Source organism: Alteromonas mediterranea DE, from assembly GCF_000020585.3.
Lineage (GTDB): Bacteria > Pseudomonadota > Gammaproteobacteria > Enterobacterales > Alteromonadaceae > Alteromonas > Alteromonas mediterranea.
Genome location: NC_011138.3, coordinates 4,322,543 through 4,437,885 on the forward strand (window position 1 = coordinate 4,322,543; position 115,343 = coordinate 4,437,885).

A 115,343-nucleotide genomic window follows, 5' to 3' on the forward strand; every position below is an offset into this window, starting at 1 on the left:
TTGATGCTTAATAGTGCTGCCAATAAAGGCATGTATTCAAAGCGACTGGCGTACTTCCCTCCAATCACTGCGCCTAACATCATGCCTACTGAAAAAAGAGAGAAAAGCGCGCCACTGATGAGTTCCGACATCTGAAGATCGGCGGCTATATCAGGTAGTAGTATTCCCCATAAAAGAAATAACTTACCTATTAGGAAAAAACCGGCAAAAATGACGATAGTGGCGGGAAGTCGGCTCATTAAAGCTCCATGGTTGATATCGTTGAAGAGACATCTTTTTAATGTTCAAGGGTACACGCACACGCCGTACCCTTTACCATAAAGTGAACCAGCTATTATTACATGATCACTATCTCTACAGATTGCTGATAATCGCACGTAAATGCAAGTGAAAGCGTTTTCCCTTTCTCACTCCAGGTAGCAGGCGCAGGCGCCCCGTCTACCAATACTTTCTGCGGCCTTTCAGTGAGTCCGTGAACCACGTAGGTTATATTTCGCTGCTGCGGCATACCGATATAACTACCTTGACTATCAAGTGTCAGGGTGAGATCAGCGCTCTCATCTACCGATGCGTTAAGCTGCAACGTCGTGTACAAGCCCTTTTCAACAGAGTTAGGGCTTTTGCCGTCATCCTCATAATAGGTGTAAGACGATGAGATCACTGAATGGTCGTGCCAGTAATGCATTTCTAGCTCCCGAGCATCAAAATGTTCTGTGCGCGAAAGCCCCTCAGACATAGGCATAAAGCTTCCCGCTTTTACCCAAACCGGAAAATTATCCTGAGTGAGTGGGTAATCAACCGTTTTACCTCCTTGATACTTGGCACTTGAAAAAAAGTCGAACCAAATGCCAGGTGGCAACTCAACGGCCCATGTCTGTTGGTTCGGCTGAGTCACAGGTGAAACAAACAGGGCATCGCCCCACATATAGCTTTTTGCGCTTTCGAACCACTTATTTTCATTAAATACCATGGCAAGCGGGCGCATTAACGGCGTGCCGAATAGCGCGTTTTCAAAAGCCAATGAATAGTTATAGGGCAGCATGTCATAGCGAAGCTGAATAAATTCACGCGCAATAGACTTTACTGGGTCGTCGTGAAAAACCGGTTCTGGCGCAATGTTATCTTGAGCATGAGGCCTAAATACCGGCGAAAAGGTGCCAAACTGAAGCCAACGCGTGTAAAGCTCTGCGTCAAAGGTGTCGCCTCCTGCAAAACCGCCTAAGTCGGAGTGAGTATAGGCTAAACCAAACACACTCATTTGAAGTGCGAGTTCTACCTGCGGTTTAAGCCCGCCCCAGCTTCGGCTTACATCGCCCGTCCACGGCACCATACCGTAACGCTGGCTGCCCAAAAAGCCTGAACGCATGAGCACGAACGGGCGCGTATCACTTTGAAGTTCAGTTAAGTTGTTATACACGGTTTTCGCCCACTGATGGCCATAGCCGTTATGCACTTCGGTACCGCTCACCGTCTGATTACCAAGGCCGGCTTCGCTCCAAGCGTGCTGAATATCATCAGGATGAACCTCCGGCTCTCCTAAGTCGCCCCACCAGCCAGCAACGCCTTGTGCGGCTAGCTTTTCATAATATTGCCAAAACCAGTCTTGGCCCGCTTCGCTGAACACATCAACAAGACCAGTATTGCCAAAGTAGAAGTCAAAGGTGTACGGCGTACCTTGATCATTTTGAGCAAGGGCGTTATTTTCTACCGCGCTGTCCCACTGCTTTGATGTAGTAAGAATAAATGGCTCGGTAATAAGCACGGTTTTCACGTCTTGCTCTCGAAGCTCGCTAATCATCTTCTCAGGCTCAGGGAACGTGGCAGTGTCCCAACTTAAGTTCCCCATGTGTCCTTTTATGTCTTTACCAAACCAATATAAATCCAGAACCACTGCATCCACTGGAATATCTTGCTTGTTAAATGCATCCACAACATTCATTACTTCATCTTGGGATTTATAGCCAAATCGTGACGCGAAGTTACCCAGTAGCCAGCGTGGCGGCAGTGGCTGTTTGCCCGTTATGGCAACCGTAGATTTCACAGTGTCAGATAAGCTTTCACCCAACACCATAATGTAGCTGGCGCGCCCGCCTTTGGCAGAAAACAACAGTTCGTCGGGCGTACTGCTGCCCATATCAAGCTCACCTGATGCCGTGTTATCAAACAGTACACTGTAGTGCTTCGATGACATGACCGCAGACAGACCAAAATACATCTGGTTCGATGACGTGGTGTACCCATAATGCGCTTTGTTATAAAGCGGCATGGCGTTTCCGCGACGATCCATGCCCAATACACGTTGACCACCGCCATAGAGCTTTTCATCATCACTAAGAGCAAACGATAAACTCACGCCGTGGCTATTTATCGAAAGACCGTCCCGCTCTTTGGTAACCACTTCACCGTTAAGCGAATAGCTTATTGCATGACTTTGTTTATCGATACTCGCTGAAGCATTGTCGTAGGTAAGCGTAATGGTATTAGGTGTATCAGATACGTCTACGGTTAGTTCATTAGCCGCCACATGTTCTGGTAACGCCATAGACGACAGATTCTCATAGGGTTTACCGCTGTTATCCGTTACGTAAGTGACTTGAAAGCTCTTATTGCCTAATGCTGTTAGCGTAAAATCGTTAGTGTCTGTATCAATGTAAAGCGTGTTGCCCTGTAAAGAAAATTGTTCAACGACGGCCAACGCATTCCCTGATATCAACGCGAGAGCCGGTAACGTAGCCAATAAGCGGCGAGATAGGGTTGCGCTAACTACGGCTGATAAAACTGAACGCTTGTGCTTTTTCGACATACTAAAACCTTTCTTTTCGTTTCAGCATCAAGCAATTTCGTCGCACGCTGAAAACCTTATTATGTTAACCAAATGATAACGGCAGGCAGTGTCGACATAAATAAACATACGTATTCATTGTGTGAAAAATGTTAATGCAAAGGTAAGTAGCAATGTTCAGCCATAAAAAAGCCCGCAACACGGTGCGGGCAAAACATCAATCACGTTGAGTGTGATGAACGTTGGGAAGGGGCGAACCGAGTATTAGTTACCCGGTCCGGCTTTAACGATAGCGTCGCTAACGTCGTATTTTTCAAAGTTCTGTTTGAAGTCGTTAACTAAGTTAGCGGCGTATTCGTTGTATTTTTCTTTGTCTGCCCACGTGTTTTGCGGCACAAGCAAATTGCTGTCTACGCCGTCAATGGCGACAGGCACATCAAGGTTTAACGCATCAATGTGCTGAGTTTCAACATCGGCCAAATTACCCGACACAATCGCATCGATAATGGCGCGGGTAGTAGGGATATCAAAACGGCTACCTGTGCCGTAAGGGCCGCCCGTCCAACCGGTATTGACTAAGTAAACCTTAGCGCCAAACGCTTTAACCCGCTTAATAAGAAGCTCTGCATACACGCCTGCTGGACGCGGGAAAAAAGGCGCACCAAAACAGGTTGAGAAGGTTGATTCAATATCGCTTGTAGAACCAATTTCAGTAGAGCCTACCTTCGCTGTGTAGCCGCTTAGGAAGTGATACGCCGCCGCTTCTTCACTTAATACCGAAACGGGAGGCAATACACCACTTACGTCACAGGTTAAAAATACGACTGAGCGCGGCTCGCCGCCTCTGTTTTCAGCTACGCGCTTTTCAATGTGTTCTAGCGGGTAGGCTGCACGCGAGTTTTGCGTTAACGATGTGTCGGTATAGTCTGGCGTGCGTGTCTCGTCTAACACAACGTTTTCTAAAATTGTGCCAAATTTAATCGCGTTCCAAATTACCGGCTCGTTCTTTTGAGAAAGGTCAATACATTTAGCGTAGCAACCGCCTTCAATATTAAATACGCTACCTGGTGCCCAGCCATGCTCATCGTCACCAATTAGAAAACGCTTGGGGTCGGCTGAAAGCGTGGTTTTACCTGTCCCTGAAAGACCAAAGAACAAGGCCACATCGCCTTCTTCACCCACGTTGGCTGAACAGTGCATAGGTAGCACGTCTTTAGCTGGAAGCAGGAAGTTCTGTACTGAGAACATCGCTTTTTTCATTTCACCCGCGTAACGCATGCCAGCTAGCAAAACACGCTTTTTAGCGAAGTTGATGATAACTGTGCCGTCGCTGTTTGTACCGTCACGTTCTGGTTCGCAAGTGAAACCTGGCACGTTTAAGATTTGCCACGGCGTATCGCCTTTAACATTCCATTTTTCAGGAATAATAAATAGATTACGGGCAAAAACGTGCTGCCAAGCGGTTTGCGTTCTTACCTCAAGTGATAACGCATGTTCAGGATCTGAACCTACTTGAAGGTGTGATAAAAAGTGTTCTTGAGTAGAAAGATAAGCCTCCACTCTATCCCACAGCGCGTCGAATTTGTCAGCGTCGAATGGTTTATTTACCTTGCCCCAATCAATATCCTTCTCTGTCGAAGGTTCTTTGACGATAAATCGGTCATTGGGAGAGCGACCGGTACGCTTACCGGTTTCAACAACAAGTGCACCGTTTTTATCGAGAACGCCTTCGCCGCGCAATACAGCGCGTTCGATAAGTTCTGCGTTCGGCAGGTCAGTAAGTGGCGTTACTTTCAGTTCCGTTTGAATTGAGGCTGCTGCGGTCATGGCTGTTACCCTATATGTAATTTTTCAAAAGCACTTTCAAAAAAGTATCACCTCTTCGAGTGTAATGTAAACAAGGCTTGAAGGGCATTTTTAAAACACATACTCACTATTTACTCGTCTACAATTTCATAAATATTGTAAATTAATTACAAGGAAAGCCTTTTCCTTCGTTAAAAATGTAAAATATTGGATTTGTAAGACCGTATTGATCGATGAATTTCAAAATAAAAAGCGGGCAAAAAAATTTAAAATAAAGAGTGAAAACTTTCAAAAGGAGAAAAAATTAAATAAGGGAGCCCGTGGTGAAAAGCTAAACACTTACTGCTGAGTGCTTTTTAACCAGATGTTAAGTGTTAAGGCCATGCTTGAAGCTTTCAATCATAGCAAGGAGAATCAAAAAAGCACCACGTTCAGCGCTATCGCATCCGTTGGTGCTTTTATCTATGACGTAAAGCCGCTACCTTCTTGGCAGGCTTTAACCTATAGAGGTTATTGGTTTGATGACGATACGTCGAAGTTACCGTTATGAATAGCTTCAACGTCGATACTGTCGAAACGGTACTCTGCATGGCAGTACTGACAGTTCATTTTTATCGCCCCTTCTTCGGCAATAATGGCGTGCAGTTCAGATTTTTCCACATGACGCAGCGCTTCTGCGCTTCGCTCTTTAGAACATGAGCACGCAAAGGTTACGTCTTTTGCTGGGTACATTTCCACGTCTTCTTGGTGGTAAAGGCGATACAAAATGTCTTCAACCGACAAAGAAAACATCTCTTCTTTGGTCAGCGTTTCGGTAAGCTTTGAGATGTGAGCAAACTCATTGGCTTGCGATACATCCGTGGCGCTTGCATCGGTAGGTAGAACTTGTAGCAACACGCCCGACGCTTTAGCATTTTTAGGGTCGCTCATATCTGTCATTAGGTGAACACTGGTTGCTAGCTGTTCTGACTGTGCAAAGTAGCCTTCGATACACTCAGCTAAAGATGGCTTATCTAATGCCACAACGCCCTGATAGCGCTCGCCTTCATCTGGGGTAATGGTGATAACCAAAACGGCTTGGGTCAATAGCTCAGAAAACGTGTCAGGTAGGGTTTCAAGTGTTTCGTCCCAACGTGCTACACCGCGCAGTGTTTGCTCGTGAGTGGCATTTAACACTGCATAACTTACCGGGCCTTTGCTTTGAATTTGAAGTGAAATCTCACCTTTAAATTTAAGCGTTGCCGTTAACAGTGACGTCGCTGCCGCCATTTCACTCAGTAACGTTTGAATTTGCACAGGGTATTCATAGCTGTGCACAATGTTCTTTAAGCTCTCATCTAGGCGAACTAATTCGCCGCGAACGTTAGCTTGTGTAAATAAGAAGCGGTGTAATTTATCGAAATCACTCATAAATAATCCTGTTGCGCAGCTCACTATTGCTGCTTAAATTTAATAATCTGTCGTCGCTGCTTTTTATCAGGTCTATGATCTGGTTTAGGGCTGTGAAATGCGCTCAATTTACGGGCAGCTTGGTTTTCTTCACGTTTTGTTACACTTTCAGCCGTTTCTTCGAAAAGTGCTTGTGCCAAAGGCGCACTCAAGCGCTTGTCACTTAAGCCTAGCACCTTTATTTCACGATTATCCCACCCTGCGGGAACTTTAATCATGGCACCAAGCTCTACATGTTTACCAGGCTTGGTTCGCTGCCCGTTGTACTGGACCTTTCCCGACTGCACCATGTCTCTAGCAATGGCTCNGGGTTTTAAAAAACCTTGCAGCCCATAGCCACTTGTCCAGCCTGACGTTTTGTGTTGTATTGTTGCTTTCCGATTGGCTCATGTAATAATTTCGTAATGGTGTAGCTTTAGTGTTGTGACCCTCACCTTTACTAGGCTATTATGGGTTTGCTAAAGCACGGTTAACCAAAAATTCACTATATTATAATAAAGCAGTACCATCAGTGGCAGCATGACATTTAATAGACCCAACCCACAACCTCTGGTTGTTTATCTAAGCCAGCATCAAAAACAGCTACATACCATCGTAGTGGTTCTGCTTAGCCTGTATTTAATTGCATTCGCTGCCAAATTTGTGTGGCGAATTATACCCGAACCTCAGCTATCTGCGACACCCACAATAAGCCGTGCTCCAGTTATTTCTTCGTCATCAGGCAAAAGTGGGGTCAACATTGCCAAAATACAACAGCTGAATTTATTTGGTAATGCGGCAGCAAAGCCAGCCGAGCCCGTAGCGGAGGTGACTGACGCACCAGAAACACGCTTAAACTTAACGCTAACAGGGGTGGTGGCAAGTTCAGACCAAGAAGCAGGCACCGCTATTATAGAAAACCGCGGCAGCCAAGCGGTATACGGTTTAGGCGAAAAAANTTGAGGGCACCAACGCCACGTTGCAAAAGGTGTATAACGACCGTGTAATCATTAAAAATGGGGTGAGAAACGAAACCCTAATGTTAGACGGCATTGATTATGACGAAGCCAACAGGCGCCGTGAAATGCAGGCAAGACAGCGCCCTGCACCTCAAGAAGATGAATATGAAGACGATACCGTTGAACTAAGCGAAGAAGCGATAGAGGCCACTGCGGCACTAAGAGAACGCCCAGCAAGCTTTACTGACTTTATTTCAATATCGCCAAAAACAGAAGAAGGCCAACTTATTGGTTACCAGGTGAGCCCAGGAAAAGAGCCTGAACTATTTAAATCGGCAGGTCTTGAAGCTGGCGATGTCATTACACAAATTAACGGGCTAGACCTTACCGACTTGCAGCAATCGCAAGAGGCACTGTCTGAGCTACGCAATGCACAAAATATAGAATTAACGATTATTCGAGATGGCAGTTTAACCACGCTATACCTAGATTTACCCGAGGCGTAACAACAACTAAAACGGTAACGGCTCATTCGTCATCAGGTAGGCATTAAAAATTGCAACGCAAACCAGCCATCGACAAGTTAGGAAATGAAGGAAGTTAGAATGAAAAGGCGCACTAGCCAAAAACTATTATCTCGCTTAGGCACAGCAATGTGTACAGCGCTTCTGTGTTTCTCGGTGACCGCTGCTGAGTACATGCCTAATTTCAAAGATACTGACATCAATGAATTCATCAATATCGTTGGTAAAAATCTTGAGCGCACTATTATTGTGGACCCCAACGTACGCGGCAAAATTAGCGTACGCAGCTACGATATGCTCAATGAAGATCAGTACTATCAATTTTTCCTAAACGTACTTCAGGTTTACGACTTTGCCGTTGTAGAAATGCCCAGCGGTATTTTAAAAGTGGTACGTTCTAAGGATGCAAAAACATCAAACATTCCGGTTGTCGAAGGCGCCAAGCAAGACGGTGATGAGTTCATTACTCGCGTGGTTCCAGTTTATAACGTGCCGGTACGTGAACTTGCCCCTATTTTGCGTCAATTAAACGACCAGGCGGGCGGCGGAAATGTGGTAAGTCACGACCCTTCTAACGTTATGATGCTAACTGGCCGCGCTGCGGTGGTTAATCGTCTTGTTGAAATCATTGAGCGCGTAGACCGCGCTGGTGACGAAGAAGTAGAGATTGTTAAGCTTCGTTATGCTTCAGCTTCTGAGATGGTACGTATTATTGAAAGTATCAACAAATCACAAGGTAAAGCCAATACAGGCGCTAAATCTGAACCTCGCGTTGTAGCAGACGACAGAACGAACTCTGTGATCGTAAGCGGCGACATTAAAGCGCGTCAGCGTCTTATCAATCTTATTCAACGCATGGACCAAGAGCTGGAGTCCAATGGCAACACTCGCGTACTGTTTCTTAATTACGCTAAGGCAGAAGATTTAGTCAAAGTTCTGCAAGGCGTATCGGCCAGTATCCAAGCAGAAGAGCAAGGCAGCGGCGCCACATCGCGCAGAGCAAGCTCAAACCGCGAAATTAGCATCGACGCACACGAAGATTCTAACGCCATCGTTATAACTGCAGAGCCAGACATGATGCGCTCGCTAGAAGAAGTGGTGCGTCAACTGGATATTCGCCGTGCACAGGTACAAGTTGAAGCCATTATCGTTGAAGTTTTTGAAGGCGACGGCAACACATTAGGTGTGCAATGGGTGTCAGAAGAGGGCGGTGGTACACAGTTCAATAATGGTGTTATAGGCGTCGGTTCATTAGCTGTGGCACTACGACAGGCCGAAGATAGAGAGACCACGCAAACCAACATCACTGCCAACGGTGAAGTGGTAGAAACAACGGACACGATAGAAGGCGACTTCACTGCTCTTGCAAGCTTACTTGGCGGTGCAAACGGCCTGATTGCTGGCGTTATCGAAAATGGCTGGGGCGCAGTGGTACAAGCGGTAAGCACTGATACCAATTCAAATATTCTTGCCACACCTCACCTAACTACCATGGATAACGAAGAAGCGTTTTTCATTGTTGGTCAAGAGGTACCTATTATTACCGGTACGACAACCGGCTCGAACAACTCTAACCCGTTCCAAACGGTGGATCGTCAAGAAGTGGGTATTAAACTTAAAGTTACGCCGCAAATTAACGAAGGCGATGCCGTTCAGCTTCTTATTGAACAAGAAGTGTCTAGCGTTAGCGGTGCGACATCAGTAGACATCTCTATCAACAAGCGCGAAATCAAAACCACAGTGATTGTTGACGATGGTGGTACTATCGTACTAGGCGGCTTGATTGACGAAGACGTACAAGAAAGTGTGTCTAAAGTGCCACTTTTAGGCGATATCCCTGTTCTTGGTCATCTTTTCAAGACGACGTCTACAAGCAAACGTAAGCGCAACTTAATGGTGTTCTTAAAGCCAACTATTGTACGTGACGGTGCAACCATGAACGCCATTAGCCATCGTAAATATAACTACATTCGCGCACTCCAGCTTAAACGTCAGCAAGAGGGTGTATCGTTAATGCCGTCAGCTGAAACGCCAAGCATGCCGCAGTGGGACGATGCATTAGCCCTTCCACCGTCGTTTGAAGAGTACCTGACTGAGAAAGAGAAGCAAAAAGAAGGTAACGAGTAGTATGGCGGATGAACAACTTACTCAAGCACTAGAGGCCCAAGAAGAAGCCCTAGAAGCCATGGGTGATGACGCCGGCTTACCTGAAGCAGAGGCCGGCCCTAAGCAGCTCTCTTTTAGCTTTGCTAAGCGCAACCAGGTGCTGCTTGAAACCAACGAAACGCCAGCGGTGCTGTATTTTACAGAAAACACGCCGTTTGACGTGTTTGCAGAAGTGCGTCGCTTCTACGGCGAGCCTTTTGTACCGAAAACTATACCCGCTGACGAATTTGAAAACTTACTGACTAGCGCGTTTCAGCGCGATAGTTCTGCAGCGAAGCAGTTAATGGAAGACTTAGGCAACGAAAGCGATTTATTCGCCCTTGCAGAAGACTTACCCGACACTGAAGACCTGCTAGATAGCGAAGACGACGCCCCTATTATCAAGCTTATTAACGCCATGCTAGGTGAAGCAATTAAAGAAGGCGCGTCAGATATTCATATCGAAACGTTTGAAAACCAGCTTGTGGTTCGCTTTCGGGTAGACGGTGTGTTGCGGGAAATTTTGCGCCCCAATCGCAAGCTTAGCTCTATGCTGGTATCGCGTATAAAAGTAATGGCCAAGCTAGATATTGCAGAAAAACGCGTCCCCCAGGATGGCCGTATTACACTGCGTATTGCCGGGCGAGCGGTAGACGTTCGTGTTTCGACGATGCCTTCTAGCCACGGCGAACGTGTGGTACTGCGTCTTTTAGACAAAAATAACGCCCGCTTGAATCTAGAAGATTTGGGCATGACGCTGCAAAACCGTAACCATTTCTCGACGTTAATACGAAAACCACACGGTATTATTTTGGTTACTGGCCCTACCGGTTCCGGTAAAAGTACCACCTTGTACGCAGGGCTTACCGAGATAAACTCCCGCGATAGGAATATTTTAACGGTAGAAGATCCTATCGAATTCGACCTGCCAGGCATTGGACAAACGCAGGTTAACCCCCGTGTAGACATGACCTTTGCACGAGGCCTTCGCGCAATTTTGCGTCAAGACCCCGATGTTGTCATGGTCGGTGAGATTCGTGATATCGAGACTGCGCAAATTGCCGTTCAGGCCAGTTTAACCGGTCACTTAGTGCTTTCTACCCTGCATACTAACACCGCCGCTGGCGCCATTACTCGCTTAGAAGACATGGGCATAGAGCCTTTCCTTTTATCTTCCAGTTTATTGGCAGTACTGTCACAGCGACTCGTTCGTACGCTATGCCCAGACTGTAAAAAGCCGCATACGCCGGATGCGTCTGAACTTGAAATATTAGGCCAAGGGGCCACCAGCAGCACTACAATTTACAAACCTCACGGCTGTGCAGCGTGTAACCAAACCGGGTATCGTGGCCGTACGGGTATTCACGAATTGCTTTTAGTTGATGAAAAAGTGCGTGAAATGATGCACGAAGGTGTGGGCGAACAAGCCATTGAGCGCTACATCAGAACCTCTACCCCAAGCATCCGTGAAGATGGCTGTAGTAAAGTGCTTATCGGTGAAACCTCTCTTGAAGAAGTGCTTCGAGTAACGAGGGAAGACTAGATGGCGGCTTTCGCTTATAAAGCGGTTAATGCCCGCGGTAAGAACACAAATGGCGTGCTTGAAGGCGATAATGCCCGTCAGGTGCGCCAACAGCTGCGCGAAAAGGGCTTAATTCCTTTGGAAGTAGAGCAAGTTGCAGAGCGCACACAAAACGAAGGCAAAGGGCTTTCATTTTCACTGTTTAAACCACGCATTTCAGCCTCCGATTTAGCGCTACTTACACGGCAAATGGCTACCCTTGTAGAGTCGGCCCTTCCGGTTGAAGAAGCCTTGCTTGCCGTTGCGGAACAATGCGAAAAGCCCCGCCAGAAAAACATGATGATGGCAGTACGCAGTAAAGTCGTGGAAGGTCACGGGCTTGCCGATGCATTAGGACAGTTTCCCAGTGTGTTTGACGAGTTATACCGCGCCATGGTGGCGGCAGGTGAAAAGTCAGGCCACCTTGATACCGTGCTTAACCGCTTAGCCGACTATACCGAGCGCAGGCAGCAAACCCGCAGCCAAATTACTCAGGCGATGATTTATCCATCGTTAATGCTGTTTTTTGCAATGGGTATCGTACTGCTGCTTTTAACCGTGGTAGTACCAAAAATTGTGGGGCAATTCGACCACATGGGGCAAGACCTTCCGGGTATTACCCAATTCCTTATTTCAGTGAGCACTTGGCTTCAAAACTACGGGTTGTTCATGCTAATCGGCATAGGCGTGCTTATAGTTATTATACAGCGCGTATTGCAGCAAAAGCATATGAAGCTGCGCTATCACAAAGCGCTTTTAACCTTACCTTTGATAGGCCGCGTGTCGCGCGGTCTAAACACGGCCCGCTTTGCACGTACGTTAAGTATATTAAGTGCCAGCGCAGTGCCGCTACTTGAAGCTATGCGTATTTCAGGCGATGTCCTTGAAAATCAGCATATTAAAAATCAAGTAGCCGACGCCGCTATTAACGTTAAAGAAGGTAGCAGTTTGAGGGCTGCGCTGGATAACACGAAAATGTTTCCACCTATGATGATGCATATGATTGCGTCAGGTGAAAAGTCGGGCGAATTACAGCAAATGCTAGCTCGCGCCGCAGATAATCAAGATAGGGAATTTGAAGCGCTTATTGGTGTCTCACTTAAGGTATTTGAACCCTTACTTATTGTATCGATGGCGGGCATTGTTCTGTTTATCGTTATGGCAATATTGCAACCAATTTTAGCATTGAACAACATGGTGAATATTTAATGAAAACACTTAATCGCAGTTCTGGTTTCAGTTTGATTGAAGTCATGGTCGTACTTCTAATCATCGGTATTATGGCCTCTATGGTTGCACCGCAAATCTTGGGTAACCAAGAAGAAGCGCAGCTTAAAAAAGCCGCTGTTGATATACAGCAAATGGAAAGTGCGCTTGAAATGTACAAGCTTCGCAACAACCGCTTCCCAACCACTGAGCAAGGCTTAGACGCCCTGGTAACCGCACCTACCATCGACCCAATTCCACGCAACTACCCTGAAGGCGGCTTTATCAAGCGTTTACCTGAAGATCCGTGGGGCAACCCTTACGCGCTAATTAGCCCGGGAGAGCTTGGCGTAGTCGATATTTTCTCAAACGGTCCAGACGGTGAGCCAGGCACTGATGATGATATTGGTAACTGGAATATCAACGAGTATTTGAACTAACTCTTATGCAAAGCAGCGGCAGTACCTACAAACACAATATAGGCTTCACCCTTTTAGAAGTCATGTTAGTACTGCTACTAATGGGTCTAGCCGCTGGCTACGTCATGTTTAACGCTTTTGGGGCGAGTAAGTCTGACTTACTTAAATCACAAGCCCAGCGCCTGCAGGTCATTGTTGACATGGCCAGCGACTTCGCAGTGTTAAATCAGCAGCAGCTTGGTGTACGCTTTGAAGCGGACAAAAATGAGTATTATTTTGTTTATTTAGACGACGATGACCAGTGGCAACGCATAGAAGGTGAAAAGACCTATGAGCCCTACACCTTGCCCGAGCCCTTCACCTTCACCTTAAACCTTGATGACTTGCCGTGGGACGTTGAAGACCGACTGTTTGACCGTGAGTTGTTTGACGAGAACTTAAGCGTGTCTGACGAAGGCGTTGAGATAGGCAACGAAGAAGAAAAGAAGCTTCCTCCCCCACAAATTCTCATTATGTCGAGCGGCGAAATTACCCCTTTTACGCTGTCGTTTAACTATGAAGGTGATGATGGCGACGACCCCGTCTATTATAGCCTTCAAAACCAAGATCTACCGCCTTTAGTGCTTGAAGGGCCGCTGGAGCGTCCGTTATGAAGGCATCCATCTTTAAGCGCAAAGCAGATGCAAAGACACCGTTGACAAGGTCGTTTTTCAAACCTGCACTGGATAAAAGCAGCAACTTACCCTATGCCCCGCGCTACCAAACTGGATTAACCCTGCTTGAAGTGATGGTGGCGCTACTTATTTTTGCGCTTACCGGCACCGCCGTACTCAAAGCGGCAGGCGAGCATTTATCCAGTGTTGGGCAGATAGAGTCGGTGACCTTCGCCAACTGGGTGGCAAGCAACCGCTTAAACCAACTTCAGCTAGATACTACGTGGCCGCCTAAGAACAATTTGAAAGGTACCATGGAGATGGCCGATCGCACCTGGTACTGGCAACAAACCGTCACTAAAACCAATGACAATGATTTACGGTCTGTCACCGTTTCTGTCGGCGAAGACGAAAGCTACGACAGCTCCGTAACGTCTGTGACGACCTTTGTCGCAAAGCCGACGGCGGGAAATTAGTATGCAGCGCGGTTTTACGCTTATTGAAATACTGATAGCCATGGCCATTTTCACCCTCATCGGCTTGGCATCAACAGGTTTACTTACCACGGTTATCGACAGTAACGATATTTCAGAAGAGCGCTTTGCAAAGCTTCAACTATTACAGCGCGCCATGATCACCATTGAACGAGACCTTCAACAAGCAGTGCCTCGCGCAGTAAGAGTTAACGGTGAAAAACAAGAAGTGGTAATGGCGGGCGGCGAAACAGACGACAGCGATGGTGATGGCATTGGCTTTGTGCGCGGAGGCTGGCACAACCCTCAGCTAATGCTCCCAAGAAGTACCTTACAGTACGTCGCTTACCGCTTAAAAGAGAACAAGCTAGAGCGTTTATACAGTAACTATGTTGACAATGTTATTGGCTACGAGCCCAAAGTACGGGTGCTGCTAGAAGACGTAGAAAGTTTAAAAGTTGAGTTTCTTGCCACCTCGAACAGCAGTTCATTAGATGAGGATGACGATATCTCTTGGAGTGAGAGCTACAAGGGTTCAACACTTCCTCGCGCCGTAGCGGTGGAGTTTGTTAGCAAGGACTTTGGCAAAATTCGCAGGGAATTCACCTTAACAACGGGTGAATCATCATGAGCATAACAAACAATAACACGCCGCTAAAAAAGTACAGACAAGCGAGCTCAGCTATTGCAAAGCCGCAACTTGGTAATGCACCGGGCAAGCAGCAGGGTGTGGCGCTAATGATCGTTTTGATGATTGTGGCGCTAGTTGCCGTGCTGGCTACCGAAATGGGCACGCGGCTGCAGCTTCAAGTTCAGCGCACCATGAACTTAAAAGACAATAATCAAGCCTACTGGTATGCCATGGGAGCAGAAGCGTTTGCAAGAAAGTCCATCCAATCTCTTGTTGAAGAAAGCCCTGAGGTCATTTCTATTGATCAACCTTGGGCGCAGGAATTTAGCTATCCGTTAGAAAACGGCGGCCTAACGGCAAACTTAGAAGACCTACAGGCCTGTTTTAATCTTAACGCTATCACATCGGGTAGCGCTTCGAATAACGCAAATAGCGCCTCGAGCAATACCACTGAGGCTATGGAAGCCTTTCACACTATGCTGCTATCACTTAGTGTTGATGGACTAGATAACTACACCGCTGACACGCTACGCGACAGTCTTGCCGACTGGGTGGATGACGACGACAACATGCGACCGTATGGGGCAGAAGACAGCGAGTATGAATCGAGAGAATTTCCATACCTTGCAGCTAACGGACCACTGGCATCAAAAAGTGAATTGCGTATTATTAACGGAGTGTCACCAGAATGGCTAAACGCATTACTGCCTTTAGTGTGTGTGATCCCAGATTACAGTGAGTTAAAAATTAACGTTAACACGTTAGAAGAAGAAGAAGATGCACCGCTGCTGGCAGGGTTAACAGGGCTTGATATTCAACAAGCTGCAAGTTTGCTAAGCAGTCGCCCACAAAATGGGTGGGACGATACCAACGCGTTTTTAAGCGAACCGTCTATTCAGGCACTGAATTTAACAAGCTCTCGACAAGACTGGTTTTCAGTTAAAACTGAATATTTTATGTTGCATACAAAAACACAATACAACAAAGCAACCTTTAAGCTTTCCACCGTGTTTCACGCTAGCGCCGATAGCGGCGTTAATGTTGTGAATCGCGAGTTTGGGGGAACCTATTAATGGAACAATTATTGGTGCGTTTAGGCGCCAACTACACCGATCCGATAAGCTGGCTGGTTTATTCAAAAACAGAAGATGAAATTATTGCTTCTGGTGAATTGCCAAGTGCAGAAGACTTATCTACGCTAACCGAACGCGCAGGCCAGCGAAGCGTTATTGCTTTAGCCCCTAGCAGTGACATATTGCTCAAATGGGTAGAGCTACCGCCTAAAGCGGGTCGCAAGATAATCAGCGCTATCCCGTTTATGCTTGAAGACGAGTTGGCTACCGACATTAGCCAACAGTTCTTTGCCATTGGCCCTAAGCGTGGCGATGAGCAAGCGGTGGCGATAGTCAGTCACGAAAAGATGCTTCAATGGCAAGCTTGGTTAAGCGAAGCTGGTCTTTTCTGCGACACCATTATTCCTGACGTTCTCGCTGTTCCTGCAACGCCTAATGGCTGGTCGGTGCTCACATTAGGCGAGCAGTTACTGGTTCGCCAAGATGAGTTTAAAGGCGTTCAGGGCGAGCAAGCGTGGTTACTACCAACCCTTGTGCACTTCACTGCGCAGCAGGAAGCCCCGGTGACTATCACAAACTACGCGGGTATCGATTTAAGTAGCTTGCCCAATATCGAAGAAGCACAGGCACCACTTGAATTGCCCATGCAAGTATTGGCTAAAGAAGCCATGCAAAGCAGCTTTAACTTATGCCAAGGCGAGTACAAACTTAAACGCAAACGCAGCGGTGTGCTAAGCCAGTGGCGTGTAGCCGCTGTGCTCGCGGTACTTGCACTGTGTACCAGTCTTATTGATAAGGGCGTTACCCTTTATCAGCTAAAATCGGAAAACCAAGCGCTTAGCAGTGAAATAAATGCTGCGGTAAAAGCAGGCTTCCCCAATATTGGCACTTATCGCAACGTTCGATTAAAGCTACAAAGTGAGCTTGCAAAGCTAGAGCAGGGCGGCGGTGATGCCTCTATGCTTATTATGCTAGATCAGCTTGCGCCAGCATTCACAGCAACAGACGTTAAGCCTCAAACCTTGCGCTTCGACGCCTCGCGCACTGAAATTCGCATTCAGGCACAAGGTAAAAATTTTGAAGCATTAGAGCAGTTTAAACGCAGCGCCGAAAACGCGGGCTTTCTGGTTGAACAAGGTGCTATCAATAACCGTGACAACGGCGTTGTAGGTACAGTGTCAGTAAGGAGTACGTCGTGAACGCACTATTAGAAAAATACAAAGCCCTCACTGAACGTGAGCAAAAACTGGTGCTTATTTCCGCTGTTATGATTGCGATTGCGCTGTTCTATTTTGCTGTTTGGTCGCCACTTAATACTGCTTTAGACAAACAGAAGCAGCTGCTTGATAACCAGCAGTCGCTTTTAGTTTGGGTAAAAGACAGCGGTGCACGCGCACAGCAATTACGCCGCAGTACGGGCAGTAAACGCGCCTTTTCTGGCTCTTTACCCCAAGCGGTAAACCGCACTACCGCTCAGCACGACATTGCTATTTCACGCATGCAGCCTCAGGGTGATGAGCTTCAAGTGTGGGTAGATCAAGCGCCTTTTAACGCGGTTTTAGACTGGCTAAAAGCCATGGAAAACATGGGCGTAGTTATTCTTCAAGCCGATATTGCCGAAGCAGATGCCCCAGGCTATATCAAAATTCGCCGACTACAGTTAGGTAAAGCATGAAGTCGAAAGTTAGTTGGATAATAGGCGGCATTCTCGCCTTTTTATTGTTTGCCATCGCATACATCCCTGCAGTACAAGTGATTGGCCGACTGTCGCTGCCAAATAATGTTTCTATCAGCGGGGTCAGCGGCAGCTTATTTTCGGGTAAAGCGCAGACGGTGGTAGTGAATAGCCTTCCAATTAATAACGTAAAATGGGAGCTTAATCCGCTACACCTGTTACTGGGTAAAGCTAAGCTTGACCTCAAAGCAGGTAACATTCGCGATAAAAACGACATTGCCTTTGAAGGGCCTGTTACCACCGGGCTTTTTAGCCAAAATACGGTTAATACTGAAAACTTTACCCTTTACCTTCCTGTAGACAGAGTGCTTGCGCAGGTTCGCTTACCTCTGCCCGTTAACGCAGGCGGGCGCTTTAAGGTCTCGCTTAATGACCTAACCTTTGGTCCAGCGTGTGAGTCGCTTGATGGTACGGGAGATTGGCTTAATGCAACGGTAGCAGGTACCCAAGGGCCCATTGATTTCGGCACCTACTCTGCGACACTTCGTTGTGAAGGTGAAGATATTGGCATAATGGTGAACGAGCCTAATTTGCTAAGCTTATCTATGGATGCGGTTATACCGACAAACATGAAAAACATTCGAGTGAGCGGTCAATTTAAGCCTGATGCGAGCTTGCCCAATGAAGTTCATCAAGCGGCACGCTTATTTGGTACGCCTAATAACAGTGGCTTTATTGCGTTTCAGATTCCTCGAACGTAACTTATAGAGCAACGATAAATTGTCTAGGCCATAAACCGATTATGGCCCAGGCCCCATGTAAATTGATTATTTCTGAACAAAGGATTGTACAATGAACAAACCTCTTTTAGCCGGCGCAGGTATTACTTTAGTTGCGCTTGGTGTTGCCCCTTACTTTATTGGCTCTAGTGTTGAAGATAATATCAACGCAGCAGTAAACGAATTGAATGAACAAGCCGTCTACTCGGCCGAAGTACTTTCGTACGACAAAGGCTGGTTTTCGACAACGGCAGAAATCAAACTTGCTGTCGACTTTCAAGCGCTAGTCAATGCACAAAATGTCGATGCAGCTGAAATGCCTATTGAAGAAAACCCTAGCGTTACCGCTACCTTGGTTGCTCATCACGGCCCTGTATATTTTGGCGACGGTGTAGGATTAGGCCGCGTTCACTACACGGTGTTTATTGATGGCGATAAATTAAGAGAGTACGTTCAATGGGATGCGCAACAACCCATTTATCGCAATGAAGGCGTGGTTGGACTATTTGGCGGTCTCAGCTACGCAGATGTTATTCCAGCCCTTAGCGCAACCAATGAGGAAGAAGGTTTCACCCTGCTTTTCTCTGGCTATAAGGGTGAAGCTGCACCTGATGGCGACCAGACGTTATATACGTCTTTTGGTGAATCGCTAAGCATCAACGCTGATGAGTTTTCGATGAAATTATCCAATTTATCCATGGATGTAAGCTATAACGGCAGTATGGTAGAGGCCTTCAAGGGCGACCTGTTTGAATCGAAAGTCAAAGCACTTATCGAAAATATGGAAGTTACCGGCCTTGAAGCAGGAGAAACGGTAAAGCTTGAGAATATTGCCCTTGTAACAGACACCGATATTGATGAAGACAGCAACACAGCCAATGTTTACGTGGAATACGCTATTGATAAGGTAACGGGGCCCGACCTTGAAGCCTCTGACATGGTGTTAGGTGTTGCCCTAAATAACTTAGACGTTGATTTCATCAAAGCTTACCAAGATTTTAGCAATACATCACTGCTCGTGCCCTCAGAAGAAGTCCCCGCCAAAATGATGGAATTTATTGAGGCTAACTTGCTTACTCAGCTTAAAGCAGAGCCTGAGCTTAACATTACCAAGCTTAAAGCAACCTTACCTGAAGGCTCGTTTAACGCCTACGCAAATACCAAGTTAGTTGGTATTGATGCGCTGCCAGGTACGATGGAAGATGTGGCTTATTGGGTAACACACTTACTGGCCGATGCACAAGTAACCGCCGACAAAGCCTTTGCGCAAAGCGTAGCGTCTGGCTACATGATGGGGCAGTTAATGGCAACGCCGCAAGCGCAAAATATGTCGGCAGAAGAGCTTGAAGCCGCTGTCGAGCAGCAAACCCCAATGGTTTTAAGCACCTTTGCTCAGCAAGGCTTGATAAAAGAAACCGAGAATGGTTACGAGACAAAATTAGTGCTTAAAGATGGCAAAGCCAGCGTTAACGGTACGCCTATTCCGCTACCTTTTGCGCCTCAATAGCAAGTAACAACACAAAAGGCGCCAGACACGTGCAGTGTCACCCGATACAGCTAGCGCCAAATTCTAGCTTATTTAGCCTAAATAAAAAAACGGGCACGTAATACGTGCCCGTTTTTAATTAACGATATTAAATAGCTAATGACTATTCAGCAGCCTTCTCCGCTACCATAATGGTTTTAATGTTTACGAACTCACGCATACCATATCCACCGTGCTCACGACCATAGCCGCTATCTTTTACGCCACCAAAGGGTAGGTTAGGCTGGGCTAACGAGTAGCCGTTGATATTTACCATGCCCGTATCGAACTCGTCTTTAGCAAGTTCTACCGCTTTGTCAGTATCTGTACTAAAAATACCGCCGCCTAAACCATAGCGAGAATCGTTCGCTACCTCCATGGCTTGCTTATCATCACGGGCGCGTATTAATGAGGCTACGGGACCGAACAGTTCGTCATCGTATGCAGGCATACCAGAGGAGACGTCTTCAAGTACCGTTACCGGGTAGAAGTACCCATCCGAATCTGGGATCACGCCACCTAACGTTAACGATGCACCGGCATCTAGCGACTTTTTCACTTGCTCATGAAGCTCATCACGTAAATCTTCTCTCGCCATTGGGCCTAAATCGGTATTCTCATCGGTGGGGTCGCCCACTTTAAGTTTTTTACACTTCGCGACGAATTTATCTCTAAATTCATCATATACGCTATCGACTACAACAAAGCGCTTCGCAGCAACACAAGTTTCGCCGTTATTGATCACACGACCTTGAATACACATCTCTACCGCATTATCGATATCTGCATCTTCAAGTACCACAAAGGCGTCGTTACTACCCAACTCCATTACGGTTTTCTTCGATAAACTGGCGGCTTCTTTTGCTACCTGTTTACCAACTTCATCACTACCGGTAAAAGTTACGCCACGAACATATTTGTGTTTTATTAAGTCACTGGCCGTACTGCCGTCTATAAGCAACGACTGATAAACATTTTTCGGGAAACCCGCATCTTCATACATTTGTTGAATAGCCTGGGCCATACCAAATACATTCTGCGCGTGTTTAAGTACCGTTGTGTTACCCGCCATAATGTTCGACACGCTGTAGCGAATAACTTGGTATAGCGGGAAATTCCAAGGCTGAATACCTAAGATAACGCCAATGGGTTGATAGGTAATAATAGCGCGACCACCTTCGAAGATACGGTGCTCATCTTCTAGCATTGATGCACCATGCTCGGCGGTATAACGACATATTTGTGCACATAATTGCACTTCTTGCTTACCCTGCGCCGTTACTTTCCCCATTTCTCGGGTCATTAAGCTTGCAAGGTCATCAATGCGTTCTTCCATTAAGTCAGCAAGGTTGTTTAGCAAATCGGCGCGGGTTTCAAATGATGTACGGCGCCAGTTCAAGTAAGCTTCTTGTGAGCGTGTTACGGCTTGCTCTGCGTCCTCAGCTGACATCAAATGATAATGATCGATCTTTTCACCTGTAGCAGGGTTGTAGGTATTGATTGTCTCACTCATTGTCACTCTCCTTAATCCGTTTGGTCTAAAGATGGTGCAACTAAAAAGCCAAGGTGCCGCAAAAGTTTTTAGCCATAATTTTCAATAGGTTAAGATTAAAATCAAGTGTGACGCGTAAAAGATAAAGTAAAACTAATTGGAAAAGATTCCCTAACGCAGTAAAGATTTCAGAGCGAGTGCTCAGTATTTGAGGCTGATCACAATGTATTGCTTAAACCCAAGAAAAACTCACCATTATCGAAGATGTTAGTGAGTTTTCGGTGAATTCCAGCCTTTTTACTGTATCTAAAAGAAGTAACCCAGATTTACAATATTTTTATGAAAGGGAGGTTAGTCGGTATAAAGATCGGGAAAGTGGAACTTCGCCATAGCGAGGGTTAACGCGACTTCATAGACGCTTTGTCGCGTGGCGTGATTTAAGGTGAGAAGACCTATAGCTCCGCCTTTTTGTTTCACGTTGACCGTATCGAAAAGCTTATCCATTACTGCCCCTAGCTCTTCACCGCGCTGCAATGCCTGATACACACTAACGGGGATAGGCAGGCTGGCGCTTCTTGAAACCGACCAATGCCCCTCGTGATATATCGCTACATAAGCAAACGTTGCAGGGCCATCTTCGAAAACGTCGACACCGCCTTCAATCGCCACGTACCAAGCATCGGTTAACCCGCCTTGATGGTGTGCAAGCATGGCTTTAATACGATTGATGGCACCTAGGCGGGTTTCATCTTCATTCATAGGCTGGTCAGGTACGCCACTTGGCACTGCCACACCTTGTGCATCAAAATCATGCTCTAACGTGTCAGATAGAGTGTTGAGTGCCGCATTCACTTTTACCGGGTTTATCGACCCAACGTAAATTGTATCTGAGACCATTGGCTTTCGTCCTTCAAAAACGTGTTTTTGCGACATTAGTCACTGGATTTGCTTTGATATCTTCAAGCATCAAGCGATAGTCTCGCACTGCCGGGAATTCACTAATATTGCGATTAGGCAACGTGCTGTCTGGGTTATCTACTGCCAGTAAATGCTTAATACCGTAAGTCTTAGCTGCATTCAATATGGGAAGAGAGTCATCGACGAATAACGTGCGACTGGCGTCAAATTCAACCCGGGCTTGTAATCGCTCCCATAGCAGCTGAGATTCTTTTGTCACACCAAACTCATGGGTAGAAATTAAGTTATCAATGTGAGAATCAAGCTGAGTATGCTCAATTTTAAGCGCCAAACTATGAGGGTGAGCATTGGTGACCAGCACAACTTCTCTGCCCGATCCATGGAGCGCATCAAGGAATGGAATGGTGTCTTCGCGAAGTGCCAATAAATGGGCGAGTTCCCGTTTTAGCGGCATAAACTCGTTTTCTAAGTCGAGTGCCAGTGACTCGGCCCAATAATCGAGGCAATACCACTGAATTTGACCAAACACTGCCTCGTAGCGCTTAGACATTTCTTGCTGAGTTTGCGCCTCTGAAACCCCTCGTAATTCAGCCAGACGCTTTGGTAAATGATGCAACCAGAACTGATTGTCATAGTGAAGGTCCAACAGGGTACCGTCCATATCGAGTAGTACAGTGTCTATTTCATTCCAGGGCAGAAAGGGCAAGCGATTTTCCTTATAATGAAGTAAGCTAATAAATTGTATACAAGTATGATAACAAAGTTGTAGCGAGAGACATGCCGAAAATTGATCNCGAACAANGCCGTTACCACACATTCATTCTCGTGAAATCGTAGCCCAAAGCAAGCTCTTTAGGGTAGAACGCCTAGACCTTGAGTTTTCTAATGGCGCCACCCGTGAATTCGAACGAATGGCAGGGGGTAACCGGGGCGCAGTAATGATTGTGCCTATGCTAGATGAAAATACCATGGTTTTAATTCGCGAATATGCTGCGGGCACACATTCGTATCAACTTGGTTTCCCAAAGGGCCTTATTGACCCCGGCGAGACCGCTATTGAAGCTGCCAACCGCGAACTTCAAGAGGAAGCAGGATTTGCTGCTAACGATCTCATTGAACTTCACCAAGTGAGTATGGCCCCCACGTTTTTCAACGCCAATATGACCATTGTATTGGCTCGCGACTTGTATCCCAAACAACTAGAAGGCGATGAACCCGAGCCTCTTGAGGTGATTCATTGGCCTTTAGACGAAGCAGATGCTTTACTTGCTCGAGAAGACTTTATAGAAGCACGCTGTATTGCCGCGCTGTTTTTAGCTCAAAAGTGGTTTAAGGAACAATAAACATGCCCGATGACGCCCATGCCGACCTACTAGAACTTGCAAAGAAAATTGCCGTTGAAGCTGGTGAAGCCGTATTAGAAGTCTACGACAAAGGTGAGTTTGACGCTTACCAAAAAGAAGACGAGTCCCCTGTCACCAGCGCAGATTATTTGGCAAATGATATTATTAATAAGCGACTAAAAGCCGCTACACCTGATATCCCTATTCTTTCCGAAGAGAATAAACACGCAAGTTTAGAAGAGCGAAAGCATTGGCCACGTTATTGGCTTATAGATCCTATTGACGGTACACAAGAATTCATCGCCAGAAGCGGTGACTTTGCCGTTAATATTGCGTTAATTGAAAATAATGAGCCCACCATTGGGGTTATATTTTGGCCGCCAGGTCAGTCTTTGTATTACGCCGAAAAAGGGAAGGGTGCATTTAAGTCTTCTCCTGATGGCGACCACCCCATAAAAGTACGCAAGCTAGACGACCCCAAAAGCAGCGTTGTTATGATTGCGATTAGTCGTCGTCAGTCTCGCGAAAAAGTGTTAAGTAGAATGTGCGCTAGGCGCGTATACCAAACACTACCGTTAGGCAGCTGTTCGCTGAAAGCCTGTTTCATTGCTGAAGGCAAAGCCGATGTATTTATGCGAATCGGCATTACCGGTGAATGGGACACAGGCGCATCTCAGTGCATAGTCTCTGAGGCAGGCGGTAGCATTGCCGCAGCTAACTTTGAACCGCTTACCTACAACCAGCGTCATTCGTTAGAGAACCCAGATTTTGTGGTAATGGGCGATCAACGGGTGCCGTGGCAAGACGTTGTCCAGTATGATGACTTCGTAAACCCACATACGCATTAGCACGTAACAAATTACATAGCGCAGCGTGCTAACCTACGTATAATAGCGTAGTAATGTTGCTGGGCCACATTACTCTGGTCGTGGTTAAATCAAGCCAGATGGAACCAATTTGTAAAAGGAGTAACCTATGATGACTACACGTATTCGCACGTTGTCGACAGCATTGCTCGCTTGTGGGCTAGCATTTCCCGCTGCAGCCGACTGGTCAATTGACAGCGAAACAAGTGTGCTGCATTTCTTATCTACGAAAAACGCACAAGTTACAGAAGTTCATAAGTTTGATAGCTTCAACGGCACCCTGTCTGATAGCGGTAAGTTAAGCGTTGCGGTAGATTTATCGTCTGTAAATACAGCGATTGATATTCGCAATCAGCGAATGCAAGACATGTTATTTAATGTATCAAAGTTTGCACAAGCAACATTTGAAGCTAACCTACCTGAGTCGATGATGAATCTGAAAGCAGGTGAAGTGGCAAACGGAAACGTTGATGGCATTTTAGTGCTTCACGGCAAGGCGGTCCCTACATCATTTTCAGTAACCGCAAGTAAGGTAGATGAAGGTACATTAACCGTATCAACTACCGCACCTACGCTTATTAAAGCCGAGTCATTTGGTCTCGCAGAGGGTGTCGCGGCACTTCAAAAGATTGCTGGCCTGAAGAGCATTACAACCACTGTACCTGTTACCTTCGCGGTAACGTTTGAACAATAGTAAGGGTGCAATGTGCGCAAAGAGGAACCTCGCGCCTTAAGGTAGCTTGAACACCTCGTGCTAATGCGCAACTGACCTCTTATTTCGTAAAGGTACAAAAAACCGCACTTTATGTGCGGTTTTTTAATTCTCGAAACAAAATCAACCTATTGGGTGTTATTAGAAAGCCTGTAACGCATAGGCAAGGGCTTTTCACTGAGCGTCTGTACCGGCATGTTCTGCCATGTATTTTCCGGTAAAGCAGGAACTTCAGCGTTATGCTGTGAAATAGCAAAGTAATCCATGGCCACACGTAAACGCTTCAGGGCTTTGCATTCCTTTACCTCTTGGTCGATAACAAACACACCCCACCGACGCATTGCTAAGCCGAGCTTATCGCTACTGGTTAAACGAATAACCGGGGCTGCTAACACCATGCCTACCAATACTGGCAGCAGCCACATAAATAGCGATGGCGTGAAATAAAACGTGGTTACGCCCCACGCCACTGCTAGACAACTCATTATCTGCGTGTGCTTGATAGCTACCGTCCAAGGTACTTTGCGACCTTCCCGTTCTTGTGCTTCCCATTTAACTGAATGACCGACGAATACACTAATAACAAAGTAGCTGTGATAAAACATCATCAGCGGCGCAATGAGCACAGCCATTGTTAGCTCTAATGCTGCGCCTTTTATCAGCGCCCACGCGCCGCCAAACTCGCTGCGACGCTTCATGAGCGCAAGAGCAATACCCAGAAGTTTAGGTAGGAATAATAAGGCCGCCGTGCCCCACATGGTCACCATCATCATATCTTGGCGTGCCACCTGCCAGCTAGGGAATAATTGGTATTCAGACACGAAGAATTCCGGTACCGACGTAGCGCGAATAAGCGCATCTGCCGTGCCTAACGCCAGCATACAAAACAATATAAGCGAAGAAATGTAGGCAAAGGCACCAAACAAAAAATGCAGTCGGTTGGCCATTTTCAAGCCTTTCACGTTTAACAACCCTAGGTGCTGAATATTGCCCTGCACCCAACGGCGGTCGCGGATGGCGTAGTCGACAATATTGCTTGGCACTTCTTCATAACTGCCCGTGGTGTCGGTGAGCAAGTAAGCTTGCCAGCCTGCTCGGCGCAATAGCGCCGCCTCGACAAAGTCGTGGCTTAGAATTTCGCCGCCAAAGGGAGCGCGACCTTCAAGAGTAGGAAGCCCACAATGCTGCATAAATGGCGCTATACGTATAATGGCATTGTGCCCCCAATAGTTAGCACTGTCGGTTTGCCAAAATGACAACCCAGTGGCTAACATAGGGCTATATAAGTGCGCCGCGAACTGCACAAAGCGCCCGAAGAAGGTATTTTGACGTACCGGCATAGGAATAGTTTGAACAAGCGCCGTATCCGGATTTTGCTCAATACGACGAGCAAGGTCCTGCATACGCTCCCCCGTCATTACGCTATCGGCGTCTAATACAATCATCGACTCATAGTTAGCACCCCAGCGCTCGCAAAATTCTTTAAGATTGCCTACTTTTCTATGCAGGTTCTTTTCTCGCCTGCGATAAAACACCTGGCTTGAATACCCACCAAGACGTTTTTTCAAACGTGTGAAGGCACGAAGCTCTGCATCCGCTTTCGCCATATCACGGGTGTCGCTTAGCATATAAAAATCAAACTGCGCGCTATTGTCGCTATCCATCAGTTCGCGAATACATGCTTCAAAACCCACCATAATGCGACGAGTATCTTCGTTGTATACCGGCATTACTACGGCGTGCTTTTGCCCAAGTGGTGTAGCGGAATCTGGCTGGGCTTGAATTCGGCGCAAGCTTAACGGGTCAATGTTGAAAAGCTGTAAGAAGAATCCAATAATCCCCGTCCAAAACGCCATACATAACCAAGCAAACAGGGTTAACCCCAGCCCTAGCTGTGCAATTTCTAAATTGGTGAGGCCGTTAGGTAAAAATATTTCGTATAAACTCCAACCGGCCAGCGCCGTGCTTGGAATCACTAGCATTGCCATGATAAACAAACGCATATGCTCTCCTTTTAATATGAAATGTGACCCGCGTTTTGCGGTGTCGCTTTTAACCTGAGGCACGGCTTTAGCCCCGTTAGATAATGCTGTATCTGTGCGCTTAGTTTGGTTGATAGACATAATTCCACACCTCACTGACACGTTGCCCGTCTTGCTCGATATAAGCGCGCATATCAACCGTTTGCTTCTCGTTCGGTTTAACAAAGAAAGTAGCGCGCCATTCCTGTCCATCGGCTACGGGGTAAAGGCGCTGCTTAGAGATTGCGCCATTAGCGCCTTGAACCACTAGTTTCATAGATTTTTCATCAAAACTAAGAGACTGCGGTGCGCTGAAATCCACACTAAACTGACGGGTATTATTCAAACTGTCGTCTTTAAATTCGTCACCTGGCAGTACCGCTTTACCTTGGCGAGTGCGCACTACTGACGCCAGTTCGCTAACGAATGGGTTTTGCTCAACGGTTTTAAGATCGTAGGAAAAGTACAGCGACTCACCGGAATTAAAGGGCTTTTCAGGCGTCCAGAACGCCACAATGTTGTCGTGAATCTCAGATTTTGTAGGTATCTCGACGACTTCAAGACGACCTTTTTCAAAACCTTCTTGGGGGGTAACCCAAAGACCTGGACGTATGTGATAGTTAGCTTCTGCATCTAAGTAGTTATCCCACTCACCATCGCGCTGCAGCATACCGAAACCTTTGGGGTGCGTATCGCTAAGCGAGGTCACTTGAAGGCGAGCTGGATTTGTAAGGGGGCGCCAAATCTCTTCACCCGCGTGGGTAACCATAAGTACGCCATCGCTGTCGTGAACTTCCGGACGATAATCGTCGTGGCGCTTCTCTGTATTTTCACCGTACAGGAACATACTGGTGAACGGCGCGATGCCTAGCTTGCTCACATCATCTCGTGCGAACAACCAGCTTTCCACTTTAACACTGGTATCGATGTCGGGCTGAATGACAAACTTATAAGCGCCGGCTACCGACGGACTTTCTAAGCGCGCGTAAATAGTAATAGGTTTGCCTTCGCCAGGCTCGATAATCCAAAACTCGGTAAAGTGAGGAAACTCTTCCCCTTTCGCGAGTGCCGTATCGATAGCCAGCCCGCGGGCCGATATGCCATATACCTGATTTTTACCAACAAGGCGAAAATAAGAAGCACCTAAAAATACAGCAAACTCGTCTTTATACTCTTCATTTTTAAGTGGGTAGTGAACGCGAAAACCCGCAAAGCCCGACTTATCATCGGTCAACCCTGCCAACGCTGATGCTGAACCATCGTAGTTAAACATCTCACTGTTAAACGCAAGGCGCTCAGGTTTATTACTTTCGCCTATCGTATGAATGGTAACTGGGTATTCGTACAGAAACCCTGGGTGGAAAAATTGCAGCTCATAGTCGTTTTCACCGTGCCAAAGACTTTGTTCGGGTTTAAAGCGAATAGAACGATACGTTGTGTAGTCAATTTCTTTTAACTTGCTGTTTAGCCCATGATCGTCTTGCTCATAGCTCTGAGTGGCTGATTGACNGAGCCGCATCAATAATAGATTGTAAAATTGGCGATGTTTTCTGTGGCTGATTGTCTTCATTAACCTCAACAGCCCCTGCCTGATGAAATGTCACTAACGCGATAACGCTGGTCATCGCCAAAAGAATGCGTGACAACCCTAGCTGTCGGGGCTTACTCGCACTCTTTTTTGAAACTTTATTAAAAATAAAAACTGGCTTAGCCATCCGTCCTCTCCTTATGAAAACAATGGTTGTCCAGGTGGCTATGTGGCTTTGGCTTGCTATCCGAGTTATCGAAAAAAATTAGCGTAAGTAATCAAATTAAAAGACTTTACCAAAGCGTTCGTGATTCAAACCACACGAGGAAAGGTGCTCTACTCCTTTCTTATTCACCCTATCGTTGTGAAGCAAACGCCCTGTCAAAACGGTAGGAGTGAAAATTGGACAACGCATAAGCACTTCAGCAAAAGCCGTTCCAATACGAAGAAGCGCTGCGTTACTTTATATTTTTCACAATACTTACAATGATTTACTTCTAATTTAATTGAGTTACAGCGGGTAACCTTGTTTTGTAAATATGTCGAGAGGGTTAGACAAAAGGTTAATTGTTGGTTTTTAGCGACACCTAGACGTGCCAACTTTTCCTCGCAGTATAAAAAAGATGCGACATATCATGAATTCAACGTTGTGACATTATTTAAGCGAAGTGAAAATTACGCATATTTATTAATGACATATAGGAAATTTACCGGCTGGTAACAGCACGCATTATCGGTGTTGGCAAAGGCCTTGCTACTCACCATGTTGATAATTAAATCGGACACGATTTCTTTACGGAAATAGAAACGGTGGCGTGAAGCATTGTTATGCCATCAACACAGTGACTTGTTAGCAGCACGTTATTTGCGCTTACTCTATGACACATGGGTATTGCGTAAGTAGAAGCAAGTAGCTGAACACATTAAGGAGTTATCACATGCGTAAAACAATCACACTTATCACGGCAGCACTTGCTGCAGCAACACTTCCTCTTTCAGCAATGGCTGACAAGCCTGACTGGCGTTACGTAGAAGGTGGTTACACCAAAATGGACTTTGACAACAACGAGTCTTTTGAGCCAGACGGCCTAACGGTTAATGGTAAATATCTTTTAAACAGCAACTGGTACCTAAACGGTGAGTACAGTTTTTTCGAAGAAGGTAACTTTGACTTCGACATGCTTACGCTAGGTGCTGGCTATCGTTTACCCGTAAACGCAACAACTGACGCCTACTTTGGTGCTAACCTAGAGCGTATAGACGGTGACGTAAATGACGAAACGGGCTATAGCATTAATGCTGGCCTACGCTCAATGATTACAGAGCAAGTTGAGCTAGCCGGTGAAGTGGGTTACTACGACGTAGATGATGGAGAAGCATCATTTAGAGTAGGTGCAAATTATTACATTACGCCGCAATGGGCTGTGGGAGCTAACTACAGAGTGATTGATGACCTAGACATTATGCAGGTTACTGCACGATACGCGTTTTAAGCCTCCCTCTCCTCAGGTAGGTNTGCCGGGTTGCTCGACCCGGCTTTTTTGGTATCTATTCTGTTTCGTCACTAGGCTGAATATCTTCCTTTCGCTTAATATCCACGCTTTCATGAAGTTCTGAATACACCAAAACCGCGTCACCTTGCTTCAATCTCTCTAACACTTGCTGCACCTTCACCTCTAGGGCAACCTCTTGTTCGCCATAGTCGGTGCCTTCGCGCAGCACAAACGCTTCTGCCAAACTGTAAAGTGTATCGGCTTCTAGCGCATCTATTGGAATTATCATTCAGGCTCCTGAAAGTATGTTGCGTTTATCGTGTTTACACTATGTGGTATTTATCGGTTTAGATAGCCACAGGTGGTATTCACCGGCAGGGCTTCACTAACAAAGCGTTTCACGCGGTCATGCAGCCAAACCTTGGGATTTAATACAGAGCCCTGCATGAACCCTACGTGACCACCTCGCTCGCTAAGCTCTACCGTCACATTACGCGCAAGCTCTTCTTCTTGAGGCACAATTAGGTGGTTCATAAAGGGGTCGTCGATACTGTGCAGGACTAACGTAGGGCAGTGAATTGCGCTTAAAAAATGATAAGCACTGCATTTTTCATAGTAATCTTGAGCGTCTGCGAAACCGTGCAGTGGCGCGGTTATCTTCTCGTCAAACTGCGTAAAACTGGTTATCTCATGCACATCGCTTTTCGTTAACTGAATGAGCTTGCGATAGTCAATGTACTCCATCTTCTTAAGTAATGTGTTTTTCATGCTAGTAAGCAGATACTTTTGATAAACCCTAGAAAAGCCTTGGTTTATCGATTTAGCGCATTCAGACAGTTTTAGCGGAGAGGAGATGGCCACGGCCGCTTTTAGCCATTTTTGAGCTGGGTTTTCACCAAGTAATTTCAGCAGCATATTACCGCCTAGGGAAAATCCAATGGCGACTTTAGGAATACGTGGAAACTTATCGTGCAACCACGCCAAGAAATAACTGGGATCTTCGGTTTCACCGCTGTGATAGGCCCGTGCTTTCAAATTTGGTACACCGCTACAGCCACGGTAATGCATCATTACCACCTGCCAGCCATTCACAGAGAGCTGCGCCATCATATCGTTAGCATAATGAGACTTAATGCTGCCCTCTAGGCCATGAAACATCACGACTATGCCTGAGGTTTCTTGCGGTTTGGGGCCCCAAGCGACGTCTACAAAGTCGTCATCGGGTAACGTTAAGCGCTCCATGTCGTAAGACAAAGGTAAACGCTTTTGAATAAAACGCGGCCAAATAGTCTGGATGTGACGGTTTTTCGCCCATCCCGGCACCTTAAAGCTGCTTTTTATTATTTTTCCATGCGATAGCGCTGATTTACTCATTGTTATTTCTTATTTTGTTTTACGATAGTTGTTTGATCACAAGGCTCACCAAACGTCGAGCCTCGCTATTGTCGCGAAGCGAGTAGGCATTAATTAACGCTGCGATAGATGCGTTAAATATATTTGAAGAAGATAGCTGCGCCTGCCCTAAATATGTTACCGATTGCCCGTTAAACGATGTAACGATGTCGCGCTGCTGCGCTCGTTCAAGTTCAAGCTCTTCTTCTTTTAGCGCATCATAAACGGTTCTATCCCCCCCGTTATCAGGGTGTGCGGCTTTTCGTTTGGCTCTATGGGCTTGCAATGTTGAATCTGTCGGGGCCGCGGCCTCGATAACCGCCTTAAGCTGAGGCAAGTTTATAATGGTATTGTTCTCTAAGCACCAACATATCAGCAAGAGAACGTTAACATTCACCTTGTGATTGTCTTGCAGCAAAATAGCAAGCGGCGCCATGTCCCCTTTGGTATAGCGAGAAACGCTGTACGCCCAGAAAGCACTGGTCTCAAGATTAAGCGGTTGCATTGTCGTACTCTTCTCGTTTTAGCTCAATTTGCTCTTGCGCATCCAGCCACGCCATCTCTTCTTCTTCAAGCTGCTGTTTAAGCTGGGTTTGCTTGTCGAGCAAGGCCATTAGTTCGGCTTTTTTATCGTCGCTATAAAGCGTGGTATCTGCCAGCGCTTCTTCTACGTCTGCAAGTTGTGCACTGCACTTTTCCATGGCCTTTTCGTGTTTGTCGATGGCTTTTTTGAAAGGTGCTACCGTTTGCCTGAACTCAGCTTCACGGCGTTTTTCTTCTTTACGGTCTACTTTACGTTCTGGCTTACTCGGCTCACCAGAGGCTTGCTGTGCTTCGTCCTTGGCGTCGCTATTGGCTTTCGCCTTTTCTGCGGCTTGCTGCTTTAAGATCCAGTCGCGATAATCGTCTAAGTCGCCCTTGAAGGGTTCAACCTCTTTGCTATCAACAAGATAAAAATCTTCGCACACCGATGACAATAGGAAGCGGTCGTGCGACACAAGGACCATGGCGCCTTCAAAGCCCTGCAGCGCGATATTAAGGGCATGACGCATTTCTAAATCTAAATGGTTAGTGGGTTCATCGAGTAGCAACAAGTTAGGCTTTTGATAAACAATTAACGCCAGCACCAACCGGGCTTTTTCTCCACCCGACATGGGGGCTACAGGCGCTAAGGCCTCGTCACCATTGAAACCAAACCCGCCGAGGTAATCGCGAAGCTGTTGTTCTGTAGCTTTCTCGTCGATGCGCTGCAAATGCAAAAGGGGCGTGGCATTGGCATCTAGCGTTTCCAACTGATGCTGGGCAAAGTAGCCAATTTTTAGGCCTTTTGCCGTATTAAAAACACCTTGCTTAGGCGCATGCACGCCAGCAAGCAGTTTGATCAATGTAGACTTACCTTGCCCGTTGCGCCCTAAAAGTCCAATTCGGCTACCCGGCACCAAGTTAAGCTTTACCTGCTGCAACACAATATGCTCATCGTAACCCAGCTGAATTTTTTCCATTTGAACTAACGGGTTCGGAAGCGCGGTGGGCGGCGCGAATGAAAAACTAAACGGGCTTGCCATATGGGCAGGCAATAGCGTTTCCATTTTTTCTAACTGTTTAATTCGGCTTTGCGCTTGCTTCGCTTTACTCGCTTTGGCTTTAAACCGCGTAATAAAAGAGTTGAGGTGCGCAACCTTTTGCTGCTGCTTTTCATATTCAATGTTTTGCAGACGTATACGCTCGGCGCGCTGGGTTTCAAAAGACGAGTAGTTACCGGTATAAGTAACGAGCTTTTGTTGTTCAACACTGATAATTTGCGCCACTGTGTTGTCGATAAATGCCTTATCGTGTGATATCAACAGCAACGTGCCAGCATATCGCTGCAGCCATTTTTNCAAGCCATATTACGGCGTCTAAATCTAAGTGGTTAGTAGGCTCATCCAGCAGCAGTAAGTCAGACGGACAAAGCAGCGCTTGGGCGAGGTTTAATCGCATACGCCAGCCACCGGAAAAGTCACTCACCGGTGCGTTCAGCTGCGCATTAGTGAACCCGAGGCCTGAAAGGATGGTCGCTGCGCGGGCTTCCACATCATAAGCCCCAGCTTGTTCGAGCTGCCCATGAATTTGGCCTATTTTCACACCATCACCACTCTCTTCAGCGGCTTCTAACTGGGCCTGTAAGTCACGTAAATGTTTATCACCGTCCACCACATAGTCGATGGCCGTACGCGTCGTTGCGGGGGTTTCCTGCGCCACGCTTACTATGCGCCAATCACTGGGTACGCTACAGTCGCCCGCATCCACACTCAGCTCGCTACGTAACAGTGCGAAAAGTGTAGATTTCCCGCAGCCATTACTGCCAATTAGCGCCACTTTATGGCCTGGAAACACCTGTGCCGACGCCTCTTCTAGCAGCATTTTACGACCGCGTAGTAGGGATACGTTTGAAAGCTTTATCATAAGCAACCTGTGATGGAACAAACTTGGCCGCGTATAATATCAAAAACTTAAGGCAAAAGCTGATCAACAGGCAGCATTTCAAGGTATAATATTGGCGAAATTCATCAAAGGTGTATGTATGTCAAAACGTGTAAAACGCCGGTTTGTGGCCGGAGCTACCTGCCCTAAATGCCAAGAGCTAGATACCATTTCGCTATACTTCGAAAATAATGTAGAGAAGCTTGAGTGTGTGGCGTGCGGCTATAACGAAGCGCAAACCGATGAAAAAGTAAGTGCAGCCACCCGTTCAAACGAAAACGTTATTGGTATTTTCAAGCCTCACTAACATTCCTACTCACCGCTAGGTAAAATTTACGTTTATTTAGTGCTATACCGCTTAACCCTTGCCGATATGAGCGTATAGCCGTTCCTCTTAAGACCACGCCAACCCTTAGCCTGCCGCTTTTCATCATGTAAAAGTGGCACAGGTATAGTTTTTGTATCCTTAGCCCCTAAGGAGTGAAATATGAAGCATGCTAAAAAACGGTTTTGTTATGTGGTAGCAGGGTTATTGCTCATGCTCATTGCGTTTAGGTTATATCTTCCATATGCCGCAGCCACATACATTAACACCACACTAAGCCAATCGAAGCAATACGACGGCCGAGTGGGCGACGTAGATTTGATGTTGTGGCGAGGCGCCTACAGCTTAGAGTATGTTTTGCTTTATAAGGCAAACGGGCAAATAGACAAGCCCTTGTTTAAAGCAGACTATGTGGAATTTACGCTGTCGTGGTCACAGCTTTTTAAAGGCGCTGCGGTAGGTAGAGTGGTTGTTAACTCCCCCGAAATTAATTTTGTAGACGGAAACTCGGAAGAAAAAAGCCAGTCGGGTAAAAACGAGAATTGGCTGTCTATCGCCGATCAACTGTTTCCGCTGCGGATAGANCAAATTGACCATTAACCAAGGAAAAATTGCCTTTCACAATCCCGATACCTCTCCGGCTATCGACATTGCGCTGCACGACATTCAGCTTGAAGTGAACAACTTGGTCAATAGCGATGACTTATCAGACACCCGTGTAGCAACGGCCAAAGCCAAGGGACAAACGGCAGAGCAAGGTACAATTTCCTTAAACGCCAAGCTTAACCCGGCGACAGAAGCGCCTACGTTTGACCTAGATATACAAGCTGACAATGTTGGGCTGGTGAACTTTAAAAACCTGCTTGATACCTATGCGCCCTTTGATTTAGAAGCAGGGACCCTTACCCTTGCAGCCGAAGTGGCGTCTAACGAGGGGAAAGTAAAAGGCTATATCAAACCCATTTTGCATAATGTGGAAGTGTTTTCTTGGAAAGGCGATATTGAACGTGACGGCGACGGTTTTATTGAAGGCAGTATCGAAGCCATTTCCGCGTTTGTCACAGAGCTTTTTGAAAATCAAAGTGAAGATCAGATTGCTACACGCATTCCTATTGAAGGCGACCTATCAAACCCGGATACGCAAACATGGGACGCATTTACAGCAATATTGAAAAACGCATTTATTAAAGCGTTTAAAGGCGATGTGGAGGAAAGCGTAGAACTCGACAGACTGGAGTTAGACAGATTGGAAAACCCTAAGGGGTCCAATTAAAAACGCTGAGGGGAATTTCATCGGTTAGGCCTCTGCAAGAGCCCTAACCGCTTTAGATGGTACTATATGGTACAGCTATCACCACAATCGTTGGCACCGTCGCGCATGCCTTCAATTTCTTGGCTTTCCTGCTTGTCTTTTTCAGCCTGCTTCTCTGCTACTGACTGCTCCACTGAGTCAAAATCGATGCTGTCGAATGCATCCATATCAAAATCGCTCATAGCTTACTCTCTTAAATTAATAGTGCGGGGGCGGGGTTTCTTCCGACTGTTTAGCAATATTAGAAGGCTCTATACTTTTAACACGGTCTATTACGTGACTTACTTTAAACGCTAAGTCATCAAGCTGCTTTTGTTGTGAAGCCAGCGCTTCATTAAGTGCCTCGATAGTGTGCTCTTGAAAAGCTACTTTCATCTGTAACTCTTCAATATAGCTATTGGCGCTATCTATTTGCTGTTGTAGCTGCTCAGCGCTTTTATCTGTCATGTAAACTCTCTATCTCTCTCGTTGCCATTCTTCGGCAAGACCACTACTGCTAATAGATACTATATTATCATTGGGAAGGAAGGCGACGCCATAAACAACTGCGGTAGGTGGTGAAATAGACTCTCTTGAAGCAACTTGTATAGACTGCACCTGCTCACCGCTTTGCAAATCCCATAAGTACACCTTCCTTGCTGGCGACCCTGTAAGCAAAAATTGACCGTCTTTTGAAAACTCCACATCGGTGAAAATCTTTTGTCGTGAGGCGAATTTTAGCGAGGTAACGGGCTGCCCGGTTTGCACATTCCATACTTGCGACTTACTTTGACTATCCGCGGTAAAGGCAAAGCGCCCTTCGTCGTCTAGCGCAACTTTCGTCACGCGAGTAGGGTGAGTAAAAGTATGTATAATCTGCCCAGTATCGGTACTCCATAAATAAGCGATGTAGTCATTCCCACCAGTAAGGGCAAACTTTCCGTTAGGTGAAATGTCGATTGAATTGACTTTTTCTTGATGGCCAAAGAATTCAAGCCGACGAGAGGTGCGAGGTTCAAAGTACATCACTTTACCATTTGAGCGGGCCACCAAAATGCCGTTGCCGTTATTGGTAACCACTACGTCGCGAATAGACGATTCATCAATACGCCAAAAACCTTCAGGCTCGCCGGTTTCTAAGCTCCACAGAGCAAACGCTTCACGGTCGGCAGTCACTACATAACGCTTGTCTGCACTAATGTGCACCGACATAACTAAGTTATTGCCTTCCCCTTGATGACTCCAGTGGTAAAGCGGTTCGCTTTGCCCTATTCGCCATACATTCACCCCGTTATTTACGCCAGATACCACGGCCAAGGTGCCGTCGGTGGATATATCTGCCGCGTATGCGCCCTCTTCTACATGACGCCACTGCTGTATTGGCGTAGTATCAGGGATAGAGCATCCCATGGAATTGCCAATAAGTACGATGAGTAACACTATTCTATGGAACAATTGAGGCCTAAACATAATCAAATGGGTTTCGCTTTGTAAACGCTAGGTTTAACATAGCATGGATCACGCATCTTTAACTATCGTGCACACTGCCTTAGATGCAGCAGTATAGACATAGACGCATGATGATAATAATTAATGGAGACGTTTTTATGCAGAAGTCGCTCGTTGCCTTATCTACTATCGCTGCGCTAGGCCTTTTCGCTTGCCAGCCAAATACATCTGATGAGGCCGCTTCTACAAGCGCTGATAGTGCAAAAACAACTGCTGTTGCAGCAGAAGAAATGACAGATACGCAAAAACAAGCTTACGCCATGGGCGCAAGCATGGGTCTGTTCGTAAGCAACCGTGCCGAACAACAAGAACAACTTGGCCTAACGCTAGACCAAGACGCGCTACAACAAGGTTTTAAAGACGGCCTAAACGACACGCTAAAATTTACACCTGAGCAAATTCAACAAATTGCTCAACAGGGTGAAGAAGTATTGCGTGCTAAACAGCAAGAAATGGCTGAACAAGCTGCTGAGAAAAACATTGAAGCAGGCATTGCTTACCTAGAAGAAAACGGTAAGAAAGAAGGTGTTGTTACTACTGAATCAGGCCTTCAATATGAAGTGCTCGAAGAAGGCGAAGGCGCAAGCCCGGTAGCAACCGACATGGTAAAAGTTCACTATCGTGGCACTTTGCTAGACGGCACCGAGTTCGACTCTTCATACAAGCGTGGCGAGCCTGCTGAATTCCCGCTTAACCGCGTTATCGCAGGCTGGACCGAAGGTGTTCAATTGATGAAAGAAGGCGCGAAATATCGCTTCCACATTCCATCTGAACTAGCCTATGGACAGCGCTCTACTGGCGCTATCACACCTAATTCAACGCTAATCTTTGACGTTGAGCTTTTAGAGGTGGTTAAGCCTGAAGCCGAAGCACCAGCTGAGTAAGCAACCGCTTTAGAAAAGAGAAAGCCGACGCATAGCGTCGGCTTTGTTGTTTTAGTGAGTCAGCGTGATCCTTGCTTACCTTTTCCCTACGAGCTAGTGGGTTTTCACCACGCGCGTACCCAAATAGTAAAGTGGGTTATTCAATATGCTTGGTGCCTCGAATTACACTTATAAGCTTAGCCTAAATTAGCGAAACTTCACGCTCAGAACCCTATTTTCTTGTAACGATTTAGCCTTAAAACTCAAAGCTTAAAACGAAAGGTTTTAACGCTGAGGCGCACGGCGTCTTTCTGTGTGCACTTTAAAGGTGGCAAAGTGGTTTAATAGCGTCTGCCCCACTTTGTAAATGGCACAGCCTAAAATAAGATAGACCACGGTTATCGTGCTATTTAAGCGAACCACAATATCAAGTAGAGCGTACAGCAATAACAACGCACCGCTTAAAAACAGCATAAAACCGATGATAGTACCACTTATTTGAAGAGGTTCATTGCCCGGCCTTCGGCGGTTCAACACAGGTATTCGGTTACGCATTCGNCTTCCCCTAATAATTTGTCTAGTATTTATACTGTGACATTGCATGAAAGGTTTATGTTCAATAATTATTCAATCTGCCCTTTTTGTCACTTTTTCCGAGTATCAAAGATTGCGTTTTGTGGTATTACCCACATAAAGTAGGGGTAATTAGCTGGAATATGTATAGGACATTGTGAAGACACCGCTTATCACTCGAAAAGGCTACCTTAAGCTGAAACAAGAGCTGGACTTCTTGTGGCGTGAAGAACGACCAGAGATTACTCGCAAAGTAACCTGGGCTGCCAGCCTAGGCGATAGAAGTGAGAATGCCGACTACCAATACAACAAAAAGAAGCTGCGTGAAATTGACCGCCGCGTTCGCTACCTACGCAAGTGCTTAGAAAACCTTAAAGTTGTGGATTACGACCCACAGCAAGAAGGAAAAGTTTTTTTTGGCGCCTGGGTTGAAATTGAGAACGAGGCAGGAAAAGTAATGGAGCTGCGCTTGGTAGGCTATGATGAAATTTTTGGCCGCAGGGACTACATTTCTATCGACTCTCCTATGGCGAGAGCATTGATTGGCAAAGAAGAAGACGATGAGTTTGTTGTGAAGACCGAAACGGGCACCAAAGAATGGTGGATAAACCGAATTTGGTACGATGCCACAGACAAACTATAACCAGAGATAGGCGCCATTAGATTACCCTTTAGAACCCAATGATCAGACGACTTCCCCTACACCGCGGTGATATACTCACCGCTTCTGTTTTCACTACCGACGCTGTGTACGTAAGCCTTTCGCACACCGTTTATTCGCTATTGCCTAACGCGAATTTTTAGTATCTTAGAGCGACTTATGATTATCAATAAAATTGCAGATGAACTTAGCGTTCAACCTTCGCAAGTAACTGCCGCCGTAAAACTTCTCGATGATGGAGCTACCGTTCCTTTTATCGCCCGTTACCGAAAAGAAGTCACCCAAGGACTTGATGATACGCAGCTGCGAACGCTAGATCAGCGCTTAACCTACCTGCGTGAGTTAGAAGAGCGCCGCGACGTTATTCTTAAATCAATAGAAGAACAAGGCAAGCTGACTGACGAGCTAAAAAGCAGTATCAGTAGTGCTGACAGTAAAACCACCCTTGAAGATTTATATTTACCCTATAAACCTCGCAGGCGCACTAAGGGCCAAATTGCTATTGAAGCGGGACTAGAGCCACTTGCTGACGCCTTATTCAATAACCCAGACACAGACGCTGAAAGTGAAGCGCAAAAGTACGTTAATGCAGAAAATAGCATTGCTGATACTAAGCTAGCGTTAGAAGGCGCCCGCTATATTTTAATGGAGCGCTTTGCAGAAGATGCGTCGCTGTTAGCTAAAGTGCGTCACTACCTTATCGAAAACGCACATGTAAAAAGTACCGTTGCGCCGGGTAAGGAACAAGAAGCCGCGAAATATAAAGATTACTTTGAGCACAGCGAAAAATATAAAACGGTACCCTCTCACCGCGCCCTTGCTATGTTTAGAGGCCGCAACGAAGGCATGCTTCACATTCAGCTTGATGCCGACCCGCAGTCAGAAGAAAAAGGGCCTTCACACTGCGAGCACATTATTGCGAGCCACTACGATATTATGCACCGCGGCCGCGGTGCGGATGATTTCTTAGCCCAAGTTGTGCAGTGGACGTGGAAAATCAAAATTGGCCTACACATGGAAACCGAGCTTTTCAGCGCGCTACGAGAGCGNAGCCGAAGAAGAAGCCATTGAAGTGTTTGCTAAAAACCTGAACGACCTGCTGATGGCAGCGCCTGCTGGTGCAAAAACCACGATGGGCCTAGATCCAGGTTTAAGAACCGGCGTTAAAGTAGCGGTAGTAGACAACACGGGTAAAGTGGTTGCGACCAACACCATATTCCCACACGCGCCGCAAAACCAGTGGGATAAATCTATGCGTACGCTTACCACGCTATGTAAGCAATACAAGGTAGATTTGATCAGCATTGGTAACGGCACCGGCTNNCGCGTGAAACCGACAAACTGGTTGGCGAAATGCTTAAAAACAACAGCGAACTTACTGCACAGAAAATTATGGTTAGCGAAGCTGGCGCATCGGTATATTCAGCGTCTGAGCTTGCTTCAAAAGAGCTACCAGAGCTTGACGTGTCAATTCGAGGTGCGGTTTCCATTGCGCGACGCCTACAAGACCCGCTCGCAGAATTAGTTAAAATTGAGCCAAAAGCCATTGGCGTAGGCCAGTATCAGCACGACGTAAGCCAAAGTCAGTTGGGCAAATCGCTTGACCGTGTTATTGAAGACTGTGTGAATGCGGTGGGTGTTGATTTAAATACCGCGTCACCTGCGCTGTTAAGCTATGTGTCGGGCTTAAACAAAACCCTTGCCCACAATATTGTTAATTTCAGAGACACCAACGGCGCCTTCCCTGACCGTAAAGCACTATTGAAAGTAGAGCGCTTAGGGCCAAAAGCCTTCGAGCAAGCGGCGGGCTTCCTGCGCATTGTTAATGGCTCAAACCCACTTGATGCTTCGGCAGTGCACCCCGAAGCGTACCCAGTGGTTGATAAAATTGTAGATACCACCGCTGTTGCAGTAAATGACATTATCGGTAACACCGAACTACTAAAAAGCTTATCGCCTGATACCTTTACCAGCGACGAATTTGGTCTTCCTACGGTAAAAGATATCCTTAAAGAGTTAGACAAGCCAGGCCGTGACCCTCGCCCTGAGTTTAAAACTGCCGCGTTTAAAGAAGGCGTTGAAACCATTAACGACCTTAAGCCAGGTATGATTTTAGAAGGCGTAGTTAGCAACGTGGCTAACTTTGGCGCATTTGTTGATGTGGGCGTACATCAGGATGGATTGGTGCACATTTCTGCGCTTACCAACAAATTTATCTCTGACCCACGTGAAGTGGTGAAAGCAGGCGACATCGTTAAAGTTAAAGTGCTTGAAGTAGACGTTGCTCGCAAGCGTATTTCCTTCACCATGCGCTTAGATGATACGCCAAGTCAAAGCAACAATGCTGGTGGCCATAGCGCTACAGGTAAGGGGGCTTCAAGTAAGGGCGCTAATAACCAGCGTGCAGGTAAAGCACAAAACAAAGGGCCTGGGCGTTCGAATCAGGGGGGCGGCAATCGCAACAGTCAACCGCAAAACAGCGCTATGGGCAACGCGTTTGCCGATGCGTTTGCTAAAGCGAAAAAGTAAATATTTTAACGCTTTTCTAATCAAAAAGAGCCTGCTTTAAAGCAGGCTCTTTTTTATTTCAAGCCTTTATCCCGCTTCCATTAGGCCTGTTATTTTTGCTACATTATTAACCGCGCAAGGTAATTCGTGTGCGCACTGAGCACCGAAATGATGAAAGGTGTTGGTCGCACTACAACCAAAATTCGTATGCTGTGAACGTATAGCGAGGGTAATGTTGCGCCTTTGACCAAAGCCTTTGTTTCTAAGGCTCTACTTTCGGACAACGAAACGCTAGCAATCAAAGGACGATATAATGAACTCGCCTGTTTCACAAAAAACACTCAATGTCAGCGCTGACTATCCCGATCTTAGGGACCGTTACTATCAACCAAACCTCACTCCACTTAAGCCGTTTATCGACCCGCCAGGTAACCTTGTCATATTAGATCAAGGCAAAGACGGGGCATGTACGGGGTTCGCCCTTGCTGCCACTATTAACTTCATTTACCGCCAACAGGGTCGAAAACAGACCGTAAGTCCGTGGATGCTTTATGCCATGGCAAAGCGTCATGATGAATGGCTCGGTGAAGCCTACGAGGGTTCTAGCTGCCGCGGCGCAATTAAGGGCTGGTATAACAGCGGTGTTTGCCATGCTTCACTTACCGAAGACATTACCCATAGCAATGAGTTTGAAATGTCACTTGCTATCGCCAATAACGCAAGCAATCACAGGCTAGGGGCCTACTATCGCATTGAAAGGGAAATTAGTGATTTCCACGCTGCGCTTAATGAAGTGGGTGTTATTTTTGTCTCCGCCAGAATTCATGAAGGCTGGAACAATTGCGAAGGCGATACCATCACCCTTAGACCAGAACCTATGGGCGGCCATGCTTTTGCCATCGTTGGCTATAACGACGAAGGCTTTTGGATTCAAAATTCATGGGGCGCTGACTGGAAGAAATCTGGGCTTGCCCTTTGGCGCTACGACGATTGGGCGCTAAATGTAATGGATGCGTGGGTAGTGCAGCTAGCGCTACCGATTGCCGGCACTGGCACCTTTCACCAAGCCACTCGCTCTATTGCACAAGGGCTATTCTCGCGCTCTACGCCGCGGGTGAGTATTCAAGATCATTTCGTTCACTTCGACGACGGGCACTTCGATACAACCAGCAAGTATTGGAGCAATAAAAATCACGTCGACACCATTATTGAAAAACTATCTCAAAGTGAACATAAGCACGTAATGCTTTACGCCCACGGCGGGCTAAATAGCATAAAGGCCTCGGCTAAGCGTATTGCCGCCATGAAAGATACCTTTCTTAAAAACGAGGTATATCCCATACATTTTATGTATGACACCGGCATGCTGGAAGAATTAAAAGATATTTTAGGCTTTAAGAACCAAGAACTGAGTAACAAAGTTGGCGCGTTTACTGATTACACAGACCGTATTTTAGAGTGGGCTACAAGAAAAGTAGGCGGCGCTCTATGGCGAGAAATGAAGTCGGATGCCTGTACGCCTTTCACCCGCGTCACTTCCGATGGTACCTATTTCTTAACCCGACTGGCCGACTATTTAAAAAATAGCACGCACATTCAACTTCACATAGTGGGTCACTCAGCGGGCTCTATTTTTCAAGCTCATAGCCTTGCTCGTCTATTTAAAATTGATGAAACGCTCAAAGTAGATAGTCTACATTTAATGGCGCCGGCAATAAGCTATCCGTTATTTAATGAAACATTGGCTCCGCTAATTGAAAGTGAGCATATTGCTTCAACAACGGTTTATAACTTATCCGGGCCTTTAGAGAAAGACGACCACGTGGCGCGTATTTACCAAAAATCACTGCTTTATCTCGTATCGAATGCCTTTGAGTCGAAAACGGCAATGCCATTACTAGGTATGGCGGCCTTTAATGCGCCAATTGCTAATGTAACGTTCAAGTATAGTGAAGGGAAAGAAGGTGATTCTACCGCGGCGACCTCACACGGTGGCTTTGATAGCGACGTAGACACCATGAACTCAGTGCTTACCGATATTACCGGTGGCTCCCCTAAATACCCCTTTACCAAAGCAATTTTAGATTATTGATGCGGGCGGTATTTGCAGTAAAAAGCACGTGTACGTGGAAGTTATGTCAGTGAAGCGTGCAGGTGCTTAAGCCTGAAGCGAAAGGCCTTCAGCAGATGGCGTGTACGCCTGTAAATAAGCACTTTGAATACGCCCAATTCTCGCCTGCATAAACTGAGAATCATCATTGGCGCTACCCGCGCTTGAAGTAGAGTCAGCAAACTGGGGTTGGGACGATAGCACAGCGTTCGGTGCTGAGTCGGTCGGTATATCTTCATTGGTGACAGAGCCAGCTTCTTGTGCAATATCAGTTTGTGGTGTGATACTGCTATCAATATTCGTATCTAAAGCACTTTGAGCGGTATCATTGCCTTGGGCTTGCTGCCCTTTAGCAATGTCGCTGCGAGCTTCAGTGGCTTTTTGAGATGCCTCTGCCGCTACTTTTAAATCTTGTGAAGAAGGCTCAGCGGGCGCGAGAGCGGCAGCTCGCACTTGTTCCATCTTTTTCAACGTTTCTTCTGGCGTTTTTTCTTCTGAGACATCAATAGACACCTCGCCGTCGGTCACATAGCGCTTATTATCTGGGCCTGTTGTATACTCATACTGAGGCGCACCAGCATATTGGCCGCCCGTTGAAGCATGGGCCTGTTCGTGGACTCTTACTTCCTGATCGCGGGCTTTTAGTTGCTCAATTTCCGCGGCGTCTTGCTGCTCTTGTTGTTCTTCCTGTGCTTGCTGTGTTGACTGGTCAGATTGCTGCTGGTCTTTGGCGTTCTGTTTACCCGCACTTTCATCCTGAGCATTATCTTTTTCCTGCCCAAATACATTTTGAAATGCTGCTTGCAGTTCAGATTGAATTTGCGGTCGTTCATAGGTAACGGGAGCAGGAGGTTGTCCTGGACTTTTCGCTTTGTCAGCTTCAGACCCCAGCCCTTTCTGAGACGCACCTTGCTCAGCATCTGATGCTTGAGGTATGGTTTCACGCTGCACATTGTCTCTGCGCGCAGACTCGGTATTGATGTTAGCGGTAGGATAGGCAATGGCGTTAAGGATAGGTGTAATTATATTCACCGTGAGCGCTCCCGTTACGCCAGAACGTCGATAATAGTGCCAAGCATATCGTCGGCTACGCCTAGCACTTTGGCAGAGGCTTGCGCGTTTCGCTCATTTACGTTCAACGCGATGAGATCATCTGTCAATCGTGGCGCGCTAGATGAGGTGTTGTTGGTGCCGTTAGCAGCCGTATTGGGCTGGATTGGCTGCGCTGGGGCTACAGCATCTTCAGCTGTACGNTTGGGCAATACTAGATGCCGCCTGCGAAATACCTTCGCTAGCACTTTGTAAGCCATACTGGGCCGCTACAAATGCAGAACTTGCACTGTTACCGTCAATACCTGTCATACACTACCTCTACTCTCTCATGTGCAATTATTGACCACTTTTACACAAATGAAAAGCTAAGACTTAACGCAGCGTATTAAACCTTTGTCAGAAGGTGCTTTTTATTTTACCCAATTTAAAGGAAGCTGTACGAAATAAGCTCCTGATTATAAAAGTCAGGAGCGCAATTCATGCCAGTCAGATTAGGATGCCTTTTGCTGGTAAATACCTGCCATGAAACGAAACAGGATGTCAGCGGTTTGCTGAGGATGGGAAATAAATGGTGCATGAGAAGCATGAGGCAACACCACCGTATCAGCCTGCGGATGCAGCTCACATATTCTGTCAATTCCGCTAGTCGGCACCAAGCTGTCTAATCTTCCGTAGAGGCGCAGTGTTGGCACAATTATGCGCCCCACATCTTGTCGCATGTCTTCGGTGGACAACATGCGAAGCCCTTTTTTAAGCGCTTCTTCCGCAGGAGCAGGGAATTGGGTTACCTGTTCCCTAATGGCTTTAATATCCTGCTTAGCGGTTTCACTTCCCATCGCTTGGATAGCCAAGAAGCGTTCTAGGGTTTTTTGATAGTTTTTCTCAAGCTGCGCTTCAAACATAGAGAGTAAATCGGCTGCAATACCAGGCCAACAAGGCCCTGCAATAAAACGCGGCGTTGAGGCGATGGTGACGAGACCGGTAAGTTTTTCAGGCGCTAATAGGGCAAGCTTCTGCGCAACCAACCCGCCTAAAGACCAGCCAACCACGACGCATCGCTCTGGTAGTTTATTCACTACAGCCTGCGCCAGCGAATCTGCGTTATACGGGGAAGGAACGATACCCGCATTCTCTCCGAACCCGGGAAGATCAATAGTAGTCACGCGAAAGTTATCGCTTAAGTAGGGAAGGAAGGATGTGAACGCACCGCTATTCATCCCCCATCCATGAAGAAATACAAGATCTACGCCTGTACCCTTTGTACGGGTGACAAGCTCGCCGTTTGTATGCAAACTTTCCATTTACACCTCCTCTGGCTGTAACGTGCTTTTTGAGACTACACGTAATGATGAAAATAGGTCGACGTTCGACAATTCAAGGAAGTTGATGGAATCAACACTATGAACCTTTCATGCTTGCTATGTTATCAGGCAAGTCCTGCGCCAGTATGTCACTGGTGTGAAGATGACATCTTTTTTTTCGATGAGCGGTTACACGGAAGTAATCTACTTCACTACGGCCCTGTTGCAGGCCACGTCAAGCATAGCCACTACGATGCACTTAGTGTGCTAGGGCTTCATACATGGCCCATGTCATCGCTGGTTCACCAGTTGAAGTTTACGCATTCCCTTACCGCAGGAAAAGTGTTAAGTCGCTGGTTTGTCCATAAAAAGCGACAGTGCACGCTAACAGTGCCTCATTTACTCCTTCCGGTTCCTATTAGTGCATGGCGGTTAGCCACACGACACTACAACCAAGCCGCCGTATTAAGCCACCAGCTTAGCTATACATTTGGTATCCCGATTGAACACCAGTGGGCAAGAAGACAGGGATTGAGTGTACAGCACCACCTATCTAGAGTAGCAAGGGCAGAAAATGCAAGCCGCGTATTTCACTTATCGGCCTCCTGCATAGACCACTCAATCAAGGCTCTGGGACACAAGAAAAACGGACGTGACCTCACCGTCGCTATTGTTGATGACGTACTCACCACTGGGGTAACAGTGAACACGCTGAGTAAGCAGTTAAAAATGCGCTACCCGAAGATAACGGTTCAAGTGTGGGCAGCGGCGTTCACGCCGCCGCCGAAAAGCAGCTTATTTCAATACGCGTAAGCGGCGCGGCCAAATAGCCCACCTTAGTGAGCGCCCACTTACCGCTTACACAGACTGCTGCCGTCGTGCATTACCGAATGAAGTGAGATTGATAAATCGCATTCGCAAGCATTTTATTTGTGCCATACCAATACCCTCTAAATTGCGTATTGTCCGTAAAGCCTATAACCACACCACGCCCCATTTTTTGCGTTGTAACGGCCGTAGACTCTGCCATTAAAGCGACCATAGCGTTATCACTAAACCCCGCCATTAACGGTTCATCGGTATAGCGCGCTGGGGTGACAAATGGCGAATTGCTGGCTTCAACTATCATATTGTTGGTTTTAAACATTGGCAGTGTATCGTCATCGTAGCCGTAGAATAAAGGATGTGATTTATCGATATTGGCCTCAAAAACAGCCCCCNGCCACTAACTTTCTAGCGTAAAGCGAGGCTCCATCCTTATAGCTAAGCTCACTGTCATCAAACGCATTATCTATGCTCTCTTGGCTAACCATTTCGATATCCAGCCACTTATGCTCGGCGAAATAACGCAGCGCAGACTTTTGTCCGATGACTACACCACCCGCTTTAACCCAGTCTTCTATCTTTTCGTTTTCCGAATCAGAGAAGTGATAGCGGCCACTTGGAAACAAAATATGGGTGTAGGTTACACTGGGGTCGCTTAGCGCCCTCGCCACATTGTGCTGATCTACAATGCTCGCAGGCAGGCCGACCTTCGTATCGAAATAGTGCCACATCTCACCCGCTTCATATTCACTGGTGCCTTCACCACCGACAATAAGTACCTGTGGTAAAGCTACCGGCTTCATGCTTCTGCTGCCTAAGTCGTTTCCGGTAGGCGTTAAGCCGCTGCGAAGGCTAAATACTGGTACCTGCAGCTGTTGCTGTACGCTTTTAAGAATAGACGCCACATTTTCCGGCTGGCCTAAGCCTTTAGGAATAATGATACTGCCTGGCTGCAGCGCGATATTTTTGCCATTGTACTGAACGGCAGAAAAGGGCTTTTCGCTGCTACGCACTTTAACGCCGGCTTCAAGTAAGGTTTGAAGCATGGCCGGGGCATAGTAGTGCTGCCAAGAAAATGCGTAGGCATAAGCATCGCTTTGAATTGAATTTAGCGTTGCTTGCTTTAGTGTGTCTCTAGCACCTAACTCGAGACCGCGCGCATCGCCTTTGTCCAAAGGCGCATAGTCTAAGTTAAAAGCTAACGCTAAATTCCACGTGGACACATCGTAAAAAGTATTGTTTTCAAACGACGTTTGCGTTGAAAAAATAGATTTAACCAAACGATACTGCGGCTGATTTGTGGAAATATATATCGCCTGACCTGCGCTATAGCGAACCTTATTCACCTCATGGTTTTCTGTTAGCACTTCATAGCGGATGTGATGCTGATTTAGCAGCGCGATAAACGCATTAAAGCGGCCAGTATCGTTTGACACACCAACTACAAAGCCGGAATGTTCGTCCTTTTTAGCAAGCGATTGGGTGCTTTTAACAAACCCAGATTGGTAATCAAGAATTGCGGCTTTATTTGCCAATGCGCCTCTAAAGGTGCTTAGAGACGTGGTAATTTGATTGGCAATGGTGTCTTTGAAGGCAAGCTTGCCATTGATAGAGTCCTGAAGGTGACCTCGTGAACTGGCCTGCTCAAAAAGAATACCTATACTGCCGTGCAGATCAGGGTAAGTTGACCCTTTCCCTGCATAAAAGTCATCAAAAGCTTCTTGAGTGAAATACAGTTCCCCTTGCTCGTCAAAGGCAGCAGCATGATATTGCGCAAGGGCCTCGGTTAGCGTTACGTTTTCATCTGGCGTTAAAGGGTTTTTGCGCGAGCGAACACCGGGCTGAAAGAAGTAGGTGCTATCGGTACCCATTTCGTGAAAGTCGGTCAGTATATGCGGGCGCCATTTATGGAACTGCTTAATACGTGCTTGCGACTCCGGGTGGGCCAATAACAACCAGTCGCGGTTTAAGTCGAACCAATAATGATTGGTGCGCCCAGAGGGCCAGCCTTCGTCATGTTCGCGGTGACGACTGTCAGAAACCAACTGCTTTCCCTTGTGCATATTCGCCCACTGAGCAAAGCGTGATAGACCATCGGGGTTGAAAGACGGGTCGAACAGCACAATATTATTGTCTAACAAGGCATCAATTTCTTTACCTTCGCCAGCAGCGAGGTAATAAGCCAGTGCAAGCGAGGCATTTGTGCCCGAGGGTTCATTACCGTGAATACTGTAACCCATATAGAAAACTAGCGGTGCGTCGCTACCGACCTTGTCGCCACTTTCCATAGCGTTAATGTGCTGTTTTCGAAGTGTTTCGATATTCTTGCGGTTTGAAGGCGACGTAATAGTCAACAACAAAAGCGGACGATTTTCATGAGTGCGACCGGTTTCCTCAAGGGTGATACGATCGGACTTTTCGGCTAATACCTTCATGTAATTCACGACTTGGTCGTGGCGAACATGCCACTCGCCAATGTTGGCACCAAGTACCGATTCCGGTGTAGGGATATTCGGGTTATATGTCACGCTATCGGGTAGGTATGCGGTAACCGGCTGTCCACCCACATCTGGCGTTAGGGTAACCGTTGAATTTAAGGCTTGCTGTGCATATGCTTGCTGGCTAATCGTTGCACCAAAGGCAAATGAGCTAAGGGCCAATAATGCGGCAAATTTAAATCGGCTGTTTTTGGTGGAGTAATGCAATTTCGCTAACATAGCGCTTCCCGTCTTGTTGTTATGGTTGAGAAGTGAATGCTATAAGCACGCTTCCCAACAAATTCGATTTACTGGAATAATTTATTTAATTAATACCTGACTGTTTTAGTCAGGTAAATTTGTTACAATAATCCAAATTTCAAAATATGTAGGACTTGCTGATGATAACTATATCAGAAGAAGCCCAGGCTCACTTCGTAAAACTGTTGAGTAAACAAGAGTCTGGCACGAATATTCGTGTATTCGTCGTAAACCCAGGCACTTCGTCGGCAGAGTGTGGCGTGTCCTATTGCCCGCCAGATGCTGTGGAAGAGACTGACACACGCTTAACGTTCAACGGTTTTGACGCGGTCGTAGATGAAGAGAGCGCACCGTATTTAGACGAAGCTGAAATTGATTATGTAACCGACCAAATGGGCTCGCAACTCACGTTAAAAGCGCCTAACGCTAAAGCGCGTAAGGTGTCTGATGATGCGCCGCTTATTGAACGTATTAATTACATGATCGAGTCGGAAATTAATCCGCAGCTAGCTAACCACGGCGGCCAAGTTGTACTTACCGAACTCACTGATGACGGCTATGCTGTACTTCAGTTTGGTGGTGGCTGTAACGGTTGCTCTATGGTTGATGTAACGCTTAAAGATGGCATTGAAAAACAAATGCTTGAACAGTTTGCAGGCGAGCTAAATGGCGTACGCGATGCAACAGAACACCAAGCAGGTGAGCACTCTTACTACTAANGGGCGACGCCNAAGCCGTTATAGGTTCTCAACCTTATGCTAACGCAAGATATACACAAAAGCTGGCAACGATTTAAAATGGGTCTCACCCTTTTCGTTGTCGGCGTCTTGCTTTTATTTACCACAAGTCACCTTCACACTACGCTTTACTATTTAAGCCTTCTCGTTTTATTTGTGGGCTTCGCCCTAGCCATGTTGGGCTATTTCGGTATTTTCATTCAGCGTTTTTCGTTTCTAAAAAATAAAAAGCCGCCACCTAAGTTTTAATCACGCTTTGACGTATCAAAAGCCCTTACCAGCATTAGCTTAGGCTCAGCACAGTTTCAAAAAGCCACAACCTACTTTCTTTTAAAGTGCTATCTCTTTCTTGACACATAACGATGTTATGGCATGTAATGAAAGTTCAGATGGCAAGTAGTCAATGCAGCTCCAAACAGGTAGATTAGTTTAAAACACCCATGACGCAACGGTAGATATGATGAAAAAACTTGGTTTGTTAGGCGGAATGAGTTGGGAGTCTACGGTCAGTTATTATCAAGCAATAAACCGAGGGGTGAATGCCCGCCTTGGCGGCTTACACAGCGCTCAACTCGTTTTGAGCAGCGTTGATTTTGCGCAGATAGAACAGCTTCAACATAGAGGAGACTGGAGTAAAACCGCAGATATTCTCACTCAAGAAGCCAGAAACCTTGAGCTAGCTGGCGCAAAAGCCTTGGTTATCTGTACCAATACCATGCACAAAGTAGCCGACACCATTGAGCAAAATATTTCAGTCCCGCTTATTCATATCGCCGATGCTACAGGTAACGAGCTTCAACAGCATAGCGTTAAAAAAGTCGGGCTACTCGGCACACGCTTTACCATGGAGCAACCCTTTTATAGGTCGCGCATAGAAAATAATTTTAACATTGATGTTATTACGCCCAATGCACGACAGCGAGATATTGTGCATAAGATAATTTATGAACAATTATGCAAGGGCGTGATTTGTGTTGACTCCCGTAACGCGTATATTGAGATTATTAACGCACTTGCAGGCAAAGGTGCTGAAGGCATTATTTTAGGCTGTACGGAAATCGCATTATTGATACAGCAGCAACACACCCAAGTTCGGTTATTCGATACCACTGCTATTCACGCATCTGCAGCCGTCGACATTGCATTAAGTGATTGAGGGTCTATTAACCCTATTTGATCGATGGGGCTTACCCCAGATTTAAAAAGAGGACACAACTATGTTTAGCCACGTTATGTTAGGTGCAAATGACCTTGAAGCGTCGAAGAAGTTTTATGATGCCGTTTTAGGCGTACTGGGCTACGAGCCCGGGGTTTTTGATGAACACGGACGAGTATTCTACTACACGCCAAAGGGTATTTTGGCGCTAACCAAACCGATTAACGGTGAAGCCGCCACACATGGTAACGGCACAACACTCGGCCTTGCTGCCCGCACACCAGAGTTGGTAGATGAGTGGCATAAAGTAGGAAGCGAGAATGGGGGTGTTCCATGTGAAGATCCACCAGGCATTCGAGGCAATGGCGAACGCCAACTTTACCTTGCTTACCTGCGAGACCCTGCAGGCAATAAGCTTTGTGCCACGCACATCGTCAAGATGTAACGGTTAAAAATATTAAGCCTGCCGAGGCTTCATTGCCATCTGCAGGCTTAGTTATACGTTTTACTACCCGTTAGAAGACGCCAGTTCTTCACGCTTGTCTAACCGATAAAAGCTCCAAGCCAATGTCACGCCCCTAGCTAGTAAAAAGGCAAGTAGGGCATACCATAGGCTTACATTACCCTGGTTTTTGGTGAGGTACCACACGGGGAAGTAGACGCCTAGCGCACTTATTATCATAGTATTTCGCATTGCGCTGGCTCGGGTAAGGCCAACAAATACACCATCGTATAAAAAGCACCAGTGCGCCAACAAGGGAAGTAAAACCATCAAGCTAAGGTAGGGCAGTGCTGCCCTTACAATGCCACCATGCTCGGTAAGTAGCTCAATAATGGCTTCACCTGCTGCGTAAAATATCAGGCTATAGATAAGGGCAAAAATACTCGACCAAACTAGCCCTTGATAAGTACGCCGTTTAATTTCGGCCGTATTTGAAGCCCCTTTGGCTTCCCCCACCAGCGCTTCCACACCATAGGCAATGCCATCTAACCCCAGAGCAATCAAAANCGAAGAACTGCATAAGTATAGCGTTGACCGCTGCCGACGTTTCGCCGTAGCGGGCGCCTTGAATAGTGAGGAACGCTAAGCAGCCTTGCAATGCTAAGTTGCGTAATAGCATGTCACCGTTTAGCTTCATCAACACTTTTCGGGCAGCGCGGTTAAACCACGATGCACTTACCGCTACACCGCCAACCTGTTTAAAAGCCACCACTAGCGCCATTATTGCCATGGTATATTCAGCGATTACGCTGGCTAGCGCTACGCCAGCCACAGACAGGTTCAGGCCAAACACAAATATCACATCGAGCGTGGCATTTAATAAATTCCCCACAATTTGAATGGTCATAACGCTGCGCGTTTTCTGTTGCCCCACTAACCACCCCACCAATGCAAGATTCAGCATGGCAGCAGGTGCCCCCCACACTCGGGTCGAAAAGTAATGTTGAAGGTGAAGGGCTACGTCACTGTTTGGCTGGGTTAAGGTTAAGCCTACAGAAAGAATAGGGGACTGAAGAACAAGCACGGCGCCCCCCAACAACAAGGCTACGGCCACCGTTTGCCATAATACTTTCGCCGACTCTAATGTATTGTTCTGCGCGCCTTTAGCTTGGGCACTTAACCCCGTTGAAGACATGCGAAGAAACCCACATACCCAGTATATTTGGGTTAATATGAGCGCACCTACCGACGCCCCCGCAAGCATGGCGGGTAACGACATGTGCCCGAGAACCGCAGTATCCACTAAGCCTAATAGCGGTGTAGTAATATTCGCTAAGATCATGGGAAGCGCTAGGGCTAACAGACGGGTATGATCGTCAAAAAAGGAGCGCTGAGTTACTTGGACACGGGACATAAATGATCTCAGTAGGGGTTGGTTTCGCTATATACTATCAACTTATGGCGCAGCATAACTAAAACGCGCACTGGCTCATCTAAGTAGCAAACAGGTAAAGACGCGTTCATACAAGAGTTTATCATGCTATTAAATTTGATCAGGCACTCAATGGATGATGATATGAAAACAAGCAATGTGGTACACAACAGAACGATGAAACGCACGAATGTGAAATATCTAGCAATAATGTTCATGGGGGTTTTTAGTGTATTGTTTTTCGCGCCAGCCCTCTCTGCAACCCCTGCGGCTGATATCAATAATCAAGTTGAGGCAAGCAGCGATTCAACGCTAATCACCACCCCAAACGCCGCAATTCTGCTTTATCACCATGTATCGTCTTCAACGCCTGCCAGCACGAGTATATCGCCTGAGACCTTTAAATCACACATGGAATACTTGGAAACGCACCACACAGTAGTGCCGCTTGAGGACGTTGTTTCCGCGATACAAAACAACACCACACTGCCTGAAAAGGCTGTCGCTATTACGTTTGACGATGGCTATGCCAATATTTTAGACAATGCTCACCCAATTCTCGCCGAAATGGATTTTCCTTATACTGTGTTTATTAACCCCAATGAAATTGGCGTAGGCCCGCAGCAGTTAACATGGGAGCAAGTCGTTGCCATGCATAACGACGGCGTTGTGTTTGCCAATCACACCCTAGACCATTTACACATGCTAAATGGTGAGCAGGAAATGGGCGAGCGCACATGGCTCGACACCGTATGGCAAAACGTTGAAAGTGCAGAACAGAAGATAGCAGATAGGCTGGATATCAGCCTTAAATATTTGGCCTTCCCATTTGGCGAATACAATACGGCGCTCGCCAATAAGCTTGAAGCTGAAGGTTATGTAGGGTTTGGACAACACTCGGGAGCGGTAGGCCCTAACAGCGATATGCAGGCCCTCCCACGTTTCCCCGCGGCGGGCCCCTACGCTAACTTAGCTACACTTAAAACCAAGCTAAACAGTCTAGCTATGCCAGTCACACATACCACTCATCAGAACCCACGAATGACTCAAAGAAGGCTGACCTCTCCTATTAGCCTTACTATCGACAGTGACGATGTGCGCCTTTCTCAGGTAAATTGCTTTTTTAGCGGCAAGCCAATAGAAACAAATATTGAAGGTAACGTACTGACCTTTAGCGTAAATGAAATGCTCCCCGTAGGGCGGTCACGGGTTAACTGCACGGCACCATCTAATACACAGGCCGGGCGCTACTACTGGTATTCGACGCCTTTTTTTGTGGCCGATGAAAAAGGGAATTATCCAGATTAAGTAGAAGCGATTGTTTTAACATACAACAAGGGCTGCTATGTATATTAAAGCAGCCCTTACATAACGAATGGTTTACCTACACGGGTTTGGAAAAGCGGATAAACCCTTTGTTTATCGACTCTTCTACAAAGTCATGGCGTTGATAAAAACGAATGGCGGGGATATTCGATACTTCAACGTCCAACACCAGCTTACGCTTTTGCAGCTTTGCAGCGCGGGCCTGCATAGTGTCAATCAGCTGTGAGCCTACTCCCGAACGGCGCGCACTTTCAGCAACAGATAAATGGCCAATCATAAGCTCGGTGTTGGTTGGCGGCGTTAAATTTATGGCTACCNGTTTGGTTGCGCATCAGAACCGTCATGGCTTCATCAAGGGTAAAATAAGACGTTATACTGTCGAGCGTTGCTCTATCAAATGCTGCGCCTAGCTTGCTATGCCAGCAGGTAACGACACCAAGAACCTCATCACCTTTGCATGCCACCCAATGATTATTGAAACCATACTGACCACCACCAAGCGCCCACGCATGGGAAAGATAGCCATCGGCCGTTTTGTTCTTATTGTGTCCAAAGATAGACGTTAATAATGACTGCGCCGCATTTAAAATAAGTGGCGCAATTTGCGCAGCATCAGAAGCTACGCCTTGCCTGATTTCAATTTCCATACTACTGCTTTGAGATAATTACTGGCATGTCTGCCAATATTTGCTGGGAATCACTTATCGATAGCTTTCCTGGCTCTCTTTTTGGTTTAAATCTTCCTATCACCCTAGCTTCAGGGTCGATAAGTACAACGGACGCACTGTGATCAACTAAATAATTGGGGTTGTCGGTACTTTCTGCAATAGCATACATCATTCCCAAGTTGCGTACGAAGGGAAAAAGCGTTTTATGCTCGCCGGTAAGGGCAATGAACTCTTCATTAAAATAGCTCACATACTCTGCCAGTCTTTCAACTGAGTCGCGTTTTGGGTCCACAGATACAAAAACAATGCGAATTGGTTCGACGCTATTTAGGGCTTGAAGTTCTGGGTAAATATTATTGAGCTCAGCCATGGTAGTAGGGCAAATGTCGGGGCAAAAGGTATAGCCCACAAACACAAGGCTCCACTGGCCTTTTAAAGACGACGTATCAAAGCGTTCGCCCTTATGCGATACCAAGGAAAAAGGCGATATAGCACGTGGTTCTGGGTAGGTTTGAAAATAGTCAGGCTCGCCTTCAACACTCGGGGGCGCAATATAAAGCGCCCCGACTATGCCAGCACAAAGTGCTAAAAACGCAACAAGGCCGACAGTGATTCGTTGATTCATAAACTCAGTGGTATGTAGTGATCTAAGAGTAATACTACAAACAATACCATGAGATGAATAATTGAAAACCTAAAAGTTTTCATTGCGGTTTGTGAATCTGCGTCGAACTTCAGCTTTAGCGCGTAATATAAAAAGCCAATATTCAATATACTCGCGCCAATTAGATAAATAAGATCACTCATGCCAGTCAAGTAAGGTAGCAAGCACACAAGCCCTAACAATACTGTGTATAGCAACACGGATGTTTTGGTAAAAGAAACCCCATGGGTAACAGGCAGCATAGGCACTTTCGCTTTCGCGTAGTCTTTTTCTCTATGGATGGCAAGCGCCCAAAAATGCGGGGGCGTCCATGTAAAGATGATAAGTACCAACAAGAGCGCGTGGGCATGAATCTCGCCCGTTACCGCAGTCCAGCCTAAAAGCGGAGGGGCTGCACCTGCCAGGCCGCCAATAACGATGTTTTGAGGCGTTGCACGCTTTAAGTACATGGTGTAGATAAAGGCATAGCCGACCAAGCTAGCCAGCGTGAGCCATGCCGTTATCATGTTTACAAAAAGAGCGAGGACCGCAAAGCCCACTACACCGAGTATTCCTGCAAACCAAAGGGCGTTATTTATACTCACTTTACCTTTCGCCACGGGACGGTTAAAGGTACGCGCCATCACGCTATCTATTTTGTGATCGACAACATGATTAATCACCGCAGCTGACGCTGACAACATGCCTATACCGAGTAAGCCACAAATTAAAACCTCAGCCGATACCCAAGTAGGCGTGGCTAAGCACATGCCCACTAGCGCAGTTAACAGCAGCAGCATCACTACATTCGGCTTAGTCATTTCATAATAATCGCGCCAGGTAACCTGCTGGTATTGGCGAGAAGCGCGTGCCTGTAATGGAAGTGATTTAGCCATGGAAACCTCCTGGAGCTCTAGGGAGAATATGAGAAGCGGTAGACCCAGAAATAGGGCCAGGTGAAATTGCGTGAGTGCTAAACGCGCCCGCGGGATTAAATGGTGTAGAGGGTGGCGACGGTGTAGCGATGTCCACTGAACTGTCTTTTTCCCCTTCTTTTTTGTACACGCCATTGCGTTGCAACACGGTAACCACAGTAAAAATTAGGTTTAGCAAAGCAAGCAGTAACACAGCGGCTACAGCGTTGTGCAGTACCGCCACCGCTAATGGCAACATGAAAACAACATTGCTAACCCCTAGTGCCACCTGCGTGCACAACGCGATTATCATAACTACACTGACGTACTTTTGTTTTTGCGTAGCAAAATTGCTTACCAATACGCGAACGCCTAATGCTAGCAAATACAAAAAAGTGATAACTGCGCCTAGTCTATGCACAATATGCATCGTTACCCGCTCGCCATAGTCGTGAGCGCCAAATTCATAATTATCCGCATTGGGTACGCTAAAAGCGCCTTTAAAATCGATACGCCCTTGCCAGTCGCTTTCACACACCGGAAGCTCAGTACATGCAAGGGCTGCGTAGTTTGCCGACGTCCACCCCCCTAAAGCAATTTGCGTAACTAATACGCCTAAGCCAACAAACGCAAAAAACTTAACAGAAGACTGAAACGCGGTAGCGCGAGGCCCACTAAAAGGGTGCTCTTCATATTGTAAAGCATCAGTATTGGCCGCTTGATGACGGCGTAGCCGAAGGTACAGAATAAAGAGGCATGAAAGTACCGAGAAGCCGCCGAGAAGGTGCCCCATCACAACAACAGGAAGTAGATTAAGTGTTACCGTCCACATGCCAAGCGCCGCTTGAAATATAATTAACCCCAGCAGCAGTAACGGCAGTTTAACCGGCGTGCCCTTGTCACGCTGCCGAAGAGCGATAAGGGCGATAGCAAGTACACAAACTCCCAGCGTGCCAGCAAAATAACGATGAATCATTTCGTTCCACGCTTTAAAGGCCTCGACAGGACGTTCTGGGTAGGCCGCGTTTGCCTGAGCCACTTTTTCCTCACTTAGAGGTACCGTTAAATTACCATAGCACCCTGGCCAATCAGGGCAGCCCAGCCCAGCGTCCGTAAGCCTTGTATAAGCACCCAAAATTATGACTACCACCGCTAAGAAAATACTGAATAGGGTTAACTTTTTCATCGTTATTATCCTATGCGAGACAGTTTTAGAAGCTTTCTCATGTCGGCTAGCATATTGCGACTTTCCATCACCGCCTCTTTTCTGTCGTTGTTTATCTCATAAAAGAGCATGGCGTTGTTTTGGGTATCTACGATGTAAACACTGCTTGATAAAAGAGCCGTGGGGGACGTAACCTTTAGCGTTTCAACAAAAGGGTATTCGCTCAACGCGGCGAGCGCTTTTTGATCGCTTGAAGACGTAGAGACGACCAGCGCCTGAGCTCGGTCCGACTCTTTACCTAGTGCTAACCACACTTGGTTAATGCTAAATAGGGCATTCTCGCACACGCTATCGCACGTTTCGGGCATGACGTAAAGCAATCGCCATTTCGGCTCTGCATCTTTAAGCAGAGCACTCATATCAATGGTAGGCGCTAGCAAATTACCTTTATTGGTCGCGCCTTTGGTGAACCAGTCGTTATCAAGGGCAAGCTTTGCCAACACCACAGGCAAAACAAACACCGCCACCATAATAATTAACGTCTTTTTTGAAGCAGTATTACTCATAACTACGTCCTTTCTTACTAATTGCAAAGCCGCCAATAGCAGCGGCGGCTATGGCTAAACCAAACCATTGCAGCGCATAGCCAAGGTGCTTTTCAGGAGACATTACAACCGCCTTATGCTCGCGAATAAATGCGGGGTCGGGAGTTGTAAGTTGAAGAATAAAAGGTAAAAAGTTGCGCTCTAACGCATGGCTTAAAGCAGCAAAATCGATGTACTGAACAAGTGCCGGGCTTTGCGCAAGTGCCATATTCGTTTCTTTAACTAACGGATTTTCACCGGGCGCACTGATAATGCCGGTAAATGCCCGCATTTCGCTAGCCAAGCGGATATCCGGTAAGGTTCGGGTTAAGTCTGGCGCCGGCACCCAACCGAAATTAACCAATAGCCAGCCTGCATTGGTATACACCGGAGCGAGAACATCAAACCCTACCCGTTGCTTGTGAATTTGGTTGTCTAAAAGCAGTATGTGATTGGCGTCTAATGCGCCGCTAAACGATACCGTAATATCTCGGGGATCCTGATTTAAAAGCGCTTCTTCTAAACTCAAGGTTCCATTGCTTTGCTTATGCGCTATGCTAGCTAAGCGTTGTTGCTTTTGGACCATGCGATCAAGTTGCCAATACCCTAAACCGCACATTATCGCCACACTAAAGCCTGTGAGTAACCAAGGAATAACGCGGCTAGTGCGAGAGAACATAGTTATCTCGCCCCGTGCACAAATAAAATAAAAACAGAGGTGAGTATGCTAATAAAAATAATCCTTGTTGCTCTTGTGCTGTACATGATTGTGAACTTGTTCATGGCAATGCGCGTTATGATGAAAAACGACACGTCGAAAGGCCCTATGAGTAAATATATTGGTCGGCGTGTACTGACTTCAGCCATCATCGTCATTCTTATTCTTATCGCTATTGGTACCGGCTTAATTACCCCAAACCCAAGGCCTTATTGAGTTTGGGGCTTCTTGCTTTATAGCACGTAAACAAAGAGATAAAGCATGACCCACACCACATCAACAAAGTGCCAATACCAGCTTCCGGCTTGAAACGCGAAGTGATTATCTGGCGTAAAATGCCCTTTCAAAACCCTAAAAAACATCACGATAAGAATGATAGTTCCAAGGGTGACGTGCATGCCGTGAAACCCAGTAAGCATAAAGAAAGTATTGCCATAAATGCCTGACTGAAGGGTTAAACCCAAGTCGCGATACGCGTGGACATATTCCTCCACCTGCAAGAATAAGAACCCACACCCAAGTAAGATGGTAATGCCAAGCATAAGGGTTAATTGCTTGCGTTTATTCTGCTCTAGCCCCACATGCGCAAAGTGCAAAGTTATAGAGGAAATGAGTAGAATTACGGTATTAATAGTCGGTAGACCGGCGGCGCTCATCTCTTGTGTTGTCACTCCGCCCGGCGTACTTACCAGCGGCCACATAGCTTCAAATGTGGGCCACAGTACCTCGTTGGTCATGGCATTATTTGATGCGCCTCCCAACCAGGGAACAGCGATAAATCTCGCGTAGTAAAGGGCGCCGAAAAACGCAGCAAAAAACATGACTTCTGAGAATATAAACCAGCTCATTCCCTGTCGATACGAGCGCCCTAACTGATCGCTGTACAGCCCCGCCATCGACTCGTCAATTTGGTTTTTAAACCNAGCCGATAAGCATCACTAATAACACTGCGACACCCGCAAGAAGGATATGGCCTCCGTAGCCAGTTTCCCCTTTTGTGGCTTCTACAACATAGTTTCCTGCCCCCACGGCGATAAGAAATAATGCGATAGCACCAACAATGGGCCAAGGGCTTTGCGCGGGTACATAGTATTTTTGGTATTCATCTTTTTGAATTTCGGGCTGCATTTTTTTCTCCTTATCCCTTGTGCCTATTCACCGGTCGACGGTGTCGAAGCCATAAAGGGATTCGGTGTTGTCGTTAGGTCACTTGCTCGCGCTGTGACGTCATAGAGTGTGTACTGCAAAGTAAAAAAGGTAATATCTTCAGGTAACTGAGGGTCTACATAAAACTGCATAGGCATGTAGGCTTCGCTACCTGCGGACAAAGGCTGCTGGTTAAAACAGAAGCATTCCGTCTTATTTAAATAAAGTGCTGCCATGCCTGGTGATACAGAAGGAATGGCTTGAGCCACAATATTGCTAGAGGCTGGGTTTCGAACGTAAAACGACACCGTGTTGAGCTCACCGGGGTGAACTTTCACACGCTTCGTCTCGGCGCGAAACTCCCACGGCATGCCGGTATTTGTGCGGGTAATAAACTCGACGGTCACTGTTCTGGACGTATCAATTTCAACCGATTGATAAACTGCTGCAGTCCCTTCAGTTTTGCCGTTAATTCCCGTTACATCACAAAACACATCGTAAAGAGGAACAAGTGCGAAGCCGAAGCCAAACATGCCGATAACAATGGCGATAAGCTTGATCACCATTTTGTTGTTTGTACTTTGTTGTGACATCACGCTACCTCCGAGTAAATTCAAAGGTAAGGACTGTTAAACGCTATGATAAGCGCCCCAACATCCCTACCGTCTGTGGTGTGTGAATTTCCTTACTCACACAGGCCATGTCTCACGTATAACACGCCCAACCTAAGCCCTTATTTAACAACAGGTGGGGTTTCGAACGTGTGGTAAGGAGCAGGTGATGGAATTTCCCACTCAAGACCTTCAGCGCCGTCCCATACCTGCGCTGACACGCCTTCTCCCTGCTTTTTGCAAGCCTTAATAAGCAATGCGAGGAAGATAAGTTGAGATAAACCAAATGCGAAGCCGCCCAAGCTTATCCACTTGTTAAAATCGGCGAACTGTAAAGCATAATCTGGAATACGACGTGGCATACCCGCTAAACCTACAAAGTGCATAGGGAAAAACAAAACATTCACCGACACGAGGGAACACCAGAAATGCCATTTTGCCAATGTAGTGTCGTACATTTTGCCGGTCCATTTAGGTAGCCAATAGTAAACGGCTGCCATGATGGAAAAGACGGCCCCTGTCACAAGTACATAGTGAAAGTGAGCCACTACGAAGTAGGTATCGTGGTATTGGAAGTCAACTGGCGTTATCGCAAGCATAAGTCCCGATAACCCGCCTATGGTGAAAAGCACGATAAAGGCAATCGCAAACATCATCGGCATTTCAAAACTTAGCGAGCCACGCCACATAGTGGCCACCCAGTTAAACACTTTTACGCCAGTTGGCACCGAAATCAGCATGGTGGCAAACATGAAAAACATTTCCATATAAACTGGCATGCCCGTGGTAAACATGTGGTGAGCCCAAACGACAAATGACAACAGCGCAATGGACGCGGTTGCATAAACCATAGAAGCATAACCAAATAGCTTTTTACGGGAAAAAGTAGGAACAATTTGCGAGATAATACCAAAGGCCGGCAATATCATTATGTACACTTCAGGGTGACCGAAGAACCAAAAAATGTGCTGGAACATGACGGGGTCACCGCCACCTGCTGCATCAAAGAAGCTTGTTCCAAAGAATTTATCGGTCAATACCATGGTTACCGCGCCTGCTAGCACTGGCATAACGGCAATAAGAAGGAATGCAGTGATTAGCCATGTCCACACAAATAGCGGCATTTTCATCCAGGTCATGCCAGGGGCACGCATATTGAAAATCGTCACAATAACGTTAATCGCCCCCATAATGGATGAAATGCCCATTATGTGAACCGAAAACACAAACAGCGCTGTAGAATCGCCGCTATATGTTGTGGAAAGTGGCGCATAGAACGTCCAGCCAAATGCTGGGCCACCGCCTTCCATGAACAGCGAGCTCAACAGTATGAGAAACGCGCCGGGCAGGATCCAGAAACTCCAGTTATTCATGCGAGGCAATGCCATATCTGGCGCACCTATCATCATGGGGATTAACCAGTTAGCAAGCCCGGTAAAAGCAGGCATTACCGCGCCAAAAACCATGATAAGCCCATGCACTGTGGTCATTTGGTTAAAGAAATTTGGTTCAACAATTTGTAAGCCAGGCTGAAACAGTTCAGCCCGGATAACCATTGCCATCGCACCGCCCACTAAGAACATGATAAAGGCGAACCATAGATAGAGTGTGCCTATGTCCTTGTGGTTAGTGGTAAACAACCAACGGGTAACCCCCTTTGGAATATGGTCGTGATGCTCATGATCATCGTGTTGCGCAGAGGTATCTGGCGAAATAACTTCAGTTGCTTTGCTCATGATCTGCTCCTAGTTTCCGTTCGCAACAGCGTTGACATCTTTAGCCTGAACCATGTCACCGGTGTTGTTACCCCACGCATTTCGCTCGTAGGTAACAACAGCTGCTATTTCTTTAAGACTTAACATTTTGCCAAAGGCTTGCATGGCCGTGCCTGACTTACCGTGAAGCACAATGTCGATATGGCCTTGCTGATCTTCTTTGGCCATTTTGCTGCCTTTGAGTGCTGGAAACACGCCAGGGAGACCTTCACCGTTTGGCATGTGACATGCTGCGCAAGTCGCGTTATAAACACGCTCACCTTCTTGCATTAACTCGTCCATCGACATATTCATAGAAAGGAGACGCTGCTCCTCTTCTTTTGCCTGACGAACCATTGCTTCTTGTTCACTCATCCACTTATCAAACTCAGCGGGCTCTTTGGCAATAACCACAACGGGCATATAACCGTGATCTTTTCCGCACAATTCAGCACACTGTCCGCGATAAATGCCGGGCTCATTTACATTGGCCCATGACTCGTTAATAAATCCAGGGTTGGCATCTTTCTTAACGGCAAAATCTGGAACCCACCACGAATGAATAACGTCGTCAGAGGTAATAAGAAATCGTATTTTTTTGCCCGTAGGTATCACTAGTGGACGGTCAACCTCAAGTAAGTAGTTATCGGTTTTCTGAAACTTGTTTTCAATCTGCTCTCTTTGTGTGGCAAGAAGCGAGTAGAACTCCACGTCACTGTCCATATATTTATAATGCCACTTCCATTGCGACCCTGTGACCAACACTGTCATATCGGGTTCAGTGGTATCTTCCATCGCGATTAGCGTATTTGCAGCCGGTACCGCCATAAAAACGAGAATAAGGAAAGGGATAACGGTCCACGCGATTTCTACTTTTACATTTTCATGAAAGTTAGCGGGCTTAGCGCCACGAGACTTTCTATGTAGATACATAGACGCGAACATCACGCCAAACACGACCACCGCAATGCCAACACAAATGAAGAACATCAACATATGGAGGTCGTAAACCTGACCACTAATGTCGGTAGCACCGCGTCGTAAATTAAGTGAAGAGATTTCTTCACTTGCTTCTTGCGCGAAAATCAATGAAGAGAAAAGCAAAAATGGTAGGCTTGCGCACCACCTTGCCAATACGGTCGTTAGTTGTTTCACTCAGCACCTCCGGAATGGTACGGCTAAAGGCGCTATCTTGTTTTGCGCTAACCCTACCAAATGAATTGCGAACGATTGACCCATAACCTCAACTTGTAAAACAAATTTAGAGTCATTGTTATTATTTTGTTAATCTCTGTATAAGAATTGCGCAATAATGTCGTGCCGTCTAGTCTTTTCTATTAAAAACTTAACGAAGTGGTTAATATTTAATCATTTGGTTAAAAGTCAGCATAAGATGAGGTGTGCAGGAAGTAAGCTTTAGAATGTGCAAACGCGCAGTAAATCAAACGCCCATTTTGAACGTGGAGACAACGTCGATGTTACATTAACTTGCTATTAAATAGACAAGTTAATCCACCTTGAACGACAGTTTTAAACAGTGCTTATATTTTGTAATAGCTGTCGCGGGAGGTATTCATGGACGAAATAAAGAGAAATCTACCGCACAATAGTGGATTCAAGGATTTCTAGTAGGAATAGGATATTCAAACCTAATTTGCTTAAAGCAGAACAAAAACGGGGAGTAAAAGGCACAAAAAAAGCGGCTAATGCACCGCTTTTGATCAAAGAAGCTAAAACCTTACATCCAATCAGCGTTTCGTATAACGCCTACTGCAATACCTTCGATTGCGAAGGGCTCATTTGCAAGGTCAACTTTTATCGGTGAAAACTCTTCATTTTCAGCATGAAGTAATACCTCGCGACCGCGTTTTTCTAGACGCTTCACAGTAACATCTTCATCAACTCGAGCTACCACCACTTGTCCATTATGTACATCAGTCGTGCGATGCACAGCTAGCAGATCACCGTCTAAAATGCCAATGTCTTTCATACTCATACCGTTTACACGAAGTAAAAAGTCTGCTTGAGGTTGGAATAGGGCTGGGTCTACCTTGTAATGAGACTCAACGTGCTCTTGAGCTAAAATAGGCTCTCCAGCAGCTACACGCCCAATTAAAGGCAGGCCTTCTTCCTCTTCAGCTTCATTGTCCAGAGGAATATTGAGCTTTATACCTCGCGACGTACCCGGCAAAATTTCAATCACGCCTTTACGCGCCAAGGCTTTCAAGTGTTCTTCCGCGGCGTTGGCAGAACGGAAACCAAGCTGACGGGCAATTTCAGCACGCGTAGGCGGCATTCCCGTTTCTTGCATGGTTGTTTTAATAAGTTCTAAAACTTCAGTTTGTCGAGCTGTGAGTGGGCGCATAAAAGACCTGTCTGTTCATACAGTTCCTGTAAGTATATACACCTAAAACCAAATAACAAGCACTTAGCGCGTCTTTTGCTTATTGTAGTTGATGAAGAGCGTATACCTTGCTCTTATCGAGCTAGCAGAAGCATAAATCGCAGCCGCTTGATAAGCGCGCCACTATCTTAAATACCTTTTTGTTTTTGAACTTGTTCAAATACATGGAGTCATTACAGCAAGTAAAGCAATGATATTGGCTTATCGCGAGATTGTGACGCGATTGTGTTACACTCCCCTTGTTTTTATTTCATAGGATTACATAGTTCATGTCGTGGATGCGAAAAGCCCTTTTGTCGGTATTTCATTATCCTGTAAAGTTACTGGTTAAAGCCCATAGTATTCCAGTTAACGTTGAAACCGAATTAGGAATAGATAAAAGCAAACCTATCGTTTATCTACTTCCCACCAACTCAGTGACAGACCAACTTTCATTGAGAATGTCGACCCAAGCTCTAGACTTACCCAGCCCAACTAAGACCTTAACGTTGGCAGGGAGAGAGTATTCATCGACGTTGTTTTTGCGAAAAACACAACCGCTTTTCCGCTCGTCGGCAAAAGACACGGGAATTGAAGAAGTCTTTACAGACCTTTTCCACCTGCACAGAGACCATGAGAATCTCGATTTACAAGTTGTGCCGGTTTATGTGACATGGGGCAGAGCACCAGGCCGCGGTAACCCGGGACTGAGCGACCTTATTGCTGATAAGGCTGCACCCAGCTGGTTGCGCAAGTTATTCATCGTGCTGTTTTTAGGCCGTGACAACTTTATCAATTACTCTAAGGCCGTTTCGGCGCGCGCCATGTCTAACCAACACGGTAGCGATCAGAGTATCGCTCATAAGCTCGTTCGGGTTGCCAGTACGCATTTTCAGAGAAAGCGCCAAAGTATGACGGGCCCTACGCTATTAGAGCGTCAAGAGCTCAATAATAGCGTATTGGGGTCTGATGCCGTACGCCGCGCCATTGCCGAGGAATCTAGAAGCAAAAAAGTATCTCACGACAAAGCAAAAGCGTGCGCCCAGTCATACATTACCGAGATTGCTGCAGACTATCGCGAGGGCCTTATCCGGTTTGGCGACAGGCTGCTTACGCGTATCTGGAACAAAATCTATAACGGCATAAGCGTAGGGCACGCCGAACGAATTCGCGAACTTGCTGCAAACGGACATGAAATTATTTATGTGCCGTGTCACCGCAGCCATATGGATTACCTACTGCTCACTTACGTGATTTATCACGAAGGCATGGTAACGCCCCATATCGCAGCGGGTATTAATCTTAACTTTTGGCCCGTAGGTAAAATGTTCCGCCGTGGCGGTGCGTTTTTCCTGCGTCGCAGCTTTGCAGGCAACAAGCTGTATACTGCGGTTTTCAGAGAGTATTTAGAGCTACTTTTCAACAAAGGCTACTCGGTGAAATACTACCCTGAAGGCGGTCGTAGCCGCACAGGTCGTCTTATTCCGCCGAAAACCGGCATGTTAGCCATAANCCATTCAAGCCATGTTGAAAGGGGTGAATCGCCCTGTGAGCATCGTGCCTGTTTATATTGGCTATGAAAACGTGATGGAAGTGAAAAGCTACCTTAACGAACTTAAAGGGTCTAAGAAGAAAAAAGAGTCAAACCTTCAAGTCTTCTCTGCTATTCGTAAACTTAAAAATTACGGCCACGGATATGTGAACTTTGGTGAGCCCATTGCGCTGAACCAGTTCCTTGAAAGCCATGTGCCTAACTGGCGCGACTGTAAAGATGCTGAGCCCGAGAAGAAGCCTGCGTGGTTAACGCCTGCGGTTAATGAACTTGCTAATAACGTGATGACGCGAATTAACCGCGCAGCCGCGTTAAATGGTATGGCGCTTACATCGCTGTGTTTACTCTCTTCAAAAACACAAACCATGAGTGAGGCCGAGCTAAAACAGTCTATTGGCGATTTTATGGATTTGTTTAAAGCTGTTCCATTTAGTGACGACGCCACCATTCCTGATTCAACGGCAGAAGCATTGCTGCGCGATACGCTGAAACTCGGACGCTTTGATATTAAAGAAGATGACTACGGCCGGTTAATTAGCCCGCAGCCTAAGTCAGCGGTTTACCTGACATATTATCGCAACAATATTTTGCACTTATTTGCGATCCCAGGTCTTGTTATGGCCTCTGTTTTCGCGAAAAAAGGCACGACTAAGAACGATATACTTCAGCTAATTGCTGCACTTTATCCTTTACTGCAAAAAGAGCTTTTCTTGCATTTAACCCAAGATGAAGCCCTTGCGCATACTGACGCACTGGTTACCGCACTGCTCAATAATGGGTTATTGCGTCAAAAAGACAAAGAGCTATTGCCTCCTGATGCTCACTGTAAACAATTCCATTCTGCATGGCTGTTAAGCCGCTGCATGCAGGAAACGTTACAGCGTTATGCCGTTGTGCTTACCATTCTTGATAAAGAAAAGGTAATTAGTCGAGGCGCCTTAGAGCGTGAGAGTAAACAAGTGGCCGAGCGTTTATCCGCCCTGTACGGGCTAAGTTCACCAGAGTTTTACGACAAGAACGTGCTGTCTAGCTTTATCGGCGCACTTAAAGAAAACCATTGGTTAGACTCTGAAAAAGATGGCAGCCTAAAGTACTCTGAAGAATGTGAAGCGCTTCGACAAGATGTAATGGCGCTAATATGGCCTGAAATGATGCAACATTTAGAGAATGTAGCGCTTAATGGTCAAACTAATTAAAGCTCGCCATTAACACTATCTATCAAAACGTAAAAAGCCCATGCTGCTGCATGGGCTTTTTTGTGCACTCTTTACCTTTGTTTGACAAAGGTAAAAGGTAAGCCGTTTTTCACTTAAAGGTAAAGTGGCTCGTTGTAATGCCGCCTTGTATCGCTTCTCGGTAAACCATGGCTTAACGTGAAACAATGCAAGGCGATAACTTGAAAAGCCAAGCGCCTGCGCTCAGCGTTTTAATTTAGGCGGGTTGAGACAAGAAAAAACGATAAGCTGGATTATCCGTGACTTCTTCCACCTTGTAACCTAATTCGGCGACGTGCTGGTTAAAGTCATCCCGGCTTTCAGGCGCAATATCAAAACCAGCTAACACTAGCCCCTCGGCTGCACCGTGGTTGCGATAATGGAATAAAGTAATATTCCACTGCTCGCCTAAGGTGTTTAAGAAATTCAGCAATGCTCCCGGGCGCTCCGGAAATTCAAAGCTAAATACCTGCTCGTTCAAGATAGTAGGTGGGCGACCACCAACCATATGACGTACGTGCAGTTTTGCCAGCTCGTTGTCACTTAAATTAACGCAGTCATAGCCTTTGCTCTCAAGGTCACCTTGCAGTGCAGCAAACTCTTGCTGACCGCCTTTAAGCTTCACGCCTACAAAGATATGCGCTTCACTTTCACTGGCATAGCGATAATTGAACTCGGTAATGGCCTTAGCCCCCACGCACTCACAAAACTGCTTGAAAGCGCCTTTGGTTTCAGGAATTTTTACCGCAAAAACTGCTTCTTTCTGCTCGCCTAATTCACAGCGTTCAGAAACATAGCGTAAGGTATGAAAATTGATGTTTGCGCCACATAAAATGCCACCAAGCTTCTTGCCCTTCAAGTCGTACTGCTTAGCGTATTTGCGAATAGCGGCCACAGAAAGGGCGCCAGCAGGTTCAGCAATAACCCGGGTGTCGTCGAAAATATCTTTAATTGCGCCACAAATTTCATCATTGGTAACGGTAATGGTTTCGTCAATTAAACGGTTACATAAACGGAAGGTTTCCTGCCCCATGACTTTGACAGCCACGCCATCGGCAAATATACCGACGCTTTCCAGTTCCGTAGGCTCGCCTTGTGCTTTCGCTTTAATGAAACACGCCGACTCTTCAGACTCCACCGCCACAATTTTAATGCTGGGCTTTAGCTGCTTTAAATACACGGCAATCCCGGCAGCTAAGCCACCACCGCCCACGGCGATAAATAAAATATCAAGGTGTGGGTTTTGCTCTAATAACTCTCGCGCAACCGTACCTTGGCCTGCAATTACATCAGGGTCGTCAAACGGCGGTACGAAGGTATAGCCATGGGTCTCACACAGTGCTTTAGCATGGTTACTGGCNTTGGTCAAAGCTAGTACCGTGCAATACCACATTCACGTTTTCACCACCAAAGCGACGTACTGCGTCTACTTTAATGTCAGGGGTGGTTTCCGGCATAACGATGGTTGCCTGAATACCCTTCATTTTTGCGCTATACGCCAAGCCTTGCGCATGGTTACCGGCAGAAGCACCAATAACCCCGGCTTTAAGCTGAGCTTCACTTAATGAACAAATACGGTTGTAGGCACCACGCAGTTTAAAGCTTTTAACCGGCTGCTGGTCTTCTCGTTTCAAAAAAATCTCGTTGCCAAGCTCAGCTGAAAGCAAAGACATATAAGAAAGCTCACTGGCCACCGCCACATCGTAAACGGGAGCGAGCAATATCTTTTTTAGATACTCGTGATCGCTAACGTGCTCTTTTTCCATTACAAGTCTTCCAACTTACTGACATCGCGCACTGCACCTTTGTCGGCACTGGTTGCCAGCGCTGCAAAGGTCTTGAGTGATGTAGAAACTTCGCGTACACGATCTTTAGGTTTCCAAGGCTTATCGCTCGCTTCCATTTTTGCACGGCGTTCGGCGAGCGCTTCATCGGAAATAACGATGTTGATGCTTCGGTTAGGGATATCTATTTCAATCTTGTCCCCGTCTTCAACTAAGCCAATACCGCCACCACTTGCCGCCTCAGGAGAGCAATGACCAATAGACAGGCCGCTAGTACCACCGCTAAATCGGCCGTCGGTAACTAATGCACAGTGCTTGCCTAAGCCTTTTGATTTTAGGTAAGAGGTTGGGTAAAGCATTTCTTGCATGCCCGGTCCGCCGCGCGGACCCTCGTAGCGAATAAATACCACATCGCCTGCTTTTACTTCGTCACCTAAAATACCCGCTACCGCATCGTCTTGGCTTTCATAAATGCGCGCTGTGCCGTTGAATTTTAAAATAGACTCATCCACACCTGCGGTTTTAACAATACAGCCGTCTTCTGCCACATTACCGTAAAGTACAGCGAGTCCACCTTCTTGACTAAACGCGTGTTCAATCGAGCGGATACAGCCGTTTTCGCGGTCGTCATCGGCTTCATCCCAGCGACAGTCTTGGCTAAACGCCTTAGTCGTTCGAATGCCCGCAGGTCCCGCGCGATAAAAGGTGATCGCGTCTTTATTTTCAGGGTTAGTGATATCCCACTCGCTGATAACCTCAGTAAGCGGCTTACCAAGCACGTGATTAACATCGCTGTTCAGCAAACCCGCTTTGTTAAGCTCGTTCAAAATACCTAACACGCCACCGGCACGGTGCACGTCTTCCATGTGGTATTTAGGCGTCGACGGCGCCACTTTACATAAGTGAGGCACTTTGCGAGATAGCCTATCGATATCATCCATAGTGAAAGGCACTTCACCTTCCATCGCTGCTGCTAACAAGTGCAGAATGGTATTGGTTGAACCACCCATGGCAATGTCAAGGCTCATAGCGTTTTCAAACGCTTTAAAGTTAGCAATATTACGGGGCAATACGCTTTCATCATCATCACCGTAGTAGCGCTTGCAAAGCTCAACTATTTGCTTACCTGCTTGTTTGAACAGCCCTTCACGGTCAGCGTGAGTAGCAAGCATTGAACCATTGCCCGGTAGTGATAAACCTAACGCTTCGGTTAAGCAATTCATGGAGTTAGCAGTGAACATCCCTGAGCATGAACCACAGGTAGGGCAGGCTGAACGCTCAATTTCATCGGTATCAGCATCACTCACTTTATCATCAGCAGCCGCTACCATGGCGTCAACCAAATCTAGCTTGATAAGCTGGTCTGAAAGCTTGGTTTTCCCCGCTTCCATCGGACCGCCCGATACAAAGATTACCGGCACGTTAAGGCGCATTGATGCCATCAACATTCCCGGGGTGATCTTGTCGCAGTTAGAGATACAAACAATGGCATCGGCGCAGTGCGCATTTACCATATACTCCACCGCATCAGCGATGATTTCTCGTGAGGGCAGGCTGTAAAGCATCCCGCTGTGGCCCATAGCGATACCGTCATCTACCGCTATTGTGTTGAACTCTTTTGCAACACCACCGGCTTCCTCCACGCTGCGCGCTACCAGTTGACCAANGTCTTTGANGTGAACGTGCCCAGGTACAAACTGCGTAAATGAGTTAGCAATAGCAATAATAGGCTTGCCGAAATCAGAATCTTTCATTCCGGTGGCACGCCATAGCGCACGAGCGCCGGCCATATTTCTACCTTGTGTGGTAGTTGCAGAACGTAACTTGGGCATAAATCCTTCCCGTTAATTTTAGGTGCTAGGGTTTAATGCTAGACCTTTATGTGAAACTTAAAAACAGTGGTAAACCAGTAATGCTTTGGCTTGTTTTCCAATACGCGCTGTTTTACTCAAAATTGCATGTCATACTGATGATGTATTAAATCATCTTAGGTCGTTCAAGCGAAGGGCGACAAAGCCTCACTGCTCACAGACCAGTAGCGCTTTGTTTTATATGATATCTTTGACTTACAATGCCGTATTCCTTTGGCATTATAAAAATGAAATGTTGTTTGTTAGGGGTTATGGCTTTACCCCTACACGCAACGCGCGGTAAACCGCGAATTGGTATTGCGCAAAGAAATAGCATGAAACACACGGCTTGATCAAGTTTTTTGCGGTAGAAATAGCGAGTTCTTAAGAGTAGTAAAAGGGTAATAAGCATGTTCGATTGGTTTCACTGGCTAAACCTGGCAGGCGTTGCGGTATGCGCAATTTCAGGCACTCTTATGGCCTATCAAAAACGCATGGATGGGTTCGGCGTTGTGGTGCTAGCCAGTGCCACGGCTATCGGTGGCGGTACGCTGCGCGACGTTATGTTAGATGTACCTGTGTTTTGGATTGCCGATACCGACTATTTGTATACCACTCTCATTGCGGCTTTTGTCCCCATCATCTGGCTTCGAATAAGCCCACGGTTTCCTTTTCATTACCTACTGATTGCCGATGCCTTCGGCTTAGCCTTGTTTAATGTGGTGGGTATAGAAAAAGCTTTGGCGAATGACACCGGCATAGCAGTGGCGGTAGCAATGGGCACCATTACTGGTGTTTTCGGAGGGTTGTTACGCGACGTCATCTGCCGCGAAGTACCGCTGGTACTAAACGGCGAGCTTTATGCGATGACCTGTATCGCTGGCGGTATTGTATATGGCATCGCACTTGAATTTGACCTTGCTACCCAGTGGTGCGGGATCGCCGCTCTTGCTACTACCGTGCTGTTTAGACTAGGTGCCATGCGCTGGCACTGGCAATTACCCGTCTTTTATAACGATCACCATTAAGCGCTTTAGTTAACGCTTCGCTGAGCGCATGCAGGCCAGTGAAGCGTTAAAATAGGCAAGACCAGCACCGACCTCATTTCCTCTTTAAACAATAGGCCCGCATTTTTTAATTCCGTCGATATTCACTCCCTCAGTACAGTTACAAGTTTTCTTCACACCCACTACAGTTGAGCCTTGCTGCGTTTGCTCTGCATGAGCGATGGATGCACTAAACTTTGAAATAAGAGATAAAGACACAGGGGTGAGTAAGGCTTATGGGCATGGCTGTGGTTAAAACTTTTGCAGGCCAAGGCGTTACTGCGCCAGAGGTGAGCGTAGAAATTCATTTGGCTAACGGCTTACCCGCCTTTCAACTAGTGGGCATGGCTGAAACCAGTGTAAAGGAAGCCCGTGAGCGTGTGCGCAGCGCCCTTATCAACAGTGGCTTTGAATTTCCTGCCAAACGAATAACCGTTAACTTAGCTCCCGCTGATATTCCTAAGTTCGGCGGGCGATTCGACCTTCCCATCGCCGTAGGTATACTCGCCGCTTCCGGCTATATTTCAGATACAAGCTTATTAAATATTGCCTTTGTGGGCGAGCTTGCTTTAAACGGAGAAATAAAGCCGGTTAACGGCCTTATTCCCGTCGTAATGACAGCCGCAAACGAAGATATTGCTTTGGTTTACCCTGGTGACAATGACGTTGAAGCCGCACTCGTATCCCACGCTACGCGCTTTCCCGCGTTTGATTTACTGTCTGTTTATGAACACCTTACTGGTAATAAGAAATTGGCAAAGGGGCAGCCTTTTGCTTCACATTCGCCTAATAAGGTGCAAACAGGTTGGGATGATATTATCGGGCAGGAACAGGCTAAACGGGCGTTAATCATCGCCGCTAGTGGTGCGCATAATCTACTAATGGTGGGGCCTCCCGGCACGGGAAAGAGCCTGCTAGCTAGCCGTATGCTCTCGTTACTACCAGATATGAGCGAAGAAGAGGCCCTTGAAGTAGCCGCCATTCATTCGGTAAAAGGTGAAACCTTACACGCCGAGCGCTTTTTAACGCGTCATTTGCGCTCCCCCCATCATACCAGTTCTGCTGTGGCGCTTACTGGTGGCGGTTCTAACCCGGTGCCGGGCGAAATATCGCTGGCCCATAACGGTATTTTGTTTTTAGACGAATTGCCTGAATTCGGACGCAAAGCGCTGGACGTATTGCGTGAGCCCCTTGAAACTGGCGATGTACACTTGTCGAGAGCTTCAGGAAGCGCTACGTACCCGGCTAATTTTCAGTTAGTAGCTGCGATGAACCCAAGCCCGACGGGCGATATTGATGATAATCGCCTGACACCACAGCAGCAGCTTAACTACTTAAACCGTTTGTCTGGCCCGCTACTAGATAGAATAGATATACAAGTCGAGGTGCCTAGACTACCAGACTACGACTTGCCAGAGCGGGGCAATAGACCTGACGACTCGTTACATGACATGCGGGAAAGGGTGATAGCTGCACGGCAAAAACAAGAGTCTCGACAAGGCAAACCCAATGGCGCTTTACACGCGGGTGAACTTGCCGACATCTGTTTGCTAGATGACGCAGATCTCCTCTTTTTACAGGCAGCTGCGAAACAACTTAATTTATCTATGCGCGTATTTCACCGCACGCTAAAAGTGGCTAGAACCATTGCCGATCTGGAAGGGTCACAGGGCGTACTTCGCGCTCATATCGCGGAAGCGCTGGGCTATCGAGCTCTCGATAACCTTATAAAGCAGCTCAGTGCTAGCTAAGCGCAACTAATAAAGTAACCTACCCTCGAGAATGCAAGTTTAGCTGCATAAAAGCGTTGATAAGCGGTTCGTTTTGCTTATCTTGTAAACAGCATAGGCCAAGGGCATAAGGCTCGATATCTTCAACCTGAATTTGGGTCACCGCATTAGCCATACTGGAGTGATCGAGCACTACCTTTGGCACAAAGCCTACACCACACTCTAGCGCTACCATGCTTACAATAGCTTCGTTACCGCCTACATAGGCATAAACATTAGGCCGAATACCGTGCTCGGCAAACCAGTGATAGGCGGTACGTCGCGTTGGCCCTGTTTCAGGCATGATCACTTGATGTTTGGTCCAATCTAGCTGACTTAATTGGGTCAAGCGCCATTCTCGAGGAGCAATAAGCACCAAAGGCACGTTATCAAGCGCTGTGAAATGTAAATCCGTTGGCATATCAGGGGTGTAGATGGCAATAGACAAGTCGCATTGTTTACCTTTTACTTTTTCAATGGCAAGGGCTGGATCGCCTGTGATAAGCCGTATATCAACACCCGGGTGTTGCTGCCTGAACTGCCTTAGCATAGCGGGCAAATGGCTTTGACTGGCAGTTACCGAGCAAAATACACTTAGTTCCCCCTGAAGTGCATCGCTATCTTCTTTTAAATCAATTTTCAATTGCTGCCAATCAGCTAACGCTTGTTTTGAGAAGGACAATAACTTGTGCCCGCTATGGGTGAGCGCGACTTTACGGTTATCCCGTTTAAACAAGGTGCAGCCTAACTCGTCTTCAAGACGCTGAATTACACGGCTTAACGTAGATGGCGATACATACATGGCCTCAGCGGTGACGCCGAAGTGAAGGCTGGTAGCCAGGTGGTTAAAGAGCTGTAGACTGCGAAAATCCATATATATTTCACTTTATGCAATATTATCTTGCAAATATATCATTTTCCAAAACAAAAGAAATCTTTTAGTCTCACTACCAAGTCGTCATAGACGAGGTCTGTCAACGCCAAGGTCGGTGTTTGATATTGACAAAAATGAATGTTGTTCGGAAATTTTTATGGCTAATTATTTCAACACCCTGTCACTTCGCCAGCAGTTAGACCAGCTTGGCCGCTGCCGCTTTATGGCACGCGATGAATTCGCTGACGGTTGTCAGTTCTTAAAAGGCAAGAAAGTTGTCATTGTAGGCTGCGGCGCGCAGGGCCTTAACCAAGGCCTGAATATGCGTGACTCAGGGTTAGATGTTTCTTATGCGCTGCGTCAGGCAGCGATCGATGAGCAACGCGACTCTTACAAACGCGCTTCAAGCAATGGATTTACTGTTGGTACATATCAGCAGCTTATTCCAGAAGCTGATGTAGTTTATAACCTAACACCTGATAAGCAGCACGCAAGCGTAGTAGAGGCAGTAATGCCGCTTATGAAAAAAGGTGCAACGCTAGGTTACTCACACGGTTTCAACATTGTTGAAGAAGGTCAGCAAATTCGTAGCGATATCACAGTAATTATGTGTGCGCCGAAAAGCCCAGGCTCAGAAGTACGTGAAGAATATAAGCGTGGCTTTGGTGTACCAACATTAATAGCTGTGCATCCAGAAAATGACCCTGAAGGTAAAGGTTGGGATCAGGCTAAGGCACTGGCAAGTGCAACAGGCGGTGACCGCGCAGGTGTACTTGAGTCTTCATTTGTGGCTGAAGTTAAATCTGACCTTATGGGTGAGCAAACCATTTTATGTGGTATGCAACAAGTTGCAGCAGTACTTGCGTTCGAGAAAATGGTTGATGACGGTATTGACCCAGGTTATGCAGGTGCGCTTATTCAGTACGGCTTAGAAGCCATTACTGAAGCACTTAAGATTGGCGGCGTTACTAATATGATGGACCGTCTATCAAACCCTGCAAAAGTGAAGGCATTTGAGCTTTCTGAGCAGTTAACTGATTTACTTCGTCCGCTATTTGAAAAGCACCAAGACGATATCATCAGCGGTGAGTTCTCTCGCACTATGATGGAAGACTGGGCGAATGGCGATGCGAACCTACTTAAGTGGCGTGAAGAGACCGGTGAGACTGCGTTTGAAAACGCACCAGCTTACGAAGGTGAAATCAGTGAACAAGAATTCTTTGACCACGGTATCTTATTGGTTGCCATGATCAAGTGTGGTGTTGAAGTTGCGTTCGACGTAATGGTTGAAGCCGGTATTCTGCCTGAGTCTGCGTACTACGAATCGCTACATGAAACGCCGCTTATTTCTAACACAATCGCGCGTAAGCGTTTGTATGAAATGAACGTGGTTATTTCAGACACAGCAGAATACGGAAACTATTTGTTTGCCAATGCAGCAATTCCGATTTTGCGTGAGAAATTTATGCCTACCATTGATACCACCGTTATCGGTAAGGGTTTGACTGCTGCTTCTAATCAAGTAGAGAACAAACGCCTTGTTGAGATTAACGAAGCCATCCGTTCACACGGTGTGGAATCGGTAGGTAAGACCTTGCGTGGCTACATGACTGATATGAAAGCCATAGTTGTGTAAAAACAGAGGTTAGGACAGTTTCTGTCGTTAGGTGCTTAACTAAGCCCTCTTGCCCGACCATTTTGGTCGGGCTTTTTTATTTCTATAACTCAGCGAGTCTCGCTCTTCTTACTACGCCCCGTACATAAGAAGCTATTAATACTTATACGGTTACGAAGTAACACCTTCCCGAACACGCTCAGCGAAGCGCACTGATGCGTAAGCTAATGCAAAAAAGATAAGAAAGCCCCAACCAATGGGCATCAAGTTTCCATTCAAAAAACTATCAACGATAAGGGCAACGGGCACCGAGAATAAGCTTGAGAAGCAGCCGATAATAGCTGCACCTAGCCCAGCCATATCGCCTAGCGGCTGCATGGCCATGGCGTTTAAGTTTCCAAATAAAATACCGACAAAAAAGAACCCTACAAACATCACAGCAATAGTAAGAACAAGAGGCGGAAGCCCGTCGTAGGCAAATAACAAGGCAAGGTAGACAACCGCAAACCCGTTCACCCCTTTAAGCGCAAATCGACAAAGCTTGCGCATGCCGAAACGCATTACCATTTTACCGTTGAAGTAAGAAGCAAGCCCGATAGAAAAGGCGAGGGTAGCGAAGATATATGGGAACCACTCTCCTACATTATAAAACACGGTAAATATGGTTTGTGACGCGCTTAAATACGCCAAAAACGCCCCGAAGATACAACCCATGGCAAAGGTATAACCCATAACTTCTGGATGGGTCAGAATAAACTTTGATGATTTAAAAAAGTGTGCACGCGAGAATTTTCTGCGCTTTGCACGAGGCAAGGTTTCGCCTTGACGAGAAAAGAACCAAATCCCCGCCATAGTAGCCACCAGCAGAAACAGCGTGAATATATGGAACCAAGATGTCAGTTCCATTACGGTTTGACCAATTATTGGGGCAAGCATGGGCACTAAAATAAACACCATCATGATAAATGACATGACTTTTGCCATAGCGTCACCCACGTACAAGTCGCGGATAATTGCCATAGAGGCTATGCGCGGGCCAGACACCCCAAAAGCTTGAATAACGCGCCCCACCAGCATGGTTTCTAAATTAGTGGCAAGCATACAAACAAACGTGCCTAAGGCAAAAATGCATAAGCCCACTAGTATTGTTAGACGGCGGCCACGGCTGTCTGAAAACGGACCGAAAAACATTTGCCCGAAAGCCATGCCTAAAAAGAACACGGTTACAATCAAATGGGTATGATGTGCCTCTTCTACATTAAGTGACTCACCAATTTGGATAAGTGCGGGCAGCATAGCATCTATGCTAAGGGCAACCAGCGAGGTCATGGTTGCCATTAACGCAACAAATTCAACAAGGCCAAGGGCGGGCTTTTGCACAACTGCAGTATCATCAGATACGCCATTAGATGTCTGGGGCATAAAGTCTCGAATATGAAATTAAGTGTGGGGAAGTAAAAAGGCGCGAAATAATCGCGCCTATATAAGTGTACCTGAAATTTGGTTAAAAAGCCGCCAGCACGAAGAAATCTTGTCTTAAATACTGGGGCGTTTAACGGGTACTATTCAGTGGTAAGACCGGCTTTCACCGCATCGTCCTTTGAAGCAGGTTTCAAATACTGATTCAAAAACATATCCATTTCTTTGAAGAATAGGTGCCGATTACGCTGAATAGATAAAAAATGATCGCCACTTTCAAGTTCAACATATTTAAAAACTTTATCGTAATCTTCCAATTCATCTGCCATGTAGCGACTATGTAGAGGCGGGACTATGCGATCTTCCTCTCCATGCACTAGCAAAATAGGGGTCTTGACGTACAAAAAACAATCCATGATATTTTACTCTGCCAAGTGTTAGCGCAAATATTTGATCTCTCATCGTAGTTTGGGGATACAAAACGCAATTGTGGTATCATTAACCGCGTTCACAATACGGACTTTACTATCAAGCGGTATGCTTCTTAGCCCAGCGTTATCTTAAGGATTTAGCCTTTTCATGCCTTCAATTTGGACCGGGCTTGCCAGTTTGCAAGACCCACTTTTCCGACAGTTTATGTTGAAAACATTCAAGACTCATTTGGTTTTGATGTGCGGCGTACTGCTTTCGCTGATCTGTACGTTAGCATCGACCGCGCAAGCGCAAGAGGGCATTTCCTATAATATTCAAGGCGTAAAAGACGATAAGCTACGCAACAATATTCGGCTTCACTTGAACAGCCTCGATGTTGAAAAAGCACTACTTACTGACCCATATTGGCAAGGGGAAGTGAGCGATACAGTGGCAACAGCACTGCAGCCGTATGGCTATTACAACAGCGAGACTAACGTTGTTATCGATGACGGCGACAAGGTTACGGTTAATGTTTCGTTAAACGCCCCCCTAACCATTAATAAAGTGACCCGTGAAATTATTGGGGCAGGGCGTGAAGATAAAGCGTTTAGAGAGCGTTTTAACGCACTTAAGCTTAAAGAAGGCGATGTACTCAACCAAACCATCTATGAATCGTTTAAGTCTTCGATGTTTAACTATGCCCTTTCCAACGGCTATTTTGACTTTTATTGGCAGGCTACCCGACTTGATCTAGTGCGTGGTGCGAAGCAGGCAAACGTACTGTTAATTGCGCAAAGCGGGCCTCAGTACCAGTTTGGTGAACTCAAAATCGTCGGCGAAGACAAAGCAAAAGCCATTATCAGTCGCCTTAAACCATTTGAAACCGGAGACGCTTATTCATCAGCGGTGTTGTCTGATTTCAATCGGCGATTGAATCAATCTGGGTATTTCAATCGTGTGATAGCCAGGCCGGTAGTGAGTGACGCTGAGGGTTTACGTGTACCTGTTGAGGTGTCACTACAGCACAGGCCTACCGACGCATTTAATGTGTCACTTGGCGCGGCCACCGATACCGGCCCGCGGGTCCGACTTGGCTGGGAGCGCCCTTGGGTAAATGACAAAGGGCATTCGGTATCATCGGATATCTTTATATCTGAGCCCGAACAGTCTGTTACCGCCGACTACCGCATTCCCATGAAAAACATCACTCGTGATTACGCCAGCATTGAGGCGGGTTACCAATTTATTGAATACGCCAACACGTCCTTTGAAAGTGAAACCCTATCGTTGTCTGCCCACCGCTACTGGCAAAAAAACGACTCGCCATGGCAGCACGATGGTTCGATAACTTACCTTAGGGAAACGTACGATCAAGGGGAGCTTAACACCAATACCACGTCACTGGTTTTACCGGGGTACTCGTTAACCTATCGCAATAAAGACAGCGAGCTTAACATCAGCAACGGCAGCTACATTCAAATGCTTGCACAATATGGCAAAGAAGGCTTTGGCTCTGACATCGACTTTGCTAAAGCGGTAGTAGAGGCTACGTTGATACGCACGTTTAACGATGTACATAGAATATCCTTACGCGGTGAAGCAGGCGCTATTAAAACCAACAGCTTCGATGAAGTACCCACCTCTTTGCGTTTCTACGCTGGGGGAGACCAAAGCGTTAGGGGTTTTGACTATCGAGAAATATCGCCCACCGCAGATGTTATCGACCCCGAAACCGGTGAACTTGTGACCGATTCAATAGGCGGGAAATATTTGCTTACCACAAGCGTGGAATATGCCTATCGCGTAGCCGATAATTGGCGCGTCGCGGCATTTGTTGATGCCGGTACCGCCACCAACGACACCAGTACAACACTAACCTATAGCGTTGGCCCGGGTGTCCATTGGCTTTCGCCAATCGGCCCCGTTCGTCTTTATGTTGCAAGGGGGTTTGCCCCCGATGAAAATACATGGCAGTTACATATCATGCTGGGGCCTGAGCTATGAGAAAACGCACTATTTCGGCCATTTTACTCTCACCTATTCTTTTGCTGGTAGCTGTATATGCGCTGCTAATTAGCCCATTAGGCGGACCAACCGTTAAGCTTGTAGCCAACACTTTTGTAGATAACTTGTCTATCGATGCGATAGACGGCGGCTTTGCCGACACGCTTGAAGTACACAACGTACAGTGGGAGAACCCGCAATGGAAAGTGTCAGCCCAATACGCCTATATCGATATAACATGGCGCTGCCTGTTTGAACCTAAAGTGTGCGTTAATGAACTCACGCTTGAAAATGCGACGTTAACCCAACTTGCCTTAGCTCCAGAAGCGCCAGACGAAACCGATGCTAACGATGAGTTTGCTTTGCCACTTCCCATCGAAGTCGAGTACTTAGCGTTAAGCAATATTAAGCTTGCGCTACTCACCACTATCGTCGAAATTGATGAACTAGAACTCGTCGACTTTAACGGTAATGAGGCACTTTCACTTGATAGTTTAGCGACGAAAGGGGTAAAGGTAGCGCTTGTTGAGCAAGGCACAGATTCACCATCGACATCACCGGCTAACGCCCCTAATACGCCACCCAAGAATCAGAAAAACGCAGAGCCAGAAAAGGTAAAAGACAGCCCTTTGCCTACGTCGTACTCATTGACCTACGATGTACCACAGTTACCTACAATTACATCACCGATTCCTTTTTCCCTCGGCACCTTATTAGTTGAAGACTTACAAGTTATACAGGGTGAAAGTATCGAACGAGTGGCGCTTATCTCGCTTTTGCAAACCCGTTTTAAAGGCAGCGAAATAGCGGTTGAAGAAATGACAGTGGTGCATGAAAAAGGGGAGCTTAGAGGGAGCGCAAGTGCCACACTTGAAGACAATTTCCCGCTCAATGCCAAAATTAAGGTTAACACTCAATTTGACGATGCGCCGCAAACACTCGTTATGGATGCATCCGGTGCTGCAGACGACCTCACGCTATCGGTTAGTGCCACAGGAGCGATTAGCGCTGATGCCAATTTAAAAATCAATATTCTCGACGAAAATTTACCTATTGAGTTCACCGCAAATTGGCAAGAGCAGGCTATACCAACCATGGAAAATGCCCTGTTAAAAGAGGGGCAATTATCCCTTTTTGGCACCATGGGTGATTACCAGCTTCAAGGTGATGGCGCGGCAACGCTGCCCGACCTTGGCAATATCCCCGTATCGTTAGATGTGGTACTTAAAAAGAATAATATTTATGTTAACCAGGCCAATATCAGCGCACTGGAAGGAAGCTTAGCGAATACGGGAACGCTGTATTTAAATGAGACTATCGCCTGGGAAGGCAAAACCACCTTAACTGATGTGTCAGCGCAACAATTCAGCACTTATGCCCCTCAACAGCTAAACGGCGAAATTGACAGTATTTTGCAATATTCCGAGCGCGGCGGCCTGCACATGAGCTTAAGAGACTTGAACATTTCAGGTGTACTGCAGGGTAAGCCGCTTCAAGTAAAAGGCAATGCAGTATATGCAGGCCCGAGCGACTTATTCGTTACCAACGTCAATATCATCCAAGAAAACGAGCAAGAAAAAAATACCATTCGTGCTATCGCTCAGGTTTTAAATAAGCGTCATTTAAATGCAGATATTGATATTAGCGTTAATGCCATCAATAGCCTTTACCCTGAAGTAACCGGGGCCGTGAATGGCAATATCAAAGCATCGGGGCCTTGGCAAAACCCTCGCGCAAACGGCGCGTTAGCGCTTTCTGATATCACCGTATCTCCTAACTTAAATGCTTCAGCCGCTCAGCAAGGGCCGTTAAACGGGAACGTTGCCATAGACGGCACCTATAAAGATCATCACGCTGAAATTGACCTTGCCGTACCTGATAACAACATAGCCCTTAGCCTCAAAGGGGCGTGGAGTAATAACCACTGGATTGGCGAAATTAGTGATACCACGTTAAAGCTTGCCAATATGCAGTGGACATTATCAAGCCCGTTCAGTCTAGATATCGGCACAGCCCCCGTCACGGCAAAGATAGGCAAGCACTGCTGGACCTCCCGCAGAGACGGCGAATTGTGCGTATCAAACGTTAACTATCAAGAAAGTAAGGCCAACTGGGACATTAGTGCCTCATCCTTACCAGTAGGTCTCTGGGCCAATGAGCTGGCACCCACCATGGTTTCAAGCCCCTCCAAAGCGACCCTTAGTATAAAAACAAAAGGGAGTTACTCACAGCAAGACCCTATAGACGCCACGTTTACGGCGTCAATGAGTAAAGCCCCTTGGCAGCTGGGTGAAACCAGACCGCTAACCCTTACCATTAACTCAATCGAGACAACCGGTAAGATTAAACAAGGGCAATTAGCGTCAACCTCACTGATTTCGAGTCAAGACATTGGTGATGCTACGCTAACCCTAAATACGCGACCATTCGACGAGCAAATCCCCCTTGATGGAAAGCTGGTCATGGAAGGGCTAAATGTAGCACCGTTTAAGCCACTTTCTCCTGCTATCAGGACGCTTACAGGCCTACTCAACGGCAACATTACACTTAGTGGCTATGTTGACGACCCATCGCTGAACGGTGAGCTTACTGTTTCAAACGGCGCTATCGATATACAAGATACCCCAGTCACCCTCGCTGACTGGAACCAAAAAGTGGTGCTTAACGACCAAACCGCCTCGCTAGACGGAACCTTTGTATTGGGCGGCGGAAAAGGTACGCTAAAAGGGGAACTGGATTGGTCGTCTACCCCTAGCGCCACCTTCAATTTAAAAGGCAACGGCTTTGAAATTAGACAGCCCGACATTCGTCTTAAAGTGTCGCCAAATATTGACATTGCCGCGACGCAAGAAAAGGTCGATGTGAACGGCGAGGTCAACATACCGTGGGCGCGAATTGAAATTGAGTCGCTTCCAGAAAGCGCAGTGTCGCCGTCTAAAGATGTCCACCTGCGGGGGGAACCGGATAGAGAAGAACCGCTAGATATCGTACATGCGTCGGTGCTTGTAAACATCGATAAAAACAAAACCGAACAAGTAAAACTTGAGGCCTTTGGTCTTACCGCCAGCTTATTCGGCGGCATACGAGTGAATACGCAACCAGCGTTAGTTGGCTATGGCGACCTGCAAATAATAAACGGTCGCTATAGCGCCTATGGTCAGCAGTTGATTATTCAAACCGGCGAAGTTCAGTTTAACGGCCCTATCGACCAACCGTTGCTACTGGTAGAGGCCATACGCGACCCAGCTAAAACTGACGACGATGTCATAGCCGGTATTCGTATAGACGGCGCGGCTGACGCCCCCAGTATAAATTTGTTTTCTGAGCCCGCAATGGACCAGCAGGGCGTATTGTCATACTTATTGACCGGCTCGGGCCCTAATTCGGGCACCCAAGATCCTAACTATGCTGCACTGCTATTGGGCTTTGGGCTTTCTAATACAGAAACTCTGACAGGGCAGGTAGGAAGTGCGTTGGGCATTGATGAATTCAGCTTAAGTACCAATGAAAATATGCTCTCGGTCACTGGGCAAATTAACGACCGTTTATCAGTGGAATACAACGTAGATGTAGGCTTAAGTAATAATGATGCTAACAGCACCCTTCGACGCAGGCAGTTACCGCCAGACTTGGCGCTTAAATACCAGCTGCTTCCAAGCCTTTACTTAGAGGCGATTCAAACCACATTAGAAGATCAGTCGGAGTTTGCTTTAGATCTCTACTATGAGTTCTTCTTAGGCGATAACAGAACCGATAGCTCCCGTAATGACGATGAAGACGAAAATGGCACTGATGAGGCTGATGAGGCTGATAAGGAGGATGAGCCTGTAGAGCAAAGCCAAAAAGGCAACGCTACCTCGGATGGCAACACCCCTAACGCAAGCCCAAAAGACTCATTGTTTTAAGCTGAAACAGCGCCTCGGCGCCGCCTTTAGTGCTGCTGCGCCATAGCTTCCAGCGTTTTGAGTTGTCGCTCAAAGCGTTTTTGTCTTTTGTGTGCCCATACATACCAAATTAGCATACCAATACTCATTGATGATATTACGATGATTAGTTTGATCACCTTTTCTGGCGCAAGGTCTCCCAAAAAGTAGCGTTCCAATATGAAAGCGAACCCAAAAACTACAGCTACCCATGTTGAATGCTTGGTCATGAACGCTATCTTTACATTGTTCTTAACTTGCTTTGTTAGCTGCATTAAATGATCAGCAGTTTGGCTATCTTTGTAAAACGCTGCCACTCTTCTTAACCATAATTGATAAACAAGCAATGGAAGCGATGTAGCCAGCATAAAGACAAACATCAGTTGTGCTACCAGCGACATATTGCCCCAATATTTCGCAAGGATATAAATAGCCGGAAAAACCATCAATGAATCCATCACCATATAACAACGCTGTTTTTTTCTTTCGCTGCTAAGGTTGGCTTTTACTTTCTCTAGGTTAATAGCGGTAACTGGCTGAGCTTGCCAAAGGGCTGAAAGACTATCGTCTTGCTTTTCGTCGGTTCTATCTGACGGTGTCTTTTGGTTCTCTTTATCTGAGTTATGCATGAGGTTGCTCCTGCATGATACTTTGTTTGGCGCGCTTTAAAATAACGCCAACATGGTTTTTGGTAAGGCCGCACACGTCTGCAATTTCATCGTAACTTAAGCCCTCAAGGGAAAGCGTAAGCACTTGCCGTGGCTGCAAAGGTAACGCCCGTACAGCACGGAGTAAGCGCTCTAATGACTGGTGCTGGCTCGATACTTCCTCGGGAGAGCGAACCTGGCTTACAAACCCATCCGAGCCCTTATCGTCTTGATCGTATTGATGGGTATCGAGGCGCTTCACCTGATTTGCCACGTGGGTTACCGCCCGGTTGTGCGCTATCTTTAATATGTAGGTTTTTACGCTGCTGTCGCCCTTAAAGCGAGACAAGCCTTGCCATACGGCAATCGCAATTTCTTGCAAGAGCTCTTGCTGCATTGCCTCGTTTGCCTCATAGCTATTGGCTACGCGACTTAGCAGTGCGCCGTGCTTTGCAAAAATATCGTCAAAACCCTGCCCCAACGTCATATCCCTAATCAAAAAAACTGTTGTTATTTTATTATGTTACTTCTATCAGTCTGCGTTCTCTGGCTTTTATTACAAACTTTTTTCTTAAACGCTGTAATTTTTTTGCGCACCTCATGACTACGGGTAATAGAGCGTGCTTTAACGTGAAGCTATAGAAAGTGGTGAAATAGCAAGAAACACAACGCATGCTCTTTACGTTAAACCGTTTGGCACTAGCGGGCCTTTACAAAGGGCCTTAAAAATTCGATGGGAAAAACACTATGTCTACATTAAGTTTAGTTTTGATAATTGGCAGCATCACGTCACTTGTACTCTTGGCCAGCTACCTAGATGCAAAATTTCAGTGGCGATTAAACGATTGGATGAATGGAGAGTGTAGTAACCCGTTCGTAAAAAGCGTGACCGACAAACAGCAACAGCGTTTAGAAGAGAAAGACGCACAAATTGAAGCCCTCATGGCACGGATTGAAACCCTTGAAACCATAGTGACCGAGCCCGCGTACGAGCTAAATAGAAAAATAAATGCGTTAAAGTAAGCCGAGTTAAATGCCGCTTTACGGCTTTATCATTGCGGACGTCGCGCTAACTGGTCACAGGAGGGCGACGCATAAAGCGCGGTACTTTTCCCATAGCAATCGCATTGCCTATAAGCACGATAATCACGCCGGTAACAGACAACACGCTCCACGTATAACCTTCAAAGAACGTTGAAATAACCAGCGCAACCATAGGGTATACCAATACCACATAGGCCGCCTTGTCCGCGCCCATTTGCTTTAAAAGCTTCATATACGCACCGAAGGCGAACACAGAGCCAAATACAGCTAAGTAAAAAAGCGATAAATAAAACTCTACGCTGCTGGGAATAATCAGCTCCCCTGGCATGGCCAAAGACGTCACAAATAGCAACACCATGGCGTAACTCATGGCATAGAAGTTCATTTGAATAACGGGTGTACCGGATGTCAGTATGCGTTCCGAAATAACATTGCCCGTCGAGGCACAAAATAAACTGACAAAGGCAATAGCGAGACCGGTAGCAAGAGCAGCATCCATCGACACCTTGGAAAACTCAGGCACAAATAAACACACAATGCCGAGCAAGCCAAAAGTAGCACCAATCACTACCTCCTTTCTAATCGGCTCTTTTAACCACCAGCGACGAAGCACAACGTTAATATATATTATGCAAGAACTCATCAGCGCTAAAAGAGCGCTAATAATGTGCGCCTGCGCCATGTACAGTAACGTGTAGTTGAGGCTGTAGAGAAATAGTCCGACGGCGGCCATTTTTATGTGAACATGCAGCGGTAGCTTCAAAGGTAAGCGTTTTATTACGCAATAGGCGCCCAAACACGCCGACGCCAATAAGTACCTCAGGGCAATAGCAAAGGTTTCAGAGGTGTGGCCGATTTGGTAAGTAATAGCAATCCAGGTAGAACCCCAAATTAAGCAACACAATGCAAACAGCGTAGCGTTATTCATATCGCCATTACTGCCCTAAAAATGTCGCTAAATGTGCAAGGGCTTTATCAAGCAGTTTTTGTCTTGCTCCGTTGCCAATCCACGCGTTGTGAGGGGTTACCAGCAAGTTTGGTAACGATTCGTTAAGCAACACATGGTCAGCTGGCGGTGGCTCCACACTTAATACATCAAGCCCAGCGCCACCTAATTTGTTGTGTTTAAGCGCATGGTATAGCGCCTGTTCATCAATAAGCCCACCCCGGGCGGTATTGATAAGAAAAGCCGTTGGCTGCATTAGCGATAAGGTATCGGCGTTAATGAGTTTGTCGGTATCTTCTGTAAGTGGACAGTGAAGACTTACTACGTCTGCGTGAGGCAAAAGAGAGGCGAGGCTAGGGCGGGGATCATCTTTTTTGCCGGGACGAGCAGCAATGCTCACCTGCATTCCTATAGCCTTAAATAAGGTTTCAACACGCTTGCCCAGCTCGCCATGCCCAACAATCACCGCATGCTTACCCGCAAGCTCCACCACGGGGTGGTTTAGCAAACAAAAGTGTGAGGATGCAGACCACGCCTGATTGCGCACATCGTGCTGATACGCCACAAAGTTTGTGGCCAAATTAAGCGCCAAGGTCAACGTGTGCTGGGCAACACTGTCAGTGCCATAGCCTTCAACGTTTTGCACAATAATACCGGCTTGTTGGCAGTAGTCATGGTCAATGTTATTCATACCTGTGGCGGTGACGCCAATATAGCGCAGCTTCCTAGCCCGCTGTAATTCATCTGCGCTTAATACCACTTTGTTGACAAGCACTGCGTCGGCATTGTGTATGCGCTCAGCTACGTCTTTATGTTGGGTTTGTTGGTATAAAGTGACGTCTGCGTTAAGGCTATCTAAGGCTGACGTATCAAGACTAGGTAAGTCCATGGTTTCAGCGTCTAGAAATACCACTTTTTTCATCGTGTTTGCCTCGTCTCTTTTATTGTTTCTTTCGCTATGCCGATCACTTGTTAGTGCTGTGCTGCTATAAGCCTTTTTATTGAAATTTTTTTTGAAATAAAAAAGGAATCACATTGCCTCGCAAATTGATTCTAGGGCCGCTTTAACGTCTACCGGAATAGGGATGGCTTTGTCGGTTTTTCTATCAACAAATACATGCACAAATTGGCCGTGTGCTACGCGGCGCTCATTTTCGCCAGCATAAACCGATAAGCCATAGGTCACAGAACTTCTGCCAATTTTAACTACGCGCAGCGCAACAAAAATATCTTCAGGATAGGCGGCGGGCGCAACGTACTGGCACTGACTGCTTACCACATACGCCACCGTTTGCCCGTGGTGAATGTCTAACCCGCCTTCTTCAATTAAAAAGCGGTTAACGGCGGTATCAAAAAAGCCATAATAAACCACATTATTAATGTGCCCATATGCGTCGTTGTCTTGCCACCGCGTAGCAATAGTCACCTTATAAGGATAATCGGCAAGTGTTGGCGTGATATCAGTCATGGTTGTCCCTTTGCTTGAATCTTTGTGATGTTTAACGGTAGGGCACGTTACATCCGTGCCTCAGGCTTATGCCGCTGAAGTTAAGCAAAACGTATCCCACCGGCTAGACTAGGGCAAGAATACAGCCTTGATGTTAATACAGCACCATGTCGTCGCGATGAACAGCGACATCGGTTGTCTCATAACCTAACACACTGGCAATGTCTTTCGACTTTTTCCCTTTTATGAGGCCCAAGTCTTTTGCGTTATACAAACAAAGTCCCTTAGCGACAACGGCACCTTGGCAGATGACTTCAACCGCATCACCTTGCTCAAATTGTCCGACGACATCGATTATTCCTGAAGGTAACAAAGATGCACCTTTTTGCATCAATGCTTCTTTAGCGCCGCTATCTACTTCTATTCTGCCAGCGGTTTTAAGGGTGTGAGTAAGCCACAGCCTGCGTGCATTGGCCGGTGTGCTGCTTGCTTCAAACAGCGTACCCGGCACTTCGCCTTCAAGCAGTGCATCAAAGGTTTCGCCTTTTCTACCGTTAACGATAAGCGTTTGAATACCGCTACTGGTACATTTGTCTGCGGCTTCTATTTTCGTGCGCATACCACCCGTGCCGACCGCAGTACCAGCACCACCAGCCAGTCCATAAATGGTGCTATCAATTTTCCCAACATGAGGAATAAGCGTTGCGGTGTTGTCTTTTCGAGGGTCAGCGGTAAACAAACCATCAATATCAGAGCAAATAATTAAGGTGTCGGCTTGGGCTACCAATGCGGTGTAGGCGCCTAAATTGTCGTTATCTCCAACCTTTAGCTCGTTAGCGGCCACCGTATCGTTTTCATTCACGATAGGCAGGGCGTTATGCTTTAAAATTTCTCGCAAGGTGTTTTTGATGTTGACGTAACGGGTTCTATCCCGCAAGTCATCCGCTGTAAGTAACACTTGCGCACAAGGAAAGTCGAAAAAGCGCTGCCAGTTAGCCATCATAAGGTTTTGACCGATTGCTGCCATCGCTTGCTTCTCGGCAATAGAAGCATTGTGCCTTACCTTCACTTTGCTGCGCCCAGCGGCCACACTACCAGAAGAGACCAGAATAACTTCTTTGCCCGCCTCTCGGCTTGCGGTAATAAAACGCGCTAAAGAAAGTAAGTAGCGACCACTGCATTCATTTCCCTCTGGCGCAATGAGGGCACTGCCAACTTTAATAACGGCACGTTGCCAAGTAAAACGGTTCATAATGGGAAGAAAAGAAGAAAACAAGGGCTTAAGAATACGACAGTTAAAGCTTGAAACAAAACGTTCTGTTACAGTTTTTTTGCGTTAAAACATGGTTAGTTTACGGCCAAAAAATTGGATTGTGTCGGGCATGCTTATATACTAGAAGCAGTTATCTTATAACAATACTAACTTACAAGTTGCAAGGAAACTGCATGAGCACCGCAAAACGACACTTTTTCTGGCTAGCGCCAGTGTTGTCTATGCTGATTTCTCTTCCAAGTACCGCCGCTATAAAACAAACTAAAGGCGATTTCGAAGATAAATTCCGTCAGCTAGACGAAGTTCTCCCTACTCCAAACGTATACCGTAACGCTGCTGGCGAGCCGGGTCATCAATACTGGCAGCAACAAGTAGATTACGATATTGACGTAAAACTACTTGAAGACGAGCGCCGCATTGAAGCAAGTGAAACCATTACGTATCACAACAACTCGCCAGATACGCTTAAGTATTTATGGATTCAGCTTGATCAAAACAAATTCCGCGATGACTCTATGTCAGCCCTTACCACAACCTTTGGTGGCATAGGTAACCGTGGGCCAGGCACACAGGCAGCGAGCGGCGATAAGCCCGCCAAGCTGAGCATGGGTGCGCTACGTCGCCAGCAGTTTGTTGACGATAACGAATTGGGTTACACCATCTCTCGTGTAGAAGACAAATCGGGTAATGATTTACGTCATACCATTGTTGGTACACTAATGCGTGTTGACCTTGCAAAGCCACTTAAACCTGGCAGCGAAGTCACTTTTGATATCGATTTTGCGTTCAACATTGTAGAAGAGGATGCAGTTTCAGCCCGTGCAGGTTACGAGCACTTCCCAGATGACGAGCGCGAGGGTGGCAACGACATCTTCTTGCTAGCCCAGTGGTTCCCACGCCTAGCTGCATACACTGACTACGAAGCTTGGACCAATAAAGAGTTCATTGGTCGCGGTGAATTCACGCTAGAATTTGGTAACTATGAAGTAGATATCACAGTTCCAGCGGATCATATTGTGTCTTCTACAGGTGTGCTTCAAAACCCGAAAGACGTGCTGACTAAAACGCAGCGCGATCGTTTGAAAAAAGCAGAAAAAGCTGACCGCATCGTATTTATCGTTTCTCCTGAAGAAGCGATTGAAAATGAAAAAGAAGGCACATCTAAGCTTAAAACTTGGACCTTCAAAGCCGATAACGTACGTGACTTCGCCTGGGCATCTTCGCGTAAGTTCGCGTGGGATGCACGCGGTTATCAACAAGGTGGCGACACGCAACCATTAGTTATGGCGATGTCTTTCTACCCGAAAGAAGGTGGCGAGCTATGGCAGAAGTATTCAACAGAATCCATCATCCACACTATGGATGTTTACAGCCGCTTTAGCTTTGATTACCCATACCCTGTTGCTCAGTCGGTAAATGGCCCGGTGGGCGGCATGGAATACCCCATGATCACCTTCAATGGCCCGCGTACAGAGCTACGCGATGACGGTTCACGCACTTATTCGCTTGCTGAAAAGCGCTTCCTTATTGGCGTGGTTATTCACGAAGTGGGTCACATTTATTTCCCTATGACAGTGAACTCTGATGAGCGTCAGTGGACGTGGATGGATGAAGGGCTAAACAGCTTCCTAGATGGCGTTGCCGGTCGTGAATGGGATCCTACGATTCCATGGGGTGTTGAGCCTCGCGATATTACAGGCTACATGAAGTCTCAAACCCAAGTGCCAATTATGACACAGTCTGATTCAGTACTTCGTTTAGGCCCTAATGCTTATACTAAGCCAGCGGTAGCACTTAACATTCTTCGTGAAACCATTCTTGGCCGTGAGCTTTTTGACTTTGCGTTTAAAGAATATGCGCAGCGTTGGATGTTCAAGCGTCCTACACCATCTGATTTCTTCCGCACCATGGAAGAAGCGTCAGGTGTAGATCTTGATTGGTTCTGGCGCGGGTGGTTCTATACTACCGACCACGTAGATATCAGCCTAGACAGCGTTTACAAGCTGCGTTTAGACACTGAAGATCCAGATATTGATTTTGCTCGCGAGCGCGAAGCAGAAATGGAAAAACCTAAGTCACTTACCGATATTCGCAACAAGGAAGAAGGTAGAAAGCTGTGGGTAGACCGCTTTGAAGATATCAGCGATTTTTACGACGAAAACGACCGCTACACGGTAACGAATAAAGAGCGCAATAAGTACAAGAAGTTTCTTGATAAGCTTGAGCCTTGGGAACGTAAAGCGTTTGAACGTGCAGTAAAAGAAGACAAAAACTACTACGTGCTAGATTTTAGCAACAAAGGGGGTTTGGTCATGCCGATTATCCTTGAGCTAAGTTTTGAAGACGGCACAAAAGAAGAAATGCGCATTCCTGCAGAAATCTGGCGTCGCACCCCGAAAGCGGTTAGCAAACTTATCGTTACCGATAAAAATAAAGAGCTGGTTAGCGTAACGGTTGACCCACACTGGGAAACTGCAGATGTAAATGTGGAAAACAATCACTACCCACGCCGCATCATTCCGTCGCGTATTGAAGCGTATAAGAATAAACCGCGTAATACCTATGAGTATCGCGACCTTATGCACGATTCAAAAACCGAACTGAAGACCGATGACGACGAGGATAAAGATGACGAGTAAGTTGTCTTTGACCCGCCTGCAGCAGAGCCCTCGTGCTCTGCTTGCAAGCGTGTGTATGTTCATGCTTACCGCGACGGTATTAGTAGGTGCAGCCTCGTACAGTACTGCCTTGCAGGCTCACCAAATTAAAGCGGCTATCACTACAGTGTTATTCAACCCACGAACTGAAAATATTGAAGTGATGCACCGGTTTAATCTTCACGACGCTGAGCATGCGGTGAAAGCCTTGTTTGATAAACACGCTGACATTATGGATGACGTGGAAACTCAGCAACACTTTGCTGATTATGTGGCACGTCACTTCGCTATTTTGAACGCCGCAGGCGAGCCTTTAACGCTAGCAGACGTAGGGTTTGAAGTGGAAGGTAAGCACTTTTGGGTTTATCAAGAAACGGCTGAGCCCCCCGTGCTCGAAGGCGTAAAAATTCGCCACGATGCATTGCGTGACTTATGGCCAAAACAAGTAAACACGCTAAATGTAGAAGGAAAGGGCGATATTAGAACTCTTACCTTTGCAGATAGTGTAAACCTGTTAGAAGTAAGCTTTAACAGCCAAAATAGCGATCATCACTAATATCTAGCGGCATTACGCTATGTAAAAGCCCGTAATACAGACATCCTTTGCGGTAAATGTAAGCGGGCTTTCTCTTTTCTTGCACCTTCATGTCAATGTGAGACCGAAGTCTTATAGTCTTTTTCCTACGCCTGCTCTACCTTATCTATGGATCAAGCACGTTACTGAAACCCGTTAGTGAGGTAAACCATGGCTAATAGTACTGCTGCACCAATACCTTCTCAGGTCAAAAAGAATGCATCGCGAAGCGAGCGAAGTGAACGCAAAAAGCGTTTAGCAAAAGCGGCTCAACTTGCCGAACACGCTGAAAGTGCAGAGCAGAAAGACACGATTGAGTCACCGAATAATGCCTTTTCTGACAAAAAGAACATTATGTGGGTTGTGTTGAGTGGGGCCATGGCATTAACGTTTGTTGTTATGCTGTTTTTACCTGACACGGGCATGGGCGATGGGCTTATTTCCTCTTATGCAGCCATGTTGTGGTGCGGTTTCTTTGGGGCAGCACTATTTCGCTATAGAAGCGCCAGTGGTTGGTCTGGCTTTGCTTACGGAAGCGTAATTGGTTTGGCTATTCAGTTTACATCTCAAATTATCTAACGCGTGGCACTTATATGTCATTCCCACGGTTAACGGGATAAAAAGCTAACATCAAATGCAACCATTGCGTCTACTGCGCTTATAAAGCCTCAATAGACGTCGTTGTGAATTTTAATTAATTATCTTGTGCCTGCGGGATCCGTAACGCCCGGTCGTAAGTAAAACTATATATTAGTTCAGCAGTGCTCATACGATACCTCTCTTACTTGCTTTCACACGTGCTGTTGTCTCGCTTCTTAACAAAATTTGAGTGAGTGTATGGCAGATAAATCAGATACCAAAGATGAATTAACACCGCGCCCCAGCAAAGCGATCCCCTCATCGCGACTTTCTCGTATAGGACGCCTTGGTTCATTGGCAGGAAAAATTGCAGGCAATGTGGTGACCCAAGGTGCAGGTCAGCTTTTGAAAGGCGAAAAGCCAGTGTTATCTTCATTGCTTTTAACGCCCAAAAACATTGCTAACATCGCAGATCAGCTAGCCAGCATGCGCGGGGCCGCCATGAAGCTGGGTCAGCTTATCTCTATGGATGCCGGTGACTTTTTACCTGAAGAGCTGGCCGTGATTTTGGGTCGATTGCGCGAAGACGCCGACCCCATGCCTAAAAACCAGCTAATAGAGACTCTCAATAACGCCTGGGGCGAGAAATGGCAAGATGGCTTACTCTACTTTTCCTTTGCGCCAATTGCAGCCGCTTCCATAGGTCAAGTACATAAAGTGATTACGATGGAAGGTGAGATGCTTGCAGTTAAGGTACAGTACCCTGGCGTTAAACAAAGCATCGATAGTGATATTGATAATGTAGCAACGCTTATAAAGCTGACCGGGTTGGTCCCAAAATCCTTAGACATTGGCCCCCTATTACAAGACGCCAAAACGCAGCTGCATCAAGAGGCAGATTATGAGCGCGAAGCAAAAATGCTCAACCGCTATCGCGCGCTGGTTGAAGCGTGTGACTTTTCTCGTCATTGCTCTACCGCGTTTATTATCCCTAATACTCACGCACCACTCACCACCAGCACCGTATTAGCGATGGACTTTGTAGAAAGCCAGCCTCTAGATGCATTGCTAGACGAGCCCCAAAAAATAAGAGATGCCGTGATGACCGCGTTGATGACTTTATTTTTTAATGAAGTCTTCAATTTCAAACTTCTACAAAGCGACCCCAATTTAGCAAACTATAGATTTAAACCAGATTCTAAAGAAATTGTACTATTAGACTTCGGTGCCACGCGAGAAGTCCCTGACCACATTGCCGCGCAATACCAAATTTTACTAAACAGCGCAGCGAACAACGATAAAGAGATGATGCAACAGGCGGCCTATGCCATAGGGCTAATTGATGAAACTCATAGTCAAACGCAATTAGACGCCGTGATTAACATTGGGATGGAAGCCTGTGAGGCAATAAGGCATGAAGGACCGTATGATTTTGGCCAAAGCGACCTCATTACGCGCCTTCATGAAAAGGGAATGACACTCACCATGGAGCATAACTTCTGGCACACACCGCCGGTAGATGCCCTTTTTATACATCGAAAGCTGGGTGGGCTGTTTCTGCTTGCTAAGCGACTAAGCGCAAACGTTGATATGCGAGAAGCCGCTAGCACTTGGCTCACAGCGTAGACACCACACTTAAATTAATAAGGCAACTGCATACTAAACGGTAGCGCCATTTGCTCTTCGCTTTTTGGCGGGTTGCCTATCATTTCATCGTAAGGCGTGTCGTGCTTCATTACGGCTTTGTGCACGTGGCAATGGGCAAATGCCTCACGGATATGCCCGGCGCTAAAAAAGCGCATAGGTTTGTCTTTACTGTCATAAAGCATACCGCTTTGCTTTCCAATTGATAAATAAACGAGATAGACATTCATCTCGTAAGACTGAACCTCTAAATAATCGATGACTGTTGGCGTATCTTCGATATCCCGAAAGTAAAATTTTTGCATACCTACCTCATGAACATAGCGAGCGCGTCTAACGCTTTCTACCTCCCTTTACGGTAAGTCATTCTCTACGTGATAAAATGCCAACCGCACTATCAAGGGCAATATAAAACAACGCTTATACGCTAAGCGAGGTTTTCAGGTTCATTAGCGATATTAAGTGGGCGGCGGTGGTTGCGATGGCGCACGGCATTAGCCAAAACCAACAGCGAAGCAATGGACGATGCGCTATATATCAGCGCCGCATAGCCCATTCCCGAGGCAACCCACATTAAAGGAAATACAAGTAGCCTTGGCCCCTCGACAGCAAGTGCCACCTTAGCTTTTGAGAGAATAAACGCATTTTGAATACTCATAACCACGACTGTCGCTACAGCGATCAGCTGATGCTCAATCGGTAAGTTGTTAATATTCAAAAATAGGTATAGCGTTACCCCAAGCATAATTAAAAGCTGCATATGACTGTAGCGCTTTACTGGGGTGTGAAGTTTCGGGTGATACTGTCTAAATCTACTCACGCTAGTTTTCCTAACAAATGCTTGTAACGTTAAAGCCTCATTACACCTCACGACAAATTCGCTAAAAAGCGCATTTTTTCGTGCAATATCCAGTACTTTATTTCGTTGAATCAACACATTAATACATAAAACAAAATGTTAAACAAATGTTTTAATGCTCACCATTCTATTTACACGATAGCGCCACTTTTTCTCCCTAAAAATAAGGGTTTCCCCTTAATTGATGAATAAAACCAATCGAAAACCGGTCTTTTTACGTTAAAAAAGTGTCTTAAATAAGGAATTTACGATGAAGGGGAACAATTCTCTTGATTGATTTTCTAATTTTGGGTGTTATCTCTGATAGTATTACCGAAAGGATATTTTTGTAGCGGAGTCATTATGAGCGAATCGTCAGAAAAGAAATCGTTAGGCCCTCATTTTATAATTGTTGGCATTCTTCTTATCGTTATTCTGGCCATAGTCTTTTGGCCCAGCGAAGATGAGCCCGAGCCAGCAGTTACACCTGAGACTGAAGTTACTGAGCCGGAAATCACTGAGCCTCAAGAACCAGAAGTTTTTGAGCCTACCCAACCAGCGCCAACGGTTGAGCTGGAAGAAAAAGATGAAGTTGAACCTCTCCCAGAGTCTGTTGAGTCAGACCCTGAGCCTCTCGATACTAGCGACCCTGCGGTGAAAGCATCGTTAATTGAAAGCTCATCAGCAGATGAAGCAACGGTTAATCGCATGCTGGTGAACGAAGGGCTTATTCAACGCTTTGTGGTATCGGTTACCAACTTAGCGAACGATGAAATGGCACCTAATCATCAGCTACTTACACCTCCCGAGCAAAACTTTCGCGTTTACTCACAGGCAGGTAAGCAGTGGATTGATGCGGCAAGCTACAAGCGTTACACGCCTTATGTAGATATGCTCGAGTCGTTTGATAATGACGCATTACTTAATATCTACGGTATTTATAAAGGCGATATTCAAGCGAAATTCTCAGAGATTGGAAACCCTGACGAGGACTTTAATCAAGTGCTATTAGAAGCTATTGATCAGCTTTTAGACACCCCTGAAGTACCAGTTCCAGTTGAGGTCTATTCCGACTCAGTAGCCTATAAATATGCGGATGAGCGCTTGGAAAATTTAAATGAACCGCAAAAACAATTACTTCGCACCGGGCCAGATAACATGCGCCGTATCAAGGCAAAGCTACGCGAGCTGAAAGTATTGGTTGAAGAACGTGGATCTAACTAGATTTCAACAACAGCTTAAGGGCACGTCGTCAAAAGCGCGCCCTTTACCGCCTGTTGAGAAATGGGACCCCGATTTTTGCGGAGACATTAACCTTACGATTGCCCTGGATGGCAGGTGGTTTTACGAAGGAAGCCCGATTGGGCGAGCGAGTCTGGTCCAACTTTTTGCCTCGGTCTTAAAGCGGGAAGATGAAAACTACTTCCTGGTAACCCCCGTGGAAAAAGTAGGTATTACCGTAGAGGACACGCCTTTTCTTGTTACTCAATGGCAAAAAGAAAAAGGCGAACGCACCGATGACGACGTGTTCACCTTTACCACGCAAACCGGTGACGAAATACGTTTAGAACATGCAGAACAACTTGAACTACGGGTTCCCCCCAAAGCCATCCAAGACCCCCAAGCTACGCCCATTCCCTATATAAATGTGCGTAGGAACTTATGGGCTAGACTACACCAAAATGTTTACTATCAACTACTTGAGCATGCCGACGAACACGCAAACGAGTCTGTAACATCGTTTTCGATTCGCTCAAGTGGGAAACGTTTTATACTAGGTGAAGTTGCTAGGTAGCATTAATAGCGCCTTAATAAAGACGCAAGTGCGAGCACGTTAGGTCACTTATCACTGAAAAGACGCCATTGATAGCGCTTTACTTTGCGTTATATCAACAGGTGCATTACATTCGATATAGTCTATAAAACAATCAACAAGAAGACCTATATCATGAATAAGCCTCTCATTACGCTGACGGTAGCCGCAGCCCTGTTGTCGTCCTCTTTTTCAGCCACAGCAGCAACCCTTATCCACGCTGGAAAAGCCTTTACTGGTACGTCAAAAAAGCTGTTGAGCAATGTGACTATTGTTGTAGAAGATAACAAAATAGCTTCCGTGCAAAAAGGATTTACGCGAGCACAGGAAGGCGACACGGTTATTGATTTAAAAGGCGCGACGGTTATGCCTGGGTTAATGGATATGCATGTGCACTTGTCGTCACAGCATGGCGGGCCACAAACGTACCTTGAGCGCTTTTCATTGAATGAAGCCGACTATGCGTTGCGCGCAGCTAATTACGCCGAAGTAACGCTAAACGCTGGCTTTACTACGGTAAGAAATCTGGGTGACGGCTATAATGAAACCGTCGCATTACGCAATGCTATTGCAAAAGGGTACGCTTCAGGGCCACGTATATACACGGCAGCTAAATCTATCGCTACGACCGGGGGGCATGCCGACCCAAGCAACGGCATGTCACACCTATTGCGCCCTGATGTAGGCCCCAAACAAGGCGTGGCGAACGGAGAAGTCGAAGCCCGAGAAGCCGTTCGCGCTCGCTATCAGGACGGCGCAGACCTCATTAAAATTACGGCAACCGGGGGCGTGTTGAGCGTAGCTAAAAGCGGCCAAAACCCACAATTTATGACGGATGAACTGGAAGCTATAGTCGCTACAGCAAAAGATTATGGCATGACAGTAGCCGTACACGCCCACGGCAAGGAAGGGATGATGCGAGCCATTGAAGCAGGTGTGGATTCTATCGAGCACGGTACTTTCATGGATGATGAAATTCGCAACCTTATGAAAAAACACGGTACCTACTATGTGCCTACCATACTGGCGGGTAAGTTCGTAGCCGATAAAGCTAAAATAGACGGCTTCTTCCCAGAACTCGTTCGCCCTAAAGCGGCAGCAATAGGTCCGCTCATTCAAAATACTTTCGCCGAAGCGCACAAAGCGGGCGTAAAAATTGCTTTTGGTACAGACAGCGGTGTGTCGGCCCATGGCGATAATGCCCAAGAGTTTTCGCTTATGGTCGATGCCGGTATGAAGCCGATTGATGCACTGCTTAGCGCCACCGTTAACAGCGCGGAATTACTGGGTATAGACGATATTTTGGGCACACTGGAGCAAGGCAAGTTAGCCGATATTGTAGCCATACCGGGTAACCCGCTAGAGGACATCTCGCTTATGGAGCGCGTGTCATTTGTGATGAAAGACGGTGTTGTATACAGGCAGTAAAAAATAATTTAAGTAGTAGAGATTACATGGCACTGGGTAAAAAGGTTAAACATAAAACTAAAAAGCTGATCGACTCTAAACATATGCTAAAAGGCATCACCTTAGCGTCGTTTTTAGAATCTACGATAGTGCCTATTCCCCTTGAAGCGGTAATGGTTCCGCTAATGCAGGCAAGACGCGAGTCGCTGTGGAAAATCGCGTTCATGGCAACATTAGGCTGTGTTATTGGTGCTGTTTTCGGCTATGCACTTGGATATTACTTATTTGATATGGTAGGGGAGTGGTTGATTAACACTTTTTTCAGCCAAGACCAGTTCGATAATGTTAAGCAGCAAATGCAAAACCAAGGCTTTTGGTTTGTTATGACTTTAGGCATCGCGCCTATTCCCTTCCAAGTTGCCATGCTCGCAGCAGGGGCGACGAAATTTTCGCTACCTCTGTTTCTTTTAGCGACCGTCATAGCACGGGCTATCCGATACTTCGGGCTTGCGATTGTCGTGTATTACGCAGGAGATAAAGCCGAACAGCTTATCAAACGTTATAAAATGAAAGCCGTTGTCGCCATTACCCTTGCTGTGATCTTTTTGTGGTGGCTGTCTAACGCACTCGGATAGCCTACACAAAGTTTGACGTGTTAATCGCTGCAACAAATTAAAGACCTCATGACCCCAATTTCCTGAACACCGATTGCTGCAATAGATTTTTTGAACTTTACATTTGATAATGATTCTTATTTGCACTAATGTTATAAAAAACAGGAGGTGCTTATATGAATGTTCAGCGTTTGTGTCCCGTGTATAAAAAGTGGCTACAGCTAAATCCTTTAAATGCCCGACAACATCGCCTTGCTTTGCAAGCGCAAACCCAGCAAGCCCATCAGCAGGGAAAGCGTGAGCGGGCCAGGGAACTGGGCTATCAAACCTTTGAAGCAGCCAAAGTCATTCTTAATGCACTACAGTCCACCTCATCGAATAAAGAAAAAGCCATACAAGAGGATGTGCTCGCGTTTGGCACCATGGGCATGTATTTGTCCTCTCTTCTCGCACAAGAGCAAAAAAAGCGTGAGGCCCACGCCATATTGCAAGAGTGCCAACAGCAACTTATTGCAATATTACCGCTTCACGCCACTAGCCCTTCTATTTGTAGATTGATTGCATCATTACAGCAAACGCTTGAACACATTCACTTGCCTGAATGCACAAATCGATTGGCCTGTGAAACGCTGCATTAAACTATTCACAAAGGGGAAATGATCATGACACCAGAACAAATTTCAAATCAAGAAGGCTTCGTTTCGTTAAACGTAAAAGCGTCGGTATTGCAAAAGATGTTAAGCGTGGAAGTCTTGCATATGACCGACATCCACTGCACCTGTGCTCAAAGCAAGCGTGTATTACAAAAGCTGCTATTGCAAGTAGCGGCAAATGGCGCAGAAAGCTGATGCCCCTGCTCGCTAGATGAATTTTAAACGGGAATAAAAAGCGGAATGCAACTTGATAGGTAACGTAGAAGTAGATGAATTAATGATGCCATTAGGTTATGAGAGGAACTCGTGAAATCTTCGTCGAAATGGAAAAAGGCTACGGCTAAAGCGGGCTACAGCGCGAAAACCGTTATGTATATCATGCTGGGGGCATTCATTCTTACCTCAGTGTTAAATACGATGGGCCGTGAAAAAGCCTCCCAGTCCCATGTCTTTATTACACTTAAACAACAACCCCTTGGACAGGTATTCTTAGGTATTCTTGTTCTCGGTCTCGCCTGTTACGCCTCTTGGCGCTGGCTGCAAATTTTTATCACTGATAAATCTACTGACGACAGTTTCTTTATCTACATGATCAATAAAGTCTTCTTCTTTGTGTCTGGCGCTTTCTATTTTATCGCCGCTTATGCGGGTGGAAAAACCCTTTTAGCACTAAAAAGTAGTTCCTCTTCTCAAGGAAGTGGAAAAAAGGTCAGCGAGTTTTTAATGCAGTACGAATGGGGTTTAGTATTAGTGGCCGCCATTGGTTTTTGTATACTCATATTTGCTATTGTGCAGTTCAAGCATACCTATACCACCGACTTTTTAGAAAAGTTTTCTTTACCCGCGTTAAGTCAACGTATCGAAAAGAGTGTGACCGTAACTGGTCGGCTAGGGTACACCGCTAGGGGCGTTGTTTACTCGCTAGTAGGAAGCTTTTTTATTCTCGCCGCTTTTTTAAGTAATCCTTCAGAAGCAGGTGGCTTACAAAAAGCGCTTGAAACCTTAATGCAGCAACCCTTCGGCCCCTATCTTATCGCGGCCGTGGGAGCAGGATTCATTATGTTTGGACTTTATTGTGCACTTGAAGCCAAGTATAGAAAAATCGACTAACGATTTAAAAAAGAAGGGCGCCTATTCGCGCCCTTTCTTTATAACGTATTGATACGGTAAGGTCTCAGTTTGGGATGCCACTAAGGTATGGTCCATAAAGCGGCAAAAACTGGGAATATCTCTGGCCGTTGATGGATCGTCAGCCGTGACCGAAAGAGTTTCCCCATCGGCCAACTTTCGAATATTCAAACGCACCATCATCACCGGCTCAGGGCAGCGAAGTCCCAAAGCATCTAGGTGCTGACTGGCGGCGTTAAACACGTTGTCAAACTTAGATGCCATAGTTTTCACGATAGGTGTTTATTGCAGCGATCTCGTTATCAAAACCGCCTTTTTCACCAAGGTATGACACCACATCGGCAAGGGAAACAATCGAGATAACCTGCGTGTTGAAGTCGCGCTCTACTTCTTGAATCGCAGAGAGCTCGCCTTTACCGCGCTCTTGTCTATCTAACGCGATAAGTACGCCTGACAGGCTTGCTTGCTGCTGCTCTATGAGTGTCATAGACTCACGAATAGCAGTGCCGGCTGTGATCACATCATCCACCAGCATAACCTTGCCCTCTAGCGGGCTTCCCACTAGATTGCCACCTTCACCGTGTGTTTTGGCTTCTTTGCGGTTAAAGCAATAAGGCACATCAAGGTTATGGTTATCCGCTAACGCCACGGCAGTCGTAGTGGCAATAGGAATGCCTTTGTAGGCCGGGCCAAACAGTACGTTAAACTCAACGCCGGCATCCATTAGTGCATTGGCGTAAAAGCGGCCCAGCTTGGCCAAATCACCGCCGCGGTTAAACAAACCAGCATTAAAGAAGTAGGGGCTCACGCGGCCCGATTTTAGCGTAAATTCGCCGAACTTCAGTACGCCACGTTCAATAGCAAACTCGATAAAATCTCGCTGAAACGCTTTCATGATGACCTCTTTATTACTCGCTTACGCCAAGGCTGCTTTTTGAATATCGAATAGTTCACGTAGACCGTGCTTACCAATTTTCAACAGCTCATCAAGTTCTTCAAACGAGAAAGGTTCGCCCTCAGCAGTGCCTTGCACTTCGATAAGCTTACCTGTCTCTGTCATTACAATGTTCATATCGGTTTCAGCTTCAGAATCTTCTGTATACTCAAGGTCAGCAATGGGTGTACCTTCGTAAATACCGACTGATAGCGCAGCAATCATGTGCTTAAGTGGGTTTGTTTTAATAATACCTTTGCTGCGCATGTATGTAAGCGCATCAACTAAGGCAACACATGCGCCGGTAATTGAGGCTGTGCGGGTACCGCCATCTGCTTGGATAACGTCGCAATCAAGCGTGATGGTGTTTTCACCCAGTAATTTTAGGTCAAGTGCAGCGCGAAGTGAACGAGCGATGAGACGCTGAATTTCTAACGTACGGCCACCTTGCTTACCGCGTGCGGCTTCACGACCGCTGCGAGTATGAGTTGCGCGCGGAAGCATACTGTATTCCGCCGTCACCCAACCTTTGCCTTGGCCTTTCATAAAGCGTGGTACACCTTCTTCCACCGTCGCATTACACAACACCTTGGTGTTACCAAACTCTACAAGAACAGAGCCTTCTGCATGACAAGTGTATTGGCGAGTAATAGTAACGGGGCGAATTTGACTGGCGGTTCTGCCGCTTGGACGCATAGTGTTCTCCACAACGTAAATGCTTAAAAATGAATTGCGATTTACAGTTCTGCCCTGCGTTAAAAATACGAGAAAGTTAACGCGCGGCCAAACGCTGCAAATACAAAATAGCTACGAAATTGCGCTTAAGTATAACGCAATACCCGCAAGCGTTAAAAACGAACTTTGCATGTTTACTTATTGAAAATCGTAAATGTGGGGTAATATACAAAATACAAGAAAACCTGCCTTCGATTTTCACGTATACAACACGACGTTCGGGTTGTTTTTGCAGGCTTTTATAAAAATTAAAGGATATTTATGATTTACAGCATGACAGCGTTTGCGCGCGTAGAAACGAAAAAAGAGTGGGGCTCAGCGGTTTGGGAAATACGCTCAGTTAACCAACGCTTTTTAGAGACCTACTTCCGCCTACCAGAGCAGTTTCGCTCATTAGAGCCTGTTTTACGCGAGCGTTTCCGCAAAAAGTTGGCGCGAGGAAAAGTAGAATGTGCCTTGCGTTTTACCGCAAACGATGCAGCTGTAACCAAGCTTAGCTTAAATGAAGAGCTAGCAAAGCAAGTTCTACACGCGGCCGACTGGGTGCAGTCGCACGGTCAATCAACTGGCGTTAATCCGCTAGACGTATTGCGCTGGCCTGGCGTAATTGCCGCCGAAGAGGCCGATATGGATGCCATTCACGCCGATGTAATGACCGCGTTCGACCAAGCGTTAAATGACTTCATTAGTGCCCGTGCTACAGAAGGCGAAGCGCTTAAAGGCATGATTACGCAGCGTCTCGATGCCATTGAAGCAGAAGCGGAAAAAGTGGCGGCGCGCATGCCTGAAATTATGGTGTGGCAGCGCGAAAGAGTACAGGCGCGCTTTGAAGAGGCAAAAGTAGAGCTAGACGCTGGCCGTTTCGAGCAAGAGATGATCATGCTTGCGCAAAAAGTGGATGTGGCAGAAGAGCTAGACCGCTTAAACGCACACGTTAAAGAAACCCGCAATATCCTTAAGAAGGGCGGGGCAGTAGGCCGCAGACTCGACTTTATGATGCAGGAATTTAATCGTGAATCGAACACCTTAGGTTCAAAATCTATTAGCACTGACATAACGCAATCAGCTGTAGAGCTTAAAGTATTAATTGAGCAGATGCGCGAACAGATCCAAAACATCGAATAGGTTCTTGGGTTGAAATTTACCCGTCCAAGAATGCCTTAAAAGCCCTGTATTACCTTGTGAAGAGCATCGAAATTACAGGGCTTTTTTATTTTTCCCGTCCAATTCGGTTGGTAGATTTCCATTATCAACTACTTGTTTAGTGGGGGCAGAATGGTGGGCAGTCCCCTCATTTTTGCTCAATAAGCAAATCGGTGGTGGGCAGCCATTATTGCCCCCTCCATTATTTCAGCAACTATGGAGTAAACATGGGAAAACTCACAGCAAAACAGGTTATTGCATACAGCAAAGCCGACCCAAAAAAATATTCAGATGGTGAAGGGTTATACTTTTGCGTCCGCAAACAAGGCTCGCCTTACTGGATGATCCGCTACACCACAGCCAAAGGAAGACGAGAAGCAACCTTGGGGCAATTTCCTTTAATGTCGTTGGCAGACGCCAGAATTGCCGCCGCATACTTTCGAAAGGAAGTACGTGACGGCATAGATCCTCTTCTGGAAAAACAGAAAATCGAGTTACCTGACATTGAAACCGTGGATCAACTGTTCCATGACTGGTATCGAACCGATCTGAGTAGACGACTAAAGCATCCCAAGATCCCGTATCGGGTTTACACCAAAGACATAAGCCCTGTCATTGGCATTAAGTGTATTGCTGAGGTGACCGCACGTGACGTACGCGAAGTATTAGAGCGCATTCGAGAAAGTAACCGCCCTACCATTGCCAACGACACCTTGATGTACATGAAGCAGTTGTTTCGACATGCGATAAAGCTCGACTTAACGCTGAACAACCCAGCCGCAGCCTTTACCGTGGACGATGCCGGTGGCGTGGAGTCCAGTAAAGATAGGATGCTCAGCAAAGAGGAAATTCACTACGCCTTTAGCGTGTTTCATACCCATATCAATAGCTTTGGCCGCGACAACTACCTCGCTTGCTGTCTTTTTTTGGTATTGGGCGTACGCAAAAGCGAACTTTGCCAAGCCATGTGGCGTGAAATGGATTTAACCACGGGCGTATGGGACCTACCCAAAGAACGCAGCAAAACCGGCGTCCCAATCAGCATTTCCTTACCACGCCAAGCCATTGCTTGGTTTAACGAGTTGCAAATCCGCGCTTGTGGCTCGCCTTATGTTTTCCCAGCCAGACGAGCAAGCCATCGTCCACATATGGGGCCAGATACGCTTAACCGCGCCATTTCTAAACTCTTTGGTCGCGAGCCTGGGCGCAAAAAACAGCCACTCAATAAAATGGGTAAACTTGAATACTTCACCGTACACGATTTACGCCGCACCTTTCGCAGCCTTGCCGCCTCTTTGGGCATTGCAGGAAATGTGGCCGAACGCTGTCTTAGCCATAAGCTAAAAGGCGTTGAGGGTATCTACGACCGGCCCGAGCTTTTTGAAAACAGTACTTTGAAGAGCGCCGAATTGCCCATCAAACCGTGGCTGATGTGGTTGAACCATTGGTGGTACTCGCCCCTTGGCTTTCGCTAAAACTCACGTTCTACGTGATTGTCAGCCTAGGACGCAAACTGGGGCTTTGATTGACAAAACAAGTCACTAAACATAATCTTCAAGCCAATATGACCGACGCCTCTGCATTTCTGTACGCGTCGGTTCTCATTTTAGCGTAGCGGTATGCTTCGCAAATGTGTTTCGATTGCTTCAATCATCGACTTGGTAAGTGGTAAATGCGCTTTTTCTTTCGCCCAGATTTCATGAAAGCCTGCCACGGTTTGCTTGGCAGTATCTAATACCAATTTTTCTGGCAGCATGGCTTTAGCCGCTAAGTGTGACAGCTCATCCAGCGTGAAATCACTGAATTTCTTGCTACGGCTCACCTTCAGCGACGCACTATCATCGGGGATATAAGGAATAGTCGAGACAAAGTCATAGGCAGGCGCGATCGATGCGGTGCGCTTGTCTTTGTAAATCACAGACCAATTCTTCAGATGCATATCCGCATTGCCAATTAGGGTATTGAACACCAATCGACGCGTAAATTCTGCAATGTCTTCGTCTTGACCTTCGATGCCGATAACCTGAGCAATATTGCGCATACTGGCTTTTTTGTATTTATCTTGAGGATAGACGCCAAACACTTGCGCAAAATCTTCAATATGCACGGCTTGATCATCTGCACGATCAAAGCGCTTGATCACAAACGCCTGAGCATTTTTAAAAGAGTCACCATATTTGCCAATGCCATCTGGGATATTAGCAATCTGGTTAATCGGGAGTAGCTGCGTTTCTGGCACATCCATCCCCAACATGCGAGCCAGTTCCATCATCGAATATTCATTTTCTGGCACAGCGTCAAAACGAGACGATGGCAATTTCACAATCCAAGAACCACCTTGACCGGTTGCTGGAATAGTCAACCCACCGTTTGCCTGTTGTACGGCCGAAAACTTCAACTGCACACCCGCCAATGAAAAACGCATTGGAACATCTATTTTCGTTTCTTCGTCAATGTCTTGATGCACATTAGGCGGCAGCGCTTCACCATCAGCAGGTTCAACCGTGATCGCACCTGCTAAATCTTGTCCTAACACCCACAATAGAAAAAACTCCCGCGCTGGATTCACTCCGGCACGCTCTGCCAGGTAATGACGCATGGTTTCTTCTGGCAAAAGGTTAGAGAAAAACGGAGTTAATTTGGTTTGGGTCGGTTTAAAATTAGTCAGTAAGCCACCCAGTGCATCTTTAAAACCCAGCCCTAACACGGGCCGTGATTCATCATGAATGTACGAATCCATAAAGGCAAAAAGCGTTCTGTCATTGCCCACGTTGGTGATCGTTGCTATGGGTTCGCCATAGAGCAACACGTTGAGCGTAGAAACATGATTAGTCATCAATGTCTTCCTCTAGCTGATATGCGGGCGGTATTGGCTCAGCTTCATCGCTGATACCGTTAATACCTTGGCTGCTTCGAATGATTGACTTGATGGCAGGAACGGACTTTTTAGGCGCAACCAATAACTCTAGGTCGAGTACACGGGCAAGTGCAATCAAACTGGATATTCTTAAATCAACGCCGCCAGACTCGATTTTCGAAATATGACTTTGCGGCACCCCCGAACGCGCGCTTAACTCTCTTTGGCTAAACCCCTTGCGTACCCGAGCTTCTCGAAGACTTTCTAGTATCTGCTCTGTTACATAGCTCATTTCGATACGCCTTAATGCATCAATTAGGAATAATTATATACAAAAACATATCACCGTAATCCCACAAACACAAGAATGATTAGCTATTATGTATCACTAAGTACTTTTTGATATGCAATTATAGATAGATCGTAACATGCGCGCTCAATTACTGTGGGCAGTTGGGACAATGGGGCAACACTTGATATGCCGAGCTTCAGAGGGTGAATAAGAGGGATGTGAACCGCCCCAAGGAATGGGGCAATTGGGGATGCGGTAAGAACTCCTAACCGCATCAAAAATGCCAAACTTGCAAAAGTCCCAAATTGGGACTAACATCTGTTTATGAGAATTATCGCACTATCAACCTTAAAAACATTTTGGGAAGACAGCCCAGAATACATTGACACGAAAGAGCCAACGTTAGCGTGGTATAGGCATGCATTAAACGCTGATTGGGGAGCACCGGCGGATGTGAAACAGGACTTTAGAAATGCCAGCATCCTCAAAGATGGGCGTGTCGTGTTTAACATTGCCGGTAATAAATACCGGTTAGTTGTTTGGATCAATTATGCCTACAAGGTGGTTTACATACGGTTTATCGGCAGCCATGCGCAATACGATAAAATTGATGTGCAAACGATTTGAAGCCAAAAGGTAGTAACAAGAGGTATATAATGGACATCAGACCTATTAAAACAGATGCCGACTACCGCGCGGCATTAGACGATATCGAAAACCTAATGATGGCGGAGCCTGATACCGTCGAAGGCGAAAAGCTGGACATTTTGGTTACGTTAGTTGAAGCCTACGAAGCAAAGCATTTCCCAATGGATTTGCCAGACCCTGTTGAGGCAATAAAGTTTGAGATGGAGCGCAAAGGCTTAACGGTTAAAGATCTTGAACCCATGATAGGTAAAAGCAATCGTGTTTATGAAATCCTAAACCATAAGCGGTCACTCACGCTAAAAATGATTTGGAAACTTCATGAAGGGCTAGGTATTCCAGCAGAGTCGCTCATCAAACCGCCGCAAGTTCGCGCGTCATAGTGCTGCACATAAAAATTATGTTGTCATGAATGACGCTCGCTACCCAAACATTTCGGCTATTGATAACAGGCTAGCTGAGCTTGAAAACGAAAAGCAGCAGCTTCTCGCATTAAGAGAGGCTTTGCGTAGCGCTCAAAACGAGTGTTCAGTACAGACATTCACGCCAGAACAAAAAGTCGCCCTATTCAGACAACGATTTCGTGGGCGAGAGGATATCTTCGCCAATCGTTGGCAAAACCAACAGGGCCGCAGTGGCTATTCCGTAGCCTGTGATAATGAGTGGGTAAGCGGGCTATGCAACAAGCCCCGCATTAAATGCCAAGACTGTTCACACCGAAAGTTTAGCGAATTAAACGAGCACATTATTTACAGGCACCTTGCCGGTCAACAAGTGGTGGGGCTGTATCCCTTACTGAGAGATAATTCGTGCTATTTGTTAGCCGCCGATTTTGACAAAGGCTGTTGGCAAGAAGAAGTCAAAGCAATGTCTAAAGCGTGCCAAGCGTTTGATATTCCCCACGCGATAGAAATCTCGCGTTCTGGCAACGGGGCGCACTTATGGATCTTTTTTGAAACCAATATCCCAGCGAACCAAGCTCGGGCACTGGGTTTCGCTTTGCTTGATAAAGCCATGGAAATATTTCCAAATCTATCGTTTGACTCCTATGACAGGCTATTTCCTAACCAAGATGTCCTTCCTGAAGGCGGGTTTGGCAATCTCATTGCGCTACCACTTCAAAAGGAGGCTCGCCTTTCAGGCCGTAGTTGCTTTGTTGACAGTGACCTGAATGCGATTGACGATCAATGGCGGCACCTTGCAGATCTTAAAACGCTCACGCAATCGAGTATTGATCAACTCATAACAACTATTTCACCCAACACCCTATTACTGTCCGAACAAGGGCTAACAGATAACCGCCCACCTTGGGAAATCACAGCCAAAGCCGCACCAATAAAATTAGAGTCTTTGCCGAAAAACGTGACCATTACCTTGGCCAACCATATCTACTTTTTGATGAGCGAGTTACCTGGACCACTACTAGCAGGACTAAAGCGATTAGCGAGTTTTTCTAATCCTGTGTTTTTTAAAACACAAGCGTTGCGCTTTTCAACCCATGGCATTCCGAGGTTTATTTCCTGTGCTCGTATTGAAAACGGTTATCTAGCACTACCGCGAGGCTGTCTCGATGACGCGATTGCTTTGCTACAAGAGCGAAATATTTCGCCACTATTTGACGATAAGCGCGAAACCGGCAAACCATTATTAAAACTTACCCCCGAGTTCACTTTGCGAAAGAACCAGCGTGACGCAGTGGCCGCAATATCTAAACACGACTTCGGTATTTTGCATGCGCCCACCGCATTTGGAAAAACGGTTACAGCCATTGGTATGATCGTAAAACGCAAAGTAAATACCCTAATACTGGTTCATAGCCGACAACTGCTTGAGCAGTGGCAAGAGCGCTTACGCACGTTCCTACCCGAAGTAAACATTGGCAGTATAGGAGGAGGTAAAAGAAAGCCGAATGGCATTATAGATATTGCTACCTACCAAAGTTTGGTCAATAAAAAAGACAATTCCATCGCTCCTCTCATCCAAGACTACGGCCACATTATTGTTGATGAATGCCATCACTTATCCGCACCAAGGTTTGAAATGGTACTCAACGAGGTAAGAGCAAAATATGTATTGGGCCTAACAGCAACACCTGAGCGACAAGATGGTCATCAAAAGATCATTTTCATGGCGGCAGGGCCCATTCGCTACAAAGTGAAACAAAGCCCTGATGAGCAATTTACTCAAACCGTGATGATTCATCAGCTCTACGATGTACCAGCAGCAGAGCTAATAACAACAGATGAGCGCCCCAAAATAAGCGATGCCTACCGCTGGCTCGTCGAAAACGAACAGCGCACGTCAAAAATCGTCTCAGACGCCTCTCAGTGTGTTCAAAATGGCGGACACCCGTTAGTCCTTACAGAGCGTAGAGAGCACGCAGAATACATACACTCACGACTTACCGAGATTGGTATTAGCACTGTCGCACTCAAAGGCGCTATGAAAGCTGCGGAACGCAAGAACGCTGACAATCATCTGCAATCGGCTCAAGTTGTCGTCGCAACAGGAAAATATGTGGGCGAAGGATTTGACCTGCCAAGACTGGATACGTTGTTTTTGGCCATGCCAATCGCATGGAAAGGTACATTGGCCCAATATGCTGGTCGTATTCATCGTGAATCGGAAGGAAAAACACAAGTCACCATTCACGACTATGTGGACTGCGCCCTCCCTATGCTGCAACGCATGTTTAAAAAACGTGAGAAAAGCTACAAGGCCATGGGGTACGCCCTTGAGTACATTGATGGTAACAGTGACAATCAGCCTTCACTAAAGCTGGAAAAGGCCTCTTCATAAAATACCAGGTCAAATTAGCAAGCTGCTCTTCGTTCAACACTTCCCCATGCCTTTACCCCCCATACGCCAAAACCACTATCCGTTTGGCTTTTGGATCGAAACGCCAAACAGGGAAATTAGTCCATTTACTGTTTGGCTTCTCGATTGAAATCCAACGCTGGTAGGCCATGCCAATACTCGCTCAAAACAAGGTTTGGCACTTTTTGCCCCCTAAACCAACCTCGAATCCAAAGTACAAACCGTTTGATTTTTTAAACCCAGAATGCAAACGATCGTTTGGCGTCTCGATTTTTTTGCACTAGCCAAACAGCGCTGTATTGGACTATGTATCTCAAACAGTTAGCCGCGCACAGGTCATCATAAAAAACCGATTTGACTGGTTAGTTTGATGGCCATTTCTTTCATCTATTTCACCACCGAGTCTGCACCCGACCACTGAAAATAGACGGCATGAAAAACCAATAAGGTGATAAGTGACGTGTTGTGGGCAAGTGGTAACGATTGGGATAGAGAATGGATACAGCAGGTGGTCGCTTTACTGGTTGGGCATGGCGCGTTTACCCTCTACCCAGCATTAAGCCAGTGCGATAATGCAGCCGAACGCTTAACCCGCTGGCTGACTTTTCAGTTACCACGCGTTAAACAAGCACACCCAGGCTGCCCGATTCACCAATGGCTAAATAGCATTGGCGCACAAGTGATCGTAGAAAAATGGCAAAGCCCCGAGCAATGGCCAAACCTGTATTGGCTACCTTTACCTGAGGTTGATGACCACGCGCAAGGCGGGTTGGTTTTGTTACCGGCACATTTTTTACCGGTATATATGAACGGCACAATACAAACCAGAACATTGCAAGCAAACACACCGGCCAACGCCTGTATTTTTTGGTGCATTACGCCTTTATCTAAAACAGGAAAACGTACTACCTTGCACCCCAAACAGCAAAACCGCGGCTTTTGCCTGCCCAGTTCGCCGGAGCAAATAGGAAAATCATGCACAGGGTTATTACTGAGAGGTTTGAAAAAAGAAAGCCAAAAACGAAACGGCAACGTGATCAGCCACCAGATCAACCTAGCACTGCTGCACCACCTTTGTGGGCCGGAGAATGATATTTGGATTACGAACAAATGCTTTGGTAACGAGAACCAAACTCAACAACAAGGCTAAATAGCTTGATATTTGTTATGAAGAAAACCACAATTTCACTCAAGCTCTTTAAAGCTGGTTGAGCCTTTACCTAGCGTTTTGGCTCGTGGCTGCGCCTCAGTCGCCGTTAAGACTGGGGCTTATCTCTTACAAACTACCCGAAATCACAATCTCAAGAAACGAGTAACCCCTCACAGGGCGCTGTTCTAACGGGTAGCGGGAGGGGTATTGTTGGTGCGATTTTAATATTAACAATGCAAAATGGCCATCTATTCGTACCATCTCGTGATGATCCACGAAATGGTTAGTAATCTTTAGCTGCTTGATTATATGGCCATTAGTAATTAACTATTTTTTCCTGAAATTACCTGGTACCGACATAAATGTCGGTACCATCCTCTATAATAAAAACGACTTTTTAAGCTTCACCTGAAAGCCGCTTCCATACTTTCAAATAGTCTTCGCCGGACAGCGAGGAATTATCAGGTTTCAAACGCGCCCAATCATCCGGTTTCAAAGACTTCAGATATTCGCTGGCTTTTCGAGGTGACAGAGTATTTTCTGCACCGGCTTCAGTTCGAGCCTTAAAGTCTTCACCGGCACGTTCAGCAATGCTTCGTGGAACGTTGTTCATGCGCATCAACACGCCTTCTTCGGTTTTCACGCCATGGTAAAGCATCGCTGGGAGGTTATTTAATCTGCGCTTTTCTTCGTCTGTCATGGCTTCAAAATCAAGCCCTGAAGTTGGCATTTTGCTTAATGCCGACAACCCCCAAGCGCCATTATTGGCCAAATCTCTATAAACAGCTCTGCAAGCTTTAGATATTTGATCCGTAAGGCTATCACCTTCAAAGTAAGTCTTCGCTATAGATTCAATGGAGCTACCTGTTACCCAAGCCTGGGTAATATCAGCAAGTTTACGATGACTATTCCCTTGTCCTTTACTGATCTCTCGTAAACTTTCTTGTAACTGCGGAACCCGCAGCATAATCCCCATCAAGCTTGGCAGCACAGACTTCGATTTATCGCCAAATAGACTCGAAGGCTCCCAATCTGCAAGCGTTAACTTGTTTTCAAGGTTATTCAAATCCAATAAAGTTGAACGAACACCCTCAGGAGAGAAGCCTGTAACATCAGCAAGAGAAGCATTTTCTGGATGCTCAGCTAACTTTCTAACATATCCTTTGGTAGCCTCAAGAAGCGCATCAGCTTTCTCTTGCGAGGCTTTATCAGCTTTAGCGCGAAGAGAACCAAACCCGTAGGTATTTCGCAGTAATTGTTCTGCTTCACCAATTACAGCGTCCAAGTTACGTTTTTCATTCCATAAATGAGCGATATAGCTTCTGAAGTCTGCCCATTGTTCTTGCTGCATAACCCAAGATAAGTCTGCTAATTTCCCCGCAGTTTGAAGATCATCCAGCATCCCTTCCAAACGGGAAACTAACGATGCGGTTGCATCACTAACATACTTTCTTACCTCATTCGGCTCTTTGCCCGCAGCAATACCGATTACGCCTACGCTATCATGGCCGATACGCCCAGCTCGCCCCGCGAGGTTCCAAAATGCCCGATGTGACATTTCATTATCATAAGGTGGTTTGCTAGACGGCAATTTTCTCGTCGCAAGAAAAACAGATGAAACAGGGAAGTTAAGCCCTTGTGCAATGGTTGTCGTTGCACACATCACTCGAATACGGCCAGCTTCTGTCAGCCACTCGATTAATGAAAGCGCCTCAGCGGGTAAGCCTGCATGATGCACAACAACACCTTTTGACAGCATATCAATTAGCTCAAAGTCCTCACTAATCTCAGCCGCAAGAAAACGTTGAACCAGTTTAATGTCTTCGTGCGCCTGCTCAAAAGGTTCAAGCTCTGCGGCAACTTTACGAGCAATACTCCAAGCATCTGGAATCGTCTGCGCTACAGCAATACTGGTACCGCGCTTAGAAAACACTTTAGCCATAGCAACAGCCTGTGTTGCGAGCCCTTTAGCGCTAGAGTACGTCAGTTTTTGCAGAGGGCGGTTACCATCTACATTGTGGATTCCTTTAAGGTGAATCGTACGTTGAGTGGTCGTCAACGTTTCAAAACTTAAATTCCAATCACCACGTTTTTCACCTTTATGAATATCAAATAGACCAACAATTCTCTCATTCGGTTGCCAAGCAGAGGTGCCCAAGCTGATGCTTCGGCCACGATCAGCAGCGAGCCATTGAGCTAAATCGTTAGCATTCGGAACAAATGGCATCAATAGTAAGAAGTTTGCCCGAGGTGATTCTTGCTTAATCGTTGCAAGCAGAAGTTCAATGCGTAAGCCACGAGACTCATCTTCAATATTGTGAGCTTCATCCATCACAACCAGAGCCAATGGGCGAGCAACTTTTTTGTTTCTCATCACCAATTGAAGTTTCTCAGGTGTTGCAACCAAAACCTGAAAAGCACGTGCTTCACCCAAAAGCGCTTCTTCAAAAGCATCGACTTCAATCGCGCCAGTTAACGGCTCAACTTGAATACCTAATGGGCCAAAATCTTCACGTAATCGTCGGGTAATTTGCGAAACCAAAGCGCGAGTTGGCGCAACATAGGCCACCCAACCATCATCCTGATCAAACTGATTCAGCGCTTGCAACATGCGGAACTGTGCCAGCGCTGTTTTACCACCGGATGTAGGCAAATCAACAATTACCGCTCTGCTAGCTTGGTCGAGTAAACCTTGCTCTTGCAGTGCCGCTCGTTGCGGCGGTAACAGTTCAAATAAGC

Annotated in this window: 95 protein-coding genes and 10 pseudogenes (2 of these 105 running past the window's edge); 53 read left to right on the forward strand and 52 right to left on the reverse strand. The window is 46.4% G+C overall.

Going from position 1 to position 115,343, the window contains the following annotated elements:
- The 5 genes and pseudogenes from MADE_RS19175 to hslR all read right to left on the reverse strand — a co-directional run.
- Positions 1-239: the beginning of an MFS transporter gene (locus MADE_RS19175; protein ID WP_012520121.1), read on the reverse strand. The gene continues 940 nt to the left of window position 1, outside the view; only the first 239 of its 1,179 coding nucleotides appear in the window; it begins with the start codon at positions 237-239; its stop codon lies off the left edge, out of view.
- Between the two features lie 98 nt (positions 240-337).
- The gene (locus MADE_RS19180) at positions 338-2,803 is read right to left on the reverse strand and encodes a TIM-barrel domain-containing protein (RefSeq protein ID WP_012520122.1); all 2,466 of its coding nucleotides are present in this window, start codon (positions 2,801-2,803) and stop codon (positions 338-340) included.
- A gap of 243 nt (positions 2,804-3,046) precedes the next feature.
- Positions 3,047-4,609 (reverse strand): phosphoenolpyruvate carboxykinase, encoded by a 1,563-nt coding sequence (locus MADE_RS19185; RefSeq protein WP_012520123.1) that lies wholly within the window; start codon positions 4,607-4,609, stop codon positions 3,047-3,049.
- A gap of 489 nt (positions 4,610-5,098) precedes the next feature.
- Positions 5,099-5,998, reverse strand: coding sequence for an Hsp33 family molecular chaperone HslO (gene hslO / locus MADE_RS19195; RefSeq protein WP_012520124.1), 900 nt, complete (start codon positions 5,996-5,998; stop codon positions 5,099-5,101).
- A 23-nt stretch (positions 5,999-6,021) separates the two neighbouring features.
- A pseudogene (hslR, locus tag MADE_RS19200) lies at positions 6,022-6,427 on the reverse strand (ribosome-associated heat shock protein Hsp15).
- Between the two features lie 129 nt (positions 6,428-6,556).
- Between hslR and gspC the strand changes: the two are divergent.
- From gspC to MADE_RS19265, 13 genes and pseudogenes are all read left to right on the forward strand, one after another.
- Positions 6,557-7,481: pseudogene (gspC, locus tag MADE_RS19205) on the forward strand (type II secretion system protein GspC).
- A 99-nt stretch (positions 7,482-7,580) separates the two neighbouring features.
- Positions 7,581-9,626, forward strand: a complete 2,046-nt coding sequence (gene gspD / locus MADE_RS19210; RefSeq protein ID WP_012520127.1) for a type II secretion system secretin GspD — start codon at positions 7,581-7,583, stop codon at positions 9,624-9,626.
- A gap of 1 nt (position 9,627) precedes the next feature.
- Positions 9,628-11,187: a type II secretion system ATPase GspE gene (gspE, locus tag MADE_RS19215; RefSeq protein ID WP_012520128.1), complete on the forward strand. Its 1,560-nt coding sequence runs from the start codon at positions 9,628-9,630 to the stop codon at positions 11,185-11,187.
- Positions 11,188-12,414: a type II secretion system inner membrane protein GspF gene (gene gspF, locus MADE_RS19220; RefSeq protein ID WP_012520129.1), complete on the forward strand. Its 1,227-nt coding sequence runs from the start codon at positions 11,188-11,190 to the stop codon at positions 12,412-12,414. It begins immediately after the preceding gene.
- A complete protein-coding gene (gene gspG / locus MADE_RS19225) occupies positions 12,414-12,851 on the forward strand; it encodes a type II secretion system major pseudopilin GspG (protein ID WP_012520130.1) in 438 nt (145 codons plus the stop codon). Before gspF ends, gspG begins: the two co-directional genes overlap by 1 nt.
- Before the next feature lie 5 nt (positions 12,852-12,856).
- The gene (gene gspH, locus MADE_RS19230; RefSeq protein ID WP_012520131.1) at positions 12,857-13,483 is read left to right on the forward strand and encodes a type II secretion system minor pseudopilin GspH; all 627 of its coding nucleotides are present in this window, start codon (positions 12,857-12,859) and stop codon (positions 13,481-13,483) included.
- Complete coding sequence (gene gspI / locus MADE_RS19235; protein WP_012520132.1) at positions 13,480-13,959, forward strand: type II secretion system minor pseudopilin GspI; 480 nt, start codon at positions 13,480-13,482, stop codon at positions 13,957-13,959. Before gspH ends, gspI begins: the two co-directional genes overlap by 4 nt.
- Position 13,960: 1 nt before the next feature.
- Positions 13,961-14,587 (forward strand): type II secretion system minor pseudopilin GspJ, encoded by a 627-nt coding sequence (gspJ, locus tag MADE_RS19240; RefSeq protein ID WP_012520133.1) that lies wholly within the window; start codon positions 13,961-13,963, stop codon positions 14,585-14,587.
- 107 nt (positions 14,588-14,694) lie between these two features.
- Positions 14,695-15,660: a type II secretion system minor pseudopilin GspK gene (gene gspK, locus MADE_RS19245; protein WP_232363133.1), complete on the forward strand. Its 966-nt coding sequence runs from the start codon at positions 14,695-14,697 to the stop codon at positions 15,658-15,660.
- Complete coding sequence (gene gspL, locus MADE_RS19250) at positions 15,660-16,859, forward strand: type II secretion system protein GspL (RefSeq protein WP_012520135.1); 1,200 nt, start codon at positions 15,660-15,662, stop codon at positions 16,857-16,859. Before gspK ends, gspL begins: the two co-directional genes overlap by 1 nt.
- Complete coding sequence (gene gspM / locus MADE_RS19255) at positions 16,856-17,335, forward strand: type II secretion system protein GspM (RefSeq protein WP_012520136.1); 480 nt, start codon at positions 16,856-16,858, stop codon at positions 17,333-17,335. The genes gspL and gspM overlap by 4 nt, the downstream gene beginning before the upstream one ends.
- The gene (locus MADE_RS19260; RefSeq protein WP_012520137.1) at positions 17,332-18,096 is read left to right on the forward strand and encodes a type II secretion system protein N; all 765 of its coding nucleotides are present in this window, start codon (positions 17,332-17,334) and stop codon (positions 18,094-18,096) included. The genes gspM and MADE_RS19260 overlap by 4 nt, the downstream gene beginning before the upstream one ends.
- Before the next feature lie 91 nt (positions 18,097-18,187).
- Entirely contained in the window at positions 18,188-19,621 is a 1,434-nt protein-coding gene (locus MADE_RS19265; RefSeq protein WP_012520138.1) for a YdgA family protein, read from the forward strand.
- Between the two features lie 142 nt (positions 19,622-19,763).
- On the opposite strand, the gene MADE_RS19270 is transcribed toward MADE_RS19265, so the two are convergent.
- The 3 genes from MADE_RS19270 to yrfG form a co-directional block, all read right to left on the reverse strand.
- The gene (locus tag MADE_RS19270) at positions 19,764-21,152 is read right to left on the reverse strand and encodes an NAD-dependent succinate-semialdehyde dehydrogenase (protein ID WP_012520139.1); all 1,389 of its coding nucleotides are present in this window, start codon (positions 21,150-21,152) and stop codon (positions 19,764-19,766) included.
- 330 nt (positions 21,153-21,482) lie between these two features.
- Complete coding sequence (gene yjjX, locus MADE_RS19275) at positions 21,483-22,028, reverse strand: inosine/xanthosine triphosphatase (RefSeq protein WP_012520140.1); 546 nt, start codon at positions 22,026-22,028, stop codon at positions 21,483-21,485.
- A gap of 13 nt (positions 22,029-22,041) precedes the next feature.
- The gene (yrfG, locus tag MADE_RS19280; protein ID WP_012520141.1) at positions 22,042-22,755 is read right to left on the reverse strand and encodes a GMP/IMP nucleotidase; all 714 of its coding nucleotides are present in this window, start codon (positions 22,753-22,755) and stop codon (positions 22,042-22,044) included.
- A 109-nt stretch (positions 22,756-22,864) separates the two neighbouring features.
- Here yrfG and nudE point away from each other — a divergent pair, with 109 nt between their 5' ends.
- The 3 genes from nudE to MADE_RS19295 all read left to right on the forward strand — a co-directional run bounded on the left by nudE (position 22,865) and on the right by MADE_RS19295 (position 24,952).
- The gene (nudE, locus tag MADE_RS19285) at positions 22,865-23,392 is read left to right on the forward strand and encodes an ADP compounds hydrolase NudE (RefSeq protein ID WP_080663253.1); all 528 of its coding nucleotides are present in this window, start codon (positions 22,865-22,867) and stop codon (positions 23,390-23,392) included.
- A 2-nt stretch (positions 23,393-23,394) separates the two neighbouring features.
- Positions 23,395-24,240: a 3'(2'),5'-bisphosphate nucleotidase CysQ gene (cysQ, locus tag MADE_RS19290; RefSeq protein WP_012520143.1), complete on the forward strand. Its 846-nt coding sequence runs from the start codon at positions 23,395-23,397 to the stop codon at positions 24,238-24,240.
- 127 nt (positions 24,241-24,367) lie between these two features.
- Positions 24,368-24,952, forward strand: coding sequence for a YceI family protein (locus MADE_RS19295; protein ID WP_012520144.1), 585 nt, complete (start codon positions 24,368-24,370; stop codon positions 24,950-24,952).
- A gap of 146 nt (positions 24,953-25,098) precedes the next feature.
- On the opposite strand, the gene mdoH is transcribed toward MADE_RS19295, so the two are convergent.
- Together mdoH and MADE_RS19305 are read right to left on the reverse strand one after the other, a co-directional pair.
- A complete protein-coding gene (gene mdoH / locus MADE_RS19300; RefSeq protein WP_012520145.1) occupies positions 25,099-27,093 on the reverse strand; it encodes a glucans biosynthesis glucosyltransferase MdoH in 1,995 nt (664 codons plus the stop codon).
- Positions 27,074-28,561 (reverse strand): glucan biosynthesis protein G, encoded by a 1,488-nt coding sequence (locus MADE_RS19305; RefSeq protein ID WP_470207097.1) that lies wholly within the window; start codon positions 28,559-28,561, stop codon positions 27,074-27,076. Before MADE_RS19305 ends, mdoH begins: the two co-directional genes overlap by 20 nt.
- 896 nt (positions 28,562-29,457) lie before the next feature.
- Here MADE_RS19305 and MADE_RS19315 point away from each other — a divergent pair.
- A complete protein-coding gene (locus MADE_RS19315) occupies positions 29,458-30,012 on the forward strand; it encodes an outer membrane beta-barrel protein (RefSeq protein WP_012520147.1) in 555 nt (184 codons plus the stop codon).
- Between the two features lie 55 nt (positions 30,013-30,067).
- Here the strand turns inward: MADE_RS19315 and MADE_RS19320 are convergent, their stop codons facing one another.
- From MADE_RS19320 to MADE_RS19335, 4 genes and pseudogenes are all read right to left on the reverse strand, one after another.
- Positions 30,068-30,301, reverse strand: a complete 234-nt coding sequence (locus tag MADE_RS19320) for a YheU family protein (RefSeq protein WP_012520148.1) — start codon at positions 30,299-30,301, stop codon at positions 30,068-30,070.
- Between the two features lie 50 nt (positions 30,302-30,351).
- On the reverse strand, positions 30,352-31,386 hold the full coding sequence (locus tag MADE_RS19325; protein WP_012520149.1) for a hydrolase: 1,035 nt from the start codon (positions 31,384-31,386) through the stop codon (positions 30,352-30,354).
- Positions 31,387-31,405: 19 nt separating this feature from the next.
- A complete protein-coding gene (locus MADE_RS19330; RefSeq protein ID WP_012520150.1) occupies positions 31,406-31,909 on the reverse strand; it encodes a TIGR02444 family protein in 504 nt (167 codons plus the stop codon).
- Positions 31,896-33,849 (reverse strand): annotated as a pseudogene (locus MADE_RS19335) (ATP-binding cassette domain-containing protein). The gene MADE_RS19330 and the pseudogene MADE_RS19335 overlap by 14 nt, the downstream one beginning before the upstream one ends.
- A 118-nt stretch (positions 33,850-33,967) precedes the next feature.
- Between MADE_RS19335 and MADE_RS19340 the strand changes: the two are divergent.
- Together MADE_RS19340 and MADE_RS21250 are read left to right on the forward strand one after the other, a co-directional pair.
- Positions 33,968-34,174, forward strand: coding sequence for a YheV family putative zinc ribbon protein (locus MADE_RS19340; protein ID WP_012520152.1), 207 nt, complete (start codon positions 33,968-33,970; stop codon positions 34,172-34,174).
- Positions 34,175-34,781: 607 nt separating this feature from the next.
- Positions 34,782-35,465 (forward strand): DUF748 domain-containing protein, encoded by a 684-nt coding sequence (locus tag MADE_RS21250; RefSeq protein ID WP_232363085.1) that lies wholly within the window; start codon positions 34,782-34,784, stop codon positions 35,463-35,465.
- A 62-nt stretch (positions 35,466-35,527) separates the two neighbouring features.
- Here the strand turns inward: MADE_RS21250 and MADE_RS20750 are convergent, their stop codons facing one another.
- From MADE_RS20750 to MADE_RS19355, 3 genes are read right to left on the reverse strand one after another with little or no spacing between them, the layout of a single operon-like run.
- Positions 35,528-35,686, reverse strand: coding sequence for a hypothetical protein (locus MADE_RS20750; protein ID WP_012520154.1), 159 nt, complete (start codon positions 35,684-35,686; stop codon positions 35,528-35,530).
- 16 nt (positions 35,687-35,702) lie between these two features.
- Complete coding sequence (locus MADE_RS19350; protein ID WP_012520155.1) at positions 35,703-35,951, reverse strand: SlyX family protein; 249 nt, start codon at positions 35,949-35,951, stop codon at positions 35,703-35,705.
- Between the two features lie 9 nt (positions 35,952-35,960).
- Entirely contained in the window at positions 35,961-36,893 is a 933-nt protein-coding gene (locus tag MADE_RS19355; protein WP_012520156.1) for a WD40 repeat domain-containing protein, read from the reverse strand.
- Positions 36,894-37,090: 197 nt separating this feature from the next.
- Here MADE_RS19355 and fkpA point away from each other — a divergent pair, with 197 nt between their 5' ends.
- Entirely contained in the window at positions 37,091-37,876 is a 786-nt protein-coding gene (gene fkpA / locus MADE_RS19360) for an FKBP-type peptidyl-prolyl cis-trans isomerase (RefSeq protein ID WP_012520157.1), read from the forward strand.
- A 264-nt stretch (positions 37,877-38,140) separates the two neighbouring features.
- On the opposite strand, the gene MADE_RS19365 is transcribed toward fkpA, so the two are convergent.
- Positions 38,141-38,410 carry a hypothetical protein gene (locus tag MADE_RS19365; RefSeq protein WP_015068477.1) on the reverse strand — a complete coding sequence of 90 codons (270 nt, stop codon included), beginning with the start codon at positions 38,408-38,410 and terminating at the stop codon, positions 38,141-38,143.
- A gap of 175 nt (positions 38,411-38,585) precedes the next feature.
- On the opposite strand from MADE_RS19365, the gene greB reads away from it, so the two are divergent.
- From greB to MADE_RS19380, 3 genes and pseudogenes are all read left to right on the forward strand, one after another.
- On the forward strand, positions 38,586-39,071 hold the full coding sequence (gene greB, locus MADE_RS19370; protein ID WP_012520159.1) for a transcription elongation factor GreB: 486 nt from the start codon (positions 38,586-38,588) through the stop codon (positions 39,069-39,071).
- Between the two features lie 177 nt (positions 39,072-39,248).
- A pseudogene (locus MADE_RS19375) lies at positions 39,249-41,618 on the forward strand (Tex family protein).
- A 292-nt stretch (positions 41,619-41,910) separates the two neighbouring features.
- Complete coding sequence (locus MADE_RS19380) at positions 41,911-43,689, forward strand: C1 family peptidase (RefSeq protein WP_012520161.1); 1,779 nt, start codon at positions 41,911-41,913, stop codon at positions 43,687-43,689.
- A 66-nt stretch (positions 43,690-43,755) separates the two neighbouring features.
- Here the strand turns inward: MADE_RS19380 and MADE_RS19385 are convergent, their stop codons facing one another.
- The gene (locus MADE_RS19385) at positions 43,756-44,739 is read right to left on the reverse strand and encodes a putative metalloprotease CJM1_0395 family protein (protein WP_012520162.1); all 984 of its coding nucleotides are present in this window, start codon (positions 44,737-44,739) and stop codon (positions 43,756-43,758) included.
- Between the two features lie 512 nt (positions 44,740-45,251).
- The gene (gene bioH, locus MADE_RS19395) at positions 45,252-46,061 is read right to left on the reverse strand and encodes a pimeloyl-ACP methyl ester esterase BioH (RefSeq protein WP_012520164.1); all 810 of its coding nucleotides are present in this window, start codon (positions 46,059-46,061) and stop codon (positions 45,252-45,254) included.
- A gap of 99 nt (positions 46,062-46,160) precedes the next feature.
- Between bioH and MADE_RS19400 the strand changes: the two genes are divergently transcribed.
- Complete coding sequence (locus MADE_RS19400; RefSeq protein WP_012520165.1) at positions 46,161-46,874, forward strand: ComF family protein; 714 nt, start codon at positions 46,161-46,163, stop codon at positions 46,872-46,874.
- Positions 46,875-46,944: 70 nt separating this feature from the next.
- Here the strand turns inward: MADE_RS19400 and MADE_RS19405 are convergent.
- Positions 46,945-49,603: pseudogene (locus MADE_RS19405) on the reverse strand (M14 family metallopeptidase).
- 161 nt (positions 49,604-49,764) lie between these two features.
- On the opposite strand from MADE_RS19405, the gene nfuA reads away from it, so the two are divergent.
- The 3 genes from nfuA (at position 49,765) to MADE_RS19425 (ending at position 51,962) form a co-directional block, all read left to right on the forward strand.
- A complete protein-coding gene (gene nfuA, locus MADE_RS19410; protein ID WP_012518748.1) occupies positions 49,765-50,343 on the forward strand; it encodes a Fe-S biogenesis protein NfuA in 579 nt (192 codons plus the stop codon).
- Positions 50,344-50,821: 478 nt separating this feature from the next.
- Positions 50,822-51,517: an aspartate/glutamate racemase family protein gene (locus MADE_RS19420; protein WP_012520168.1), complete on the forward strand. Its 696-nt coding sequence runs from the start codon at positions 50,822-50,824 to the stop codon at positions 51,515-51,517.
- Between the two features lie 61 nt (positions 51,518-51,578).
- The gene (locus MADE_RS19425) at positions 51,579-51,962 is read left to right on the forward strand and encodes a VOC family protein (protein WP_012518745.1); all 384 of its coding nucleotides are present in this window, start codon (positions 51,579-51,581) and stop codon (positions 51,960-51,962) included.
- 63 nt (positions 51,963-52,025) lie between these two features.
- Here the strand turns inward: MADE_RS19425 and MADE_RS19430 are convergent.
- A pseudogene (locus tag MADE_RS19430) lies at positions 52,026-53,373 on the reverse strand (MATE family efflux transporter).
- Between the two features lie 123 nt (positions 53,374-53,496).
- Between MADE_RS19430 and MADE_RS19435 the strand changes: the two are divergent.
- A complete protein-coding gene (locus MADE_RS19435) occupies positions 53,497-54,699 on the forward strand; it encodes a polysaccharide deacetylase family protein (RefSeq protein WP_023559988.1) in 1,203 nt (400 codons plus the stop codon).
- A 76-nt stretch (positions 54,700-54,775) separates the two neighbouring features.
- Here MADE_RS19435 and MADE_RS21050 read toward each other — a convergent pair whose 3' ends face one another.
- From MADE_RS21050 to MADE_RS19465, 6 genes are all read right to left on the reverse strand, one after another.
- Positions 54,776-54,994 carry a GNAT family N-acetyltransferase gene (locus tag MADE_RS21050; RefSeq protein ID WP_232363089.1) on the reverse strand — a complete coding sequence of 73 codons (219 nt, stop codon included), beginning with the start codon at positions 54,992-54,994 and terminating at the stop codon, positions 54,776-54,778.
- A gap of 371 nt (positions 54,995-55,365) precedes the next feature.
- The gene (locus MADE_RS19445) at positions 55,366-56,010 is read right to left on the reverse strand and encodes an SCO family protein (protein ID WP_012520172.1); all 645 of its coding nucleotides are present in this window, start codon (positions 56,008-56,010) and stop codon (positions 55,366-55,368) included.
- Positions 56,007-56,924: a heme o synthase gene (gene cyoE / locus MADE_RS19450; protein WP_012518740.1), complete on the reverse strand. Its 918-nt coding sequence runs from the start codon at positions 56,922-56,924 to the stop codon at positions 56,007-56,009. Before cyoE ends, MADE_RS19445 begins: the two co-directional genes overlap by 4 nt.
- Complete coding sequence (locus tag MADE_RS19455) at positions 56,917-58,128, reverse strand: COX15/CtaA family protein (protein ID WP_023559989.1); 1,212 nt, start codon at positions 58,126-58,128, stop codon at positions 56,917-56,919. Before MADE_RS19455 ends, cyoE begins: the two co-directional genes overlap by 8 nt.
- 5 nt (positions 58,129-58,133) lie before the next feature.
- Positions 58,134-58,673, reverse strand: a complete 540-nt coding sequence (locus MADE_RS19460; RefSeq protein WP_012518738.1) for a hypothetical protein — start codon at positions 58,671-58,673, stop codon at positions 58,134-58,136.
- Positions 58,666-59,370, reverse strand: a complete 705-nt coding sequence (locus MADE_RS19465) for an SURF1 family protein (protein ID WP_012520174.1) — start codon at positions 59,368-59,370, stop codon at positions 58,666-58,668. Before MADE_RS19465 ends, MADE_RS19460 begins: the two co-directional genes overlap by 8 nt.
- Positions 59,371-59,415: 45 nt before the next feature.
- Between MADE_RS19465 and MADE_RS19470 the strand changes: the two genes are divergently transcribed.
- Positions 59,416-59,625 carry a DUF2909 domain-containing protein gene (locus MADE_RS19470; RefSeq protein ID WP_012518736.1) on the forward strand — a complete coding sequence of 70 codons (210 nt, stop codon included), beginning with the start codon at positions 59,416-59,418 and terminating at the stop codon, positions 59,623-59,625.
- Between the two features lie 17 nt (positions 59,626-59,642).
- Here MADE_RS19470 and MADE_RS19475 read toward each other — a convergent pair.
- The 5 genes and pseudogenes from MADE_RS19475 to lexA form a co-directional block, all read right to left on the reverse strand.
- Positions 59,643-60,537 (reverse strand): annotated as a pseudogene (locus MADE_RS19475) (cytochrome c oxidase subunit 3).
- A gap of 23 nt (positions 60,538-60,560) precedes the next feature.
- Positions 60,561-61,148: a cytochrome c oxidase assembly protein gene (locus tag MADE_RS19480; RefSeq protein ID WP_012520175.1), complete on the reverse strand. Its 588-nt coding sequence runs from the start codon at positions 61,146-61,148 to the stop codon at positions 60,561-60,563.
- A gap of 140 nt (positions 61,149-61,288) precedes the next feature.
- Entirely contained in the window at positions 61,289-62,902 is a 1,614-nt protein-coding gene (ctaD, locus tag MADE_RS19485) for a cytochrome c oxidase subunit I (RefSeq protein ID WP_012518733.1), read from the reverse strand.
- A gap of 9 nt (positions 62,903-62,911) precedes the next feature.
- Complete coding sequence (gene coxB, locus MADE_RS19490; protein WP_012520176.1) at positions 62,912-64,075, reverse strand: cytochrome c oxidase subunit II; 1,164 nt, start codon at positions 64,073-64,075, stop codon at positions 62,912-62,914.
- Between the two features lie 583 nt (positions 64,076-64,658).
- Positions 64,659-65,285 carry a transcriptional repressor LexA gene (lexA, locus tag MADE_RS19495; RefSeq protein ID WP_012518730.1) on the reverse strand — a complete coding sequence of 209 codons (627 nt, stop codon included), beginning with the start codon at positions 65,283-65,285 and terminating at the stop codon, positions 64,659-64,661.
- Between the two features lie 308 nt (positions 65,286-65,593).
- On the opposite strand from lexA, the pseudogene plsB reads away from it, so the two are divergent.
- Positions 65,594-68,051 (forward strand): annotated as a pseudogene (gene plsB / locus MADE_RS19500) (glycerol-3-phosphate 1-O-acyltransferase PlsB).
- Positions 68,052-68,286: 235 nt separating this feature from the next.
- Here the strand turns inward: plsB and ilvA are convergent.
- Positions 68,287-69,835: pseudogene (gene ilvA, locus MADE_RS19505) on the reverse strand (threonine ammonia-lyase, biosynthetic).
- Positions 69,835-71,685, reverse strand: coding sequence for a dihydroxy-acid dehydratase (ilvD, locus tag MADE_RS19510; protein ID WP_023559990.1), 1,851 nt, complete (start codon positions 71,683-71,685; stop codon positions 69,835-69,837). Before ilvD ends, ilvA begins: the two are co-directional and overlap by 1 nt.
- Before the next feature lie 428 nt (positions 71,686-72,113).
- On the opposite strand from ilvD, the gene MADE_RS19520 reads away from it, so the two are divergent.
- Positions 72,114-72,731: a trimeric intracellular cation channel family protein gene (locus MADE_RS19520; RefSeq protein ID WP_023559992.1), complete on the forward strand. Its 618-nt coding sequence runs from the start codon at positions 72,114-72,116 to the stop codon at positions 72,729-72,731.
- Between the two features lie 254 nt (positions 72,732-72,985).
- On the forward strand, positions 72,986-74,500 hold the full coding sequence (locus MADE_RS19525) for a YifB family Mg chelatase-like AAA ATPase (RefSeq protein WP_023559993.1): 1,515 nt from the start codon (positions 72,986-72,988) through the stop codon (positions 74,498-74,500).
- Between the two features lie 19 nt (positions 74,501-74,519).
- Here the strand turns inward: MADE_RS19525 and ilvY are convergent, their stop codons facing one another.
- Entirely contained in the window at positions 74,520-75,392 is an 873-nt protein-coding gene (gene ilvY / locus MADE_RS19530) for an HTH-type transcriptional activator IlvY (protein WP_012520182.1), read from the reverse strand.
- 157 nt (positions 75,393-75,549) lie between these two features.
- Between ilvY and ilvC the strand changes: the two genes are divergently transcribed.
- The gene (ilvC, locus tag MADE_RS19535) at positions 75,550-77,028 is read left to right on the forward strand and encodes a ketol-acid reductoisomerase (RefSeq protein ID WP_012520183.1); all 1,479 of its coding nucleotides are present in this window, start codon (positions 75,550-75,552) and stop codon (positions 77,026-77,028) included.
- A 150-nt stretch (positions 77,029-77,178) separates the two neighbouring features.
- Here the strand turns inward: ilvC and MADE_RS19540 are convergent, their stop codons facing one another.
- Together MADE_RS19540 and MADE_RS19545 are read right to left on the reverse strand one after the other, a co-directional pair.
- Positions 77,179-78,429 (reverse strand): multidrug effflux MFS transporter, encoded by a 1,251-nt coding sequence (locus tag MADE_RS19540; RefSeq protein ID WP_012520184.1) that lies wholly within the window; start codon positions 78,427-78,429, stop codon positions 77,179-77,181.
- A gap of 140 nt (positions 78,430-78,569) precedes the next feature.
- Positions 78,570-78,824, reverse strand: a pseudogene (locus tag MADE_RS19545) (alpha/beta hydrolase family protein); the annotation flags it as partial.
- Between the two features lie 181 nt (positions 78,825-79,005).
- Between MADE_RS19545 and MADE_RS19550 the strand changes: the two are divergent.
- Positions 79,006-80,844 (forward strand): autotransporter assembly complex protein TamA, encoded by a 1,839-nt coding sequence (locus MADE_RS19550; protein WP_012520186.1) that lies wholly within the window; start codon positions 79,006-79,008, stop codon positions 80,842-80,844.
- Complete coding sequence (locus tag MADE_RS19555; protein WP_012520187.1) at positions 80,841-84,749, forward strand: translocation/assembly module TamB domain-containing protein; 3,909 nt, start codon at positions 80,841-80,843, stop codon at positions 84,747-84,749. The genes MADE_RS19550 and MADE_RS19555 overlap by 4 nt, the downstream gene beginning before the upstream one ends.
- A gap of 26 nt (positions 84,750-84,775) precedes the next feature.
- On the opposite strand, the gene MADE_RS19560 is transcribed toward MADE_RS19555, so the two are convergent.
- Entirely contained in the window at positions 84,776-85,396 is a 621-nt protein-coding gene (locus MADE_RS19560) for a hypothetical protein (RefSeq protein ID WP_012518718.1), read from the reverse strand.
- The gene (locus MADE_RS19565; protein WP_015068501.1) at positions 85,389-85,895 is read right to left on the reverse strand and encodes an RNA polymerase sigma factor; all 507 of its coding nucleotides are present in this window, start codon (positions 85,893-85,895) and stop codon (positions 85,389-85,391) included. The genes MADE_RS19560 and MADE_RS19565 overlap by 8 nt, the downstream gene beginning before the upstream one ends.
- 266 nt (positions 85,896-86,161) lie before the next feature.
- Between MADE_RS19565 and MADE_RS19570 the strand changes: the two genes are divergently transcribed.
- Complete coding sequence (locus MADE_RS19570; RefSeq protein WP_012518716.1) at positions 86,162-86,437, forward strand: hypothetical protein; 276 nt, start codon at positions 86,162-86,164, stop codon at positions 86,435-86,437.
- Between the two features lie 46 nt (positions 86,438-86,483).
- Here MADE_RS19570 and MADE_RS19575 read toward each other — a convergent pair whose 3' ends face one another.
- The 4 genes from MADE_RS19575 to proB all read right to left on the reverse strand — a co-directional run bounded on the left by MADE_RS19575 (position 86,484) and on the right by proB (position 90,103).
- Complete coding sequence (locus tag MADE_RS19575) at positions 86,484-87,386, reverse strand: DMT family transporter (protein ID WP_012520188.1); 903 nt, start codon at positions 87,384-87,386, stop codon at positions 86,484-86,486.
- A 7-nt stretch (positions 87,387-87,393) separates the two neighbouring features.
- Positions 87,394-88,326: a D-2-hydroxyacid dehydrogenase gene (locus MADE_RS19580; RefSeq protein WP_012520189.1), complete on the reverse strand. Its 933-nt coding sequence runs from the start codon at positions 88,324-88,326 to the stop codon at positions 87,394-87,396.
- Positions 88,327-88,434: 108 nt separating this feature from the next.
- Positions 88,435-88,872: an acyl-CoA thioesterase gene (locus MADE_RS19585; protein WP_012520190.1), complete on the reverse strand. Its 438-nt coding sequence runs from the start codon at positions 88,870-88,872 to the stop codon at positions 88,435-88,437.
- A gap of 133 nt (positions 88,873-89,005) precedes the next feature.
- Entirely contained in the window at positions 89,006-90,103 is a 1,098-nt protein-coding gene (gene proB / locus MADE_RS19590) for a glutamate 5-kinase (RefSeq protein ID WP_012520191.1), read from the reverse strand.
- A 194-nt stretch (positions 90,104-90,297) separates the two neighbouring features.
- Here proB and MADE_RS19595 point away from each other — a divergent pair, with 194 nt between their 5' ends.
- The 4 genes from MADE_RS19595 to MADE_RS19610 all read left to right on the forward strand — a co-directional run bounded on the left by MADE_RS19595 (position 90,298) and on the right by MADE_RS19610 (position 95,560).
- On the forward strand, positions 90,298-92,763 hold the full coding sequence (locus MADE_RS19595) for a M1 family aminopeptidase (RefSeq protein ID WP_012520192.1): 2,466 nt from the start codon (positions 90,298-90,300) through the stop codon (positions 92,761-92,763).
- Positions 92,753-93,337 carry a DUF6702 family protein gene (locus tag MADE_RS19600; RefSeq protein ID WP_012520193.1) on the forward strand — a complete coding sequence of 195 codons (585 nt, stop codon included), beginning with the start codon at positions 92,753-92,755 and terminating at the stop codon, positions 93,335-93,337. Before MADE_RS19595 ends, MADE_RS19600 begins: the two co-directional genes overlap by 11 nt.
- A 189-nt stretch (positions 93,338-93,526) precedes the next feature.
- Positions 93,527-93,934 (forward strand): hypothetical protein, encoded by a 408-nt coding sequence (locus tag MADE_RS19605; protein ID WP_012518709.1) that lies wholly within the window; start codon positions 93,527-93,529, stop codon positions 93,932-93,934.
- Between the two features lie 258 nt (positions 93,935-94,192).
- Entirely contained in the window at positions 94,193-95,560 is a 1,368-nt protein-coding gene (locus MADE_RS19610) for an ABC1 kinase family protein (protein WP_012518708.1), read from the forward strand.
- Between the two features lie 14 nt (positions 95,561-95,574).
- Here the strand turns inward: MADE_RS19610 and MADE_RS19615 are convergent, their stop codons facing one another.
- Together MADE_RS19615 and MADE_RS19620 are read right to left on the reverse strand one after the other, a co-directional pair.
- Positions 95,575-95,883: a DUF6482 family protein gene (locus MADE_RS19615; protein ID WP_012518707.1), complete on the reverse strand. Its 309-nt coding sequence runs from the start codon at positions 95,881-95,883 to the stop codon at positions 95,575-95,577.
- Positions 95,884-96,005: 122 nt separating this feature from the next.
- Positions 96,006-96,398: a hypothetical protein gene (locus MADE_RS19620; RefSeq protein ID WP_023559994.1), complete on the reverse strand. Its 393-nt coding sequence runs from the start codon at positions 96,396-96,398 to the stop codon at positions 96,006-96,008.
- A gap of 381 nt (positions 96,399-96,779) precedes the next feature.
- Between MADE_RS19620 and MADE_RS19625 the strand changes: the two genes are divergently transcribed.
- From MADE_RS19625 to MADE_RS19655, 7 genes are all read left to right on the forward strand, one after another.
- Entirely contained in the window at positions 96,780-97,640 is an 861-nt protein-coding gene (locus tag MADE_RS19625; RefSeq protein WP_012518705.1) for a DUF3014 domain-containing protein, read from the forward strand.
- Positions 97,627-98,211, forward strand: coding sequence for a DUF1285 domain-containing protein (locus MADE_RS19630; protein WP_012518704.1), 585 nt, complete (start codon positions 97,627-97,629; stop codon positions 98,209-98,211). Before MADE_RS19625 ends, MADE_RS19630 begins: the two co-directional genes overlap by 14 nt.
- A 153-nt stretch (positions 98,212-98,364) precedes the next feature.
- Positions 98,365-99,657, forward strand: coding sequence for an amidohydrolase family protein (locus MADE_RS19635; RefSeq protein WP_012518703.1), 1,293 nt, complete (start codon positions 98,365-98,367; stop codon positions 99,655-99,657).
- Between the two features lie 26 nt (positions 99,658-99,683).
- Positions 99,684-100,271, forward strand: a complete 588-nt coding sequence (locus MADE_RS19640; protein ID WP_012518702.1) for a YqaA family protein — start codon at positions 99,684-99,686, stop codon at positions 100,269-100,271.
- A 155-nt stretch (positions 100,272-100,426) separates the two neighbouring features.
- Entirely contained in the window at positions 100,427-100,888 is a 462-nt protein-coding gene (locus tag MADE_RS19645; protein WP_012518701.1) for a hypothetical protein, read from the forward strand.
- Between the two features lie 24 nt (positions 100,889-100,912).
- Entirely contained in the window at positions 100,913-101,098 is a 186-nt protein-coding gene (locus tag MADE_RS19650; protein WP_012518700.1) for a hypothetical protein, read from the forward strand.
- 111 nt (positions 101,099-101,209) lie between these two features.
- On the forward strand, positions 101,210-102,013 hold the full coding sequence (locus MADE_RS19655) for a DUF1206 domain-containing protein (protein WP_012520197.1): 804 nt from the start codon (positions 101,210-101,212) through the stop codon (positions 102,011-102,013).
- Between the two features lie 21 nt (positions 102,014-102,034).
- Here the strand turns inward: MADE_RS19655 and tusA are convergent, their stop codons facing one another.
- Genes tusA through rph form a run of 3 tightly spaced genes read right to left on the reverse strand, consistent with a single transcriptional unit; the run spans position 102,035 to position 103,661 of the window.
- On the reverse strand, positions 102,035-102,295 hold the full coding sequence (tusA, locus tag MADE_RS19660; RefSeq protein ID WP_012518698.1) for a sulfurtransferase TusA: 261 nt from the start codon (positions 102,293-102,295) through the stop codon (positions 102,035-102,037).
- Positions 102,285-102,926, reverse strand: coding sequence for an orotate phosphoribosyltransferase (gene pyrE / locus MADE_RS19665; RefSeq protein ID WP_012518697.1), 642 nt, complete (start codon positions 102,924-102,926; stop codon positions 102,285-102,287). Before pyrE ends, tusA begins: the two co-directional genes overlap by 11 nt.
- 21 nt (positions 102,927-102,947) lie before the next feature.
- Positions 102,948-103,661, reverse strand: coding sequence for a ribonuclease PH (rph, locus tag MADE_RS19670; RefSeq protein WP_012518696.1), 714 nt, complete (start codon positions 103,659-103,661; stop codon positions 102,948-102,950).
- A 300-nt stretch (positions 103,662-103,961) separates the two neighbouring features.
- Here rph and MADE_RS19675 point away from each other — a divergent pair, with 300 nt between their 5' ends.
- Complete coding sequence (locus tag MADE_RS19675) at positions 103,962-104,825, forward strand: YicC/YloC family endoribonuclease (protein ID WP_012518694.1); 864 nt, start codon at positions 103,962-103,964, stop codon at positions 104,823-104,825.
- A gap of 245 nt (positions 104,826-105,070) precedes the next feature.
- Positions 105,071-106,318, forward strand: coding sequence for a tyrosine-type recombinase/integrase (locus tag MADE_RS19680; RefSeq protein ID WP_012518693.1), 1,248 nt, complete (start codon positions 105,071-105,073; stop codon positions 106,316-106,318).
- A gap of 131 nt (positions 106,319-106,449) precedes the next feature.
- Here the strand turns inward: MADE_RS19680 and MADE_RS19685 are convergent, their stop codons facing one another.
- Together MADE_RS19685 and MADE_RS19690 are read right to left on the reverse strand one after the other, a co-directional pair.
- On the reverse strand, positions 106,450-107,679 hold the full coding sequence (locus MADE_RS19685; protein WP_012518692.1) for a type II toxin-antitoxin system HipA family toxin: 1,230 nt from the start codon (positions 107,677-107,679) through the stop codon (positions 106,450-106,452).
- Complete coding sequence (locus MADE_RS19690) at positions 107,672-107,992, reverse strand: helix-turn-helix domain-containing protein (protein WP_012518691.1); 321 nt, start codon at positions 107,990-107,992, stop codon at positions 107,672-107,674. Before MADE_RS19690 ends, MADE_RS19685 begins: the two co-directional genes overlap by 8 nt.
- A gap of 324 nt (positions 107,993-108,316) precedes the next feature.
- Between MADE_RS19690 and MADE_RS19695 the strand changes: the two genes are divergently transcribed.
- The 4 genes from MADE_RS19695 (at position 108,317) to MADE_RS19710 (ending at position 112,604) form a co-directional block, all read left to right on the forward strand.
- Positions 108,317-108,619 (forward strand): type II toxin-antitoxin system HigB family toxin, encoded by a 303-nt coding sequence (locus tag MADE_RS19695; RefSeq protein ID WP_012518690.1) that lies wholly within the window; start codon positions 108,317-108,319, stop codon positions 108,617-108,619.
- A 29-nt stretch (positions 108,620-108,648) separates the two neighbouring features.
- The gene (locus MADE_RS19700; RefSeq protein ID WP_012518689.1) at positions 108,649-109,020 is read left to right on the forward strand and encodes a helix-turn-helix domain-containing protein; all 372 of its coding nucleotides are present in this window, start codon (positions 108,649-108,651) and stop codon (positions 109,018-109,020) included.
- Between the two features lie 25 nt (positions 109,021-109,045).
- Positions 109,046-111,436, forward strand: coding sequence for a TOTE conflict system archaeo-eukaryotic primase domain-containing protein (locus tag MADE_RS19705; protein ID WP_012518688.1), 2,391 nt, complete (start codon positions 109,046-109,048; stop codon positions 111,434-111,436).
- A 478-nt stretch (positions 111,437-111,914) separates the two neighbouring features.
- Complete coding sequence (locus tag MADE_RS19710; protein WP_023559995.1) at positions 111,915-112,604, forward strand: hypothetical protein; 690 nt, start codon at positions 111,915-111,917, stop codon at positions 112,602-112,604.
- Between the two features lie 397 nt (positions 112,605-113,001).
- Here the strand turns inward: MADE_RS19710 and MADE_RS19715 are convergent, their stop codons facing one another.
- A protein-coding gene (locus MADE_RS19715; RefSeq protein WP_012518686.1) for a DEAD/DEAH box helicase crosses the window boundary here: on the reverse strand, positions 113,002-115,343 show its 3' portion. The gene runs 916 nt beyond the window's last position; the window shows 2,342 of its 3,258 coding nt (coding positions 917-3,258); its start codon lies off the right edge, out of view; it ends in the stop codon at positions 113,002-113,004.

Coding starts and splice junctions, on each gene's coding strand:
- gspG (WP_012520130.1), top strand. CDS start 12,414: ATGAAAACACTTAATCGCAGTTCTGGTTTCAGTTTGATTGAAGTCATG.
- fkpA (WP_012520157.1), top strand. CDS start 37,091: ATGCAGAAGTCGCTCGTTGCCTTATCTACTATCGCTGCGCTAGGCCTT.
- MADE_RS19520 (WP_023559992.1), top strand. CDS start 72,114: ATGTTCGATTGGTTTCACTGGCTAAACCTGGCAGGCGTTGCGGTATGC.
- MADE_RS19555 (WP_012520187.1), top strand. CDS start 80,841: ATGAGAAAACGCACTATTTCGGCCATTTTACTCTCACCTATTCTTTTG.
- cysQ (WP_012520143.1), top strand. CDS start 23,395: ATGCCCGATGACGCCCATGCCGACCTACTAGAACTTGCAAAGAAAATT.
- gspH (WP_012520131.1), top strand. CDS start 12,857: ATGCAAAGCAGCGGCAGTACCTACAAACACAATATAGGCTTCACCCTT.
- MADE_RS19330 (WP_012520150.1), bottom strand. CDS start 31,909: ATGCAACCGCTTAATCTTGAGACCAGTGCTTTCTGGGCGTACAGCGTT.
- gspF (WP_012520129.1), top strand. CDS start 11,188: ATGGCGGCTTTCGCTTATAAAGCGGTTAATGCCCGCGGTAAGAACACA.
- hslO (WP_012520124.1), bottom strand. CDS start 5,998: ATGAGTGATTTCGATAAATTACACCGCTTCTTATTTACACAAGCTAAC.
- MADE_RS19560 (WP_012518718.1), bottom strand. CDS start 85,396: ATGCATAACTCAGATAAAGAGAACCAAAAGACACCGTCAGATAGAACC.
- MADE_RS19625 (WP_012518705.1), top strand. CDS start 96,780: ATGAGCGAATCGTCAGAAAAGAAATCGTTAGGCCCTCATTTTATAATT.
- MADE_RS19575 (WP_012520188.1), bottom strand. CDS start 87,386: ATGAATAACGCTACGCTGTTTGCATTGTGTTGCTTAATTTGGGGTTCT.
- MADE_RS19325 (WP_012520149.1), bottom strand. CDS start 31,386: ATGAGTAAATCAGCGCTATCGCATGGAAAAATAATAAAAAGCAGCTTT.
- MADE_RS19350 (WP_012520155.1), bottom strand. CDS start 35,951: ATGACAGATAAAAGCGCTGAGCAGCTACAACAGCAAATAGATAGCGCC.
- pyrE (WP_012518697.1), bottom strand. CDS start 102,926: ATGAAAGCGTTTCAGCGAGATTTTATCGAGTTTGCTATTGAACGTGGC.
- gspL (WP_012520135.1), top strand. CDS start 15,660: ATGGAACAATTATTGGTGCGTTTAGGCGCCAACTACACCGATCCGATA.
- MADE_RS19615 (WP_012518707.1), bottom strand. CDS start 95,883: ATGCAAAAATTTTACTTTCGGGATATCGAAGATACGCCAACAGTCATC.
- MADE_RS19635 (WP_012518703.1), top strand. CDS start 98,365: ATGAATAAGCCTCTCATTACGCTGACGGTAGCCGCAGCCCTGTTGTCG.
- gspI (WP_012520132.1), top strand. CDS start 13,480: ATGAAGGCATCCATCTTTAAGCGCAAAGCAGATGCAAAGACACCGTTG.
- nfuA (WP_012518748.1), top strand. CDS start 49,765: ATGATAACTATATCAGAAGAAGCCCAGGCTCACTTCGTAAAACTGTTG.
- MADE_RS19580 (WP_012520189.1), bottom strand. CDS start 88,326: ATGAAAAAAGTGGTATTTCTAGACGCTGAAACCATGGACTTACCTAGT.
- MADE_RS19680 (WP_012518693.1), top strand. CDS start 105,071: ATGGGAAAACTCACAGCAAAACAGGTTATTGCATACAGCAAAGCCGAC.
- MADE_RS19685 (WP_012518692.1), bottom strand. CDS start 107,679: ATGACTAATCATGTTTCTACGCTCAACGTGTTGCTCTATGGCGAACCC.
- MADE_RS19605 (WP_012518709.1), top strand. CDS start 93,527: ATGGCTAATAGTACTGCTGCACCAATACCTTCTCAGGTCAAAAAGAAT.
- MADE_RS19260 (WP_012520137.1), top strand. CDS start 17,332: ATGAAGTCGAAAGTTAGTTGGATAATAGGCGGCATTCTCGCCTTTTTA.
- MADE_RS19540 (WP_012520184.1), bottom strand. CDS start 78,429: ATGCCCCAGACATCTAATGGCGTATCTGATGATACTGCAGTTGTGCAA.
- MADE_RS19435 (WP_023559988.1), top strand. CDS start 53,497: ATGCTATTAAATTTGATCAGGCACTCAATGGATGATGATATGAAAACA.
- MADE_RS20750 (WP_012520154.1), bottom strand. CDS start 35,686: ATGAGCGATTTTGATATGGATGCATTCGACAGCATCGATTTTGACTCA.
- MADE_RS19705 (WP_012518688.1), top strand. CDS start 109,046: ATGAATGACGCTCGCTACCCAAACATTTCGGCTATTGATAACAGGCTA.
- MADE_RS19320 (WP_012520148.1), bottom strand. CDS start 30,301: ATGATAATTCCAATAGATGCGCTAGAAGCCGATACACTTTACAGTTTG.
- MADE_RS19265 (WP_012520138.1), top strand. CDS start 18,188: ATGAACAAACCTCTTTTAGCCGGCGCAGGTATTACTTTAGTTGCGCTT.
- MADE_RS19445 (WP_012520172.1), bottom strand. CDS start 56,010: ATGAATCAACGAATCACTGTCGGCCTTGTTGCGTTTTTAGCACTTTGT.
- MADE_RS19460 (WP_012518738.1), bottom strand. CDS start 58,673: ATGAGTAATACTGCTTCAAAAAAGACGTTAATTATTATGGTGGCGGTG.
- MADE_RS19600 (WP_012520193.1), top strand. CDS start 92,753: ATGACGAGTAAGTTGTCTTTGACCCGCCTGCAGCAGAGCCCTCGTGCT.
- MADE_RS19570 (WP_012518716.1), top strand. CDS start 86,162: ATGTCTACATTAAGTTTAGTTTTGATAATTGGCAGCATCACGTCACTT.
- gspE (WP_012520128.1), top strand. CDS start 9,628: ATGGCGGATGAACAACTTACTCAAGCACTAGAGGCCCAAGAAGAAGCC.
- ilvC (WP_012520183.1), top strand. CDS start 75,550: ATGGCTAATTATTTCAACACCCTGTCACTTCGCCAGCAGTTAGACCAG.
- MADE_RS19315 (WP_012520147.1), top strand. CDS start 29,458: ATGCGTAAAACAATCACACTTATCACGGCAGCACTTGCTGCAGCAACA.
- MADE_RS19455 (WP_023559989.1), bottom strand. CDS start 58,128: ATGAAAAAGTTAACCCTATTCAGTATTTTCTTAGCGGTGGTAGTCATA.
- MADE_RS19400 (WP_012520165.1), top strand. CDS start 46,161: ATGAACCTTTCATGCTTGCTATGTTATCAGGCAAGTCCTGCGCCAGTA.
- MADE_RS19650 (WP_012518700.1), top strand. CDS start 100,913: ATGACACCAGAACAAATTTCAAATCAAGAAGGCTTCGTTTCGTTAAAC.
- MADE_RS19610 (WP_012518708.1), top strand. CDS start 94,193: ATGGCAGATAAATCAGATACCAAAGATGAATTAACACCGCGCCCCAGC.
- MADE_RS19690 (WP_012518691.1), bottom strand. CDS start 107,992: ATGAGCTATGTAACAGAGCAGATACTAGAAAGTCTTCGAGAAGCTCGG.
- MADE_RS19675 (WP_012518694.1), top strand. CDS start 103,962: ATGATTTACAGCATGACAGCGTTTGCGCGCGTAGAAACGAAAAAAGAG.
- mdoH (WP_012520145.1), bottom strand. CDS start 27,093: ATGTCTATCAACCAAACTAAGCGCACAGATACAGCATTATCTAACGGG.
- MADE_RS19270 (WP_012520139.1), bottom strand. CDS start 21,152: ATGAGTGAGACAATCAATACCTACAACCCTGCTACAGGTGAAAAGATC.
- ilvY (WP_012520182.1), bottom strand. CDS start 75,392: ATGGATTTTCGCAGTCTACAGCTCTTTAACCACCTGGCTACCAGCCTT.
- ctaD (WP_012518733.1), bottom strand. CDS start 62,902: ATGAGCAAAGCAACTGAAGTTATTTCGCCAGATACCTCTGCGCAACAC.
- yjjX (WP_012520140.1), bottom strand. CDS start 22,028: ATGGTCTCAGATACAATTTACGTTGGGTCGATAAACCCGGTAAAAGTG.
- MADE_RS19640 (WP_012518702.1), top strand. CDS start 99,684: ATGGCACTGGGTAAAAAGGTTAAACATAAAACTAAAAAGCTGATCGAC.
- gspK (WP_232363133.1), top strand. CDS start 14,695: ATGATCGTTTTGATGATTGTGGCGCTAGTTGCCGTGCTGGCTACCGAA.
- MADE_RS19700 (WP_012518689.1), top strand. CDS start 108,649: ATGGACATCAGACCTATTAAAACAGATGCCGACTACCGCGCGGCATTA.
- MADE_RS19550 (WP_012520186.1), top strand. CDS start 79,006: ATGCCTTCAATTTGGACCGGGCTTGCCAGTTTGCAAGACCCACTTTTC.
- MADE_RS19645 (WP_012518701.1), top strand. CDS start 100,427: ATGAATGTTCAGCGTTTGTGTCCCGTGTATAAAAAGTGGCTACAGCTA.
- lexA (WP_012518730.1), bottom strand. CDS start 65,285: ATGCGCCCACTCACAGCTCGACAAACTGAAGTTTTAGAACTTATTAAA.
- MADE_RS19180 (WP_012520122.1), bottom strand. CDS start 2,803: ATGTCGAAAAAGCACAAGCGTTCAGTTTTATCAGCCGTAGTTAGCGCA.
- MADE_RS19480 (WP_012520175.1), bottom strand. CDS start 61,148: ATGTCACAACAAAGTACAAACAACAAAATGGTGATCAAGCTTATCGCC.
- MADE_RS19380 (WP_012520161.1), top strand. CDS start 41,911: ATGAACTCGCCTGTTTCACAAAAAACACTCAATGTCAGCGCTGACTAT.
- MADE_RS19365 (WP_015068477.1), bottom strand. CDS start 38,410: ATGCGTAACCGAATACCTGTGTTGAACCGCCGAAGGCCGGGCAATGAA.
- MADE_RS19470 (WP_012518736.1), top strand. CDS start 59,416: ATGCTAATAAAAATAATCCTTGTTGCTCTTGTGCTGTACATGATTGTG.
- tusA (WP_012518698.1), bottom strand. CDS start 102,295: ATGGCATCTAAGTTTGACAACGTGTTTAACGCCGCCAGTCAGCACCTA.
- MADE_RS19185 (WP_012520123.1), bottom strand. CDS start 4,609: ATGACCGCAGCAGCCTCAATTCAAACGGAACTGAAAGTAACGCCACTT.
- MADE_RS19525 (WP_023559993.1), top strand. CDS start 72,986: ATGGGCATGGCTGTGGTTAAAACTTTTGCAGGCCAAGGCGTTACTGCG.
- MADE_RS19595 (WP_012520192.1), top strand. CDS start 90,298: ATGAGCACCGCAAAACGACACTTTTTCTGGCTAGCGCCAGTGTTGTCT.
- MADE_RS19465 (WP_012520174.1), bottom strand. CDS start 59,370: ATGTTCTCTCGCACTAGCCGCGTTATTCCTTGGTTACTCACAGGCTTT.
- MADE_RS19695 (WP_012518690.1), top strand. CDS start 108,317: ATGAGAATTATCGCACTATCAACCTTAAAAACATTTTGGGAAGACAGC.
- gspJ (WP_012520133.1), top strand. CDS start 13,961: ATGCAGCGCGGTTTTACGCTTATTGAAATACTGATAGCCATGGCCATT.
- bioH (WP_012520164.1), bottom strand. CDS start 46,061: ATGGAAAGTTTGCATACAAACGGCGAGCTTGTCACCCGTACAAAGGGT.
- MADE_RS19295 (WP_012520144.1), top strand. CDS start 24,368: ATGATGACTACACGTATTCGCACGTTGTCGACAGCATTGCTCGCTTGT.
- MADE_RS19340 (WP_012520152.1), top strand. CDS start 33,968: ATGTCAAAACGTGTAAAACGCCGGTTTGTGGCCGGAGCTACCTGCCCT.
- MADE_RS21050 (WP_232363089.1), bottom strand. CDS start 54,994: ATGATTGGCCATTTATCTGTTGCTGAAAGTGCGCGCCGTTCGGGAGTA.
- cyoE (WP_012518740.1), bottom strand. CDS start 56,924: ATGGCTAAATCACTTCCATTACAGGCACGCGCTTCTCGCCAATACCAG.
- proB (WP_012520191.1), bottom strand. CDS start 90,103: ATGAACCGTTTTACTTGGCAACGTGCCGTTATTAAAGTTGGCAGTGCC.
- MADE_RS19585 (WP_012520190.1), bottom strand. CDS start 88,872: ATGACTGATATCACGCCAACACTTGCCGATTATCCTTATAAGGTGACT.
- MADE_RS19425 (WP_012518745.1), top strand. CDS start 51,579: ATGTTTAGCCACGTTATGTTAGGTGCAAATGACCTTGAAGCGTCGAAG.
- MADE_RS19355 (WP_012520156.1), bottom strand. CDS start 36,893: ATGGGATGCTCTATCCCTGATACTACGCCAATACAGCAGTGGCGTCAT.
- MADE_RS19420 (WP_012520168.1), top strand. CDS start 50,822: ATGAAAAAACTTGGTTTGTTAGGCGGAATGAGTTGGGAGTCTACGGTC.
- gspD (WP_012520127.1), top strand. CDS start 7,581: ATGAAAAGGCGCACTAGCCAAAAACTATTATCTCGCTTAGGCACAGCA.
- rph (WP_012518696.1), bottom strand. CDS start 103,661: ATGCGTCCAAGCGGCAGAACCGCCAGTCAAATTCGCCCCGTTACTATT.